Genomic DNA, 111,862 nt, shown 5'->3' on the forward strand with positions numbered 1-111,862 from the left:
GGCGCGGTGCTGGTGGCCGCCACGGGTGAGGGCAAGGAGGTCGCGGGCCGCCTCGCGGTCAAGACCGGCTCCGGCGTGCTCACCGATGTGGTGGACGTCGCCGAGGGCTTCGTCGCCGAGCACTCCATCTTCGGCGGCGGCATCATCGCGCACGCCCGGGTGAAGACCGGCACGCCGGTCATCGCCGTCCGGCCGAACTCCGTGGCCCCCGAGGCGTCCCCGGTCACCCCGGCCGAGGAGCAGGTCTCGGTGACGCTGTCGGACACCGACAAGGGCGCCAAGATCGTGGAGAGGGTCGTCCAGGAGAAGGGCGAGCGCCCGGACCTGACCGAGGCCGCGATCGTCGTCTCCGGTGGCCGCGGCGTCGGCGGCGCCGAGAACTTCAAGATCATCGAGGGGCTGGCCGACTCGCTCGGCGCGGCCGTCGGCGCCTCCCGCGCCGCGACCGACGCCGGCTGGTACCCGCACTCGTTCCAGGTCGGCCAGACCGGCAAGACCGTGTCGCCGCAGCTGTACATCGCGGTCGGCATCTCCGGCGCCATCCAGCACCGGGCCGGCATGCAGACCTCGAAGACCATCGTCGCCATCAACAAGGACCCCGAGGCGCCGATCTTCGAGCTCGTCGACTACGGCGTGGTGGGCGACCTGTTCCAGGTCGCGCCGCAGCTCACCGAGGAGATCACCAAGCGCAAGTGATCTTCGGTGCGCGGCCCCGGCGGCGCTCGTCGCCGGGGCCGCCCGCCGTCAGGAACGCCTCGGCGACGGATAGGGGACGGCCTTCAGCAGCGCGGGCTTGAGCATGTCGCCGACCTCGGCGTAGGGGACGACCGTGTCCCGGAGCCCGCACGCCTCCGCGTAGCCGAGTATCGACCCGTAGAAGGCGACGCGGACGCCCTTCGGGGTGAGGGCCATGGTCACCTCGCCGGCCTTGACGAACGCGGACGGGTTGTCCGTGCCGCCCAGGGGATCGCCCGGGCAGAAGTCGCGGCCGGGCAGGTGAGTCTTGATCTTCTCGTCCAGCGGCCTGAGTCCCTGCGCGGTCGGAACGCGGAACAGGTCGGGCGCCCGGTAGGAGGCACCGGTCCGCAGGTCCACGGTCACCGCCTGCGACAGGTCCCAGCTCGATCCGCGTTCACCCTGGAGCAGAACGCCATACCAGACCGACAGCAGCCGGTCGCTGCGCAGCAGGATCTCTGGCTTCACGACGTCGGTGTAGCCGCCGCGGCCGATGCCGGCCAGGGCCTTGCGGGTCTTGGCCCACCGCTGTTCGAGCGGTGCCCGCAGCGCCCGGTTGATCTTCCGGTTGAGGGCGGGGTCGCCGCCGGCGACCCGCACGATCCGGCCCTGCGCCTGGAACGTCTTTCCGCCGCCGATGTCCTGGCGCGGCTCGCTGAGCGCGACGAATCCGGCCGTGACCGGCTTCGGCTCGTCGTCCGCGACGGCCACGTAGACCGCCGCGCCGCCGCCCACGGCGACGGCGGCGGCCCCGCCCGCGACGGCCGCCGTCCCCTTCGCGCCGAGCGTGCCCAGGACGCCCTTGCCCGCCACCCCCGCCGTCCCGGCCCCGCCGGTGCCTGCGGCCCCCGCGGATCCCGCTCCGGCGGCCCCCGCGGCACCCGCCGCCCCCGCCGAGGCCCCGCCCGACCCGAGGCCGAGCGCGGTCAGCGGGAACAGCATCGACAGCGCGGCGGCGGCCCCCGCGAGGGTGCGGACGCCGTGTCCCTCCCAGCCGGCCCCGTACGCGGACGCCGCGACCGACTCCAACTCGGAGACGAACGCGGCGGCTCCCATCGGACGGTCCCACGGGTTCTTGGCCAGGCCGCGCTCGATCAGCGGGCGGAGCGGCTCGGGGACGTCCTCCACCGGGATCGGCGCGGTGAGGTGACGGCCCATGAGCCCCGCCTGGTCCTCGGCGGTGTAGGGGCGGCGTCCCGTCACGCACTCGAAGAACACGCACGCCGCCGCGTACACGTCGGTCGCGGGGGAGGCGGGCTCGTCCCGCCACTGCTCGGGCGCCATGTAGACGGGGGTGCCCGAGCGCCCGGACGCGCCCGCGTCCACGGCGATGCCGAAGTCGATCAGCTTGCTCAGCCCGTCGCCGCGCACGATCACGTTGGCGGGCTTGTAGTCGCGGTGGACGATGCCGAGGTCGTGGGCGGCGGCGAGGCCCAGCAGCGAGCCCTTGAGGACCGCCAGGGCCGCCTCGGGCTCCAGCGGTCCCCGCTCGGCCAGTACCGCCTTGAGAGACGCCCCGTCCACGGCCTCCATGACGATGGCGGCGCCGCCCGGATTCTCGACCAGCCCGAACAGCTGCGCGACGAACGGGTTGCGCAGCCGGCTCAGCAGCTCGGCCTCGCCGCGGAACCGCTCCCTGAACCGCGCGTCCCCGAGCAGGGACTCGCCCAGGTACTTGATCGCCGCCGGGCGGCCGGTCGCGTCGTGCCGGGCGAGCACGACGCGGCCCTGCGCGCCCTCGCCGAGCGCCCGCAGCTCGCTGTACCCCGGAACCCGCCACCCCGTCATGTACCGCCCCCATCTCCGGCAAAGATCCCGATGGGGTTATACCGGACCGCGGCGTCAGGCGGCGACGGGTTCGGAGCGGGTGTCGCCGGAGGCGCCGGCCGGGCCCGCGGTCTCCGGTGCCGCTTCGGCCGGTGCTGGGACGGTGACGCCGGTGGCCGTGCGGAGCGGGACGAAGCGGGCCCCGGCCGCGATCAGCAGCGCCAGGACCACGACCGTGCCCACGCCCACGCGCAGCGAGGTGGCGTCCGCCAGGAATCCGACCACGACCGGGCCGAGCAGCAGGCCGCCGTAGCCCATCGCGCCGACCTGGGCGACGGCCGCGGCGGGACGGTCCGGCGCGGCGGTCCCGGCCAGCGAGATCGTCGTCGGGACGACCGTGCAGACGACCAGCCCGGTGACGAAGAACCCGGCGATCGCCACCGACGGCGTCGGCGCCAGCACGACGACGGTCATGCCGGCCGCGGTGCCGAGGCCCGCGCCGACCATCAGGCGGCGGGTGCCGACCCGCATCCGGACCCGGTCGCCGACGAGCCGGCCGAGCAGCATCGCCAGTTCGAACACCGGGTAGCCGGCGGCGGCGACGGCCTCGGTGGCGCCCAGCTCCTCGTGCAGGAGCAGCCCGCTCCAGTCGGCGATCGAGCCCTCGGTCATGAACGCGATGAACGCGAGGACGCCGATCAGGTAGACGGCGGCGGGCATGCGGCGCGCCCCGCGTCCAGTTCCGGACGCGGCCGGGGCCGCCGGGTCGGGCAGATAGGTGCGGCCGAGCGCGAGACCGGCGGGCAGCGACAGCAGCGCGGTGGCCAGCACGGTCTCGGTGAACCCGAACCCGGCGGCGGCCGTGGCGACGCCGAACAGGCCGCCGCTCATCGCGCCGACGCACCAGCCGGCGTGCATGCCGCTCATGATGGGCCGGCGGTACGCCTGCTCGACGACGCTGCCCTGCGCGTTCATCGCGATGTCGGTGATCCCGAACGTCATGCCGAACAGTGCGACCGCGACCAGCAGCACCCCGTAGGCGGGGGCGAGCGCGACCGCCGCGTAGGACAGCGCGGTCAGCGGCAGCGCCACCCGCAGCACGGTCCGGCTGCCCGCGCGCGCCATCAGCCCGCGCAGTGCCTGCATGGCCACGATCGCGCCGAGCCCCCAGACGAGGACGACGATGCCGATCTCGCCCTCGGTGGTCCCGAACTTGCCGGCCAGCGCGGGCATGCGCGCCACCCACACTCCGGTCAGCAGGCCGGCCAGCGCGAAGGTCAGGAACGTTCCGGAACGCGCACGCGGCAGCATGGTTCACCTCTTTCTCGACTCGGCGGGGCACACCCCGATCGGTGTGCCGGACGTCTCGCGGGACCGCGGTGCGGCCCAGTGGTGCGGGCAGGTGGTGCGGGCAGGTGGTGCGGGGGCCGTCCCCCACGGGATCAGGCGCTCCAGGTCATCGGGACCGGAGCGCTCGGGTGGTTCGGTGAGGGCGCGCGGGGCGCCCCGGGGTCATCGCTCCAGCAGGCCCAGGAGCCGCCGTTTCAGCGCGTCGAGCTGCTGCGCGTCGTACAGCCCCGGATCGTGGCTGACCACTTCCCAGAGGCCCTCGGCCGCCAGCCGGACGATCATGGCGATGCCCGGGTCGGGATCGTCCGCGGAGTCGCGGCCGTGCCAGCGGCGCATCGCCTCGTTCAGCGGCGCGGCCTGCTCCGGATCCGCCGCGGCGGCCGTGATCGCCGACCATCGCCGGTAGGCGCGGGCCTCCCCGGTGAGGATCTCGAACGTGGCCTCGACGTAGGCGCGGGTGTAGGCGCCCGGCGCGCCGTCCCCGTAGGAGTCGATGTAGGAGGCGATCAGGTCGTCGAACTCCTCGATGACCCGCGCCACCATCGCCCGGACGAGCGCCTCCTTGGTGGGGAAGTGGTAGAGCAGCCCTCCCTTGCTGACGCCGGCGCGGTCCGCGACCGCGGTGAGCGTCAGCGCCTGCGTCCCCTGCTCGGAGAGGATGGTCTCGGCGGCGTCCAGGAGGGCTTCCTTCTTCATGATCCCTCCACTGTACCGGCTGGACGGTATACACGGTGAACCGGGGGACCCGAAAGGGTATTCCCGCCTCCTCGCGCAACCGCACGGGCACCGGCGGGGGAACACGCCGGGCGCGGATACTGTTGACCGCGTGGTGACCTACCTCGACCATGCGGCGACGACCCCGATGCTGCCCGAGGCCATCGAGGCGATGACGGCGGAACTACGCGAGCTGGGGAACCCGTCCTCCCTGCACGCGGTGGGACGGCGCGCCCGCCGCGTCGTCGAGGAGTCCCGGGAGATCATCGCCGAGGCGTTCGACGCCCGCCCGAGCGAGGTCGTGTTCACCTCCGGCGGCACCGAGGCCGACAACCTCGCGATCAAGGGCATCTACTGGGCGCGCCGCGCCGCCGACCCGGCCCGCACCCGCGTGCTGGCCGGCGCCGTCGAGCACCACGCCGTCATGGACGCGGTGCAGTGGCTCGCCGACCATGAGGGCGCCCGCGTCGACTGGCTGCCGGTGGACGAGGTGGGCCGCGTCCACCCGGAGGTCCTGCGCGAGGCGCTGGGGGCCGGCGACGATGTGGCGCTCACCACGGTGATGTGGGCCAACAACGAGGTCGGGACCGTCCAGCCCGTCGCGGAACTCGCCGCCGTCGCCCGCGAGCACGGCGTCCCGCTGCACACCGACGCCGTCCAGGCCGCCGGCCAGTTGCCCGTCGGGTTCGCCGCGAGCGGCGCGCAGGCCCTGACCATTACCGGCCACAAGCTCGGCGGCCCGATCGGCGTGGGCGCGCTGCTGCTCGCCAAGCCCAAGGAGCCGGTGTTCCTCGACCCGGTGCCGCTGCTGCACGGCGGCGGGCAGGAGCGCGACGTCCGGTCCGGGACGCTCGACGCCCCCGCCATCGCCGGATTCGCCGCCGCCGTCCAGACCGCCGTCGCCCGCCGCGAGGCCGAGACGCGCCGCCTCGCCGACCTGCGCGACCAGCTGATCGGGGCGGTGTGCGCCGCCGTGCCCGGCGCGATCCTCAACGGCGACCCGCTGGACCGGCTCCCCGGCAACGCGCACTTCTCCTTTCCCGGCTGCGAGGGCGACGCCCTGCTCATGCTGCTGGACGCGCGCGGCATCGCGTGCTCCACCGGGTCCGCGTGCTCGGCGGGCGTGTCGCAGCCCAGCCACGTCCTGCTCGCGATGAACGCGAGCCCCGAACGCGCCCGCGGCTCGCTGCGCTTCACCCTCGGCCACACCTCCACGGAGGCCGACGTGAAGGCCCTCGCCGACGCCATCGGCCCGGTCGTCGAACGCGCCCGCCGCGCCGGTCTCAGCTGACCGCCCCGGGTTTGACCGTTTCCTGAACGGGGACAGCGTTGCCGTTCAAGGAAGGCGGCACGATGACCACCGACGTCGAAGGCGGCGCAGTACGGCAGGCGGGCCGCAAGGCCGCCGGGCATCCCTGGTTCCACCGCATGTCCCGCGTGGGACTGGCCGCGCGCGGCCTCCTCTACCTGCTCATCGGATGGCTCGCCCTGCAGGTCGCCTTCGGCGACGGCGGCCGGGAGGCCGACCGGAAGGGCGCGCTGCAGTCCGTCGCGGACAAGCCCGGCGGCCCGGTCGTCCTCGGGCTGATGGCGGCCGGTTTCGCCGCGCTCGCCCTCTGGCAGTGCGCCGAGGCCCTGTACGGACGACCGGTACCGGACGGCGACAAGCCGACCAAGCGCCTGTCCTCGGCGGCGCGCGGCGTCGTGTACACGTTCGGCTGCGGGGCGACGCTGGCGTTCCTGCTCGGCTACCAGGGCAAGTCGAGCGACCAGCAGTCCAAGACCCTCACCGCGCGGCTGATGGCCGAGCCGGGCGGCCGCTGGCTCGTCCTCGCGATCGCCGCGGGCTTTGTGATCTGGGGCGTCGTCGTGATGGCCGGCGCCGTCCGCCGCGGCTTCATGAAGGAGTTGAAGACCGCCGAGATGAGCGAGGCGGCGCGCCGCCTCGTCCAGCCGTTCGGCATCATCGGCAACGGCGCCCGCGGCCTGGTCGGCCTCGCCGTCGGCGGCTTCCTCGGCTACGCGGCCATCAGCTTCGAGCCGGACAAGGCCCGCGGTCTGGACGGCACCCTGCGCGAGTTCGCCGGCACCCCCGCCGGCGCCTGGGGCCTCGCGGCCGTCGCCCTCGGCGTGCTGACGTTCGGCCTCTACTCCTTCTGCGAAGCCCGCTACCGCAAAGTCGACGCCACCCGCTAGGGCTGGTAGGGGGCCAGGGCCTTCCAGCCGGGATCGCTGGTCGAGGCGACCTTGGCCTTGCCCTCCGGCCAGCCCGCGGCGAGCTGGTCGAGTTCGGAGACGACCCCCGATTCGGGGTCGGCGTACAGGTGGAAGACACGGATGCCGTCGCCGGTCTCGCGGACGGCGAGGACGGCGCGGGCGCCGAGCCTGGTGAGCTTCTTCTCGAAGGCGCGCAGCGCGCCCGCCGACGGCTCGACCGGCAGCCGGTCGGGGTTGCTGTTGGCGTACGGGACGGTGATCGCCACGTGCAGGTCGCAGAGCGGGTAGTCCTGGCGGTGCAGCGGGAACCGGGCGCCGAGCCGGGCGGGGTGCCCGCGCGGGGTGCGGCCCTCGCCGGTCAGCCAGGCGGGCTCGGCGAACGGCTCGGCGACCTGCTCGACGACCACGGGCAGCATCGACGGCGGCAGCGCGTCGATCGGCGCCTCCGTCGCGATCGTGACCTCGCCGATCCAGCGCGCCACGTCGTCCTCGCCGAGCGCCCAGTGCAGGACGTTCAGCGCCACCTGGAGCTGCTGCTCCGCGGCGACGAACAGGAAGTCGGGGTGGTAGGCGGTGATGTGCACGCGGGCACGGGCCGAGTCGGCGCGCATGCCGAACCGGACGTACTCAAGGTCGAACTCGTGGTCGCCGAGGATGAGGTCCTGGGACAGCATCTCGGGGTCGGCCTGCCGTGCCGGGTGGAAGCTCCAGCCGCCGGCCGCGGCGCCCGCCGGCGCGGCCCGCAGCCAGCGCTCGGTCAGGCCGCGCAGCTCGGGGTCGCCGCCGCCGGTCACGGTCAGCGACGGCGTCCGGTCGTCGGCGCCGCCGATCTCCCACTGCAGCCCGGAGTGGATCCGGTGGACGCGGCGCGACAGCTCCTCGATCGTCTCCGCCGACAGTCCCTCGCCTGGCACGGCGGCCCCGGCCGCGTCGGGCTCGGGCACGGCGGCGAGAGACGCCTCGATCGTCGGGCGGGCCTGCGCCCACCACTCCCAGAACTCGCTGATGGCGGGCGGCACGACGGCGGACGCCTCGCGCGGGCGGCGGAAGATTCCCATAGCGGCCCCAATCGTACGCGGAAATGCAGGCGGGGGACCGGGCCACGCCGCGTACGCTCGAAGGACTATGACTCTGCGTGTACTCGCCGCCATGTCGGGCGGCGTCGACTCCGCCGTGGCCGCCGCCCGCGCCGCCGAGGCCGGGCACGACGTCACCGGCGTCCACATGGCCCTGTCCAGCAACCCGCAGTCCTACCGCACGGGCGCCCGCGGCTGCTGCACCCTGGAGGACTCCCGGGACGCGCGCCGCGCCGCCGACGTGATCGGCATCCCGTTCTACGTGTGGGATCTCGCCGAACGGTTCCACAAAGACGTGGTGGAGGACTTCGTCAGCGAGTACGCCGCGGGCCGCACCCCGAACCCGTGCCTGCGCTGCAACGAGAAGATCAAGTTCGCGGCGCTGCTGGACCGCGCGATGGCGCTCGGCTTCGACGCGGTCTGCACCGGCCACTACGCGCGGCTGGACGGCGGCGTCCTGCGCCGCGGCGTCGACACGGGCAAGGACCAGTCGTACGTGCTGGCCGTCTGCACGCCCGGGCAGCTCGCGCACGCGATGTTCCCGCTCGGCGACACCACCAAGGCCGACATCCGGCGGGAGGCGGAGCGGCGCGGCCTCCAGGTGGCCGACAAGCCGGACAGCCACGACATCTGCTTCATCGCGGACGGCGACACGCGCGCCTTCCTAGCCGAGCGGCTCGGCACGGCACCCGGCCCGATCGTCGACACCGACGGCACCGAGGTCGGCGAGCACGACGGCGCCTACGCCTACACGATCGGGCAGCGCAAGGGCCTGCGGCTCGGCACCCCCGCGCCGGACGGGCGCCCCCGCTACGTCCTGGACATCTCCCCGGTGACGAACACGGTGACGGTGGGGCCGCGCGACGAACTGGAGGTCCGCGAGATCCGCGGTGAGCGCCCGGTGTGGCTGAGCGACCGCCCGGACGGCCCGTTCGGCTGCCAGGTCCAGCTCCGCGCGCACGGCGAGGTCTACGACTGCACGGCCGAGCAGATCGGTGCCGAGCTGCGCATCGCCCTCGCCGCCCCGGCGCGCGGGGTCGCCCCCGGCCAGGCCGCCGTCCTGTACGCCGGCGACCGCGTCCTCGCGTCGGCCACGATCGTCGCCACGGCCCGCGTCCACGCCTGACCCGGCACGCCCGACCCGGCACGCCCGAGCGCCGTGGGGCCTTCGGACCGGGCCCGGAGGCGACACGCTCCGCGCCTCGGACCGGCTCGCGGAGCCGGTCCGATCTTCGCGCCGCTAGGGTTTCCGGTGTGACGAGTGACCTCCCGGGGCCGGGCTCCAGGCCCCCGACAGAGCCGGGTTATCCCTGGCGGGCGGGGACGGCGACCGGCGTCGGATCGTATCCGGGGAACGACCCGGCCGAGGCGCTGCGGATCGTCCTCGGTGAGCTGCCCGAGCTGCCGCACCTGCCGGAGCTGCCCGCGCGCGGTCCCGGCGCCGACCTGACCGGGCGGACGGCCGGGCTGCTGATCGACATGCCGGTGCGGGTGGAGCCGTCCGGGTGGCGGTTCGCCGACCGCCCGGGACGCGACACGCAGCGCGCCCGCGACCACCTCGCCCGCGACCTGGACGTCCTGGAGGAGGTCGCGGGCGGCCACGACGGGCCGTTCAAGATCCAGGTGTGCGGCCCGTGGACCCTGGCGGCCACGATCGAGCTGCGCGGCGGCGACCGGGCGCTGAAGGACCCGGGCGCCGTCCGCGACCTGGCCGCCTCGCTCGCCGAGGGCGTCGCCGGGCATGTCGCGGACGTCCGCCGCCGGCTGCCCGCCGCGCGGATCCTGCTGCAGCTGGACGAGCCGGGCCTGCCCGCCGCGCTCGCCGGGACGGTCCCGACCGCCAGCGGGTTCGACCGGCTGCGCGCGATCGAGGAGCCCGTCGCCGAGGACACGCTCCGCACGGTGATCGAGACGGTCTGCGCGGACGACGCCGCGTACCCGCTCGTCCACTGCTGTGCCCGGAACGTCCCGTACGGGCTGCTGCGCCGCGCCGGCGCGAAGGCGATCTCGGTCGACCTGCGGCTGGTGCCGGAGCGCGACGACGATGCGGTGGGGGAGACGATCGACGCGGGGACCGGCCTGTTCCTCGGCGCGGTGCCCGCCACCGGCACCGTCCTGCCGTCCCTGCGGGCGACGGGCGAGCCGGTGCGGGGGCTGTGGCGGCGGCTCGGCTTCCCGCCCGCTCGGCTCGCCCGGCAGGTCGTGATCACCCCCGCCTGCGGGATGGCGGGCGCGTCGCCCCGCTACGTCCGCGACGTGCTCGAACGCTGCCGTGACACGGCCCGGATGCTTTACGAAGCGGCCGAATGAGCCGCCGCGAAATGTCGGACCCGACGGCGACAATAGGGGCATGACCATGAGCGACGGGGTTCCCGCAGAGGCGCGGCAGCGGCATCTTCGGCTGAGCGAGGAGCTCGAAGAGGCCAACTACCGGTACTACGTCCTCGACCGGCCGACGCTCTCGGACGCGGAGTACGACCGGCGGATGCGGGAGATCCGCGCGCTGGAGGAGCGGTATCCGGAGCTGGTCACGCCGGACTCGCCGACGCAGAAGGTCGGCGCGCCGATCATCACCGACTTCGCGACCGTCCGGCACCTGGAGCGGATGCAGAGCCTCGACAACGCGATGAACGCCGACGAGCTGCTCGCGTGGGACGAGCGGGTCGTCAAGGAGGTCGGCGAGGTCGCCGGCTACCTGTGCGAGCCGAAGATCGACGGGCTGGCGATCGCGCTCACCTACGAGAACGGGCGGCTGACCCGCGGGGTGACCCGCGGCGACGGGCGCACCGGCGAGGACGTCACCAACAACATCCGCACCATCGCCGACATCCCCGACCGCCTGTCCGGCGCGGGCTGGCCGGACGTGCTGGAGGTCCGCGGCGAGGTCTTCCTCCCGGTCACGGGGTTCGAGCAGGTCAACGCGGCGCAGGTCGAGGCGGGCAGGGAACCGTTCGCCAACCCGCGCAACGCGGCGGCGGGGTCGCTGCGGCAGAAGGACCCGCGGGTCACCGCGCAGCGACCGCTCGGCATGCTCGTCCACGGGTTCGGCGCCTGGCGGGGCGGGACGCAGCCGCAGAGCCAGTCCGGGGCGTACGAGCTGATGCGCGGCTGGGGACTGCCGGTCAGCGACCGGTACAAGGTCGTCGGCGGGCTCGACGCCGTCCGCGAGTACATCGCCGGGTACGGCGAGAACCGGCACGGCCCCGCGTACGAGATCGACGGCGTCGTCGTCAAGGTCGACCAGTTCGCGCTGCAGCGGCGGCTCGGGTCGACGAGCCGGGCGCCGCGCTGGGCGATCGCGTGGAAGTACCCGCCGGAAGAGGTCAACACCAGGCTCCTCGACATCAAGGTCGGTGTGGGACGGACCGGGCGCATCACCCCGTACGGCGTGATGGAGCCGGTGAAGGTCGCCGGATCGACCGTCGACCGCGCCACGCTGCACAACGCGGGCGAGGTCAAGCGCAAGGGCGTGCTGATCGGCGACACCGTCGTGCTGCGCAAGGCCGGCGACGTGATCCCCGAGATCGTCGCGCCGGTGACCGGGCTGCGGGACGGCTCGGAGCGCGAGTTCGAGATGCCCTCGCACTGCCCCGAGTGCGGGACGGAGCTGGCGTACGAGAAGGAGGGCGACGCCGACATCCGCTGCCCGAACGCCCGGTACTGCCCCGGTCAGCTCCGCGAGCGGGTGTACTTCGTGGCGAGCCGCAACGCGCTCGACATCGAGGCGCTCGGCTACGTCGGGGCGACCGCGCTCACGCAGCCGCTGGAGCCGGCCGATCCGCCGGTGAAGAACGAGGGAGACCTGTTCCACCTGACCGTCGAGCAGCTTCTGCCCATCAGGAGCCTGGTGCTCGACCCGAAGACGGGGACGTCCAAGACCGATCCGAAGACCGGCGAGCCCAAGGTGGTGTCGTTCTTCGCGAACAAGGAGGGCGAGCCCAAGAAGACCGTCGAGATCCTCTTCCAGGAGCTGGAGAAGGCCAAGCGGCAGCCCCTGTGGCGGGTGCTGGTGGCGCTGTCGATCCGGCATGTGGGGCCGTCGGCCGCGCGCGACCTCGCCCGCGAGATGCGCTCGATGGACGCGATCGCGAACGCGACGGAGGAGGAGCTCGCGGCGGTCGACGGCGTCGGCCCGACGATCGCGGCGTCGATCAAGAGGTGGTTCGCGGTCGGCTGGCACCGGGAGATCGTCGAGAAGTGGCGGGCCGCCGGCGTCCGGATGGAGGACGAGGGCGCGGCGGGCCCGCGCCCGCTGGAGGGCGTCACCGTGGTGATCACCGGCTCGCTGGAGGGCTACAGCCGGGACTCGGCGACCGAGGCGGTGCAGCGGCTCGGGGGCAAGGTGTCCGGTTCGGTGTCGAAGAAGACCGGCTTCGTGGTCGCGGGCGACAATCCCGGGTCGAAATATGACAAAGCCGTCAAGCTGGGCGTACCGCTCCTGGCGGAGGACGGCTTCCGGGTGCTGCTCGCCGAGGGGCCGGATGCGGCCAAAGACGTGACTTTGCGCGTCGACGCATGACACCGCGTGTTCCTGGGCGGTTTCACCAGTATCGCGTTACTCAGGGGTACACTTCAACTACCCTAGGGTGAGTGGTGAGTGTGATACGGCATAACGGAACGTGCGCAATCGGTTTCGCGAAGTTGAGCAGAGGCCGTACCCTCCCACTCATCGCGACCTACACCTGAATCTCCGGACGTAACGCCCGGGGGGCGTCCCCCGAGGTCGGGGAACGCCCGGTGCCGGGGGACGGCCCCCCGAACCCCCCGAGGATGTGATGAGGGACCCGAACAACACCCGGAACACGGCACCGCGCCGTGGCTCCCCGTTGTGGATCTACTTCGTCGTGGTCATCCTGCTCGGCGTCGCCGCCGGCGGGGCCGCGTTCTCCGGGCTGAGCGGCGCCGACGTGGACGCCCTCGTCAGCACGCCGGTGTTCTGGATCCTCGGCTGCTTCATCATCTTCGGCGAGCTGCGCCCGATCATCACGCCCGGCTCCACAGAGAACAACGGTGCCACGACCTCCACCACGTTCTCGTTCGCCGCGCTGCTGTACGCCGGGCTGCCGATCGCCGCGGCCCTCCAGGCCATCGCCGTCATCACCTGCGGGATCTTCAGCGGCCGGGCCCCGCACCGGATCGCCTTCAACGCCGCCCAGTACACCCTCAGCCTCGCCGCCGCCCAGCTCGTCCTCGCCCTGTTCGGCAACCTCGCCACCCCGTCCGACCTGTGGGTGCCGCACGGCTCCGACCTGCCCGCGATCGCGCTCGCCGGCGCCGTCTACTTCGCCTGCAACGACACCCTCGTCGGCGCCGCCGTCGCCCTGCACTCGCGGGTCTCCCTCGCCAAGGCGCTCCGCCTGGACCTCGGCTACCAGGTCCTCGTGCACCTGGCGCTGCTCGGTCTCGCCCCGCTGATGGTGGTGGCGATGGATCGCTCCGCCCTCTTCGTGCCCCTCATCCTCCTGCCGTTCATCGCCGTCTACATGAACGCCTCGGTGTCGGTGCGGCGCGAGCACCAGGCCCTGCACGACGGGCTGACCGGGCTGCCCAACCGCAAGCTGCTGATCGTCCGCACCGAGGAGGCGCTGGCCGAGGCGCGCGGCGCCGACCGGCGCCGTCCCCGCACCGCCGGGCTCGGGTCCCGCCGCCGCAGGCCGGCCGCCCCGCCGAACCACCGCGCCGGGCTGTTCCTGCTCGACCTCGACCGCTTCAAGGAGGTCAACGACACCCTCGGGCACCCCACCGGCGACCGGCTGCTGCAGCTCGTCGCGCACCGGCTCACCCACAGCGTCCGCCCCGGCGACCTCGTGGCGCGGCTCGGCGGCGACGAGTTCGCGGTGCTGCTGCCGTCCGTCCGGGACGAGGCCGCCGCCCGCGAGGTCGCCGCCCGGCTGCGCGCCGCGCTCAGCGAACCCGTCCGGCTGGACGGCATGTCGTTCGACCTGGAGGGCAGTGTCGGCATCGCGCTGTTCCCCGACCACGCGCCCGACTTCGAACTGCTCCTGCAGCGCGCCGACGTCGCCATGTACAACGCCAAGGAGGCCCGCAGCGGCGTCGAGATCTACTCCTCCGACAAGGACCGCAACTCCCCGGCCCGGCTCGGCATGCTCGGCGACCTGCGCCGCGCCATCGACCGCTCCGAGCTGGAGCTGTTCTACCAGCCGAAGATCTCACTGCGGGACGGCCACCTCGTCGGCATGGAGGCCCTGCTGCGCTGGCGCCACCCCGACCAGGGCGTTCTCGAACCCGAGGCGTTCCTGCCGATCGCCGAGCAGACGTACCTGATGCGCTCGATCACCCACCATGTCGTCACGGCCGCGCTCGCGCAGACCGCCGCCTGGTGGCGCGAGGACCTCGCCGTCCAGGTCGCCGTCAACGCCTCCGGCCGCGACCTGCTCGACACCGGCCTCACCGAGACCATCGAGGAGGGCCTGCTCGCCCGCGGCCTGCCCGCCGCCGCGCTCCAGCTGGAGATCACCGAGCGCATCCTGATGAACGAGCCCGCCTACGCCTCCGACACCGTCGCCGCCCTCGCCGACCTCGGCATCCCGCTCAGCCTGGACGACTTCGGCACCGGCTACTCCTCCCTCGTCCGGCTCAAGCGCCTCCCGGTCGAGGAGATCAAGATCGATTCCTCCTTCGTCCAGCGCCTCGCCGACTCCCCGGACGACGCCGTCATCGTCCGCTCCATCGTCGACCTCGTCCGCACCCTGGGTCTTCGCTCGGTGGCCGAGGGCGTCGAAGATCCCGCCACCGCCGAAGCCCTCCGCGACATGGGCTGCGACGCCGCGCAGGGCTGGCACTTCGGCCGCCCCATGGACGCCGAGACCGCCACCGACTGGCTCCGCCGGCACGCCCGCTCGTTCGCCCGGCCCGCCGCCCAGGCCCCCGGCGGCGCCTGACCCGCCCGGGGGCCGGGGGATTTGACAGACGCTCTCACGGGGTGTCGGGCGGGGCGCTACGATCACGGGCCATGAACAATGCCGCGCGTGGAGTGATCCTCGCCCTGGCCCTGCTGGGCATGGGGTTCATGTTCTTCGGGATGATCGAGTCCGCGTCGCCGGACGAATACGAGAAGGGCGGGGATCTGCCCGGGGTGCTGGCGGGCGGCTTTGGCATGGTCTCGTGCGCGGTGATGGGGGCCGCCGCCCTTGCCGGAATGAAGCCGACCCCGCCGACGTCGGTGACCTTCCCCCATCAGCAGCAGGGCGCCGTCCCGCCGTATGCGCAGCCGTATCCGCAACCGGGCGCCATGCCGCAGCCGGGGGCGGTGCCGCAGCAGTACGCGCCGCAGCAGCCGCCCCCGCCGCAGTGAGGATCAGTACCCGCGCCGGCGGGCCTCGTAGCCGTCCTCGTAGTACTCCTCGCGGACCACGGGCGCCGGACGGCGCCCGACCGAACGGCGCGCGGACACGATACGGACGATGCCGATGACGAGGCCGATCAGGCCGCCGATCATCAAGATCACGCCGACCAGCCGGATGTCGATGCCGCTGAACTCGTAGTTGACCGCGTAGGCCAGGATCGCGCCGATGATGATCAGCGCAACGCTGCCGCCGATGGTCACGGCGGTCTCCTCTCGTCGTCCCGGGGTGGACGAGACAAGCGTTCCCCGTATGCGGAGATGAAACGGCGTGCGGAGATCATGCCTGCGTAAACCGGTCGGGCGGCGAGGGCCCGGCCCATAGGATGGCCGGTGAACCCACTTCATCGCAGGAACGGTTTCGATCATGTCCGCCATCACCCGTGACGAGGTGTCGCACCTCGCCCGGCTGTCCCGGCTGGCGCTCGGCGACGATGAGCTCGACCATCTCGCCGCCCAGCTCGACCAGATCATCTCCGCCGTCGCGCGGGTGCAGGAGGTCGCCGCGCAGGACATCCCGCCCACCTCGCACGCGCTGCCGCTGACCAATGTCTACCGGGCGGACGAGGTGCGGCAGTGCCTCACGCCCGAGCAGGCCCTCGCCGCCGCGCCGGCCGCCGAGGAGCAGCGCTTCCGCGTCCCCCGGATCCTGGATGAGGAGGCCTGATGGAGCTGTTCAGGAAGGGCGCCGCGGAGCTCGGCGAGCTGCTGGCCGCCGGCGAGGTGTCGGCCGTCGAGGTGGCCGAGGCGCATCTGGACCGCATCGCGGCCGTGGACGGGCAGGTGAACGCGTTCCTGCACGTCGACCGCGAGACGACGCTGGCGCAGGCGCGGAAGGTGGACGAGCGGCGCGCGGCGGGGGAGGAGCTCGGCCCGCTGGCCGGGGTCCCCATCGCGCACAAGGACGTGTTCACCACCGTGGACATGCCCACGACCGCCGGGTCCAGGATTCTTGAGGGCTGGCGGCCGCCGTACGACGCGACCGTGACGGCGCGGCTGCGGCAGGCCGGGCTGGTGATCCTCGGCAAGACGAACATGGACGAGTTCGCGATGGGCTCGTCCACGGAGAACAGCGCCTACGGCACCTCGCGCAACCCGTGGGACCTGGAGCGCATCCCGGGCGGCTCGTCCGGCGGGTCGTCGGCGGCCGTCGCCGCCTATGAGGCGCCGCTGTCGACGGGCACCGACACGGGCGGCTCCATCCGGCAGCCCGCCGCCGTCACCGGCATCGTCGGGATGAAGCCGACCTACGGCGGCTCGTCCCGCTACGGCATCATCGCGTTCGCCTCGTCGCTCGACACGCCGGGCCCGTTCGCCCGCAACGTGCTGGACGCGGCGCTGCTGCACGCGGCGTTCAGCGGCCACGACCCGATGGACTCCACGTCCGTGGACGAGGCCGTCCCGCCGGTCGTGGAGGCCGCGCGGCACGCCGACGTCGACGGGCTGCGGATCGGCGTGGTGAAGGAGTTCGCCGGCGACGGCTACGAGCCCGGCGTGTCCGCCCGGTTCGCCGAGGCGGTCGAGCTGCTGGAGGCCCTCGGCGCGAAGGTCGTCGAGGTGTCCTGCCCGCACTTCACCTACGCGCTGCCGGCCTACTACCTGATCGCGCCGTCGGAGTGCTCGTCCAACCTGGCCCGCTTCGACGCGATGCGGTACGGCCTGCGCGTCGGCGACGACGGCGCCCGCAGTGCCGAGGAGGTCATGGCGCTCACCCGCGCCGAGGGCTTCGGGCCCGAGGTCAAGCGGCGCATCATGCTCGGCACCTACGCGCTGTCGTCCGGCTACTACGACGCCTACTACGGCAAGGCGCAGCAGGTGCGGACACTGATCAAGCGCGACTTCGAGGCCGCGTTCGAGCAGGTGGACGTGCTGGTCTCGCCGACCACGCCGACCACCGCGTTCCCGGTCGGCGAGCGTGCCGACGACCCGATCGCGATGTATCTGGCCGACCTGTGCACGATCCCGGCGAACCTCACCGGCAACGCCGCGATCTCGGTGCCGTGCGGACTGTCGGACGGCCTGCCGGTCGGCCTGCAGATCATGGCTCCGGTCCTCGGCGACGACCGCGTCTACCGCGTCGGCGCCGCCGTCGAGCGGGCCCTCGAAGACCGCTGGGGCGGCCCCCTGCTGGCCAAGGCCCCGGAACTGGTGGAGGCGAAGTGACCACCCCGACGCTGATGAACTACGACGAGGCGCTGGCGAAGTTCGAGCCGGTCCTCGGGGTCGAGACGCACATCGAGCTGGACACCGCGTCCAAGATGTTCTGCGGCTGCCCGACGACGTTCGGGGCGGAGCCGAACACGCAGGTGTGCCCGGTCTGCCTGGGGCTGCCGGGGGCGCTGCCGGTGACCAACCACGCGGCGATCGAGGGCATCATCAAGATCGGCCTCGCGCTGAACTGCGAGATCGTGGAGTGGTGCAGGTTCGCCCGGAAGAATTACTTCTATCCGGACATGCCGAAGAACTTCCAGATCTCGCAGTACGACGAGCCGCTCTGCGTGGACGGTCACCTGGACGTCGAGGTCGACGGCGAGACGTACCGCATCGAGATCGAGCGCGTCCACATGGAGGAGGACACCGGCAAGTCGCTGCACGTCGGCGGCGCGACCGGACGCATCCACGGCGCCGAGTACTCGCTCGTCGACTACAACCGGGCCGGCATTCCGCTGGTGGAGATCGTCACCAAGCCGATCGCGGCGACCGGTGACAGGGCGCCGCTCGTGGCCCGGGCCTACGCCACGGAGCTGCGGGAACTCGTCCGTTCGCTCGGTGTGTCGGACGTCCGCATGGAGCAGGGCTCGATGCGCTGCGACGTGAACGTGTCGCTCATGCCGCGCGGCGCGCAGGAGTGGGGCACCCGGACGGAGACGAAGAACGTCAACTCGTTGCGGTCGGTGGAGCGGGCCGTCCGGTCGGAGATCGAGCGGCAGGCGGGCGTGCTGGACTCCGGCGGGCGCGTGATCCAGGAGACCCGCCACTTCCACGAGGACACCGGCCGCACCACCAGCGGGCGCAGCAAGGAGGAGGCGCAGGACTACCGGTACTTCCCCGAGCCCGACCTGGTGCCGATGGCGCCGTCGAGGGAGTGGGTCGAGGAACTGCGCGCGTCGCTGCCCGAGCTTCCGGCCGCGCGCCGCCGCCGCATCCAGCGGGAATGGAACCTGTCCGATCTGGAACTGCGGGACGTCGTCAACGCCGGTGCCGTCGACCTCATCGAGGCGACGGTCGCGCAGGGCGCGGACGCCGCGGCGGCCCGCAAGTGGTGGATGAACGAGCTGTCGCGGCGCGCGACCGAGCAGGGCGTCGAACTGGCGGACCTGCCGATCACGCCCGCGCAGGTCGCCCGCGTGCAGGCGATGATCACCGCCGGGGAGCTGAACGACAAGCTGGCCCGCAAGGTGTTCGAGGGCGTCCTCGCGGGGGAGGGCACGCCGGACGAGGTCGTCGCCGCGCGCGGCCTGAAGGTCGTGAGCGACGAGGGCGAGCTGGCGTCCGTGATCGACCAGGTGATCGCCGGCAACGCGGACGTGGCCGACAAGATCCGGGCCGGGAAGGTCGCCGCCGCCGGCGCCCTCGTCGGCGCCGTGATGAAGGCCACCCGCGGGCAGGCCGACGCAGGCCGCGCCCGCGAGCTGATCCTGGAGAAGCTCGGCGCGTCCTGACCGCGTGCCGCCGTCCCGCGACCGCCGGCCCGTGGCCGCGCCGCGGGACGGCGGTCAGCCGAGCGGGACGCCGAGGATGCGGTCGTCGGCGGGCACGGGCTCACCGCGGCCGTCGCGGTTGCTGGTGGTGACCCAGAGCGAGCCGTCCGGCGCCCGGACGACGGCGCGCAGCCGGCCGTAGCCGTTCTCGAAGTGCGGGACGGGACGGCCCGCCTTGCCGTGGTCGAGGGGGACCTGCCAGAGGCGCCGCCCGCGCAGCGCGGCCGCCCACAGGGACCCGCCGGCGTAGGCGAGGCCGGACGGAGACGCCTCGTCGGTCGTCCAGGTCAGCAGCGGATCGGTGAACCCCTTGCGGTGCCCGAAGCCCTCGACCTCGGGCCAGCCGTAGTTGTGGCCCTTCTCGATCAGGTTGATCTCGTCGAAGCGGTTCTGCCCGAACTCGGTGGCGTAGAGGCGGCCCTCGTCGTCCCAGGCGAGGCCCTGGACGTTGCGGTGCCCGTACGTCCAGACGCGGGTGCCGAACGGGTTGCCGGGCGCCGGCCTCCCGTCCGGGGTGACGCGGAGGATCTTGCCGCCGAGGGAGTTCTTGTCCTGGGCCACGCCGCCCTCACCGGTCTCGCCCGTGGTGATGTAGAGCATCCTGTCGGGCCCGAACGCGAGGCGCCCGCCGTTGTGGACGGCGCCCTTCGGGATGCCGGTGACGATCGGCTCCGGCGTGCCGAGCCGTCCGTCGTAGGTGGCGCGGACGACACGGTTGTCGGACGCGGTCGTGCAGTACAGGTAGATCGAACGGTCGGTCGGATACGACGGGGACACCGCCACGCCCAGGAGCCCGCCCTCGCCCTCGGGCTTCACGCCGGGCACCGTCCCGGCGACCGTCTTCCGCCCGGACGGGGTGACCCGCACGAGCCGGGCCGAGTCGCGTTCGGTCACCAGGGCGTCGCCTCCCGGCAGGAACGCCGCCCCCCACGGGACCTCCAGCCTCGTTGTGATCGTGCGCGGGGTGCCCGGCCGGGCGCCGGCCGGGGCGCTCGACGGCAGCGGCGGCGGCGTGTGCGCGGTGCCGCCCCCGCCGGACGATGAGGACGAGCAGCCCGCGAGGAGCACCGCGGACGAGATCAGGACGATTGTGCGCAGTCGCATGGACGCCTCCCGCAGTGAGTACGGATCCGGCGGACAGGTCGTTCCCCGTCACCGAACGTCATGCCGGGCACATCGCCGATTCGGTGACGGACGGCCCCTGGACATCCCGAACGGGGCGGCGACGAGGTCGTTTGTCGCCGGGAGGACGCTCAGCCTCAATCGCTCCGTGACCTACCGAACGTACAGTGAGCGACACGGTGATCCCGTAGTGCAGCAACGTCGCTGATCTCCGGCAGGCGGCTCCGGCAGGCACAGCTCCCCCAGGCACGCCGGCGCGCCCGCCACCGGCCCGCGCCGACCATGCGCGGGGCACGTTTCATGACCTTCCGGCCGTTGTACGAGCGGCGAGGGTCGTGGACCCGCTCCCCCCGGCGTGCGGCGTCACCGTTTCGCGGGGGCCGATCAGCTCCACCAGGGGGCAGGAAGGGACACGGCGTGATGAGCGGCGATTACGCCAGGCGGGTACCGCCGCGTACGCTGCCGGTCGCCATGGCCGCGGTCGTCGGCCTGCTGTACGCCACCGGCTCGCTGCTGGGCTGGGGCGGCCGGGCCTTCATCGCGTGGACGGAGGCGGGCGCCGCGGGCGCCGCCGCGATCTCCCTGCTGCTGTCGTCCCGGCTGCCGGACGGTGTCCCGGCGGAGCCGGGCGTCCCGCGCGGGCTCTGGCGCGCGTCGTGGCGCTGGTACGGCATCGCCGCGGCGTCCTGGTTCGCGGGCGCCGTCGGCAGCGCGCTGTCGGACGGCCCGGGCCGCAGCGCCCTGTCGCTCTCGGTGCCCGACCTCTTCTACCTGTTCGCACTGGTAGCGCTCGTCACGGGCCTCATCGTCCCGATAAGACCGCCCCGCGACGCGGGAACGTGGCTGCGTTACGCCGCGGACACCTATGTCTGCGCCTGCGCGCTGTTCGTGCTCGGCTGGGTCGCGCTGTTCGGCACCCTCTACCACCGGTCAGGGGAGTCGCCGCCGGAGTTCCTGCTGGAACTGCTGTACCCGGTGATCGACATCGTGTTCGTCTGCGGTGCGCTGCCGTTCGTCCTCGGCGCCGCGCACGGGCACCGCCGCCTCGCCTGGATGGGGTACGGCGCGCTGACGGCGATCGCGGTCGCCGACATCGTGACCACGTTCGTCCGGCTGGAGGGCGGCGGTCCGGTGGACGACCCGTCCGACATCCTGCGGCTCGCCGGGCTGCTGCTCCTGCTGCTGGTGCCGTGGACGGGCCCGGCCGCGGGCCCGGACCTGCCCGTCGACGACATCCCCGCGGACGTCGAGCCCGCCGCCGAGGAGCGCGGCCGCATGATCGGCCCCGGCATCGCGCCCGCCGCCGTCGCGGCCGCGGCGGCGCTGTTCATCGCGGGCCACTCCCTCACCGGGCGGAACGGCCTGGAGCCCGCGGTGTCGATCGCCGCGGGCTCGGCGGCGCTGGTGCTGATCGCGCGCCTCGCCGGGCTGCTGCGCGAGAACGAGGCGCTGCGCCGCGCCGTGGACACCGGTGAGGAGCACTTCCGGGCGCTGTCGGAGAGCATCAACGACGCGGTGCTCATCTGCGACCTCGACGCGACCGTCCAGTACGCGAGCGCGGGCGCCCTCCGGACGTACCGCTACACGTCCGACGAACTGCTCGGACGCCCGCTGAACGAGATCATCCACCCGGAGGACCTGCCGCGCGTCCAGGCCGTGTTCACCGAGTTCCTGGACGAGGAGGCCGGCCCCGGCGGGCCGGACGACGCGCTGCGGGTGTCGTGCCGGGTACGCGCCGCGGACGGCACGTGGCTGCCGACCGAGTCGACGATCTCCCGGTACAGCGGCTCGGACGGGACCCCGGCCCGGCTGCTGGTCACCACCCGCGACCTCAGCGAGCGGGCCGCGCTGCAGCGGCAGGTCGCGCACCTGACGTTCCACGACGGGCTGACGGGCCTGCCGAACCGCGCCTATTTCGAGGAGCGGACGCGGGAGGTGCTGTCGCGGCAGCCGTCCGGCGGCACGGTCGCGGTCGTGTTCGTCGACCTGGACGGTTTCACCGCGGTGAACGACTCCGAGGGGCACGCCGCCGGTGACCAGGTGCTCGCGCAGGCGGCGCGGCGGCTGCGCGCGAACGTCCAGTCCGACGACACGGTGGCGCGGTGGGGCGGCGACGAGTTCGCCGTCCTGGTCCAGTTGCCGCCGGACGCCCGGGAGACCCGCGCCACGGTCGAACTCGCGGGACGGCTGCTGCGCGTGCTCTCGGTCGACCCGTATCAGGTCGGTGACAAGCACATCGTGCTGACCGCCAGTGTCGGCATCGCGTTCGCCGGGGACGAGGAGGAGCCCGCCGGCACCGACACGGACGCGGGCCGCAGGCTCCGCCGCAGCGCCGCCGACCTGCTGCGCAACGGCGACCTCGCGATGGCCCGCGCGAAGGAGCTGGGCGGCGGGCGCGTCGAGGTGTACGCGCCGCACATGCACGCCGACGTCGTCCGGCGGCTGGAGCTGGGCAGCGACCTGCAGGCGGCGCTCGCCGAGGAGCAGTTCGCGGTCGAGTTCCAGCCGGTGGTGGACCTCGCGACGTCCCGGGTGACCGGGGTGGAGGCGCTGCTGCGCTGGTGGCGCGGGAACGAGGCGGTGTCGCCCGAGGAGTTCATCGGCCCGGCCGAGGAGACCGGCCTGATGATCCCGCTCGGCGGCTGGGTGCTGCGGGAGGCGTGCCGGGAGGTCGCCCGGTGGCGCGGCGACTCGTGGGACGTGGGCCTGTCGGTGAACTTCACCGCCCGGCAGATCGCCGCGCCCCGGTTCGTGGAGTCGGTCGCGGCGGCGCTGGAGGAGACCGGGCTGCCGCCGAGCGCGCTCACGCTGGAGGTCCGCGAGGAGGTCCTCGTCGAGGACGCCGGCCAGAACGTGGAACGGCTGTCGGAGCTGCGCGACCTCGGCGTCCGGCTCGCGATCGACGACTTCGGCACCGGGTACGCCTCGCTCGCCTATCTCGGGCAGCTCCCGGTCGACGTCATCAAGATCGACCCGTCGTTCGTGGCGGGTCTCGGCTCGGACGAGACCCGGACGCTGCTCACCCGGACGATCGTGCGGCTCGGCAGCGACCTCGGGCTGACCGTGGTCGCGGAGGGCATCGAGCGGCCCGAGCAGCTGGAACTGCTGCGGGAGATGGGCTGCCCGCGCGGCCAGGGTTTCCTCGTCGCGCGTCCGATGGCGGCCGGGCGGGTCGAGTCGCTGGTGCGGACGAACCTGGCCGGGCGGAACCGTCCCGGCGATGTCGCCCTGCCCCTGCCGGGGTGACCTCCGACACATCTGTCTCAGATGGTGGGACAAAGTGTCCACGAATTTGACCGGCGGCCGGACATCGGCGAAAGTGGGCTCGTGCAGAGCACTTCCACCATCCTCGTAGTACTTGGTCGGCGCGCAGGCTGATCAAGCTTCTCGTCCTGCGCGCCTCCCCTCGACCGCTTCACGGCGGCGGGGGTTTTTTGTTGCCCGGAGAGCCAAGACTCACATTCCCCAAGGAACCGCAGAATCATGACGACCGAACAGATGACGGGAGCCCAGGCGCTGGTCCGCGCCCTGGAGAACGTCGGCGTCGACACCGTGTTCGGCATTCCGGGTGGCGCGATCCTCCCGGCGTACGATCCGCTGTTCGACTCCAAGAAGCTGCGCCACATCCTCGTCCGGCACGAGCAGGGCGCGGGGCACGCCGCCCAGGGCTACGCGATGGTGACCGGCAAGGTGGGCGTGTGCATGGCCACCAGCGGGCCGGGCGCGACCAACCTCGTCACGGCGATCTCCGACGCCTACATGGACTCGGTGCCCATCGTCGCGATCACCGGCCAGGTCGCGTCCTCCCTCATCGGGACGGACGGCTTCCAGGAGGCCGACATCGCCGGCATCACGATGCCGATCACCAAGCACAACTTCCTGGTCACCGACGCCGCCGACATCGCCCGGACGATCGCCGAGGCGTTCCACATCGCGAGCACCGGCCGGCCCGGCCCGGTCCTCGTCGACATCGCCAAGGACGCCCTGCAGGCCACCGTTGGCTTCGACTGGCCTGTCACGCTCCAGCTCCCCGGGTACCGGCCCGTCACCCGGCCGCACTCCAAGCAGGTCCGCGAGGCGGCACGGCTGATCGTCCAGTCCGAGCGCCCGGTGCTGTACGTCGGCGGCGGTGTGCTGAAGGCCGGCGCGTCCGCCGAGCTGAAGGTGCTCGCCGAGCTGACCGGCGTGCCCGTCGTCACCACGCTGATGGCCAAGGGCGCGCTGCCCGACAGCCACCCGCTGCACATGGGCATGCCCGGCATGCACGGCGCGGTCGGCGCGGTCGGCGCGCTGCAGCGTGCCGACCTGCTGGTCGCGCTCGGCGCCCGGTTCGACGACCGGGTCACCGGCAAGCTGGACGGGTTCGCGCCGCACGCCAAGGTCGTGCACGCCGACATCGACCCGGCGGAGATCTCCAAGAACCGGCACGCCGACGTCCCGATCGTCGGGGACGCCCGTGAGGTCATCGCCGACCTGATCGTCGCCGTGCAGAACGAGCACGAGGCGGGCCGCAAGGGCGACTACACCGACTGGTGGCGGCAGCTCAACGCCTGGCGCGAGACATATCCGCTGGGCTACGACACACCGGACGACGGCTCGCTGTCCCCGCAGTACGTCATGGAGCGGATCGGGCGGATCGCCGGACCGGACGCCTACTACGTCGCGGGTGTCGGCCAGCACCAGATGTGGGCCGCGCAGTTCATCAAGTACGAGCGCCCCGGCGCGTTCCTGAACTCCGGCGGGGCGGGGACGATGGGCTACGCCGTCCCGGCGGCGATGGGCGCCAAGGTGGGCGCGCCCGATACGACGGTCTGGGCGATCGACGGCGACGGCTGCTTCCAGATGACCAACCAGGAGCTCGCGACCTGCGCGATCGAGGGTATCCCGGTCAAGGTCGCCGTGATCAACAACGGCAACCTCGGCATGGTCCGGCAGTGGCAGACGCTCTTCTACAACGAGCGCTACTCCCACACCGGCCTCAAGCCCCAGGCCGAGCACGCCGTGAAGCGCATCCCGGACTTCGTCAAGCTGGCCGAGGCGTACGGTTGTGTCGGCCTGCGCTGCGAGAGGGCCGAGGACGTCGATGAGGTCATCGCCAAGGCCATGGAGATCAACGACGCGCCGGTCGTGATCGACTTCGTGGTGCACGAGGACGCCATGGTCTGGCCGATGGTCGCGGCAGGAACCACCAACGACGACATCAAGATCGCGCGGGACATGGCGCCCGAGTGGGAGAACGGAGACTGACCCCGATGAGCCTGCACACCCTCTCGGTGCTGGTGGAGAACAAGCCCGGCATCCTGGCCCGGGTCGCGGCGCTGTTCTCCCGGCGCGGTTTCAACATCGAGTCGCTCGCGGTCGGCGTCACCGAGCACCCGGACATCTCCCGGATGACGATCGTCGTGAACGTCGCCGACCTGCCCCTCGAACAGGTCACCAAGCAGCTCAACAAGCTGATCAACGTCCTGAAGATCGTCGAGCTGGACTCCTCGGCGTCGGTGCAGCGCGAACTGGTGCTCGTCAAGGTGCGCGCCGACGCCGAGACACGCTCCCAGGTGCTGGAGACCGTCAACCTGTTCCGTGCCAAGGTGGTGGACGTCGCACCCGAGGCCGTCACCATCGAGGCGACCGGCAACCGCGACAAGCTGGACGCGTTCATCCGGGTCCTGGAGCCGTTCGGCATCAAGGAACTGGTCCAGTCGGGCATGGTGGCCATCGGCCGCGGCGCCCGGTCCATCACCGACCGCTCGCTGCGGGCCATCGAGCGCAGCGCGTAACCCCGTGGGGGACGCCCCCCACACCTCCGGCAGCCGTGTGGGGGGCGACCCCCACACCCCCGGCAAACCAACGAAAACAACGAAAGGCAACAGCACTGTGGCTGAGATGTTTTACGACGACGCCGCCGACCTGAGCGTGATCCAGGGCCGGCACGTGGCGATCATCGGCTACGGCAGCCAGGGGCACGCGCACGCGCTCTCGCTGCGCGACTCCGGCGTGGACGTCCGGGTCGGGCTCCGCGAGGGGTCGGCGAGCCGGGAGAAGGCGGAGGCCGAGGGCCTGCGCGTGGTCACCCCGGCGGAGGCGGCCGAGGAGGCCGACCTCATCATGCTGCTGGCCCCGGACCACCACCACCGGGAGATCTTCGAGAAGGACATCAAGCCGGCGCTCGTGGAGGGCGACGCGCTGTTCTTCGGCCACGGCTTCAGCATCCGCTACGACCTCGTCCAGCCGCCGGAGGGCGTGGACGTGGCGATGGTGGCGCCGAAGGGGCCGGGGCACCTCGTCCGCCGCCAGTTCGTCGCCGGACGCGGCGTGCCGGTGATCGTGGCCGTGGAGAAGGACGCGTCCGGCAACGCCTGGCCGCTGGCCCTCTCCTACGCCAAGGCGATCGGCGGGCTCCGCGCGGGCGGCATCAAGACCACGTTCACCGAGGAGACCGAGACCGACCTGTTCGGCGAGCAGGCCGTGCTGTGCGGCGGCGTCTCCGAGCTGATCAAGACCGGGTTCGAGGTGCTGACCGAGGCCGGCTACCAGCCGGAGGTCGCCTACTTCGAGGTCCTGCACGAGATGAAGCTGATCGTCGACCTCATGTACGAGGGCGGCATCGCCAAGATGTACTGGTCGGTGTCCGACAACGCCGAGTACGGCGGCTACAGCCGCGGCCCGCGCGTGATCACGCCGGAGACCAAGGCCGCGATGAAGAAGATCCTCGGCGAGATCCAGTCCGGGCAGTACGCCAAGGAGCTGGTGGACGAGTTCGAGGGCGGCCAGAAGCAGTTCCAGCAGTACCGCGAGGAGCTGGCCGGGCACCCGATCGAGAAGACCGGGGCGGAGCTGCGTCCGATGATGAGCTGGCTGAACGACTAGTCCGCGCTTCGCACCGAAGGCGCGGGGGCCACCTGGCCCCCGCGCCTTCGCGCATTGGATGCATACTCGGTATTGCGAGAGCCATACTCCGTATGCATACTTGGTAGGCATGTCGATCCGTCATGGCCTGCTGGCACTGCTGTCCCAGGGGCCCCGCTACGGCTACCAGCTGCGCGCCGAGTTCGAGTCCTCGACCGGCGCCACCTGGCCGCTCAACATCGGCCAGGTCTACTCCACGCTCTCCCGCCTCGAACGCGACGACTTCGTCACCCGCGTCGGCGCCGACGGTGAGGGCCGCTTCGTCTACCGGATCACCCCGGCGGGTGAGGAGGACGTCCGGCGGTGGTTCGCCACCCCGCTCGTCCGGTCCGACCGGCCGCGCGACGAACTGGCGATCAAGCTGGCGATGGCCGTCACCACCCCCGGCGTGGACGCCGCCCGCGTCGTCCAGGTCCAGCGCACCGCCACGCTGCGCTCTCTCCAGGACCTCACCCGGCTGAAGGCCGACGCGCCCGCCGTCCCCGCCGACCAGGGCGACCGCGCGTGGCGGCTCGTCCTGGAATCCATGATCTTCCAGGCGGAGGCCGAGGTGCGCTGGCTGGACCACTGCGAGTCCTACATCGTCCGCGCCGAGCCGCCCGCACCCGCGGCTCCCGCCGAGGCGCCCGCACGGGCCGACGAGGAGGCGCGGCGATGAGCGTCCTGTCCATGCGGGGCGTCTCCCGCGACCACGGGACGGGGCCAGGTCTCGTACACGCCCTCGCCGAGGTGACGCTGGACGTCGCACCGGGCGAGTTCGTCGCGGTGATGGGCCCCTCCGGCTCCGGCAAGTCGACCCTGCTGACGCTCGCCGGCGGCCTCGACGCGCCCACGTCCGGGCAGGTCGTCGTGGACGGCGCCGACCTCGGCGCGCTCAGCCGGGCCGAACGCTCGGCGCTGCGCCGCCGCGCCGTCGGCTACGTCTTCCAGGACCTCAACCTCATCCCCAGCCTGACCGCCGCCGAGAACGTCATGCTGCCGCGCGAACTGGACGGCGTCCGCACCCGCCAGGCCCGCGTGGAGGCGCGGCACGCGCTGAGCGAGGTCGGCGTCGCCGAACTCGCCGACCGGTTCCCGGACGAGATGTCCGGCGGCCAGCAGCAGCGCGTCGCGATCGCCCGCGCGCTCGTCGGCGACCGCCGGCTCGTCCTCGCCGACGAGCCGACCGGCGCGCTCGACAGCCACACCGGCGAGGACGTCATGCGGGTGCTGCGGGGCCGCTGCGACGCGGGCGCGTCCTGCCTGATGGTCACGCACGAGTCCCGGCACGCCGCCTGGGCCGACCGGGTCGTGTTCCTGCGCGACGGCCGGATCGTCGATGCCACCCCAGACCGCTCCGGGCCCGAGACCCTGCTCCAGGAGGCGAAGTGAATCGCTACCGATTCGCGCTGCGCCTCGCCCGGCAGGACGCGCAGCGCGCCAAGGGGCGCACGGCGCTGATCCTGGGCATGATCGGGCTGCCGGTCGCCGCCGTCGTCGCCCTGGCCGTGCTCTGGCGCACGGCCGGGGCGGCAGAGCCGGAACCGGCCCAGTCGAGTTCCGGCGAGGGCGCCGTGCTCGCGATGATCTTCGCGATGGTCGTGCTGGAGATCGTCCTGCTGGCGGGCCCGGCGTTCGCGGTGGACGTCCGCAGGCGCCGCCGCGACCTCGCGCTCGTCGCGGCGGCCGGCGGCAGCGGCCGGCACCTGCGTGCCACGGTCCTTGCGAGCGGGCTGCTGCTCGGCGGGGCCGCCGCGGTCGGCGGGGCCGCGCTCGGCATCGCCTCGGCGTCCATCGTCAACCGCGCCACCGGCGGCGACGCGCCGTCCCTGGCGGTGCCGTGGCTCGCCGTCGCCCTGACGATGCTGTTCGGCGCGGGCAGCGGGCTGCTGGCCGCGCTCGTGCCCGCCGCGCAGGCCGCCCGGATGGACGTCGTCGCCGCCCTCGCCGGCCGCCGCGAACCGCCCGGCCCGGCCCGCCGCGGCTGGCCGATCGCCGGCGGCATGCTCGTCCTCGCGGGCCTCACGCTGTCGGTGTGGGGCACCCGGCAGTGGCGGGAACTCGGCGCGGCGGCCGGCGCGGCGCTGGTCATCATCGGGCTCGTGCTCGCCTGCCCGTGGCTCGTCGGCACCACCGGGCGGCTCGCCCCCCTGCTGCCGATGCCGCTGCGCTTCGCCGTCCGGGACGCCGCGCGCAACCGGTCCCGCACCGCACCCGCGGTCGCCGCGATCATGGCCGCCGTCGCCGGGATCACCGCGCTGGCCATCGGGGGCGCCAGTGACTTCCGGCAGCGGCAGATCGAGTACCAGCCGAAACTGCCCATGGGGTCGGCGCTGGTCCGGCCGCCGCTGGACCGGGCGGACGCGGTCGGCCAAGCCGTCTGGCGCGCCCTGCCCGGTGTGCCCGTCCGCACGCTGAAGGCCCTGCCCGGACCGGGGACCGCCTGCCCGCCCGGCGACACGGCGCAGTGCCCCGGCGTCGAGTTCGCCGGGGGCTCCGAGCTGTACGACGGCTCCGTCGTCATGGACAACGTGGTCGGCGGCCCCCGCGAGGCCGCGATGCTGCTCGGCGCCGAGGACCCAGCCGTCACCTCCGCGCTGAACGCGGGCAAGGTCGTGCTGTTCGGGGTGCGGCCGCCGGCCGAGGGCAAGGTGACCGCCACGGTGTTCTACTGGGCGAACGAGGAACAGCGCACCATCCGGACGATCAAGGACCTGCCGGCCGTCGCCGCCTCCGGCGACTCGCCCGTGCGGACCATCGTTCCCCCGGCGGTCGCCGAGCGGATCGGGCTGCCCGTCCGGACGGAGGCGTTCGGCATCGACCGCGCGGACCACCGCGTCACCGAGGCCGAGCAGGCACGGCTGGACAGGGTCCTGGACTCCTTCTCCAAGGACGAGGGCGCCGTCTACGTCGAGCGGGGCTTCACCAAGTCGTTCGACGAGATCACCCTGGCGCTCGGGGCGGTCGCGGCGATCCTGGTGTTCGGCGGCGCGCTGATCGCGACGGGCCTGGCGTCCGCCGACGCCCGCCCCGACCTCGCGACGCTCGGCGCGGTCGGCGCGGGACCGCGCGCCCGCCGGCTGCTGACCATGGGCCGGGCCGGGTTCATCGCCGTGCTGGGCTGCTGGCTCGGCATCGCGGGCGGCCTCGTCCCCGGCATCGCGGTGACGCGTCCGCTCACGGCGCAGGTCGAGGAGTTCGGCGCGCCGCAGCACGGCACGATCATCGACATCCCGTGGGCGCTGCTGGCGGCCATCGCCGTCGGCCTCCCGCTCCTCGCCGCGCTCGTCGCCGGGGCGTTCACCCGGTCGAACCTGCCCATGACGCGTCGCAATCCGACTTAGGAAACGCGTGGCCCGAAACTCAGCCGCGCGCCGGACCGATGGTAGCGTCCGGCGCGTGGCGGAGATCGTCGTGGCGCGGGGACCCGCCGGCGAGATCCCCGCCGGCGCCGGGGGAGGCACCCGGCGCCGCCTGCCGCCCGCCGCGCTGATCGCGGCGAGCGCGCTGCTGTACGCGGCGTACTCGCTGATGCGGCTGCGCGCCTTCCGGACCGGCAGTTACGACCTGGTGATCTTCGATCAGGCGGTTCGCTCCTACAGCCGGTTCGATCTTCCCGTCGCGATGGTCAAGGGCGTCCACAACGACTTCGGCCCCCACTTCTCCGTCCTCGGCGACCACTTCTCGCCGATCCTGGCGCTGCTCGCGCCGCTCTACTGGATCCACGGCGGCCCGGAGACGCTGCTGGTCGCGCAGGCCGTGCTGTTCGCGCTCGCGATCTGGCCGATCTGGCGGTACACCGAACGCAGGCTCGGCCGCGGCGCCGCGTACTGCGCGGCCGGCGCGTACGCGCTGTCCTGGCCGATCGCCGAGGCGCTCGCGTTCGACTTCCACGAGGTCGCGTTCGTGCCGCTGCTGTCGGCGCTGCTCGTCGAGCGGTACGACGCGGGACGGCGGGTCCAGGCGGCAGGGGCCGCGTTCCTCCTGCTGCTCACCAAGGAGGACATGGGGCTCCTCCTCACGGGCTTCGGCATCTACCTGCTCACCCGTCCGGACGAGCAGGAAGGCGAGCGCCGCGGGTTCGGCGACCTGCTGCCGCGAGGCGACCGGCGCGCCGGCCTCACCTACGTCGTGGTCGGGCTGGCCGCCACCTGGGTCTGCTCCCGCGTCCTCATCGCGGCGTTCGGCGGTGACAACGGCTACTACTGGGCGTACGGAGCGCTCGGCCCGGACGTGCCGCACGCCGCCGCGCACGCGCTCACCCATCCGTGGGACGTCCTGACCGTGCTCGCCGACCCGCCGCAGAAGGTCGTGACGATGGCGCTGGTCGTCCTGCCGCTGCTCCTGCTGCCGCTCGCCTCCCCGCTGACGCTGACCGCGCTGCCGCTGCTGGCCGAGCGGATGCTCGCCAGCCGCTTCGGCAACTGGTGGGAGCCGCACTACCACTACAACGCGTTCATCGTCGCCGTGCTCGTCCTCGCGGCGGTGGACGGGGCGGCGCGGCTGCGCGGACGGCTCGGGGCCGCGCGGCGGGTCCCGCCCGTCCCGCCGATGGCCGGGGCGCTGGCCGCCACGCTCGTCTGCGTGCCGTTCTTCGCCTACCGGTACCTGGCCGATCCGGCGCTGTGGCAGCCGAACGAACGCGCCCGCGCGGCATCGGCGGCGGTCGCGACGATCCCCGACGGCGCGCTCGTCGAGGCCGCGAACGGTGTCGGACCGGCGCTGACCTCCCGCGCCCGCGTGCTCCTGTGGGACGAGCACCCGCGCGGCGCGCCCTGGGTGGTCGCGTACGTCGGACAGCTGGAGTTCCCCTTCCCGTCGGTCGCCGAGCAGCGGCGGCGGGTCGCCCGGCAGGAGGCCGCCGGCTACCGGGTGATCTTCCAGCGGGAGGGCTACATCGTGCTGCACCGGGACGCCCCCGATCCCTGGTGAAGCATTTCACGATCGTTTGGACGGATTGTCCAGTGACCCACGGGGAAGATCACGGTCAGAAAGCCGGTGAAGGTGTCGCCGGGATAAATATCCCTACCCTTTCTGGGTACTTTGCCTGATACTTGAAGAAAGCGGTGACGGGTGCGGCCGGTACTGGGAGTACCTGCGCGAACACTTACGTGACCGCCGCCGCGGCGGGCGTTGAGGCGGAGTGCATGAGCGGTGTGAGGCTGATCGAGGGCAACGGAAGGTCATCGGCCGGAGGCGACGCGCAATTCCCTGCCGGCGCGGCAATCCCGCGGGCAGGTAAATCTCCGAATAACGGTGCGGAGTCATGACATGCCGGCGCGAGGGGACAGGGACGTCCGGCGCTGGGAGACGTGCGGGCAGGCGTGGATCGGCGTGCTCCGGCACGTCTGGGCGGCCGGGGAGGCCGGGCTGGAGGACGGCGGTCCCATCATCGAGGGGCCCCCGCTGGTGTTCGAGATCAACTCGCTGAGCTGGGAGGACCCGATCCTGCACGAGCACGGCGACCGGGTGCGGCTGGTCCGGCGGGCGCAGGAGCGCACCCGCCGTGTCGTCCGCGGGCGGTACTGGCCGAGGCTGCACGACCTGGACGGGCACGACCAGATCCGGTGGGTGGTGGACCTGCTGCGGGCCAGGCCGTGGACGACGAGCGCGTGGATCTCGCTGACGATCCCGGGTGAGCCGGCGGACGGGCTGCCCGCCCTGACCGCGCTGTCGTTCCGCATCCGCGGCTACCGGCTGATCATGACGGCGATGTTCCGGTCGCAGAACGTCCACCGCGGCTACCTGATGTACATCCCGCTGCGCGAGGTGCAGTTGCAGGTGGCCGAGGAACTGGGGCTGCCGGCCGGTCCGCTGCGGGTGTTCGTGGACGTCCCGCACATCCACGTCGCCGACGCCGAGGGAGTGGCGTGCGTGCTCGCCGCGGTGCCGGAACCGAACGCGGCCTGACGAACCGGGGCGAACCCGGCCGGACTGCCCGTACCGGCAGTTAAGGGTGGGTGTTTCCCCGCCGCCGACTGCGGCGGCCCACGGGTTATAGACTCGCTGGCAGGGGCGAGGGCACGACGAGGTGACTCGCGACTTCACCTGCACAGCACACGAACATCCACTTTCCGAAGGACTGTTTCCTCTTGAGCAAGCCCGTCGTCCTCGTCGCAGAAGAACTCTCCCCGGCCGGCATCGCCGTGCTGGAAGCCGACTTCGACGTCCGGCACGTCGACGGCAGTGACAAGGAGCAGCTGCTGGCCGCCGTCGCCGACGTCGACGCGCTGATCGTCCGCAGCGCCACCAAGGTCACCGCCGAGGTGTTCCAGCACGCCAGGAAGCTGCGGGTCGTCGCCCGCGCCGGCGTCGGCCTCGACAACGTCGACGTGGAGGCCGCCACCAAGGCCGGCGTCATGGTCGTCAACGCGCCCACGTCCAACATCGTCACCGCCGCCGAGCACGCGATCGCGCTGCTCCTCGCCACCGCGCGCAACGTCCCGCAGGGGCACGCCGCGCTCAAGCAGGGCGAGTGGAAGCGCTCCAGGTACACCGGCGTCGAACTGCAGGGCAAGACCGTCGGCGTCCTCGGCCTCGGCCGCATCGGCGTCCTCGTCGCGCAGCGCCTCGCCGCCTTCGACATGAACGTGGTCGCGTTCGACCCCTACGTGCAGGCCGCCCGCGCCGCGCAGCTCGGCGTGAAGCTCGTCACGCTGGAGGAGCTGCTCCGCGAGAGCGACTTCATCACCGTCCACCTGCCGAAGACGCCCGAGACCCTCGGCCTCCTCGGAGACCGAGAGCTGCGGCAGGTCAAGCCGTCCGTCCGGATCGTCAACGCGGCCCGCGGCGGGATCGTGGACGAGGAGGCCCTCGACCTCGCGATCAAGGACGGCCGGGTCGCCGCCGCCGGCATCGACGTGTTCAGCACCGAGCCGTGCACCGAGAGCCCGCTGTTCCACCACGACAACGTGATCGTCACCCCGCACCTCGGCGCCAGCACCCACGAGGCGCAGGAGAAGGCGGGCACGCAGGTCGCCCGCTCGGTGAAGCTCGCGCTGTCCGGCGAGTTCGTGCCGGACGCCGTGAACGTGCAGGGCGGCGCGGTCGCCGAGGACGTCAAGCCCGGGCTGCCGCTCGCCGAGAAGCTCGGCCGCATCTTCACCGCGCTCGCCGGCGGCGTCCCCGTCCGGCTGGACGTGGTGGTCCGCGGCGAGATCGCCGAACACGACGTCAAGGTGCTGGAGCTGGCCGCGCTCAAGGGCGTGTTCGTGGACGTCGTCGAGGAGGCCGTGACGTTCGTCAACGCGCCGCTCCTCGCCCGTGACCGCGGCGTCGAGGTCACCCTCACCACGTCCGAGGACAGCCCCGACTGGCGCAACGTCGTGCAGGTGCGCGGCACCATGTCCGACGGCGCCGTCGTGTCGGTGTCCGGCACGCTCACCGGCCCGAAGCACGCCGAGCGGATCATCGAGATCAACGGCTACAACATGGAGCTCGTGCCCACCGAGCACATGGCGTTCTTCTCCTATGTCGACCGTCCCGGCATCGTCGGCGCGGTCGGCAAGCTGCTCGGCGACGAGCAGGTCAACATCGCCGGGATGCAGGTCGGCCGCGACGTCAAGGGCGGCAAGGCGCTGATCGCGCTGACCGTCGACTCGGCCATCTCCCCGCAGCTCGTCGACGCCATCACCCGCGAGGTGGGCGCCGACATGGGCCGCCGCGTGGAGCTCACCGGCTGAGCCGGGGTTTTCGTCCCCGCGGGCGGGCGGTCCGGCCTTGCGCCGGGCGCCCGCCCGTGGCGCTTCTCACCCTTCCCTTGTCTCAGATATTGAGATTCTCTGCCACGGGTCGGGACAACTCCGCTGGAGCGGAGGTAATCTCGCAAGAAGTCATGCGGCGCTTCGTGGTAATCCTTCGCTGCCGCAGCGGGGCCTGATCATCGGCAGGCCGGCACCCGCTGCGGAGGTTCTGCCTGGCCGTGAGCCCGATTTTCGCGCCGGACCGTGCGAACCACGGCCTCCCGGCGGCCCTCTCGCCACAGCTCAGCGAATCTGGAGCATTCCATCATGAACGACACCTGGACCAACGCGCCCGCCGACGACGCCGAAGAAGAGGCCGCCCGCGCCCTGCAGACCGCCCTGGACCGCCGGGCTGACTGAGCGGTCGCGATGCGAGACTGGGCTCATGCCGGTCGAGGTCGTGCCCGCCGAGGTCGCGGGAGTGCTGCGCGACGTCGCCCGGCTCGGGCCCTACTTCGAGATCGTCACGGCGCCCGCCGGGGCGGCGGACCGCGCGTGGCGGCCTTTTCCCGGTGATGCCGCGCGGCTGCGGGCGCTGACCGGGGATTACGCCGAGCGGCTCGGGACGGACGAGCGGCGGGTGGCCGCCTCGCTGGTCTTCCAGGGGCTTGCGTCCCGGCTGTGGTCGCCGGTGGTCGCGGCGGCGGCACTCGGGATCGTGCCGGATCTGGCCGGGCTGCGCTGGCGGTGGGCGCCGGGCGAGCCGATCGCCCTGGGGCTCGCGGAGCCGCGTGGCTGGCGGGTCGAGAGCACCGCGCAGGCCGCCGCTCTCATTCACCCCATGATCGTGGACGGTTGCCTGCGGCCGTTCCGCGACATGGTGCTGACCTTTGTCAAGCTCGCGGACGGGCTGGTGTGGGGGAATGCCGCGTCCGCGCTTGCCGGGGGGCTCAATGTCGGGCCCGCCGGTCCCGCGCGGGTCGCGCTCGTGCGGGAACTGCTCGGGCGGGAACCGCTGGCCGGAGCGGGGGAGTTCGGGTCGGGCGGGTTCGTCCGGAACAACTGCTGCCTGTACTACCGCGTGCCGGGCGGCGGGATGTGCGGGGATTGCGGGCTCGCCCGATGAATGTCCGTTATGCGAGATGGAAGCCCACGCACTGAGACGTTTGCAGTAGAGTGCGCGCATGGCTTCGCGCAGCATTCGTCTGGCCGTCATCCCGGGGGACGGGATCGGCCCCGAGGTGGTCGCCGAGGGACTGAAGGTCCTCGATGCGGTGCCCGGCGACCTCACGTTCGAGCAGACCACCTACGACCTGGGCGCCGCCCGCTGGCACCGGACGGGGGAGACGCTGCCCGACTCGGTCCTGGCCGAACTGCGTGAGCAGGACGTCATCCTGCTCGGCGCCGTCGGCGACCCGAGCGTGCCCAGCGGGACGCTGGAGCGCGGCCTGCTGCTGCGGACCCGGTTCGAACTCGACCACTACGTCAACCTGCGCCCGGTCAAGCTGTTCCCCGGCGTCACGACCCCGCTGGCCGGCGTGACGCCCGGCGACATCGACATGGTCGTCGTCCGGGAGGGCACCGAGGGCCCGTACACCGGCGTCGGCGGCGTCCTTCGGAAGGGCACGCCGCACGAGGTCGCCACGCAGGAGAGCGTCAACACCGCCTTCGGCGTCGAGCGCGTGATCCGGTACGCGTTCGAGGTCGCCGCGTCCCGCGCCCCCCGCGCAGGCGGGATTGGTCCCAAGCTGACGCTCGTCCACAAGGACAACGTCCTTACCTTCGCGGGCGATCTCTACCAGCGGACGCTCCGGCGAGTTGCCGAGGAGTACCCGCAGGTCTCCACGGACTACGTCCATGTTGACGCGGCCACGATGTTCTTCGTGTCCCAGCCGCAGCGGTTCGACGTCGTCGTCACCGACAACCTGTTCGGCGACATCATCACCGACATCGGCGCCGCGATCGCCGGCGGGATCGGGCTCGCCGCGTCCGGCAACGTCAACCCCGACCGCACCGCCCCGTCGATGTTCGAGCCGGTGCACGGCAGCGCGCCCGACATCGCCGGGCAGGGCAAGGCCGACCCGACCGCCACGATCCTGTCCGTCGCCATGCTGCTCGACCACATGGGCGAGTCCGACGCCGCCCGCCGCGTCGAGCAGGCCGTCTCGGACGACCTGGCCGAGCGCGCCGCCCTCGGCGCGCGGTCCACGTCCCAGATCGGCGACGCGATCGCCAAGCGAGTATCCGGATAGGGGCACGCCGCCTATCCGGCCGGACCGGGCGTGCCCTCGCGGCGCGCCCGGATTTCCGTATGCGCCGCGCGGAGGAGCAGGTCTAGACGAAGTACGACAATAGGGACTAGAGACGCCACAGGCGGCGACGGGGCCGCCCGGCGATCCGCGAGAGGACGAACCGCGATGAGCGACACCCTGGACTTCGAGATCACGCGCACCGAGCGGCCCGCGACCGCCGAGGAGCGCGCGGCGGTCCTGGCCGACCCCGGCTTCGGCCGGCACTTCACCGACCACATGATCACGATCAGGTACTCGGCGGAGCGGGGCTGGCACGACGCGAAGCTCGAACCGTACGGGCCGATCCCGATGGACCCGGCCTGCCAGGTGTTCCACTACGCCCAGGAGCTCTTCGAGGGACTCAAGGCCTACAAGCAGCCGGACGGGTCGGTCGTCGCGTTCCGCCCCTACATGAACGCGGCCCGGATGAACCGCTCCGCCAGGCGGATGGCGATGCCGGAGATCCCCGAGCAGCTGTTCGTGGACGCCGTCGAACTGCTCGTCCGCACCGACCGGGACTGGGTCCCGGACGCCGAGGGCCACAGCCTCTACCTCCGGCCGTTCATGTTCGCCACGACCCGCGCGCTCGGCGTCAACAGCCCGGCGAGCGAGTTCCTGTTCATGGTCATCGCGTCCCCGTCCGGGCTGTACTACCCGCGCGGTATCAGGCCCGTCTCGGTGTGGCTGTCGCAGGACTACACCCGCGCCGCGCCCGGCGGCACCGGCGAGGCCAAGTTCGGCGGCAACTACGCGGCGTCCTTCGCCGGGCAGGCCGAGGCCGTCGCGCAGGGCTGCGACCAGGTCGTCTGGCTCGACGCGGTGGAGCACCGCTGGGTCGAGGAGGTCGGCTCGATGAACCTCATGTTCGTCTACGGCTCCGGTACGCGGGCCCGGCTCCTCACCCCCGCGCTCACCGGCACGCTCCTCGCCGGCGTCACCCGCGACTCGATGCTCAAGCTGGCCCCCGACCTCGGCGTCCCCGCCGAGGAGGGCAAGATCAGCATCGACGAGTGGGAGGCGGGCTGCCGGTCCGGCGAGATCACCGAGGTGTTCGGCTGCGGCACCGCCGCGATCATCAGCCCGGTCGGCCGGGTCAAGGGCCGGGACCGGGAGTGGCTGATCGGCGACGGCGAGCCCGGCGAGATCTCGATGCGGCTGCGCCAGGAACTGGTCGGCATCCAGTACGGCACCCGTCCCGACCCCTACGGCTGGATTCACAAGATCGCCTGATCGTGTACCGGCCCGGCTCCCCGCAGCGGACGGAGCCGGGCCGGATCGGGTCGCGATCGGCCGGGCATCTCACATGATGGACCGGTGGTCTCAGCATCGTCCGGCGTATGGCACACTGGGGACCATCATGCGCCACAGCCTCGTCATTATCGGCTGGCGCGCCGGCAGCTAACGGGACACCGCCGGCGCGCAGACCTCTCACGTCCGTGGGGGGTCTTTTTTGTGCCCTGGCGCTTGATCCCTCTGGGGGTTCTCATCTATGCAAGGCGACGCGTTCCACGTCTACGACACCACCCTGCGCGACGGGGCGCAGCAGGAGGGGCTCAACCTCTCCGTGCCCGACAAGCTCGCCATCGCGCGGCACCTCGACGACCTGGGCGTCGGCTTCATCGAGGGCGGCTGGCCGGGCGCCAACCCCAAGGACACTGAGTTCTTCAGGCGGGCTAGAACAGAGCTCGACCTGAAGCACGCGCGGCTCACCGCGTTCGGCGCGACCCGCCGGGCCGGGGTGAAGGCGGCCGACGACCCCCAGGTCGCCGCCCTGCGCGAATCCGGCGCGCCCGTCGTGACCCTGGTCGCCAAGAGTCACGACAGGCACGTCGAGCTGGCCCTCCGCACCACCCTGGAGGAGAACCTCGCGATGATCCGCGACACGGTCTCCCACCTGCGTGCGGAGGGCCAACGGGTCTTCCTGGACGCCGAGCACTTCTTCGACGGCTACAAGGCCAACCGTGCCTACGCGCTGGAGGCGGTCCGCACCGCCGCCGAGGCCGGCGCGGACGTCGTCGCGCTCTGCGACACCAACGGCGGCATGCTGCCGGACGAACTGGCCGAGATCGTCCACGAGGTCGTGGGGTACGGGGTCCGGGCCGGTATCCACTGCCACGACGACTCCGGCTGCGCGGTCGCGAACACGCTTGCCGCGGTCAAGGCCGGTGCCACCCACGTGCAGGGCTGCGCGAACGGGTACGGGGAGCGCAGCGGCAACGCCAACCTGTTCACCGTCCTCGGAAATCTGCAGCTCAAGCGGGGTATGAGCCTCGTGTCGGACACGCAGCTCGCCGAGATGACCCGGATCGCGCACGCGGTGTCCGAGGTCACCAACGTCGCGGCCGCCTCCCAGCAGCCGTACGTGGGCGTGTCGGCGTTCGCGCACAAGGCGGGGCTGCACGCGTCCGCCGTGAAGATCGACCCGGACCTGTACCAGCACATCGACCCGGCCGCCGTCGGCAACGACATGCGGATGCTGGTGTCGAGCATGGCGGGCCGCGCGTCCGTCGAGCTGAAGGGCCGCGAGCTGGGCTACGACCTGTCCGGTGAGAAGTCCAAGGCCGTCGTCGGCAGGGTGAAGGAGCTGGAGGCGACCGGCTACACCTTCGAGGCGGCGGACGCCTCGTTCGAGCTGCTGCTGCGCGAGGAACTGACCGGCGTCCGGCAGCGGCACTTCGAGGTCGAGTCCTGGCGGTCGATCGTGGAGCGCCGCCCGGACGGGTCCATGGTCAGCGAGGCCACCGTGAAGCTGCACGCCAAGGGCGAGCGGATCATCGCGACCGGGGAGGGCAACGGCCCCGTCAACGCTCTCGACAACGCGCTGCGCCTCGCGCTCGGCCGCCTCTACCCCGAGCTGGCGCGGCTGGAGCTGGTCGACTACAAGGTCCGCATCCTCGAAGGGGCGCACGGAACCGACGCGCGGACGCGGGTTCTCATCGAGTCCGGTGACGGCGAACGCGAGTGGGGAACGGTCGGCGTCGAAGACAACGTCATCGCCGCGTCCTGGCAGGCCCTCGAAGAGGCCGTCACGTACTGCCTGCTGCGCGCGGGCTACGAGGCGGGCTGACCGGCGGGGCGCCCCGGCCGCGTGGACCTCGCCCACTAGCAGGCCCGCAGCTCGGGCGTGCCGCCCTCCAGCATGAGCCACGCCGACAGCGACGTCTCCTTCACCCGGACCCGGACGCGCGAGAAGCGGCTCGGGTCGACCAGGCCGGGGGCGGGCGTGATCACGGTGTCGAACACGAAGTCGGACGTGACGAACGCCAGGTCGGCGCCCGTCTGCGCGACGCGCCGTTTCACCGCGGGCGCGTCCACCATGCGCCGCGTCGTGATGATGGAGACGCCGGCCACGCCCTTCGGGCCGCGCCGCACGGGACCGACGTGCAGCGCGGCCCGCAGCTGCAGCCGGGTCGCCTCGGAGGCGCGCCGGTTGTGCCGCCGCAGCTCCGCGGCGAGGTGCGCGAGCATCGGGTCGACGACCCGGTCGGTCGGTGTGGCCGGCGGGACGATGACGAGCGCGCCGTCCCCGCGGTCCTCGTGGTAGAGGCGGGAGAGGGCGAGCCCGGACGCGGTGAACGCCTCGCCCATCAGGTCGTACATGGCGTTCAGGACGTACTCGCGGTCGGCGTCGGTGCGCCCCGGCGAACTGAACCCCGTGATGTCGGTGATGAGGATCGAGCAGTTGCCCCGCGGTTCGTCGGACCGGTCGTGCGGGTCGCGCCGTTCGACCTGCCGCCGGTAGACCTGCTGCTCCAGGACGGCCCGCACCCGCGGATTCCCGTCCAGGAAGGCACCGAACTCCCGGGCGCCGATCCGTAGCGCCTGGACGTCGCTCTCCGCCGTCACGGTGGCGGACCGGTCCCGGACCATCAGCGCGGCCCGCTCGCCGACCAGTTCCCCGGTGCCGCGGAACGCGATGATCCGCTGCTCGGCGCCCTCCCGGACCCATACCCGTGTCCAGCCGGACTGGATCATCACGACCTCGGCGGCGGGCCCGCCCTCCCGGCACAGGACGTCCTCCTTGCGGTAGAGGTGCCTGCGCGCCCGCGCGAGGAGTTCATGCTTCTCCGCCGGCGTCAGCGCGTCCCAGAATGTCCTGTCCGGACCCGGCGTGGCCACGTCCGCGGCCGGTGCGATCGTCACCGTCGGCAACGCCGGCGGCCCGGACGTCTCCTGCAGCGTCTCCGCCCGCATGAGCCGGACGACCGCGTTCGTCATGCTCACCGCGGGGAACGACAGGAACGCCAGCACGCCGCTGATCGCGGCGATGTGCGAACCGTCCATCAGGTAGCCCAGCACCACGGCCCCGAGCGTCACGGAGGTCATGATCTGCGTGTTCAGCAGGCCGCCGGCGTGCGAGGCGGTCCGCCTGCGCAGCCGCGCCGTCCAGCGGTTCAGTCTCACGGAGTCTTCCTTCCCCCGGAGGGACCGGCGTGGTGTCCGCCGGCTCCTCGGTGTTGGTCCGTCCCCACGTCCCCCTTAAAGAATAGGACAACACGCATATGAAGACCATACAATGACTGTATGAAAGACAGTAATGAATGTGTGACCTGATGGAAAGCCGCAAGTCTCGGATGTTTCCGCGTCGATCATCGGGGGAACCTCTCACATGCATGCTGTACGTGGGGCATGGTTCTGCTGGCGAAGGGATGTATGATCGCCTGACCGGCGAGGGTGCCCGACACCCGCATCGGACGCAGGGCGGACCGGGCTCCGCGCCCCGGGATTGGAGTGAGCTCTCATGACGAACTCTCGGGCAGCCGCCGGAACATCGGGTGGGGCCATGGACGCGGACGATCCCGGCCGTCGCGCCGACGCCGCCCCGCAGAGCGAGCGCGTGACGGTCAACCTCACCGGCAAGGCCGTCCAGGCCCTCCAGCGCCTCCAGGAACAGACCGGCTACAACAAGACCGACTGCATCAACCGCGCACTGATCATCGCCGGTGAGATCGAGGGCATGTCCCGCGACCCCGGCGCCTTCTACTGGCGCGAAACCCCCGACAGCGACCTCATGCTCGTCCGCTTCGTCTGACGCGGCATCCACGTCCCCCGGCGCGGGACGTGCGGGCCATGGCGGTGAGAGAAGCGCGCCGTTCGCACCGGATGGAGGACGCCCGTGCCGATTGCGGCGATGTCACACGGGGGCGTAATGCGCCTCCAGGGGCGCTTCCTCGATGATCCGGCTCGGACGGGCGGGCGGGGACGGAGGCAGGGGTTTCTGGAACAGGGCGCCTGAAGGGGTCTTGTCGCTGGTGGTGCGGATGGCGACGTCCTCGAAGCCCTGGCGGCGGTAGTAGGCGTGAAGGTCGGTGTTGTCGGTCCACACGTCGATTCGGATCAGCTCCGCGTTGCGCTGCAGGGACGCGCCCTTGCGTCCGGCCCAGTCGATCAGTTCGGCGCCCAGACCGCCGCCGGCGTAGGCGCGGTCGACGACCAGGCGGTGCAGGTAGACGGCCTCGGTCCGGCGTTCCTCCGGCGTCCAGAGTTCCTCGTGGCCGATCAGCTTGATGGACACGGTGCCGATCGGATGTTCGCCGTCGAACAGGAGCCATGTCTGCCCGTCCAGCAGGGCTTCGTAGACGCGCTTGCGGCGCCCGTCCGGGCTGGGCCAGGGCCGGGCCCACTGCGAGGTGTTCTTCTGGGACCGCAGCCAGTCGGCCGCGTGGTCGATCAGTCCGAGGACGACGTCGAGCTCGTCCGGCCGGGCGCGGCGGATGCGGTAGCTGGCATGGGCGGCCCGGCTGCGCCGGCGGCCCCTTGTGTCGGTGTCCACGTGCTCCTGACTCCGAAAAAAGAAAGACCGAGCCCCCGCCTCCTGGCCGGATGTGGGAGCGCGGTGGCTCCCTTTCGGTCGGGAAGGGGGGGCCTATGGATGGATGTGTGTGACCGCCGCCGTGGTCGGGCGGCGGCGGCCTATCCGCTTCCGGCGTCCTCGGCCGGCGGGGATTCGGGCGGAATGTCCCGGCTGGCCGCCAGACCCGGCGTCCGGAGTACGTCGTCGGGGACCTGCCCGTCGTTGTAGTGCAGCCGCACACGGTCGGCGGGCCAGACCGTCACGGTGAGCCGGAAGGCCTTGCCGTCCGGGGAGTAGGCCGTCCGGACGGTTTCGAAGACGACGCCGGCCGCGGACTCGCCGAGGCTGAAGAATCGCTTCTCGTTCTCGTCCGGGACGCGGGCCTTGATCTCGTCGTGGAAGCCGACCTCGTGGTAGCCGAGAGCCTCGCCCAGGTACGCCACGGCGCCCTCGGGGATGTCGCGCGGGTAGAGCAGGCGGGACGCGCCGCCGGTGGCGAAGTCGAGCGGGTAGAAGGACGTCTGGAGGGCCCACGGCTTGTCGTCGAGGAAGATCTCCTGGTGGCGGGAGATGAACTCCGAGCCGGGGTTCGTCTGCAGGTAGCGGGCGATGACCTTGGTGCCCTCCTGGACCTCCACCTTCACCGGCGACACCGACACGTTCCGGTTCGCGGGGATGGCGGCGTCGCGGTTGTACCACTCCTCCGACTTGGGGCCGGGCGCGAGACCCAGTTCGACCGCGCGGAGCGTGATGTGCACGATGTTGGGTCGGGGCACGACGAACGTCCCCTTGCCCTGCTCCGAGACGACGTACCCCTGCTGCCGGAGCCAGGAGAGCGCGTCCCGGACGGTGTTGCGGGACGCGCGGTAATGGGCTTCCAGCTCCTTCTCGGGAGGCAGCGGCCGCCGTCCGGACGCGCCGTCCTCGGGGGTGAGGTCGCCCGACTCGATGCGCCGGCGCAGGTCGTGGGCGATGTCACGCCAGCGGAGAGGCGTTGTGCGAGCCATCTGATCCGCTCCCTTCCGGCCATGTCCGCTCCAGGTCGTACCGACCGCCCGGAGCGGGACGGATGTTGGACAGAACCGGTCTTCTGAACAACTACTTCCCGCCCTACGTGTTTGCAATCCTAAAAAAGGGTACATGGTGAGTGATGAACTTGTCGGTACAAGTCAACCATCAGAGAAACCTTCACAAGGCTAGCAGCAGGATCTCTGGGATGTAAGGGATATCGCAAACCACCCGAAGGAGGGTTCAACATGACCGCGATGGTGGCTCTGTGGGTCCTCGGTCCCGCGGTGCTCTTCCTGGCACTGTCGCTCTATGTCGCGCTCATCGGCGTCCACACGAGGAAGCTGGACCTCCGCGGCCGGCTTCCGGTCACGGCGCCCCCGGGCCGCCGTCCGGCGCCGCTGGTCAACGTCATGCGGACGGGCGAGCCGCGTCCATGATCTTCGGTCGCCGCGGAGCGGGCCGCTGACCGTAAGGAGTTCGAGGTGGAAGACAGGCGGATGGGCGCGGAGGCGGGGATGCCGGGCGCCCCGGAGCGGCCGGTCATGGTCGAGCGACCGGCGGTGGCGGGCCCCTCGGCCGTCTTCGCGCGGCCGGCGGTGGAGTCGGTCATGTCGGACGAGCCGGGCGCGGGGGCCGTGCCGGTCGTGCAGCTCACGCCGGTTCCCGAACCGGGCGTGGCGCGGTACCCCTGGGCCGGAGCCGCACGCGTGGCCGTCTCCGGGGCCGCGGTCATGCTGATCACGGCCGAGCTGGGCCGGCGGGCCGCGGTGCCCGGACGGCTGACGGTGCTCTGCTCGGCGGGAGCGGGGGCCGCGGTCGTCGCGCCCTGGCTCGTCCCGCAACTCGTCACGCAGTTCACGCCCAGGCTCGCTTCGCCGTAAGCCCCGGCGACAAGCGAGAAAAGGGGGATTGAAGGGAGGAATGTGGCGAAAGGGGCTGTTTGGCCTGCCTTCAGCAAATTTTTTCGCCAGAAACAGGACATACAAGGTCAACTTCCCTCATACTTCGTATGAGACCGAAGAGAGGGATGAACAGTGATCGACCGTCTCCGGCCCCTGCCTCACTCGGACCCCTTCGTCGATGTCACCCGCGGCTACATCACCCGTGTCGGCGACGCGCTGCAGGCGCGCGGGATACCGCTCTCGAACGTCTGGCTCGACCCGTCCGACCCGCGGGACGCGACCTTCGTCCTCGGGCTCCAGGCCCTCGTCTGGAACGAGTCCGAGGGCTTCCTGCTCGGCGAGTTCGTCTCCGGGGAGCCCGGGGTCCGGACGATCCTGCGCGACTCCGCCCAGCTCGGCGACGACGTCCTGCCCGATCCCCGCTCCGTCCCGGACCTGCTGGAGCACGGTGCGAAGGGTGCGCCGGTCACGCTGCGGTCCTACACCGCGGGACACGACGGTTTCGAGGACGCGCTGGCTCGCCATCGGATGCCCTGACACCGGATCGTTCGCGAGAACGCGGGTGTTTCCGTTGGTATCGGTATGGTCACGAAGAAAATTCGCTGAAACCGACGGAATCAGTGGCGGATTTCGGTTGAAGCGTCCACTATAGGGGACCTGCACGGCACGCGTGGTGTTCCGCGTGCCGTCTCCCCCCGACCCCGAATCACCGGAGTGATCGTATGTCCGTCCGACCGTGGACCCCCGAGGACCTTGGGCGTCCTACGGACGGGACCTGGGTGGACGTCGCCTTCGGCCTGGGGGAGATGTACGAGCGCGCGGGCGACCTGCAGCAGGCCGCCGACTGGTACCGGCGGGCCGCGGAGTCCGGATGCGCCGACGCCGCGCTGCGCCTCGGCGCCGTGCTCGGGCGGATGGCCGACGCCGGACCGGCGGGCGACGCGGCCGAGGATCTGCTGGCCGAGGCCACCCGCTGGCTCAGCGGCGCCCAGGACGCCACCACCCCCGACGCCATCGAGCTCATCACCGACATGCTCAACCGGCAGCTGCGGCAGGCCGCGCGCCGCGGCCTGGAGCCCGCCTCGGCCGGCTGACCCCTTCCGGTCCGGTACGAACTCCGAACCGAACCGTCTCGCCCGTCGTCGGAGTCCATGAGACCGACGACAGCGGAGGGTGGACGAGTTGAGCGGCGAGGAGCCCGGGTACGTGCCCCCGGACCACAAGACGACCGCCGAGTTCCGCGTCCCGGGCAAGGCCGCCACGGCGGACGCGGGCACGGCGGCGGATTCGACCATCGTCGACGAACCCGTGGACGACCTCGCGGACGTGACGTTCCAGGACTTCCCCGCCGACGATCCCGAGGACGACCCGGAAGCGACCTCTCGCGACCTTCCGGCCGACGACCCCGAGGGCGAGCCGGAGGACGAGCCGGGGGCGACCTTCCAGGACCTTCCCGGTGGTGATCCGGCAGCGACCTCCCTCGACGGGGCCGGGGACGATCCCGGCGTGACCTTCCGGGACGGGCCCGGGGACGACGCGGACAAGGCGTCCGTGACCGTCAGCGACATCCGGATCAAGAAGCCCGCCGCGTCCGCCGCACCTCAGGCGGCGGCATTCGAGCAGGGCGCCGTTCCCCCGCAGCCGGACGGGCGGCCGCCCGTGCCGGAGCAGCCCGTGCCGGAGCAGCCCGTGCCGGAGCAGCCCGTGCCGGAGCAGCCCGCGCCGGAGCAGCCCGCGCCGGAGCAGCCCGCGGAGGCGCCGTGGACGGCGCAGTTCGGTGCCGAAGGCGAGACCGCCTCTCCGGCCGGTGCCCCGTTCGCCTCCCCGATGCCGGCTCCCGCCCCCATGCCCGCCCCCGTCCCGCCGCCCGATGCGACCGCCCCGGCGATGCCGTCCGGGGGAGCGCCGGTGTCGCGGTCCCGGCGTCCGATGATCCTCATCGCGGTGATCGTCGCGGTGGTGCTCCTCGCCGCAGCCGTGCTCGCGGCACTGCTGTACGCCGGCCGCGGCTCCGACGGCGAGGAAAAGGCCGGGAAGCCCGCGTCTCCGGCCGCGTCCGCCCCGGCGGCCGGAGGTGCGACGGACGGGCCGGCCCCGACGGCGTCCGGCACGCCCTCGCCCGGCGGAGCGCCCGCGACGCCTCCGGCCACGGCTCCTGCGGCGGGGCAACCGCCCGTCCAGCCCGGCACGCCGCCCCCGGCGACCACCGCGCCGATCGGCCCGCTGGTGCAGGGCAAGGGGATCACGTACCAGCTCGTCCAGCAGGACGATGGGTACTTCGAGGGCAAGATGGTCATCACCAACCGCACCGACCGCCCGATGAAGACGTGGAAGCTGACGTTCCGTGCCCCCGGGGCGGACGTGAAGAACATCTGGGGCGCGCGGCTCGTCCACGGCGGCGAGAAGGTGGAGATCAAGAACCTGGACGGCGCCCCCGCGATCCCGCCCGGCGGCACCTGGGAGGTCCAGTTCGGCGCGGCCGGGCACGCGTCCACCCCCAAGGGCTGCGAGCTGAACGGCAAGGCGTGCGGCCTCTGAACGGCGTACTAGGCTCTCGAACATGCGTATCGCCAGGTTCTCCACCGACGACGGCATGTCCTTCGGCGTGGTGGAGGAGAACACCGTCGCCGTCATCGCGGCCCACCCGTTCGGTGAACTGACGTTCACCGGGCAGCGCCTCCCGCTCACCGACGTCCGGCTGCTCGCGCCGATCCTGCCCAGCAAGATCATCGCGATCGGGAAGAACTATGCCGACCACGTCCGCGAGATGGGCGGGGACGAGCCGCCCGCCGAGCCGGTGATCTTCTCCAAGCCGTCCACCGCCGTGATCGGCCCCGGCGAGGCGATCGCCTACCCGCAGAAGCTCTCCGAGCGCGTCGACCACGAGGGTGAACTGGCCGTCGTCATCGGCCGGATGTGCCGCGAGGTGCCCGCGTCCCGCGCCGCCGAGGTCATCCTCGGTTACACCTGCGCCAACGACGTCACCGCCCGCGACCTGCAGCAGAAAGACGGGCAGTGGACGCGGGCCAAGGGCTTCGACACGTTCTGCCCCATCGGCCCGTGGATCGAGACCGAGATCGACCCCGCCGACCTGGCGATCTCCACGGCCGTCAACGGGGAGGTCCGCCAGGACTCCCGCACGTCCCTGCTGCTGCGCGACGTCCCGGCCCTCGTCGAGTACGTCAGCCAGGTCATGACGCTGCTGCCCGGCGACGTCATCCTCACCGGCACCCCCGCCGGCGTCGGCCCCCTGCAGATCGGGGACGAGGTGACCGTCACCATCGAGGGCATCGGCAGCCTCACCAACCGCGTCGTCGCCCGGGACTGAACCATGGCGTTCGGCGGCTTCACCGGCGAGGCGTTCTCGTTCTACGAGGGCTTGCAGGCCGACAACAGCAAGCCCTACTGGACGTCCCACAAGGAGACGTACGAACGCCACGTGCGCGAGCCTTTGACCGAGCTGTGCGCCGAACTCGAAGAGGAGTTCGGCGCGGTCAAACTCTTCCGCCCGTACCGGGACGTCCGATTCAGCAAGGACAAGTCGCCCTACAAAACACACCAGGGCGGACACACCCCCGAGGGCTTCTACCTCCAGATAGACGCGGATGGGCTGATGGTCGCCGGCGGCATGTACGCGCCGACTCCCGGGCAGCTCCGCCGCTACCGCGACGCGGTCGGCTCCGACACGTATGGCCGCGAACTCCAGACCATCGTGGACGACCTCCGCTCCGCCGGTCTGGAGATCGCCGGAGACCGGCTCAAGACCCGGCCCCGCGGCACACCCCCCGACCACCCGCGCCTGGACCTCCTGCGGCACCGCTCCCTCTACGCCCACGAAGGCTGGCCCGCCGACCCGTGGATGAGGGACCCGGACGAGGTGCTCGCGCGCATCCGCGCGTCCTGGCGTCGCCTGCGTCCCCTGGTCGAGTGGGGCCACCGCCACATCGGCCCCGTCGACTTCGGCCGCTGACCGGAATCGTTTTGGCCGTTGTCCCAAGGTCCTGTATTCTCATCGAGGCGCGAGCGACCAGCCGGAAACGGCTCGGGAGCCCGTACCTCACTGGGGTATGGTGTAATCGGCAGCACGAGTGATTCTGGTTCACTTAGTCTAGGTTCGAGTCCTGGTACCCCAGCTGCGTCCGCCCAAGGCGGACCACGCCCCCGTCGTCTAGTGGCCTAGGACGCCGCCCTCTCAAGGCGGTAACGGCGGTTCGAATCCGCTCGGGGGTACGTGGCGGGGCCTTGTGCTCATCGAGCTTCGCTCGATTTCGCCGAGGCCCGCGATTTCTCCCAGGGGGGCGACCCCCTGGAACCCCCGAGGCGGGGCTTCGTGCTCATCGAGCTTCGCTCGATTTCGCCGGAGCCCGCGATTTCTCCCAGGGGGGCGACCCCCTGGAACCCCCGGTGTTCGGGCTTCGCCCGAACGTGGGCTGGGGTCCGCACGGGGGCCTTTAATCTGCGACGTCCCAGTTTCGCGATCTTCGTTCTTTGAACTCAGGACGCGCGGGAGCGTTCATCTCCGCCCGTTTTCGGTATTCACCTCAGGCTCGGCTTTGGCTTGCCAGTAGGGGAACCGCCGCAGCGTCTCCGTGTGCGTTGTGCGGATCGTGCGTCCTTAGAGACGCGCCACAGGGCATCGAGATGGTCAGTGCGGCGCGTTGCACAGGTGCGCGTGGGGCAAGGTGTCCGGTCGTGGGGGACTTGCGGGGCGTACGGGGCGAAACTGGTTCGAGGTGGGGGGCGGCGTCCGGTAAGCTGGGCGAGGCCCGGGCGGAGAACGCGCGGGCGCAACGTCCGGCCCCCGTCGTCTAGTGGCCTAGGACGCCGCCCTCTCAAGGCGGTAACGGCGGTTCGAATCCGCTCGGGGGTACACCTGGAACCGCAGATCATCGATCTGCGGTTTTTCTGTTTCAGGGTTCGCGGGCCGCGGCGCCGAATGATGCTCGGGTCGGTCCGTGGATGGCCGGGTATGGGCTCGTGGACGATCCCACGTCCACGAGGAGGGTCTTCCATGAGCGGCATGCGGGCTGTGCAGGTCGTCGGGTACGGCGAGGACCTGCGGATGAGCGAGGTTCCCGTCCCGGAGGTGGACGGGCCGTTCGATGTCGTGGTGAAGATCGGCGGCGCGGGGGTGTGCCGGACGGATCTGCACATCCTGGAAGGGCAGTGGGCCGAGAAGTCCGGGGTCGAACTGCCGTACACGATCGGGCACGAGAACGCCGGGTGGGTGCACGCCGTCGGGGCGGCGGTCACGAACGTCGCCGAGGGGGACAAGGTGATCGTCCACCCGCTGATCACATGCGGGCTGTGCCGGGCGTGCCGGTCGGGAGACGACGTGCACTGCGAGCACGGCAAGTTCCCCGGAATCGACACCGACGGGGGATACGCGGAGTATCTGAAGACGTCCGCGCGCAGCGTGGTGAAACTGGACGGGCGGCTGGAGCCGGCGGACGTGGCCGCATTCGCCGATGCGGGGCTCACCGCGTACCACGCGGCGGCGAAGGCGGCGCGGCGGCTGACGCCGCGGGACCGGTGCGTGGTCATCGGGGCCGGCGGCCTCGGGCACATCGGCGTCCAGGTGCTCAAGGCGATCAGCCCGGCCGAGCTGATCGTGGTCGACCGGAATCCGGACGCGGTGAAACTGGCGTCCGGGATCGGCGCCGACCGGGGTGTGGTCGCGGATGGGGACCATGTCGCGAAAGTCCTCGGCCTTACGGGCGGTGGCGCCGAGGTGGTCGTCGACTTCGTCGGCGAGGGCGGCACGACCGCGGAAGGCGTGCGGATGCTGCGCGAGGCGGGCGACTACCACGTGGTCGGATACGGCGAGAACATCGACGTTCCCACGATCGACATCATCTCCGCGGAGATCAACATCATCGGGAACCTCGTCGGGTCCTACAACGACCTGTGCGATCTGATGGCGCTCGCGGCCCGCGGCGCGGTCACCCTGCACACGCGGAAATACGCACTGGACGACTTCCAGTCCGCGATCGACGACCTGGACGCCGGACGGATCCGGGGGCGCGCCATCCTCACGCCCTGAGACAGGTGGGAAACGGCGGCGGCGGGGAATGCCACGCCCGTGCGGTGGGGATCGAAGAGCTGGTACGCGCTGCTGATGGCGATCATGGTGCTGGTCACGGTGGACGTGCTGCTGAACGGTCCGCTCAGGCATCTCGACGGCGTCGTGCACCGCTTCAACGACGCGTATGTGCAAGGCGGATGGTTCGACCTCGTGTACGTGTGCGCCAAGTTCGGCCAACGCGGGGACCTGCTGTACATCATCGGCCCGCTGGCCGGCCTCGCCGCGCTCCGGGCCCGCTCGCTGCGCTACCCGCTCATGGCGGCGGCGATCGTCATCGTCCTGTCGGGGCTGCAACTCGGGCTCAAGGCGGTCATCCCCCGGACGTTCCCGATCAGCAACACCGATGTGCTGTTCCACGGGGGGACCGCCTATCCGTCCGGGCACACGCTCAACGGGTTCGTGCTGGAGTGGATGATCTTCGAGCTGCTGGTCGTGGCGCTCCCGGCCCTTCGCGGTCCCTTCACGCCGCTCCGCCGGCGCAACCTCGCGGTGGTGACGGGATTCATCGCCGGGGCGGGCCTCACGCTGACCGATTACCACTGGCTGACCGACGTCCTGTTCAGCCTCGCGCTGGGCCTCATCCTCCTCGACATCGTGATCCGGCTGCGCCCCTTCACCCGGGACGTCCCGCAGTAGCCGGGATCGCGCTACGCCAGAGCGTGCCCTTGGCTGACGAGCGCGGATATGGTCAACTAAAATCACTGGCCATGGGGAGGGGCATCATGCGGGAGCAGGCCGACGGAGTGTCGCCGGGGGCGTCCCTGGCCGAGAAGGTCGAGTGGCTGATCCAGAACCTGTGGCCGGCGGACGCCGGGCCGCCGCGCAACAACGTGGAGACGGCCGCCACCATCGCGCGTGCCACCGGTGAGGACATCTCATCCACCACCGTCTGGAAACTGCGCACTGGACGGCAGGAGAACCCGCAGTTGAAGACGCTGACCGCGCTCGCCACGTTCTTCGGCGTGCCGATCGGCTACTTCGGCTTCGCCGGCGAGTCCGACCCCATCGGCGACGACCTCACGATCAAGGCGCTGCGCCGCGACGTCGAGCAGGGCGTCATCCGCCCGGAGGTGCTGCGCGCCCTCGTCGACCTGTCCCCGCAGACCCGCCGGGTCGTCGACGAGATGATCCTCGCCGCCGCGGCGGCCGACCGCACCCGCCGCGCCTAGCGGGAGACATAGGCGAGGACGGCCAGGACGCGGCGGTGCTCGCCGACGGCTGCCTCCAGGGCGTCGCTGTCCCCGACCCGCGGCGACGACGTCACCCGGGCCTTCAGCAAGGACCCTGACGCCGTCGCGTGGAGCTACGCGGCCGTCAACCTCGCCATCTACGCGGCCGGCCTTGGCCTCGTCACACTCGGCGCGCGGCTGCGGCGCCGCCGTGGCGCCCCGCGCCCGGAGGGCGTGGACATCTCGGGGTGAACGACGTTCCGGGACCCGGGGGCCGGCCGGCCACCACCTGGTTCTGCTGCTCCGAGCCGGAGGTCCCCCACTCCAGCGGTGTGGCGGACCTCTAGGCCGCGTACCGGCGCGCGAGGGTGCGGAACGCGAGCTTCGGTTCCCAGTGCCCCGTGCGCGCATAGCCGAGCTGCGACTCCGGCGGCGCCACCTTGACCAGCGAGAACCCGGCCATGTCGAGGTCGTGGCGGGGATCGGGTGAGTACGGGGCGTCGGCGTCGATGAAGTTGTAGACGAACGCGCCGTGCATGCCCTCCGCCTCGTAGACGTCCAGCAACTCGGAGATGTAGCGGGCCTGGACCCGCTCGTCCCGGACGTATCCCGGCTGGACGAGGGGCGGGTCCTGCGTCCAGTCGACGATGTCGAACCCCGTCCCGCCGAGCCTGTCCGCGCCCCGGTACGTGCAGCAGCCGAACTCGGTGATGACGACCGGCTTGCCGAACCTGTGCAGGGCCCGCACATCCTGGACGTAGGTCGCTTCGTTCGATGCGTCCCGGTACAGGTCGACGCCGACCGCGTCGAACCCGCGCCAGTCGACCTCCTCCCACACGCCGGACGTGTAGGTGAGCCGCCCGCCGAACAGCGGCCTGACCGTCGTCAACGCCCGTCCGAGGAACGCGTTCAGCCGCTCGTTGTACCCCTCGCCCGCCGGGCCCCCGAGGTTCTCCGCCCGCTCCCTCCAGTCGGCACCGGGGACGAGGCCGGACATGAAGATCGTCAGCTCGCAGCCGAGCGAGACGCCGATCCCGGCCCCCGCGCGGCGGAGCCGTTCGGCGGCGCGGGCGACCGACGCGACGAACCGCAGCGTCGTCCGGGCGTCCTGGTCGAACCGGCGCGGCTCCAGCCACACGAACATGCCCTCGTTCGCCGCGTGGCGGGCGGACCGCATCAGCCGCCCCAGGTCGGAGCCGAGGACGATGAGCGCGTTGCAGTGCAGATCCCGCCGGATCGCACGGATCTCCCGCCGCACGAACTCCGGCTTCCACACCGCGCGCTCGGTGTCGTAGTTGACGCCGCGCTGCGGCAGCCGCCGTCCCGGCGCGGCCCGCGCGATCCGGACCGGGCCGGACGCGACGGCCGCGGCCGCCCCGGCGAGCACGATACGGCGCTTGATCGGCACCTGTGGCATGGTCTGCTCCTCGCTGGTCGAGCCGCCCTGCCGCAAGTGTTTCCGGGACGCCACCGACGCGGCGTCGGCCACCGGGCGGTGCGCGCGGCGACCTAAGTCGCCGGCCGGGAAGCCGAAGGTCGATCAGGCGAGCAGGCCGTGGCCGGCGGCCAGGTCGAAGGCGGCCCGCGAGGCGGGGGCCAGCAGGTGCCGGTCGCCGCGTCCCACGTAGACGTACTCGTCCACCTCGCCGGCCGCGGTCATGGTGCCCCGGTAGGCGGCGGTGAAGCAGGCCATGCGGACGCGGTCGAAGTCCGGCTGGTCGTGAGCGGGCGCGCGGACGACGCCGAGTTCCCGGAATGAGGCCCGGTCGAGTTCCAGGTCCAGTTCCTCGCGCACCTCGCGGGACAGCGCCGACCAGTCGTCCTCGCCGGGCTCCCGCTTGCCGCCCGGAAGGTACAGCACGTCACGGCCCCGGGACCGGACGGCGAGCATCTGGCCGCCTGACACCTGCACCCACGCGACCACGTCCAGAACCGGCACGCCGACCAGTCTCCTACAGGCGGCGGGACTCGATGACGCGGCGCAGGAACTCGCGGGTCCGGGGCTCGGCCGGGTCCTCGAAGATCTGCTCGGCCGGGCCGCGTTCGAGCAGGACGCCGTCGTGCAGGAAGCAGACCGTGTCGGCGATGTCGCGGGCGAACCCCATCTCGTGCGTCGCGAGGATCATCGTCATGCCGGTGTCCTTCAGCTCCCGGATGATCTCCATCACCTCGGTGACCGGCTCCGGGTCGAGCGCGGACGTCACCTCGTCCAGCAGGAGCGGGCTCGGCCGGCCCGCCATCGCCCGGATGATCGCGACGCGCTGCTGCTGCCCGCCCGACAGCCGGTCGGGGTACTCGCCGGCCCGGTCGGCGAGCCCGAACCGTTCCAGCAGCTCGCGGGCGTGCCGTTCGGCCTCCGCGCGCGAACGCCGGTGCACGCGGACCGGCGCGAGCGTGATGTTGTCCAGCACCGACATGTGCGGGAACAGGTTGTAGGACTGGAACACCATCCCGATGCGCTTGCGGACGTCGTCGGGGTCGGCGTCCGGGTCGGTGATGTCCGCGCCGTCCAGATCGACGCCGCGCAGCACCGGCCGGGAGCGGTAGGCCTTCCACACGCCTTCGACGCGCAGCCGCGGTTCGCTCATGTGCCGCCTCCGGGGGCGCGGCGCCGCTCGGCGCGGGCCGCGAGATGGTCGGTGAACCGGGCCATCGGCACCGTCAACGCCACGAACAGCACCGCCGACGCCAGGTAGGGCGTGTAGGTCAACTGTCCGTTCCTTGGAACAGACTTGCGGCTCATGACTGCCTCAAACCGGGAGACGGTGACATGGCTGCATGGGGCGTGTTGACAAACGCCCACACCGTGCGCGCCCGAGCGCGGACGTTCACGGCAGCGATGTGGTCGGCAGGGCCAGCGAGCCCGCAGAGCACACAACGGAACTCTTCCCGAGTTGGGCGGTTCTTGCGGCAGACGTGCCTGCACCGCGGGCAGATTTGCGAGGTGTAGGCGGCATCCACCTCTAGTACCGGTACACCGGCGCGACGAGCTTTGTAGGCGATGAACTCGCCGAGCTGGTGGAATGACCAGGATGACAAGGTGGCCCGCTGGTGCCGCTTGAGCCGTACCCGGTCGCGAATGCCCTGGAGGTCTTCTAGGGCGATGCCGCGTCCGGTGCGTTGGGCATCGGCCACTACCGTCTTGGCAATCTTATGATTCACGTGCGCGGTGTGCCGCTGCTCGCGCCGTGCGCGTCGCTTGAGTTTGCGTTTGGCGGACTTGGTGCCCGTGACCTGCAGCTTGGCACGGACCCGGGCCATGCGACGCCGATAGTGTTGCAGGCTGCGGCCCTGGTGGTTGACACCGTCGGATGTGGTGGCCAGATTGACGATGCCTCGGTCCACCCCGATCCAGTCACGTGGGCGAGTGTTCAGCGGAGGCTCGGGGATTTCGCAGGTGGCGACCAGGAACCACTTGCCGGTCCGGTACACCAGGTCACTTTCGCCCTTGCGATGCTCAGCCAAGGTCTTGAGCTGGGACGGCTCGCCAGTGAAACGGAGGTTCTTTATCCGGCCCCGGGTGGTCCAGATCGACACCGTTAGGACGTCTGTCTGCCACGATAGGCAGCGATCGTCGAACGGATGCGCGGCGTCCGGACGGAAGGTGATCGGTTTGCCCTCGGCCTTGGCTCGACGTGCGGATCCGGGCTTGCCCAGCAGCCCACTCGCGATCTGCGCTCGTCGAGTGGTGTAGGCGTCAGCGGTCTTACGGATCACATGCAACGCTGGCTGCGCGGACAACCCCCGCGCCTTTACCTCCAGGTACAGGAGCTTTTGAAGCCCAGCCCGCGAGAACACTCTTCGATCGAACGCCACCTGGGACACCCAATCGGCGACGACATTGCAGGCATGCAGAGTTTCGGTTAGCGCCGCAGCCTGATCAGGCGTTGGCAGCAACTTCACCTGCACCACCATTTTCACAATGAGTTACCATATCATTGTCGGATGTTGTGAGGTGTATGTTGACGCTGGTTGCGGTGAGGCTGCGCAAGTTTCCACTGCTTACCGATCTGATCCCCGGTCTTCGGCGCCGGAGTGCCGCCTTCGCCAGAGAATCTCTTGGGCTACTGCCGCGGTCAAGACGTGAACTGGCGCTGCTTGCCGAACCGTCAGTCTTCAAGCCTGCGGCAGATTGGAGTGCATCCGTCGTTGAAATGCTCTCCTAAGACCGCGCTGCCGGCTTCGGTCAACCCTCCGGGATCTTGGCCCGAAGATTACGGCTCAAAGTGGACTCGCAATTGCCGATATCTGCGGTAATGACCTCATTGCTGTGGTTTTCAACTCCCCGGATGCCGCAGCCGACCTGCCGTTAGGGGGCGGCGGGACAAGAGGTGCCTCCAGCTTTCGTGATCAGGAGTGGGGGGTGGCGGGGCGCAGCGTGAGGGTTCGCGCACCCGCGAGCCCGAACGTCTCGGCGGCGGAGCCCTGGTTGACGGCGAGCCCCAGCCAGCCGGACGAGTCGATCCACAGCAGCGGCTCGCCGGTCGCGACGCCGCCGAAGGTCTCCTCGAACGTGACACGCGCGGTGCCCGGGGTGGGAACGGTCCAAGCGACGTCCAGCGTGGTTCCGGGCGGCAGGTCGCCGAACGCGGCGGTCAGGTCCGCCCGCTCGGCGCCGAGGACGAGGCTGCCGAAGCGGTCGGTGTAGAGCACCGGGACCGTCAACTCCCCGCCGCCCGCCGACGGCGGCGGGACGTCCAGCGGCAGCGGCTCCACCGGCGAACCGAGGTCGGTGACGGCGACGCCGGCGGCGAGGTGCGCGGCGGCGGGGGAGAAGATGTCGCGGCCGTGGAACGAGGCCGACACCTCCGGCAGCCGGTAGGCCGGGTTCTCCAGCGCGTGCGCCCGCACGACGCCGCCCAGCTTCTGCGCGGCCGGGACGAGCAGCCCGTTGTCCGGGCCGACCAGCACGTCCCCGCGCCCGGTCTCGATCGCGACCGGCAGCCGCGGCGTGCCGACACCGGGATCGACGATGCCCACGTGGACGCCGACCGGCAGATACGGCAGCGCCTGCCGCAGCAGCATCGCGCCCTCGCGGATGTCGAACGGGGTGATCTCGTCGCTCAGCACCAGAACGTTCGCCTGCGGCGCGATGGAGTACACGACGCCCGCGCAGATGGCGGTGTACGCGGCGCCGAAATCGGTCGCCAGACTGACGAACGGGCGGCTCTCGGGCATGGACGACCTCGGCGTGGAACGCTGGCGGGGACCTGCGGGAATGACGGAGTGTGAGGCGAGAAGGGTACCAAGCGGGGTGATCGTCCCGAATTCCAACCGGCCCGTATCCTGCGTCCTGTGCGCGCCGAAGCCCTCGATCCCGTCCTGCTGCGGACGTTCGTCGCCGTCGCCGACCTCGGCTCCTTCACCGCCGCCGCCACCGCGGAGGGCTACACGCAGTCGGCCGTATCGCGGCAGATCGCGTCGCTGGAGGACGTCTGCGGCGTGGAGCTGTTCGTGCGCGGTGCCCGCGGCGTCCGGCCGACCCCCGCCGGGGAGTTCCTGCTGCCGCACGCGCGCGCCCTCCTCGACCGGCTCGCCGACACCGCCCGCGCGCTGGACGGGCTGCGCCGGCTCGACACCGGGACGCTGCGGCTCGGCGCCTTCCCCACCGCGAACGCGGCGCTCGTGCCGCGTGCCCTCGCCCGGTTCCGGGCCCGCCATCCGGGGGTGCGGCCGCTGCTGCGCGAGGGGACGACCGAGCGGCTACTGCCGATGCTGGACGCGGGCGACCTCGACATCGCCCTGGTCAGCACGTACAAGCATCCGTCGGTCGACGCCGAGCACCTGGTGACGCTGCTGGAGGAGGCGCTGCTCGTCGCGCTGCCGGCCGGTCACCGTCTCGCCGGGCTCGACCGCGTTCCGCTGGACGAGCTGGCCGATGAGGCGTGGATCGTCGCCGACGACCCGGCCGCGATCGCCGCGCTGCGGACCCGGTGCGAGGCCGCCGGGTTCGCGCCGGAGACGCCGCTGCGGGTCGCCGAATGGATCTCCAAGCTGGGCCTGGTCGCGGAGGGGTTCGGCGTCACGCTCGTCCCGGCCCTGGCGGCCTCCGCCCTGGCGCGGGACGGTGTCGTGCTGCGCGCCGTGGCATCCGGCCGGCCGCGCCGCCGCGTCTACGCGGCGGTGGGGCGGCACGCGCGCAGGTCTCCCGCCGTGACCGCGTTCCTGGCGGAGCTGCGGGACGTGGCGGGGAACCTGCGGCCCTGATCACGGGATCGCGGCGACGACCTCGACTTCGATCAGCGCGTCCGGATGGAACAGGCGGGACACCTCGACGGTGGTGCTCGTCGGCGGGGCGCCGGTGAAGTAGCGGCGGCGGACGGCCCCGTACTCCTGGCGGAGGTCCATGTCGGTGAGGAACGTCCGGATGTTGACGACGTCGGCGAACCCCGCGCCGTGCGCGGCGAGGATGCGTTCCAGCAGCGAGAGGATGACCTCCGACTGGCGGGTCATGTCGCCGGGCGCGTCCACCTTGCCGTTCTCGTCCAGGGCGATCTGCCCCGACACGTACAGCATCGGGCCCTGGGTGACGTAGGCGGTGTGGGAGTAGGCGGGGTTCGGCGGCGCGGGGACGGTCGCGGGATTGCCGAGCGTGACGCGCATCTGTGCGGTTCTCCTAGTGAGGTCGGCGAGTGCGGTGAGGTCATGACCGGTGAGCCCGAACTGCGCTTCGTGTCATGGCGGGACCGACGTTAGGCGGCGGCGTGGCATGACACCAGCGAAGGTCTTGCACGGCGGCCATGCGTCCGCCGCATGGCTCAGCTGAGGGCGAATCAGTGGAGGGCGAATCAGTGGAGGGCGAAGAGGATCGCGACCACGGCCAGCAGCATCACCAGGCCCGACATGATCAGCGCGGAGAGCGGGTCGGCGGTGCCGCCGCCGGACGCCAGCCTTCTGCGCTGCCGCGCAAGGCCGGTGCGGGCCCGGCGGAGCAGCAGCATGGCTCCGCCGTAGACCACCACGGCGGCGATGACCACGGCGGCGGGCGACGGCGCGAGCCGCACGCACAGCAGCCCGACGATGATCAGCGCGAGGGCGGTCCGGGACCAGGCCAGGGCCGTCCGCTCCGGCTGCGCCCCGGGATCGCCGAGTTTCACCGGGTGACCAGCAACGTCACAAGCAGGATGAGCGCGGCGATCGCGGTGCCGTACGCCATGATCGGCGCGATCGCCGGCGGTGGCAGGGACTCCGCGCGGCGCAGCGCGCGTTCGGTCCGCAGCCAGCGGTGGAACGCGAGGGCGGCGACCAGTGCCCCGGTCGCGGCGAACGCGACCGCGAGGCCGTGCCGCAGCACGGGTTCGACCAGGCCGCCGGCGAGCGCGAGGCCGATGCCGCCCGCGATCATCGCCAGCGCCGTCCGGATCCAGGCCAGGAACGTGCGCTCGTTGGCGAGGGAGAAACGCGGGTCGGGATCGTCGCCCTCGGCGAGCAGGCGGTCGGTCCACCTGGCACTGGAGGGGCCGGGGGGCTGCGTGGGGGTCATCGCCGTTCATGTTAGGCGATCGAAGTGAATGCCTTATCGCCCGGCCATGAATACCAATTCCGATTGAGTTTATGGGAAATGGCGTGGGTCACTGCGTGCCGAAGCGGCCGGCCGAGGCGTCCTCCTGGGCCAGCCGGTGCAGGGCCGTCAGGACCTGCTCGTAGAGGACGGTGGAGACGAGCAGCGAATGGGCCGTCCGGCTGCGGGGCGCCCCCTCGCAGACCCGCCGGATCTCGTGGCCGGCGACCTCGGTCGCGGCCCGCACATAGGGGCGCAGGTCCTTCAGCGTGATGGGGAAACCGAGGCGGCGCAGCGCCACGAACGTGTGCGCGAGCAGATCACGGGCGGGGGCGTCCTCGCCGACGGTCCAGCCGAGTTCGCGGACGAGGGCGTCGACGTCCTCGCGGGCGGCGCGCCAGTTCGGGTCGTGCGGCGCGGCGACGTGCGGGCCGATGGCGTGCCGGGTGGTGGTGAACAGCTCGTGCAGGCCGACCCGGTCGTCCTCGACGGCGGCGATGACCCGCTGGATCGCCGCCACCGGCAGGTCGCCGACCTCGCGCAGCGCGATGATCAGCCGCAGCCGCTCCAGGTGCCGGCCGTCGTACTCCGAGCGGGTCGCGCTGACCGCCGCGCCCTTCGGCAGCAGGCCCTCCCTGATGTAGAACTTGATCGTCTGAACCGTGAGCCCGCTGCGATCGCTGAGCTCGGAGATCTGCACCGTCGAACCCCCCTTTACCGGGGGCCAACGGTATCGAGGCCGGACGTTTGGATACTGGCACTATCCAATGTGTGTCCGGGTTGTGGTGGTTCGAGATCGGGCATCGCGAGCCGGGCGCGGGGCCGGGGAGCCGTCCAGCCGCCGGCCCCGGGTTCCGGCGGTCAGGACGCCGTGCGGCGCATCCCCTCGGAGATCTTCTCCCCGGCGGCGACGACGGGTGCGGCGTGCAGCCTGCCGGGGGAGCGGGTGAGGCGCTCCAGGGGGCCGGAGACGGAGACGGCGGCGATCACCCGCCCGCCCGCACCGCGGATCGGGGCGGACACCGACCCGACGCCCTGCTCGCGCTCGCCGACGCTCTGCGCCCAGCCGCGCCGCCGGACGGACGCCAGCGTCGTCGCCTCGAACTTCGCGTTGCGCAGCCCCCGGTGCAGCCGGTCGGGCTCCTCCCACGCGAGCAGGATCTGCGCGGCCGAACCCGCCGTCATCGGGAGCGCGGCGCCGACCGGGATGGTGTCGCGCAGGCCGCTCGTCCGCTCGGCGGCGGCGACGCAGACCCGGACGTCCCCCTGGCGGCGGAACAGCGAGGCGCTCTCCCCGGTCAGGTCGCGCAACTGGGCCAGGATGGGCTGGGCGATCGCGAGCAGACGGTCTTCGCCGGCCGCGACCGCCAGCTCGGCGAGCCTCGGCCCGAGGATGAAACGCCCCTGCGTGTCGCGGTGCACGAGGCGGTGGTGCTCCAGCGCGACGGCGAGCCGGTGGGCCGTGGGGCGGGCCAGCCCGGTCGTCTGGACGAGCTGGGCGAGCGAGGCCGGACCGGCCTCCAGCGCGTTCAGCACGAGAACGGCTTTGTCAAGTACGCCGACTCCGCTAGAGTTGTCCATGTCTTGATATTGACGTCTCGTAATATGAGATGCAAGTCGGGGTGACGGAGAACACGGCGCGACGGAGCGCCGACGATCATTACAGATGAGGTGGGAGTGATGGGCCGAACACTGGCCGAGAAGGTCTACGACGCGCACGTCGTGCGGCACGCCGAGGGTGAGCCGGACCTCCTCTACATCGACCTGCACCTCGTCCACGAGGTCACCAGCCCGCAGGCGTTCGACGGGCTGCGGATGGCCGGCCGCGCGGTCCGCCGCCCCGACCTGACCATCGCCACCGAGGACCACAACGTCCCGACCACGGACCTGCTCAAGCCCATCGCCGACCCGGTGTCGCGGACCCAGGTCGAGACGCTGCGCAAGAACTGCTCCGACTTCGGCGTCCGGCTGCACCCGATGGGCGACGACGGGCAGGGCATCGTCCACGTCATCGGCCCGCAGCTCGGCCTGACCCAGCCCGGCATGACCGTCGTGTGCGGCGACTCGCACACCTCCACGCACGGCGCGTTCGGCGCGCTCGCCTTCGGCATCGGCACCAGCGAGGTCGAACACGTCCTCGCCACCCAGACGCTGCCGCAGACCAAGCCGAAGACGATGGCGGTCACCGTCGACGGCGCGCTGCCCGAGGGCGTCACCGCCAAGGACCTCATCCTCGCGATCATCGCGAGGATCGGCACCGGCGGCGGCCAGGGCCACATCATCGAATACCGGGGCGAGGCCATCCGGTCGCTGTCGATGGAAGGCCGCATGACGGTCTGCAACATGTCCATCGAGGCCGGCGCCCGCGCCGGGATGATCGCGCCGGACGAGACCACGTTCGCCTACCTCAAGGGCCGCCCCCACGCGCCCCAGGGGGCGGACTGGGACAAGGCCGTCGAGTACTGGACGTCCCTCCGCACCGACGACGACGCGGTCTTCGACAAGGAGGTCGTGATCGACGCGGCCGAGCTGACCCCGTTCGTCACCTGGGGCACCAACCCGGGCCAGGGCCTGCCGCTCGCCGAGTCCGTGCCCGACCCCGCGTCCTTCTCCGACCCCGCCCAGCGGCAGGCCGCCGAGCGCGCCCTGGAGTACATGGGCCTCACCGCCGGGACGCCGCTGCGCGACATCGAGGTCGACACCGTCTTCGTCGGCTCCTGCACCAACGGCCGTATCGAGGACCTCCGCGCCGTCGCCGATGTGCTGAAGGGCCGCAAGGTCGCGAGCGGCGTCCGGATGCTGGTCGTCCCCGGCTCCATGGAGGTCAAGAAGCAGGCCGAGGAGGAGGGCCTCCACGAGGTCGTCGCCGCGTCCGGTGCCGAGTGGCGCGAGGCAGGCTGCTCCATGTGCCTGGCGATGAACCCCGACAAGCTCACGCCCGGTGAACGCAGCGCCTCCACGTCCAACCGCAACTTCGAGGGACGGCAGGGACCCGGCGGCCGCACCCACCTGGTGTCGCCCGCCGTCGCCGCCGCCACCGCCGTCACCGGCCGTCTGGCCGCTCCCGCCGATCTGTAAGGAAGCACGATGGAAGCGTTCACCACCTACACCGGGCGCGCGGTCCCGCTGCGCCGCAGCAACGTCGACACCGACCAGATCATCCCGGCCGTCTGGCTCAAGCAGGTCAGCCGCACCGGATTCGACAAGGGGCTGTTCTCCGCCTGGCGCGAGGACCCGGACTTCGTCCTGAACCGGCCCCGCCACGAGGGCGCGGGCATCCTGGTCGCCGGCCCCGACTTCGGCACCGGCTCGTCCCGCGAGCACGCCGTCTGGGCCCTCCAGCAGTACGGCTTCCGCGTCGTCATCGCCCCGCGCTTCGGCGACATCTTCCGCAACAACTCCACCAAGATGGGCCTGCTGCCCGTCGTCCTGCCCGCCGACCGGGTCGAAGACCTCCAGACCCGCGTCGAGAAGGACGCCGCCCTGGAGATCACCGTCGACCTGGACAAGCGCGAAGTCCGCTACGCCGATGTCGTCACGTCCTTCGACATCGATGACTACACGCGCTGGCGCCTCATGGAAGGTCTCGACGACATCGGCCTCACCCTCCGCCACGCCGACGCCATCACCACCTACGAGGAGTCTCGCCCGGCCTGGCTCCCGACGGCCGTCTGACCCGGGGGCGCCCCTGGAACCCGTGCCGGTCGGTGCCGGGTACCAGGGGCAACGCTCAACACACCCCCGGACGCATCGAGCGGTACGCGCACCAGAGACAATTTCTCTTGTGCGCTGAGCCGTCGACCGTCTGGGGATGTGAATTGAGCGCGGTGCCGTGGGGTGGGCCGGAGTGGGACGATCCTGCCTTGACGCTGCTCGCGCGGCAGTTGCGCGACGCCCATCGGGCCGTCGCGCCGCTGCCGCCGCAGACCCGGCAGCGGCTCATCCGGCACCTGCTGGCGATCACCGATCTGGCGAAACGGGACGCCGGACTGGCCGCCCGCAGGCTGGACGCGTTCCTCGCCGATTTCCAAGACGGCCCCGACGTCGGTTAGCGTGGCGCAGTAGCCGGATTCGGTCCGGTAACCCGGCGAGACAGGGGCAAGGCCGACAAAAACGTCAGCGACACGCCAACTCTTGGGTGCAGGTGATTGTGTCCATGCTGAGGCTCCCTTAGTTTCGTTCGGGCAAGGGGGGAACTAGAGGAGTAACCCATGAACAAGCGTGAGCTGGTCGACGCCATCTCTGAACGGCTGGGCAGCAAGAAGGCCGCAGCCGAGGCGGTCGACGCGATCCTGGATGCGATCCAGACCGCCGTCGCCAAGGGCGACAAGGTCGCGATCACCGGGTTCGGTTCGTTCGAGAAGGCCGACCGGCCTGCCCGCACGGCCCGCAACCCCGCAACGGGCAAGACCATTGAGGTTCCCGCGACGTCCGTGCCGAAGTTCAAGGCCGGTGCGGACTTCAAGAACCTCGTGGCCGGGAAGAAGTAGTCTCACCGCGACAGCGCCCGGGACCGAAACGGTCCCGGGCGCTGACACGTCTCAGGACGGCAGCGGGAACGTCGACAGCGTCACCACCGAGACCCGGCCGCCCTCCAGCGCCAGGTTCACCCGCTGCCCGAACCGCAGCAGCCGCAGCCCGCCCGCCGCGAACGCCTCCGCGTCGAACGCCAGCTCCGTCCCGTCGTCGAGCAGCACGCTCCCCGACCGCGTCTCCGCGTCGAACGCCTTCACCGTCCCCTGCATGACCGGAACTCTAGGCCAACGAGGCCAGGCGGGACGCGATGGCCGCGGTACGGGGGCCGGTGCCCAGGGCGAGGGCGGCGCGGAGGTCGCCGGGTGTGTCGACGTCGCGGCGTACGCTGTCGGTGCCGGGGAGGAGGATCTCCCTGGCGCCGCGGGCGCGGTGGGCGGCACGGGAGGCACCACCGAACGCGGGGGAGAACGGGACGCCGGGACGGGCCGTGTACAGGGTGGTGCCGACGCCGGCCGCGTCCGGGACGAACGCCTCGGGCACCCGCGCCGCCGCGTCGAGGACGCGGGCGAGTTCGTCCGGCCGCAGCGCGGGCAGGTCCGCCGACAGCGCGCCCACGCCCGCGTCCGGGGACAGCTCGCGGCCCCGGCCGGCGCCGTGGACCAGCGCCGGGTTCAGGCCGGCGTCCGGCACGTCGGGCACGACGCGGGCGCCGAGGGCGGCGAGGTCGGCCGCCGGAAGGGGATCGTCGGTGACTACGATCACGTCGCGGACCCGGTCACAGCGCAGCGCCGCCGCGACCGTGTCGGCCGCCACCGCGAGCGCGAGGGCCTCCCGGTGCGGGCCCGCCGCGGCGGACATCCGGGTCTTCGCCTTGGCGAGCACCTTGACGGGGACGACGAGCGACCAGTGGAGACGAGGCGCGCCGTGCGCCGCCGTGGACCGAGCTGTTGTAGACATGGCAACTCGACACTATGCGCACGTAACCGCGACACTTGAGGACACCCCACGTTCATCCGGGGGATGGACCGAGGAGGGGGACGGAATGAGGAGGGGACGGGGCATGAGCCACGGATATTCGCCGGGCTGGCGGAAGCTCACGATCGTCATCCTGCGCCCGTTGCTGTTCGGGCTCCTGAAACGGGACTGGCGCGGCCGGGGCCACATACCCGGGAAGGGCGGCGTCATCATCGCCGCCAACCACATCTCCGCGTCCGACCCTCTCGCGCTCGCCCACTTCGTCTACGAGGCGGGCCGCTACCCGGTCTACCTGGCGAAGTCCACGCTGTTCGACGTGAGGTTCATCGGCGCCGTGCTGCGCGGCACCGGGCAGATCCCCGTCCACCGCGACCGCGCCGACGCCGCGCTCGTCCTTGAGGACGCGGAGAAGGCCCTGCTGAACGGCGAGTGCCTGATGTTCTACCCGGAGGGAAGCTGCACCCGTGACCCCGAACTGTGGCCCATGACCGGCCAGACGGGCGTCGCGCGGATGGCGCTGAAGACGGGGGCCAAGGTCGTCCCGGTGGCGAGCTGGGGCGCGCACGAGTTGATGCCGTACAAGAAGGGTGAGCAGAGGGGCCTGGCGGGAAGCCTGAAGAAGGGGTTCCATCCGCTGCCCCGCAAGACGATGAAGGTGATCGCCGGTCCGCCCGTGGACCTGTCCCGGTACGAGGGGCTGCCGCTCAGCCGGGAGACGCTGCACGCCGCCACCGACGACATCATGGCCGCGATCACCGGCCTCCTCGGCGAGCTGCGCGGCCAGGAGCCGCCCATGGAACGCTACGACCACCACAAGGTGCTGGAGGAGCGGCGCCGCGCCACCCGCACGGCCCGGGCCGCCGTCCCCGAGCAGGCGGAGCCGTCCGGCCCGCGGAGCACCGAGCAGCGCACGGCGGAGCAGAGGACGGGCGACTCGTGACCTTCCGTACCGCGGTGATGGGCGCCGGATCCTGGGGGACGACGTTCACCAAGCTGCTGCACGACGCGGGCGGCGAGGTCGTCCTGTGGGGGCGCCGCCCCGAGGTCGTCGAGGCGGTCAACGAACGCCACGAGAACCCCGACTACCTGCCCGGCGTCACTCTGCCCGAGGCCGTCCGCGCGACGCTCGACCCGGCGGAGGCGCTGAAGGGCGCCGACTTCGTCGCGCTGGCCGTCCCGGCGCAGACCCTGCGGCAGAACCTGTCGGCGTGGGTGCCGCTGCTGCCGCCGGAGGCGGTGCTCGTCAGCCTGATGAAGGGCGTCGAGATGGGCACGACCCGGCGGATGTCGGAGGTGATCTGCGAGGTCGCCGACATCCCGCAGGAGCGCGTCGGCGTGTTCTGCGGCCCCAACCTGGCCCGCGAGATCGCCGGCGGGGAGCCCGGCGCGGCGGTCGCCGCCTGCGTGGACGAGGCCGTCGCGCAGCGCCTCCAGGCCGCGACGATGACCCCGTACTTCCGCGTCTACACCTCCACGGACGTGGTCGGCTGCGAACTGGGCGGCGCGGTGAAGAACATCGTCGCGCTGTGCGTCGGCATGGCGGTCGGGCTCGGCTTCGGCGCCAGCACGCAGGCGCTGCTGATCACCCGCGGGCTGGCCGAGATCACCCGGCTGGGCGCCGCGCTCGGCGCGGACGAGCACACCTTCGCCGGCCTCGCCGGGATGGGCGACCTCGTCGGGACGTGCATCTCGCCGCTGTCGCGGAACCGCACGTTCGGCGAGAACCTCGGCCGCGGTATGACGCTGGAGCAGGTCATCGCCGTCACCAAGCAGACCGCCGAGGGCGTCAAGTCGTCCGAGGCGGTGCTGGAACTGGCCCGCAAGCACAACGTCGAGATGCCGATCACCGAGGCGGTCACCGCCGTCCTGCACCACGGCATGCCGATCAAGGAGGCCGCGGTGTCGCTGATCTCGCGGTCCCCGAAGCCCGAGCGGTACGGGGTGTGATGGGGGGACGCGCCCGGCTCGCCCGTGGCCGAGCCGGACTGATCACCGATAGAGTCGGACATCATGTCCCAGGTTTCTAAGATCCGCGTGGCCGTGGTCTTCGGCGGGCGCAGCTCCGAGCACGCGATCTCGTGCGTCACCGCGGGCGCCGTCATGGCCGCCATCGACCGGGACCGGTACGAGGTGGTGCCGATCGGCATCGGCCGCGACGGGCGCTGGGTGCTGCCGCCCGGCGACCTGCGGCTCGCCATCGAGGACGGCCGGCTGCCCGAGGTGTCCGGCGCCGGCCACGTGCTCGCGCTGCCGTTCGATCCCGACAGCCGCGGGCTGATGGTCGTCGGCCCGGGCCGGGTTCCGGAGACGCTGGCCGAGGTCGACGTCGTCCTGCCGCTGCTGCACGGCCCGTACGGCGAGGACGGCACGATCCAGGGGCTGCTCGACCTCGCGGGCGTCCGCTATGTCGGTGCCGGGGTGCTGGCCAGCGCCGTCGGCATGGACAAGGGGTTCATGAAGCTCGTCTGGCAGGCGCGCGGACTGCCCGTCGGCCCGTACGCCCTCATCGGCGACCGGGAGTGGCGGCGCGAACGCAAACGCAAGATCGACGAGGTCAAGGAGCTGGGCCTCGCGGACGGCACCCCGGTGTTCGTCAAGCCGGCCCGCGCCGGGTCGAGCATGGGCATCAGCCGCGTCACCGACGAGGCCGACCTGGAGGCGGCGGTCGAGGAGGCCCGCGAGCACGACCCCAAGGTGATCGTGGAGGCCGCCGTCGAGGGCCGCGAGATCGAGTGCGGCGTCCTGCAGGGCGAGGACGACGGCCCCGCCGAGGCCAGCCTGCCCGCCGAGGTGCTGATGGCGGGCGGCCACGACTTCTACGACTTCGAGACCAAGTACCTCGACGGCTCCACCGCGATGGCGATCCCGCCGGACCTGCCGCCCGCCGCGATCGAGGAGGTCCGCCGCATCGCCGTGCAGGCGTTCGACGCGCTCGACTGCGAGGGCCTCGCCCGGGTCGACTTCTTCCACACGCCCGACGGCCGCTGGATCCTCAACGAGATCAACACGATGCCGGGCTTCACGCCGGCGTCGGCGTTCCCGCAGATGTGGGCGGCGACCGGGCTGGACTACCCGACGCTGGTCGACCGGCTCATCCAGACGGCGCTGAAGCGCTCGACCGGCCTGCGCTAGCCGTACCCGGTCATGATCTCGGTGACAGCCGGGAGTGGTCGTGAGCCGGACGTTGCCGGCGGAGCGGGCCTGAACGGGCGGGCGGATATGACAGGCTTGTGACGCTGGTCCCCGTCTGGAGGAGAACGCCCCGTGTCACACCCTGGCCTGCCGGAGCGCATCGGTCCCTACCGGGTCGTGAACCGTCTCGGCGAGGGCGGGATGGGCACGGTGTATTCGGGGCTGGACACGTCCGGGCGCACGGTCGCCATCAAGGTGATCAGGCGGGAGTTCGCCGCCGACCGGCAGTACCGTGCGCGGTTCGAGGCGGAGGTCGCGGCGGCGCAGCGCGTCCGGCCGTTCTGCACGGCGCCCGTCCTGGACGCCGACCCCGACGCCGACCCGCCCTACCTGGTGACCGAGTTCGTCAACGGCCCCAGCCTCGACGCCGCCGTGGCCAAGGACGGGCCGCTGCGCGGCGCCGACCTGGAGGCCGTCGCGGTCGGCATCGCGACCGCGCTGACCGCCATCCACGACGCGGGCGTCGTTCACCGGGACCTGAAGCCCGCCAACGTGCTGCTGTCCACCTTCGGGCCCCGGGTGATCGACTTCGGTATCGCCAGGTCCCTGGGCGGGACGCGCCTCACCGCGACCGGCGGCATCATCGGCACGCCCGCGTTCATGGCCCCCGAGCAGCTGGACGGACGAGGCGCCTCCCCGGCGTCCGACGTGTTCGCGTGGGGCGCGACCGTGGCGTTCGCGGCGCGCGGCGGCCCCTGCTTCGGCGGCAACTCGCTCCCCTCGGTCATCCACCAGATCATCAGCGGCGAACCGGACCTCGGCGGACTGGACGGCGCGCTCCTCGGCGCGGTCCGGGCGGCCCTGGCGAAGGACCCGGCGCAGCGGCCGTCCGCGCAGTCGCTGCTGGACCGGCTCATCTCCAGCGGGGTCCGTGAGCAGGCGCCCGCCCCGCACCGCACGCCGGAGCCGAGCACGTCCTCGACCGTGCCGCCGCCGGCTCCGCGGCTCGCCGCGGGGGAGGCGGAGGCGCTGGTCGAGAGCCAGTACCGGCAGGCCGCGCAGGCCGGTGACCCGTCCGCCATGCGCAACCTCGCGATGCTGCTGAACGGGCAGGGGCGCACGGCCGAGGCGGAGTCGTGGAACCGGTACGCCGACGCGATCGCCGCCCGCCCGGCCGCGTACCGGCAGCCCGCGGGGTACCCGGCGCCTCCGCCGCATACCGTTTCTCAGTATCCGGCCGCACCCGCCAAGGCGCCGGTCAACAGCCTCGCGATCTATGCGGTGTCCATGGGGGCGGTCGGGCTGATCACATGCGGGCTGCCGTCCATCCCCGCGATCATCGCCGGGCACATGGCCTGGGTGCGGCTGCGGCGCTCGGGGGAGCGGGGGCTCGGCCTCGCGGTGACCGGCATCGCGCTCGGCTGGATCATGGTCGCGTTCTGGGCGCTGGTCGCCTTCGGCTCGCTGCTGCCGAACGAGAACGCCTGACCCGGAAAACATGTTGCGGCCGTCTCGCCGCCGATGGCACCGTGGACGGTGTCCGAGACATCGAGAGGAGGACCGGCCATGGCTCTGGAGCAGTATCGGCTTCGACTGCCCTCGGCGTCGCACGCCCGCCCCGGCCGGTATCCCGTGTCCTGACACCCCCGGCCGGAGGCCGCGAGCGGCGCCCACCCTGGCGAGATCCCAGCGGCTCTACTCCAACCGGCAAGAGAGGCCACTTTCAGGAAGTGGACGTTCCGGGTTCGAATCCCGGGAGCCGCACGCACGCCTCCGTAGTCCAACGGCAGAGACGGCAGCATGAGGTGCTGTGCGATGGGGGTTCGAATCCCTCCGGAGGTACGACGCGGGTCCACCCGCGCACGGGGCGGCGCCGACGCCCGGAGAGTCGGGCCTGGCTGTAACCCAGGTGTCTCTGTACTGAGTGGGTTCGAATCCCACCCGCCCCACCCTGATTCCCCTCGTCCGTCACCGGCCCGTGCGGGAGATTGCCCCCCGGCGGTTCCGGAACTAGCGTCTGGACATGTGTCCGGGAATGAGCGGCTGACGACCGAGCCCACCCGCCGCCGCCTCAGCGAGCGGCAGGCCGGCACCGTGCGGCGGCTGACCGACGCCGCCGTGGCGGAGGTCGGCGAGACCGGCTACGAGGGCCTGACCGTCCGCAACGTGGCCAAGCGCGCCGGCGTCGCGCCCGCCACCGCCTACACCTACTTCGCGTCCAAGAACCACCTGATCAGCGAGGTGTTCTGGCGCCGGCTCAGCGCCCTGCCGCCCGTCGCGGCGGACGGTACGCCGCGCGAGCGCGTGGCGGGGACGCTGCGCGAGATCGCGCTGCTGGGATCGGACGAGCCGGAGCTGGCCGCGGCCTGCACCACCGCGCTGCTCGGCACCGATCCCGACGTCCGCGAGCTGCGGGTGCGGATCGGCGTGGCGATCCGCGAGCGGCTGCGGGCCGCGCTCGGCGACCACGACGCCCCCGAGATCCTCGGCGCGCTGGAGCTGGCCTGCACCGGCGCGCTGGTGCACGCGGGCATGGGCTACACGTCCTATGCCGGCATGGCCGACAGGCTCGCCGAGACGGCGGACCTCATCCTGCCCGGGTGAGGTGAAACGGCGCCTGGAGCGGGCAGCGGCCGGGGCTCGCCGCCGCCCGCGCGGCGAGGGCCTCGTCCCGAAGCCGTGATCAGATCTGGCCCTCGGGCTTGGCCGGGATCGTCGCCTTGATCGACGGTCCCAGCTCGATCAGCACGTCCCCGGCCGGGTTGTACTTCGGGGGCACCGTCACCTCGACGTACGCCTGCCGTCCCACGGCGGTGAAGGTGACCGGCCGGTCGGCGGGCACGCCGAACCAGTCGATCCCGTTGATCGTCACCAGTTGGGACCGGGGATGGAGCGCGGCAGGCCGCGGCACACCGCAGCGCAGCGCGATCGCGGGCGAGCCCCACGCGGCGGTCAGCGGCGAGCTCGGGGAGGTGTCGCGGCGTTCCTGCTCATGCACCTTCTCGGGCAGCCGCAGACCCTGGCACAGCCGCGCGGTCGCCGCGTCGGGATGCGGTACGGGCACCTGCACGGCCCCCTCGCCGCACCCGGCGGCCAGGACCATCAGCGCGGTGAGCAGGAGCGCCGCCGGGAGCCTAGATGTGAACAATCGGGCAGGTGAGGGTGCGGGTGATGCCTTCGACGGCCTGGATCTGCGCCACGACGAGCTTGCCCAGCTCGTCCACATTGCGCGCCTCCGCTCGGACGATCACGTCGTAGGGACCCGTGACGTCCTCCGCCAGGGTGACGCCCGTCACGCCGGAGATGTGGCCCGCCACCTCGGCGGCCTTACCGACTTCGGTCTGGATGAGGATGTAGGCCTGCACCATCACGTCCTCCCAGGGCGGAGAATCAACCGTCGGACGGTTCACCGTATCGTGTTACGCGCCGTCGCGGGGGGCCGGGGTGCCGTGTGCTTCCGTGAGGCGTCCCGAACAGGCGGAACACGGAAGAACGGGCGCGGATGGGCACGATCGGCGAGTTGGGGGAGTTCGGGCTGATCGGCCGGTTGACGCGGCGACTGCCGCAGGGCGAGGCGGTCCTGCTCGGGCCCGGCGACGACGCCGCGGTGATCGCGGCCCCGGACGGGCGTGTCGTCGCCACCACCGACCTCCTCGTGGAGGGACGCCACTTCCGCCGTGACTGGTCCGGCCCCTACGACATCGGGCGCAAGGCCGCCGCGCAGAACCTCGCCGACGTCGTGGCGATGGGCGCCCGGCCCACGGCCCTGCTGATCGGGTTCGCCGCACCGGCCGAGACCGGCGCGGGCTGGGCCGAGCAACTCTATGACGGATTCGCCGACGAGTGCCGGGTGGCGGGGGCGTCCGTCGCGGGCGGCGACGTCGTGTCCGCCCCGCGGATCACCCTGGCGGTCACCGCGCTCGGCGACCTGGGCGGCGGGGCGCCGCTCACCCGGTCCGGGGCCCGGCCGGGCGATGCGGTGGCGGTCCGCGGCAGGCTCGGGTTCGCCGCCGCGGGGCTGGCGCTGCTCGGCGCGGGGCGCGGCGGGCCCGCGGAACTGATCGCGGCGCACCGGCGTCCAGAACCGCCCTATGCCGCCGGGGGCGAGGCGCGGGCCCAGGGCGCCACCGCGCTGATGGACGTGAGCGACGGCCTCGTCCAGGACCTCGGGCACATCGCGGCGGCGAGCGGGGTGCGGATCGAGATCGACTCCGCGGCCGTCCCCGTCCCGCGGATCCTCGGGCCGGACGGGCTGCGGCACGCGCTCACCGGCGGCGAGGACCACGCGTTCGCCGGAACCTTTCCCGGCCCCGTGCCGCCGTCCTGGTCGCGGATCGGTGTCGTCACCGAAGGCGCGGGAGTGCGCGTGGACGGACGCGAACCGCCGCCCGGCTCCTGGGACCACTTCGACGGCTGAACGGGGCCGTCCGGACGGTGAGGTGCACGGAACGTGCACACCTGTGCGCGTTGCCGCATCCGGTAGGCAGGTTTGGTACGGGTTTGGTATACATCCTGTGATCGAAGAGGGATGGGATGGGACGACACACGAGGCACGAGCAACCGGACGACGAACCCCTACCGGGCGCTCCCGCGTCCCAGGGGTCGTACTACGGGGCTCCCGCCGACCCGTCCTTCGAGGCCTTCTCCGGGCCCACCGATGACCGGGTGTTCGTGTCGTCGTACGAGCGGCCTCGGCCGGGGCCGCCGCCGGCCGCGGAACGCCAGCACGGACCGCCCGGCTCATCCCACTTCGACCCGCTCCCAGGGGACTATCCGGGCGATTATCCCGGCGCCCCCGCCCCCGCCCCCGCCCCCGAGAACCCGCCGGAACGGCCGCGCGACAGGCCGGAGACCGAGTCCCACGCCGAATCGTCCGGCGGGAGCGGCTGGACGAGGCTCGTCTCGGTGCTGCCGCTCCCGCTGCTGCCGATCGTCGCGCTCGTCATCGCGGTCGGGATCGTCTCCTACGCGCTGAGCACGCAGCAGATATCGCTCAACTTCGCGGGCGGCGCCCCGCGCGAAACACTGAGCAACCCGCGCGACAGCCAGGTCTCCCAGCGCGGCCCGGGCGAGCGCGCCGGCCGCGGCACCGGCCGCGCCGACGGCCTCATCATCGCCTTCCGGGTCGCCGCCAAGACGCCCGGCGGTTTCAAGGCCACCGCCACCATCGCCAACAAGGGGCACCAGCCCGTCTCGAAGTGGGCGCTCGCCTTCAAGATCCCGAACGCCTCGGTCACCGCCGTCAGCGGCGCCACCGTCGTCCGGACCGGCCGGGTCGCGTTCGTGCGCGGCCAGGGCGGGATCGTACCCGGCGACACCGTCCGGGTCGTGTTCACCGCGCGCGGCACCGCCTCCCGGCCGTCCGCCTGCATCCTGAACAAGCTGCCCTGCAGCCTCGTGTGAGGACGCCGCCGGCCACGATCGCCGCGCCGGTCAGCGCACCATAAAGTGGACGGCATGTCGCGTATCTCGCCCTCGTCCCCGGCCCCGCCGCTCGTGCTCACCATCGCGGGCTCGGACTCCGGCGGCGGCGCCGGCATCCAGGCGGACCTGAAGACCATGCTCGCTCACGGCGTCCACGGGATGAGCGTCATCGCCGCCGTCACCGCGCAGAACTCGCTCGGCGTCCAGGGCTACTGGGAACTGCCGCCCGAGGCGGTGCGCGCGCAACTCGACTCCGTCCTGTCCGACATCGGCGCCCATGCGATCAAGACCGGGATGCTGGCGTCCACGGTGCTCGTCGAGACCGTCGCCGAGGCGCTCGCCGCCGCCGGCGCGCCCGTTGTCGTCGACCCCGTCGGTGTGTCGAAGCACGGCGACCCGCTGCTCGCTCCTGACGCCGTCCACGCCGTCCGCTCGGCGCTGCTGCCGGTCGCGACCGTCGCCACACCGAACCTGTACGAGGTGGAGCAGCTCACCGGCGTCAAGGTCGTGGACGAGGCGGGGCTGCGCGAGGCGGCCGAGGCCGTCAAGGCGCTCGGCCCGCGGTGGGTGCTGATCAAGGGCGGGCACCTGCCGGGAGAGCCCGCCGACCTGCTGTTCGACGGCGAGCACGAGCACCGTTTCACCGCGCCCCGGCACGACAACCGGCACACCCACGGAACCGGCTGCACGCTCGCGTCCGCCATCGCGTCCAACCTGGCGCTGGGTGAGGACGTCCCCGCGGCGGTGGCGAAGGCCAAGGAGTACGTGACGGGCGCGATCGCGGCCGGCTTCCCCCTCGGCGCCGGCATAGGACCCGTGGACCATGCCTGGCGCCACCGCCCCTGACCCAGGCACGCAAAGATTCGAGGCACGCAAAAGGCCGGCTCGCCGGGCGATGTCCGGTGAGCCGGCCCGAAGCCGTCGGGGACGGCGGTCAGACCGTGGGCTTGACGACCTTGCCGGCCTTGATGCAGGACGTGCAGGCGTTGATCCGCTTGGTGCTGCCGTTCACGACGGCGCGCACACGCTGGATGTTGGGGTTCCAGCGGCGCGGGGTGCGGCGGTGCGAGTGGGAGACGCGCATGCCGAAACCGGGTCCCTTGCCGCAGACGTCGCAGACGGAAGCCACGGGAAACTCCAAGTGGTATCGATGCTCTGACCGGAGCGCCGCCCCGGTGCCGCCGACGGACGGGCCGGGCATCATGGGTGCTCACTGACGAGCGCCTCGGACGAGGCGCACGGATCAGACTAGCCGACACCCCGCCGGTAGGCGAATCGCCGGCAGCGGGAGCGAGAAGGGGAGCGGGCTCTTGGGCGAGGTGCTCGACGGTGCGGCGGTGCGGCGGTGGTGCAGGCTGGCGGCGGACGCGCTCGGCCGTACCAGGGGCGAGATCGACGCGCTCAACGTCTTCCCCGTTCCGGACGGTGACACCGGCACCAACCTGCACCTGACCGTGATCGCGGCGGCGGACGCGCTGGACGAGCTGCCCGGCGCGGCGGGCTTCACCGAGACGTGGCGGGCGCTCGCGCAGGGGGCGCTGCTGGGCGCCCGGGGCAACTCGGGGGTGATCCTCAGCCAGGCGTTCCGCGGGCTCGCGGACGTCCTCGGCCCGCTGGAGGCGCCGCCGGACGGGACGGCGCTCGCGAGGGCGCTGAGCCACGCGTCCGGGCTGGCCCGCGGCGCCGTCGAGCATCCCGTGGAGGGGACGATCCTGAGCGTCCTCGCCGCGGCCGCCACGGCGTGCGCGTCGCCCGGCCTCGCCGAGGCGTGCCGCGACGCCGCCGCCGGGGCCCGCCGGGCGCTCCGCCGTACCACGGGCCAGCTGGAGGTCCTGGCGCGCAGCGGCGTGGTCGACGCGGGGGCGGCGGGGCTGTGCGTGGTGCTCGACGCGCTCGCCGCCGTGGTCACCGAGGAGTATCCCGAGCGGTACGAGGTGCCCGCCCGCATCGCCGGGACGCCGGCGCCCGCCGGGGCGCGCCCGGAACCGAAGGGCCCCGGCTACGAGGTCATGTACCTGCTGGACGCGCCGGACGACGCCGTCCACGCCCTGCGCGAGAGGCTCGACGCCCTCGGGGACTCCCTCGTCGTGGTGGGCGGCGACGGCCTGTGGAACGTCCACGTCCACGTGGACGACGCCGGCGCCGCGATCGAGGCGGGCATGGCGGCGGGGCGCCCGCACCGGATCCGGGTCGGCTACCTGCGCGTGGGCGCGGAGGAGGAGCCGCACGCCCCGCACACCGGACGCGCGGTCATCGCCGTGACCGCCGCCGACGGGCTGGCCGCGCTGTTCGAGGAGTGCGGCGCGCGGGTCGTCCGCCGTGGGCCGGGCACGGTGCCGCCGCTCGCGGTGCTGGCGGAGGCGATCCTCGCGGCGGGCGACGAGGTGACCGTCCTGCCCAACGAACCCGAGGTCCTGGGGCTCGCCGAGGCCGCCGCGGAGCGCGCGCGGGACGGCGGCGCGCGGATCGCGGTGGTGCCGACCAAGGCGTCCGTCCAGGGGATGGCGGCGCTGGCGGTCCACGACCCGCTGCGCCGCTTCAACGAGGACGTGATCGAGATGACCCGCGCCGCAGGGGCCACGCGGTTCGGCCACCTGGAAGTCGCGGGGCAGGAGGCGATGACGAGCGTCGGCCTATGTCAGCCCGGGGACGTCCTCGGCCTGATCGAAGGCGATGTCGTGACGATCGGAGCAGATGTCGTGGAGGTCGCCCGGAACGTCCTCGACCGCATGCTGTCCGGCGGGGGAGAGCTCGTCACGCTGATCATCGGGACCTACGCCCCGCCCGGCCTGGCGGACGAACTTGGGGAACATCTCCGCCTCGACCACCCCGACGTGGAGACCGGCGTTTACGACGGCGGGCAGGAACGGTACCCGCTCCTCATCGGCGTAGAGTGAATCCCGTCGTGCCCATGGGCTAGAAAAGACTGCGTGGCGAATCTCGACGAGCCGTTGCGCAAGGTCCTCGGCGACAAGACGGCCAAGGCGCTGGAGAAGGGACTCGACCTGCACACGGTCGGCGACCTGCTCCACCACTACCCGCGCCGTTACGCCCACCGCGGCGAGCTGACCTCGCTGAGCGGCCTGGAGGACGGCGAGCACGTCACGGTCATGGCGGAGGTCGTCAAGGTCCAGGGGCGCAGCCTCACCCGCAACCCCGGCTACGTCCTGGAGATCACCGTCACCGACGGCACCGGTCAGCTCAGGCTGAGCTTCTTCGGCCGTAAAGGCTCCTACACGGCCGAAAAGGAACTGTCGCCCGGCACCCGCGGCCTGTTCGCCGGGAAGATCAGCACCTACCGGCCGCGCGGCGGGAACGCCGTCCGGCAGCTCACCCATCCGCAGTACAAGGTCGTCCACGAGCGGAGCGCGGAGCAGGCGGCGCAGGAGTGGGCGGACGAGATCATCCCGATCTACCCGTCCACGAAGACGCTGCCCATCGAGACGATCGGCAGGTCCGTCGAGACCGTCCTGGCGCACCTGGACCTGCACGCCGACCCGATGCCCGAGGCCCTGCTCGGGCGCCGCGGACTGACCGGCCTGCGGGAGGCGTACGAGGGCATCCACCGCCCCAAGAGCTGGGACGAACTGAGCCGCGCCCGCAAGCGCCTCAAATGGGACGAGGCGTTCGTCGTCCAGATCGCCCTGGCCCAGCGCCGGCTCGCCGCCGCCGCCCTCCCCGCCAAGCCGCGCCCGCCCGTCTTCGGCGGCATCCAGGCGGAGTTCGACACGCGCCTGCCTTTCGAACTCACCAAGGGCCAGCGTGAGGTCGGCGACGAGATAGCCGCCGACCTGGCCGGGGAACACCCCATGCACCGCCTCCTCCAAGGCGACGTGGGCGCGGGCAAGACGGTGGTCGCGTTGCGGGCGATGTTGCAGGTCGTGGACGGCGGCGGGCAGGCGGCGCTGCTGGCGCCCACCGAGGTCCTCGCGCAGCAGCACTACCGGTCCATCACCGGGATGCTCGGTGACCTGGCGCAGGCGGGGCGGCTCGGCGGCGCGGAGCACGCGACCCGCGTCGCGCTGCTGACCGGGTCGCTGGCCGCCAAGGCGCGCAAGGAGGCGCTGCTGGACGCCGCGTCCGGCGCGGCCGGGATCGTCGTCGGCACCCACGCGCTGCTGCAGGAGAGCGTCCAGTTCGCCGACCTCGGGCTCGTCGTCGTGGACGAGCAGCACCGCTTCGGCGTCGAGCAGCGGGACGCGCTCCGCGAGAAGGTCGGCGGCGGGCGTCCGCACGTCCTGGTCATGACGGCGACGCCGATCCCGCGCACGGTCGCGATGACGGTGTTCGGCGACCTGGAGACCTCGGTGCTCGGGCAGCTCCCGGCGGGACGCTCGCAGATCCAGACCCACGTGGTGCCGCCGGAGAAACCCGCGTTCCTCGCCCGCACCTGGGAGCGCATCAAGGAGGAGGCCGCGAAGGGACGGCAGATCTACATCGTCTGCCCGCGCATCGGGGAACAGGAGGGTGACGAAGGCGACGCCGTGGCCGCCGAGGAAGGAGAGCGCCGGTCGCCGCTCGGCATCATGGAGATGCTGCCGAAACTGGAAGAACTCCTTGCCGGCCTGCGCATCGGCGTCCTGCACGGCAAGCTCCATCCCGACGAGAAGGACGCGGTGATGCGCCGCTTCACCGGACGGGAACTGGACGTCCTGCTCGCCACCACGGTCATCGAGGTCGGTGTGGACGTCCCCAATGCCACCGTCATGGTCATCATGGACGCCGACCGGTTCGGCGTCTCCCAGCTCCACCAGTTGCGCGGCCGGGTCGGCCGCGGCTCGCTGCCCGGCCTCTGCCTCCTGGTGACCGACGCCGAACCCGGCGGCAAGGCGCGGGAGCGGCTCGCCGCCGTCGCGTCCACCACCGACGGGTTCAAGCTGTCGAGGCTCGACCTGGAGCAGCGCCGCGAGGGCGACGTGCTGGGCGCCGCGCAGGCCGGCCGCGCCTCCAGCCTGCGGCTGCTCACCCTCCAGCGGGACGAGGACGTGATCCGCGACGCCCGCGAGGAGGCGACGGCGCTCGTGGAGAGCGACCCCGACCTGTCCGGTCACCCCGGCCTGGCGACCGTGCTGGCCTCCCTCCTGGACGAGGAACGCGCCGACTTCCTGGAGAAGGCATGACGCGGGTCATCGCGGGCCGCGCCGGCGGGCGGCGGCTCGCCGTCCCGCCGGGACGGGACACGAGGCCGACGAGCGACCGCGCCAGGGAGGGCCTGTTCTCCACCGTCCTCGCCCTGCTCGGCCCCCTGGACGGGCTGCGCGTCGCGGACCTGTACGCCGGGTCGGGCGCGGTCGGGCTCGAAGCGCTCTCCCGGGGCGCCGCGCACGCGCTGCTCGTCGAGTCGCATCCGCGGGCGATGAGGGTCATCCGGCAGAACATCGACGCGCTCGGGCTGCCCGGTGCCGTCCCCTGCCCGGACAAGGTGGAGCGGCTCGTCCGGAGGGAGCCCGGCGAGCCCTACGACCTGATCTTCGCCGACCCGCCGTACGCGCTGGCGGACGGTTCCGTCACCGTCCTGCTGGAGAACCTGCGCGACCACGGCTGGGCCGCCCCGGGCGCGCTGATCGTCGTGGAGCGCGCCGCGCGCGGGCCCGCGCTGCGGTGGCCGGACGGCTACGAGGCGGAGCGCGACCGGCGTTACGGCGAGGCGATTTTCTGGTACGGCCGCGCGGAAGGCCGTTGAGGCGAGGGAAGCGCGGGTAAAGGCATGCCATGAAGCCGGGGATCGACCGCGCGGTGGGCCGCACCTGGGTCGTCACCCTGGTGATGGTGATCGCGCTGATGGCGAACATCACCTATGTGCAGGGCTTCGATGCGCAGAACCTGCGCGACGACTCGCTCAACGCCCGCCAGTTCGAGGACCGCTTCAAGGTCGACCGCGGCCCCATCGTGGCGGACGGGGAACGGCTCGCCTGGTCGGAGGAGCGCGCCGACCACCGCTACCAGCGCCGCTACAAGGACGGTCCGGTCTTCGCGCCGATCACCGGCTACTTCTCCGTGTTCGCCCAGGCCGGGCTGGAGCAGGCCGAGAACCACTTCCTGGACGGCTCCGACGCCCGTCTCGCCACGTCGAACTTCGTCGACAAGCTCATCGGCGAGCACGTCCCCGGCGGGACCGTCGAGGCCACCGTGGACGTGAAGGCGCAGCGCGCCGCCTACGACGCGCTGGCGTCGAGCGGCGCGCGGCGCGCGGCGGCGGTGGTCCTGGACGCGGGCACCGGCGCGGTCCGGGTGATGGCGTCCACGCCGTCCTACGACCCGAACGACGTGTCGACGCTCGACCGGGAGAAGGCCGTGAACGCCTTCAACCGGCTGAGCGGCCAGAAGCTCAAGCCGCTGCTCAACAAGGCGACGGGGGAACTGTTCCCGCCCGGCTCCACGTTCAAGACCGTGGTCGCCGCGTCGGCGCTGGAGGCGGGCGCGAGCGCGGACACCCGGGTCAGGGCCGGACGCGGCTACCGGCCGCCGGGCGCCGGCCAGGCGATCAACAACGACGCGGGCGACATCGGCGGCTCCTGCGACCTGAACCGGATCCCGCTGATCGAGGCGTACGCCCAGTCGTGCAACACCACGTTCGCGTACATGGGGGCGGAGGAGCCCGGTAACGACGCCGTCCACCGGGAGGCGGCGGGGTTCGGGTTCGGCGACCGGATCGAGTACGCGAACGGCCTGAAGAGCGCCCCCAGTTCGTTCCCGGAGACCGACCAGCCCGCGCTCAGCGCGCTCGGCGCGATCGGGCAGGGCAGCACGGTCGCCTCGCCGCTGCAGATGGCCATGGTCGCCGCCGGCGTCCTCAACGACGGAGTGGTGATGCGGCCGCACCTCGTCGCCAAGGTACGCGCCTCGGACGGCTCCACCGTGGACACGATCTCGCCCAGGCGGATGTCGCGGGCGCTGACGTCCGGCCAGGCGAAGCAGATGCGGGACCTGATGAAGGCCGTCGTCGAGCGGGGGACGGGCAAGTCGCTGAAGGGGACCTCCGTCCTCGGCGGCAAGACCGGGACCGCCGACGTCGAGGGCGCCGCCTACAACGACCGCTGGTTCATCGGCTTCGGCCCGCCCGAGAACCCCGGGTACGCGGTCGCGGTGATGACCGAGGCGCCCGGCTACGGCATCGAGTCAGGCCCGATCGCCGCGAAGATCATCGACGCGCTGGGCGGCTGAGCGGGCGGCGCGGCCCCGCGATGAGCCCGGGTGAAAGCGAGCCGAATGCGATTTGGTACTTTCACGCCGCAGGTCAGAAACCGGGACCGAAGGGGTTCACATCGTGCGCCGTGTCGTCTGTCCGGGATCGTTCGACCCCGTCACCAACGGTCATCTCGACATCATCAGCCGCGCCTCCCGCCTCTACGACGAGGTGGTCGTCGCCGTGCTGATCAACAAGAACAAGAAGAGCCTGTTCACCGTGGACGAGCGGGCCGACATGATCACCGAGGTCACCCGGGAGTACGGCAACGTCACGGTGGACACCTTCTACGGGCTCACCGTCGACTACTGCAGGGAGCAGGACATCCCGGTGATCGTCCGGGGGCTGCGGGCCGTCAGCGACTACGAGTACGAGTTGCAGATGGCGCAGATGAACCACCGGATCGCCGGGGTCGAGACCCTGTTCATGGCGACGAACCCCGAGTACGCGTTCCTGTCGTCGAGCCTGATGAAGGAGGTCGTGAAGTTCGGGGGGGACATCTCCGGGCTCGTCCCCGACAGCGTCCACGAGCGGCTGGTGGAGCGGCTCCAGCGGGGGAACTGACCCCGGGGCCCGGCGCACGGGCCGCGAGTTGGGTCATCGCCCCTGGTTCGGTACCCTGGGACATCGGCCATCACAGGCGGCCGCCGTTCACCATGCCTCACGAAAGCAGGAATCCGCTGACTCGCCTCGACCCCAGCGCCCCTCTCGTGCTCGACACCCGAGCCCTGGGCAGGCAGGCCGGGTCGTCGCGGGAGGCGCACCTGACCGTGCCGGCACCGGAGGATTTCGGCGCCCGGATGGTGGGCGTCCCCACGGGCGCCGCGATCGAGCTGGACCTCCGGCTTGAAGCGGTGCTGGAGGGGGTGCTCGTCACCGGCACGGCGACGGTTCCCCTGGAGGGGGAGTGCTCCCGCTGCCTCGACCCGATCGCCTCGACCTTCGAGGCGGACTTCCAGGAGCTGTTCGTCTACGACGACACCCGCTCGGGCGGGAACGCCGACGACGACGAGCTCCGCCTCGAGGGCGACTTCATCGACCTCGAACCGGTCCTGCGGGACGCGGTGGTGCTCGCGCTGCCGCTGTCCCCGCTGTGCCGGGACGACTGCCCGGGCCTGTGCCCGGACTGCGGTGCACGGCTGGCGGACGTCGAGCCGGGGCACCACCACGACGCCGCCGACCCACGGTGGGCGGCGCTGCGAGACCTCGCCGGCGACATGGCGCCGGCCTCCCCCGACCGGGGGAACGGGAGTTCCGGCTCCCAGGGATCCGACCGACGAGAAGGAAGGCAGGAGGGCTGACGTGGCCGTCCCGAAGCGGAAGAAGTCGCGCAGCAACACGCGGCACCGGCGTGCGCAGTGGAAGACCGCGGCGCCGACCCTGGTCGAGTGCCCGGCGTGCCGCGACAAGAAGCTGCCGCACACCGCGTGCGCGACGTGCGGAACCTACGACCGGCGGCAGGTCATCACCCCGTCGGCCTGAGCCTTCTCGCATCCTGGGGGGCGGATCCGCGCGGACGGCGCGGCCCGCCCCCCACGGTGCGGGACGGACATCGCACCCCGACCACCCGGCGCGTGACGTCGGCGTGGTGAACGGCGCGGAGAACGCGCCCGGAGCCGTGGTGCACGCCGGGTCGGCAGACCGGCGCGCACCTCGTCTTCGCGGACCCCTCCCGCCGTGCGTCCCCGCCGTCCCGGCCGTTCCGGCCGGCGCGCCGCACCAGCGACCGCGCGATGCGCGGTGCACGGCCTGCGAGGAGGGCCCGTGAGCGCCAAGAGAAGCGAACCCGTGCCGGAGCGCGCGGAACTGACCGCGGCGCTCGGCGTCCAAGTGGACGACGAGCTGCTTGAACGGGCACTGACGCACCGTTCGTACGCCTACGAGAACGGCGGCCTGCCCACCAACGAGCGCCTGGAGTTCCTCGGCGACTCGGTGCTGGGCCTCGTCGTCACCGACACCCTGTTCCGGGGCCATCCCGACCTGCCCGAGGGGCAGCTGGCGAAGCTGCGCGCCGCCGTGGTCAACATGCGCGCCCTCGCGGGCGTGGCCCGCGGCCTCGGCGTCGGCGCCCACATCCGGCTCGGCCGCGGCGAGGAGGGCACCGGGGGCCGCGACAAGGCGTCCATCCTGGCCGACACCCTGGAGGCGCTGATCGGCGCGGTGTACCTGGACCGCGGGCTGGCGGAGGCGTCCGCCCTCGTGCACCGGCTCTTCGACGCGCTGATCGCCCGGTCGGCCGGCCTCGGCGCGGGGCTCGACTGGAAGACCTCGCTGCAGGAGCTCACCGCCGTGGAGGAACTCGGCGTCCCCGAGTACCACGTCGCCGAGAGCGGGCCCGACCACCAGAAGACGTTCCGCGCCTCGGTGCGGGTCGGCGGGAAGACCTACGGGTCGGGCGAGGGCCGCAGCAAGAAGGAGGCCGAGCAGCACGCCGCCGAGGCCGCCTGGAACGAGATCCGCGCGATCGTCGTCCAGCGGGAGGCCGAGGCGCAGGGCGGGCAGGCCACACGGGAAGCGGGCCAGGCGGCCCAGGCCGGTGCCTGAGCTTCCCGAGGTCGAGGTCGTCCGGCGCGGCCTGGAACGCTGGACGACCGGCCGGACGATCGCCTGCGCCGAGGTGCTGCACCCCCGCTCGGTGCGCCGCCACGAGGCGGGCCCGGCCGACTTCGCCGCCCGCCTCAAGGGCCGCACCATGCTCACCCCCCGCCGCCGCGGCAAGTACATGTGGATCCCGCTGGACGGGGAGTCCGGGGGGCCGCCCCCGCGGAACGGCTCCGGCGGCCCCGGTGAGGCGATGCTGGCCCATCTGGGCATGAGCGGGCAGCTGCTCGTCGGTGAGCCGGACCGGGAGCGCGAGAAGCACCTGCGGGTCCGGATCGTCTTCGACGACGGCGGCCACGACCTCCGCTTCGTCGACCAGCGGACGTTCGGCCATCTCATGGTGACCGACCTCGTCCCGGACGCCTTCTCGGCGGAGGCGCTCGTCCCGGAACCGATCGTGCACATCGCCGCCGACCCGCTGGAGGACGCGTTCGACGCGGAGACGTTCTTCCGCGCGCTCCGCCGCCGCAGGACCGGGATCAAACGGGCGCTCCTCGACCAGTCACTGATCAGCGGGGTCGGCAACATCTACGCCGACGAGGCGCTGTGGCGGGCGAGGCTGCACTGGGCGCGGCCGACCGACACGATGACGCGGGCGGAGGCCACGCGCGTCCTGGAAGCCGCACGGGACGTCATGGGGGCCGCCCTGGCGGTCGGCGGCACGTCCTTCGACAGCCTGTACGTCAACGTGAACGGCGAGAGCGGCTACTTCGAACGCTCCCTCGACGCCTACGGGCGGCGGGACGAGCCGTGCCGCCGCTGCGGCACCCCGATCCGCCGCGACGAGTTCATGAACCGTTCGTCCTACAGTTGCCCGGTGTGCCAGCCGCGCCCCAGGCGCGCCCGCCACCAGGGTTCCGGAACGTGATGGACGACGAGGAGATCGTGCGGCTCACCGCCTGGGTGCGCGGACGCGTCCAGGGCGTCGGGTTCCGCTGGTGGGTGCGGTCACGGGCACTGGAGCTCGGCCTGGCCGGCAGCGCGTCGAACCTGAGCGACGGACGCGTGGAGGTCGTCGCGGAGGGCCCCCGAGGCAGGTGCCGGCAGCTTCTCGACCTGCTGGGCGGTGACACGCCGAGCCGTCCGGGCAAGGTCACGGGCGTGGCGGAGCGCTGGAGCGCCCCGCGCGGCGAGGCCCCCGGCTTCGTGGAGCGCTGACGGGTTGGGGGGTTTCGGGTTTCACCTGCTAAACTAGTAGAGGAAGGTTGTTACCGGCCTGTGATGTGCGTCTTGACCAGGACACCGGCCGGTGCGACTCTAGACGATACGCGCACCGACTTCAGCTGTTTCTCGTGCGCGATCCCTGCTGGTTACTCAGCGTGGAGGACCCTTAGTCATGGCGAAGGCTCTACTCGGCCACGTCGGCGGTCCCGACCCCCGGATGGTCGCGGAGATGCGGCGCCTGCAGCAGCGCGTACGTGATCTGGAGGCCGAGCTCGTACGGCTTCAGGCAGAGAACGACGCGCTTGCGACGGCGACGGACGACGATGTGATGTCGCTGGCGGTGAAGGACCGTGAACCGGCGCTGACCTGATCGGCGCCTCATTTCCGGAAAGCTAGGGACGCCGCCACCTGGCGTCCCTTCTGTATTCATTGCTTCGCTCTCGGCGTCAGGCGCTGGCGCGCCTTCCTTCCACGAGCAAAGCGGCGATCGCTGTGTTGTTTGCGTCGCCCTTGGCGTCGGGCGCTGGAGCGCCCTCCTTCAACGGGCAACGCGGCGATCGCTGGCATCGCTCCGGCTCGCCCGGGGGCTCGCTGCGCGATCAGGTTCTCGCTTCGCTTGAACCTGCCTTCGGACGCGATCGCAACGCGGCGGGTTGTTGCGGGGCTGGGCTAAAGACAGCGTGCCTTCAGGTTGTCGCGTGGCTCTGGGGCGGGTGCTGGCGCGCCTTCCTGCAACGGGTGAAGCGGTGATCGCCGCATCGCTCCGGCTCGCCCAGGGGCTCGCTGCGCGATCAGGTTCTTGCTTTGCTTGAACCTGCCTTTGGGCGCGATCGCAACGCGGCGGGTTGCTGCGGGGCTGGGGTGGTCGCGTCTGTTGTGTTTTTGCCTTGCCTTCGGTGTCGGGTCCTCCTGTAACGGGTCGCGCGGCGATCGCTCCGGTTCGCTGCGCGATCAGGTTCTCCCGGCTAAGGCTTCGGACGTGATCGCAATGCTGGAGTCGCTGGGGCTTCACGCCCAGAGAGGCTGCCTTCTCTTGGGGTGTCGGTGATGAGTGGTCGGCCCCCGCGGTGGTTGTAGCTGCGCAGGGTTGTTTTGTGACGCTGTGCGAGGCCGACGTTCTCTTTGTGCGCCTGCCTGCGGTGGTGGCGGCGCTTTTCGGTATGGGCCAGGGTGACCACCCTGGGGGGTTTGGGGTGCCCGGAATTGGGGCTTTGAGTTGGTTGGGGTGGGGTGGGGCATTCGTTCGGAGGCGGAGCCGGGAGGAAGGGGCGGGGGTCGGTATTCGCGGTGGCCAGGGTCGTCGGTGCAGGTACGCGATAGCCTCTAGCGTTGCGGTCGTGGACGGGTCCCGGCGGCCGGGGCCGTGCGGAGCAGGGAGGATGGCGGGGGTTTGTACCTGAAGACCTTGACGTTGCGCGGCTTCAAGTCCTTCGCGTCCTCCACAACGCTCAAGTTCGAGCCGGGGATCACGGCCGTCGTGGGGCCGAACGGGTCCGGCAAGTCCAATGTCGTGGACGCGCTGGCCTGGGTGATGGGGGAACAGGGCGCCAAATCGCTGCGCGGCGGCAAGATGGAGGACGTCATCTTCGCCGGGACGGCCAACCGGGCGCCGCTGGGGCGCGCCGAGGTCGTGCTGACGATCGACAACTCCGACGGGGCGCTGCCGATCGACTACACCGAGGTGACGATCAGCCGGCTGATGTTCCGGTCGGGGTCGAGCGAGTACGCGATCAACGGTGACGCGTGCCGGCTGCTGGACATCCAGGAACTGCTGTCGGACTCGGGCATCGGCCGCGAGATGCACGTGATCATCGGGCAGGGGCAGCTCGACCGCGTCCTGCACTCGGGGCCGGAGGGACGCCGGGCGGTCATCGAGGAGGCGGCCGGCGTCCTCAAGCACCGCAAGCGCAAGGAGAAGGCGCTGCGGAAACTGGACGCGATGCAAGGCAACCTCACCCGCGTCCAGGACCTCACGGGGGAGCTGAGACGGCAGCTGAAGCCGCTGGGCAAGCAGGCCGAGATCGCGCGGCGGGCGGCGGTGATCCAGGCCGATCTGCGCGACGCGAGACTGCGGCTGCTGGCCGACGACCTGGTCACGCTGCGCAGGAGGCTGGATCAGGAGGCCGCCGACGAGGCGGCGATCCGGGAGCGGCGCACCGAGACGGAGCGGGCGCTGAGCGGGGCGCAGGAGCGCGAGGCCGTCCTGGAGGCGGAGGAGGCGGAGCAGGCGCCGCGGCTCGCGCAGGTCCAGGACACCTGGTTCCGGCTGTCGGCGCTGAAGGAGCGGCTGCGGGGCGTCGCCGATCTCGCCGCGGAGCGGCATCGCAATGCCGCGGAGGCGCGCGAGGAGGAGCGGCGGGGCCGCGACCCCGAGGACATGGAGCGTGAGGCCGCCGAGATCCGGGAGCAGGAGGAGATGCTCCGCGCCGTGCTGGACGAGGCGCAGGACGGGCTGGCCACCGCCGTGGACGAGCGGTCCGGTGCCGAGGAGGCGCTCGCGGGCGAGGAGCGCAGGCTGCAGGCGGCCGCGCGGGCCGCCGCCGACCGGCGTGAGGAACTGGCCCGGCTGCGCGGCCGGGTGGAGGCGCTGCGCAGCAAGGCGCAGGCCGGACGGTCGGAGATCGGGCGGCTCACCGAGGCGCGCGAGGAGGCCGAGCAGCGCGCCGAGGACGCCCGGATGGAGTTCGAGGCGTTCGAGGCCGAGGTCGTCGAGGACCCGGCGCTCGCCGCCGAGCACGAGGCGGCGCAGGAGGCGCTCGCGACCGCGAAGGACGCCGCCGAGTCCGCGCGTGCGGCCGTGGACGGTCCGCGCCGGGCACTGAAGGAGGCCCGCGCGGCCGTCGGGGCGGCGCGGTCCGCCGATCAGGCCGCGCAGAAGAAGGTCACGGCGCTGCAGGCCCGGATCGAGGCCCTGAACTTGACGCTGGCCGGCGCCGCCGACGGTGGAGAGGCCCTGCTGGCGGCGGGCGCCGACGGGTCGCTGGACGGTGTGCTGGGGACGGTCGCGTCGCTGCTGAACGTCCGCCCCGGATATGAGACGGCGATCGCCGCCGTGCTCGGCAACGCCGCGGAGGCGATCGCCGTCGGGTCGCTGGAGACGGCCGAGGCCGCGCTCACGCTGCTGCGCTCCCGGGACGCCGGACGGGCCGGGCTGCTCATCGGAGGGGGAGCGGTGGCGCCGTCCGCGCGGACGCCGGGCGCCGACTACGCGCTCGACGCGGTGAGCGTCCCCGATCCGGTGCGGCCCGCTCTTGAGCATCTTCTGCGGGACGTGGTCGTGGTGGACGGCGTTTCGGACGCCGCCGCCCTCGTCCGCAGGGAGCCGTCGCTGCGCGCCGTCACCCGTGAAGGTGAGCTGGTCGGTGCGCACTGGGCGCAGGGAGGCGCGGCCGGGAGCGGCCGGGGCCTTCTGCAGATGCGGGCGACGCTCGATGAGGCCACCGAGGACCTTGCCGCGGCCGAGACCGCGGCAGGAATCGCCGCCGATGAGCTTCATGCGGCGACCGAGCGTGAGGCATCCGCCCAGGCGGCGCTGGAAGCCGCTGAGGCCGCCGCCGGTGAGGCCCAGTCCAGCGTGAACCGGGCCCAGGGCGAACTTGACCGCGTCCGCGCGCGCTTGCGTGAGTTCGACGCCCAGGCCGCGCAGGAGGCCAAGCGCGCCGCCCGGCTGGAGGCCGATGCCCGCGCCGCCCGGGGCGAGGTGGAGCGGCTGAGCAAGGCGCTCGACGCGGCGAGCGAGTCCCTGGAGCGTGACACGCAGGCGGCCGAGGAACTCGCGATGCGGCTCGCCGAGGCGGAGGAGGCCGCCGAGGTCGCCGACGAGGCCGGGCACGACACCGAGGCGCGCGACGAGCTGAACGCCCGCTGCCAGGAACTGCGCACCGCCGAGATGGAGGCGCGGCTGTCGGTCCGCACCGCCGAGGAACGCGTCCAGGCGATCGCCGGCCGCGCCGACAACCTCGAACGCGGTGCCCGCCGCGAACGCGAGGAGCGCGCCCGCGCCGCCCAGCGCCGCGCTCGCCGTGAGGAACAGGCCCGGGTCGCCAAGGCCGTCCTCCAGGGTGCCCGGACGGCCCTCGACCGCATCGAGCACTCCCTCGCCGCCGCCGTCCGCCGCCGCGAGGCCGCCGAGCAGGCCAAGGCCGCCCGCGAGGCCGAGCTGAAGGTCGTCCGGACGCAGGTGCGCGAGCTGTCCGCGACCCTGGAACGCCTGGTCAACGTCGTGCACGGCAACGAGGTCGCGCGCGCCGAACAGCGGCTCCGGCTGGAGCAGTACGAACAGCGGGCCCTGGAGGAGTTCGGCCTGGAGGTCGAGTCGCTCGTCGCCGAGTACGGGCCCGACCAGCTCGTCCCGCCCGACCCCGAGAAGGGGGAGGACGCGCAGCCCGTCCCCTATGACCGGACCGTCCAGGAGAAGCGGGCCAAGACCGCCGAGCGCCAGCTCAACCAGCTCGGCAAGGTCAACCCGCTCGCCCTGGAGGAGTTCGCGGCGCTGGAGGAACGGCACGCGTTCCTCACCTCCCAGCTGGAAGACCTCAAGAAGACCCAGCGGGAACTGCTCGGCCTCGTCAAGGAGGTCGACGACCGCGTCCAGCAGGTGTTCGCCGCCGCCTACGACGACACCGCCCGCGAGTTCGAGCGGATCTTCGCCCGGCTGTTCCCCGGCGGCGAGGGCAGCCTGTCGCTGACCGAACCCGACGACATGCTCACCACCGGCGTCGAGGTCGCGGCCCGCCCGCCGGGCAAGAAGGTCAAGCGGCTGTCGCTGCTGTCGGGCGGCGAGCGGTCGCTGGTCGCGATCGCGTTCCTCGTCGCCGTGTTCAAAGCCCGCCCGTCCCCGTTCTACGTGCTGGACGAGGTCGAGGCCGCGCTGGACGACACCAACACGCAGCGGCTGCTCACCGTCTTCGAGGAACTGCGCGAGTCGTCCCAGCTCATCATCATCACGCACCAGAAGCGCACCATGGAGGGCGCCGACGCCCTCTACGGCGTCAGCATGCGCGGCGACGGCGTCACCCAGGTCGTCAGCCAGCGGTTGTGCTGATTGCTTCGCTCTCGGCGTCGGGCCTTGGCGGCCCTCCTTCAACGAGCAAAGCGGCGATCGCTGCATCGCTCCGGCTCGTTTAGGGGCTCGCTGCGCGATCAGGTTCTCGCAGGCTCGAACCTGGCTTCGCACGCGATCGCAACGCTGAGGTTGTTGCGTGGCTGGGGTTAAAGACAGCGTGCCTTTAGGTCGTTGTGGGGCTGAGGTGGGGGCCGGTGTGATCACGTCCGGTTGGTTCCTGCGGGCTCGGACATGATCGGAACGCCTGGGGTCGCTGCGGATTTTACATGTCCGTAATATCTGTCTCCATCGTTGGAGCGTTACATCGTACGGGGACCGGGAAATTCGGACATGCGGTAATTCCTGTCCTTGAGATTTTCGGTGTTCGGCAGCCGGGGGATCGTGGGATGTTCTCCCTGGTCGTGTCCGTCGAAAGGGCCACGGTGCACTGAACGTGACGGGATGGCGACGCTGGCGGACTTGTGTGTTTTGAAGCGCATCGGCTACCCATATGCACCGTGGTTCTCCGGCCACCCCGACCGGGCATCTGGCGCCCGCTAAGGAGAATCAGAGAGGTGCTACCCGTGGACGCCTGGAAACTCAAGGAAAATTTCGCCCTGGTGGGCGCTAATGGCGTGGACGTCGCCGAATATTTCTACGCCGACCTTTTCGCGCGTGCGCCGCAGCTCAGGTCCATGTTTCCGGCGGCGATGGTGAAACAGCACGAGGTGCTGCTCGCCGCGCTGTCCCAGATCGTCGGCTCGGTCGACGATCCCGCCGCGCTCGTCCCGTTCCTGCAGGACCTCGGCCGCCGCCACCGCGGCTTCGGTGTCGTCGCCGAGCACTACCCGCTCGTCGGCGCCAGCCTGCTGGCGACCCTCGCCCACTTCAGCGGCCCCGCCTGGACCGAGGACCTCGAACGCGGCTGGACGGCCGCCTACGGCCTCGTCGCCGAGGTCATGACGGAGGCCACCGCCGAGCCCGCCTCCTGATCCGGCGTGGACGCCCAGCGACTGAAGCACAGCTTCGACCGGGTCGCCCGGCAGGGCGACTCCGTCGCGATGTTCTTCTACTCCGACCTGTTCGTGCGCAATCCCCACCTGCGCGACATGTTCCCGATCGGGATGAGCGGTCAGCGCGACAAGCTGCTGCGCGCCCTCGGGCACATCGTGGCCCAGGTCGACGACCTGCCCGCCCTCGTCCCGTTCCTGCGCCAGCTCGGCCGCGACCACCGCAGGTTCGGGATCGTCGCCGAGCACTACCCGCACGTCGGCGCCAGCCTCCTCGCCACCCTCCGGCACTTCACCGGGGACGACTGGACCGATGACGTCGAGAGCGACTGGAACGCCGCCTACAGCCTGGTCGCCAAGGTCATGCTGGAGGCCGCCGACGAAGACGCCCTGAGCCGGCCCGCCTGGTGGAACGGCCAGGTCGTCGCGGTCGAGCGGCGCCGGTTCGACATCGCCGTCCTGCGCGTCCAGCCGGACCGGCCGCTGCCGTACCTGCCCGGCCAGTCCGTCGCGCTGGAGGTGCCGTCCCGGCTGCGGCACTGGCGGTACTACTCGATGGCGAACGCGCCCCGTCCCGACCACACCGTGGACTTCCACGTCCGGCTGGTGGACGGCGGGCCGGTGAGCCCGGTGCTGGTGCGCGGCACCGAGGCCGGCGACCGGGTCCGGATGGGCGCCCCCATCGGCACGCTCACGCTGGACGAGGAATCCCCGCGCGACGTGCTGCTCGTCGCGGGCAGCACCGGCCTGGCCCCGCTCAAGGCGATCCTGGAGCAGATCTCGCACCGCCCCGTCCCGCCGCGCGTGCACCTGTTCTTCGGCGCCCAGACCCGCGACGGCCTCTACGACCTGGAGCACCTCACCAAGCTGGCCTGCGAGTTCCGCTGGCTGACGGTCGTGTCCGCCGTGTCGGACGAGCCCGGTGGGCACGGCCTCTCGGCGGTGCTCCGTCCGGGCGACGTCGAGTACGGCAACCTGTCGGACGTCGTGGCGGGGCACGGCCCCTGGGACGGTCATGACGCCTACGTGTGCGGGCCGTCCGCGATGGTCGGCCACACCGTCGAGCAGCTGACGCGGCTCGGTATCGCGCGTGACCGCATCCGCTTGGAAACCTTCACCGAGGCACAGAGGTGAGCGCGTTGAACCCCCCGAACCTTCCCGTCGTCTCCGAGGGCTCGCGGCTGACCCCGGGCGAGCTCCACTCGGTGGTGTTCGCCCGGGCCGCCCTCGGGCGCCGCGGATACGACGAGGAGCAGGTCCGTGACTTCCTGGCGCACGTCGAGCGGGAACTCGTCCTGATCTACAACGACAAGGCGGCCCTCGCCGACGAGGTGAACCGGCTGCGCGCCCAGGTGGCCCAGGGCGGCGCGCCCGGCGTGATGGCGCCCGAGGACGCCCACTTCCAGGCCGTCCGCATCCTGTCGCAGGCCCAGCAGACCGCCGACCTGTACGTCGCGGACGCCGAACGCTACACCCGGGAGCTGGCCCACGAGGCGCGGCTGCACCGGGAGGCGATCCTGGCCGACGCCAAGGGCCGCGCGGAGCACATGCTGGAGGACGCCCATCGCAAGGCCGCCGAGGTCGCGGACGCCGCCGTCCGCGCCGCGCCGCCCCCGCCCGCCCGTCCCGTGCCGCTCCCGGACGACGAGCGCCGCGCGATGGAACGAGAGATCGCCTACCTGCGCACCTACAGCGACGTGTACCGCACCCACCTGCGCTCCTATCTGGAGGCGCTCCTCCGCAACGTCGACGAATGGGAATCCTCCGAACGGGCATCCCTCCCGGGCCGCTCACCGGACTGATCCCGCCTCGCCGAGCCGACCGGCCGCGGCGTCCCGAGCGGATCGCGCGGTCCCGGCTCACCAGTACCGTGGCGTGCGGACCGACCGGCTCATAACAGGAGGTCCGGGGGGTCGCTTCCCTGGGTAACACCTTCTGGGAAACTGGGGGCGCTATGGAATATCTGATCGTCATCGCCGCGCTGGCCGCCGTCGCGCTGATCATCGGCGGCATCATGCTGCTGCGGCCTCGCCTTACCCGTACGCGGCCGCCGGTGGAGCGGCCGGCGGAACGGACCGGTGGCGCGACCGCCGTCGACGAGGCGGAGGCCGGGGCGCCCACCCTTGAGCGGGCGCCGCCGACGGAGGTGCCCGCGCCGCGGCCCACGGTCGAGATCGAGAAGCCGCCGCCCGGCGCGGGCCGGCTCGTCCGGCTGCGCGCCCGGCTCGCCCGCTCCCAGAACACGTTCGGCAAGACCCTCCTCGGCCTGCTGTCGCGCGACACGCTCGACGAGGACGCCTGGGAGGAGATCGAGGACACGCTGATCACCGCGGACATGGGCACCGCCGTGGCCCGCCAGGTCACCGAAGACCTGCGGACCCGCGTCCAGGTCCTCGGCACGCGCAGCCCCGAGGAGGTCCGCGGGCTGCTCAAGGAGGAGCTGATCAAGCAGATCGGCCCCGACCTGGACCGCTCGCTGCACACCGACGCGCACGGCGACCGCCCGGCGGTGCTGATGGTCGTCGGCGTCAACGGCACCGGCAAGACCACCACCTGCGGCAAGCTCGGCCGCGTCCTCGTCGGCGACGGCGACACGGTGCTGCTCGGCGCCGCCGACACCTTCCGCGCGGCCGCCGCCGACCAGCTGGAGACCTGGGGGGCGCGCGTCGGGGCGCAGGTCGTCCGCAAGGACGAGGGCGCCGACCCCGCGAGCGTCGCGTTCGACGCGGTCAAGCAGGGCATCGACACCAAGGTCAACGTGGTGATCATCGACACCGCGGGGCGGCTGCACACCAAGACCGGGCTGATGGACGAGCTGGGCAAGGTCAAGCGCGTCGTGGAGAAGCAGGCCACGGTGGACGAGGTCCTGCTCGTCCTGGACGCGACGACCGGGCAGAACGGCATGCAGCAGGCCCGTGTGTTCGCCGAGGTCGTGAACGTCACCGGCGTGGTGCTGACCAAGCTGGACGGCACCGCGAAGGGCGGCATCGTCGTCCAGGTGCAGCGGGAGCTGGGCGTCCCGGTCAAGCTGGTCGGGCTGGGAGAGGGGCCGGACGACCTCGCGCCGTTCGAGCCCGAGGCGTTCGTGGACGCGATCCTGGGCGACTGAACCACCTCCTGATCGGCTGAACACGACATGTGAGGAGTTGGAAACACCGGCGAAACCCGCCGGTGTCGGTTTTCACATCTCGGAAACGTGACGGCCCCGCGCGCGAAACCGCCGGGGCCGAATCTCTGAGCAGTGAGTCCTTTTCGCCCGGTGGCTCCCTGGGGGCCCGCACCTGCGGGCCTTCCAGGGTGGAAAGGACTCGGGGCCGAAGTTCCCTGGCGAGGAGGGACTCTCTCAGAGATGAAGATCGATAGCGGTAGTACCGCCTGGATGCTGACGAGCACCGCGCTCGTCCTGCTGATGACACCCGGGCTGGCCTTCTTTTACGGGGGCATGAGCCGGGCCAAGAGCGTGCTCAACATGATGATGATGAGCTTCGTCAGCATCGCCGTGGTGGGCATGGCGTGGGTCGTCTACGGCTACTCCCTCGCCTTCGGCGACGGCGGCGCGCTCAGCCCGGTCATCGGCGGATTCGGCGACTGGGGACTCGTCGGCCTGGAGAAGGCGGCCACGGCCGGTGACGGCACGGGCATCCCGCAACTGGTGTTCGTGGCCTTCCAGGCGACGTTCGCCATCATCACCGTCGCGCTGATCAGCGGCGCCGTCGCGGACCGCACCAAGTTCGGCGCCTGGGTCCTGTTCACCCTGGTCTGGTCGACGCTCGTGTACTTCCCGATCGCGCACTGGGTGTGGTGGACGGACGGCGGCAAGTCCGGCTGGCTGTCCGGCCTGGGCGCGCTCGACTTCGCGGGCGGGACGGTCGTCCACATCAACGCCGGTGTCGCCGCGCTCGCGCTGGTGCTCGTCCTCGGCAAGCGGAAAGGCTGGCCGAAGGAGCCGATGCGCCCGCACAACCTGCCGTTCGTCCTGCTCGGCGCCGGGCTGCTGTGGTTCGGATGGTTCGGGTTCAACGCCGGTTCCGCCCTGTCGGCCGGCGCCACCGCGGCCGTCGCGTTCATCAACACGCTCGCCGCGACCTGCGCCGCCGCGTTCGCCTGGATCGTCGTCGAGAAGGTGCGGGACGGCGCGTCCACCACGCTCGGCATCGCGTCCGGCATCGTCGCCGGGCTGGTCGCCATCACCCCGGCCTGCGCGTTCGTCACCCCGCTCGGTGCGATCGTCCTCGGCCTCGTCGCCGGCGCGGTGTGCGCGTTCGCGGTCGGCCTCAAGTACAGGCTCGGCTACGACGACTCACTCGACGTGGTCGGCGTCCACATGGTCGGCGGCATCGTCGGCGCCCTCCTGATCGGCCTCCTGGCCACCACCGCGGTGAACGGCGCGGGCGCGGACGGGCTGCTCGCGGGCGGCGGATTCGCGCTGCTCGGCAAGCAGGCCGTCGCCGTCCTCGCCACGCTCGGCTACTCGTTCGCCATGACCTACGTGATCGCGAAGGTCATCGACCTGACCATGGGCCTGCGGATCAGCGCGGACGACGAGGCCGCCGGCATCGATGGCACGGCGCACGCGGAGACCGCCTACGACTTCGGCACCATCCGCGCGGGTGTCCGATCCGGGGCGACCGCCGCCCCCATCACCGAGGGCGCGGCCAAGAAGGTGGAGGCGCGGGGATGAAGCTCATCACGGCGGTCATCAAGCCCTTCAAGCTGGACGAGGTCAAGAAGGCCCTGGAGAGCTTCGGCGTCAGGGGCATGACGGTCAGCGAGGCCAGCGGCTACGGGCGGCAGAAGGGGCACACCGAGGTCTACCGGGGCGCCGAGTACCAGGTCGACCTGGTGCCCAAGCTGCGGATCGAGGTCCTGGTCGAGGCGGCGGACGCCGACGACATCATCGACGTGATCGTCCGTGCCGCGCGCACCGACAAGATCGGTGACGGCAAGGTGTGGGCGGTGCCGGTGGACACGGTCGTCCGCGTCCGCACCGGCGAGACCGGCCCGGAAGCGCTGTAGGACTCCCCGTGCCCCTCGCCCGCCCGCCGGCCGGAGACCGGGCGCCCATGCCCGGCGCGGCCGGCGGCACCGCGGCGGCCGGCACCGCCCGCGCGGCCCTCGCGGCGGCGCGGGCCGCCCGCGCCGGCGACCTGGACCGGCACCTGACCGCCCTGCTGACCACGCCCGCCGCGCCGGACGGGGTCGCGCTCGTCGCGGTGGGAAGCCACGCGCGGCGCGAGCTGACGCCCGGCGGCGACCTCGACCTCGTTCTCCTGCATCGCGGCCGGGACGACATCGCCGAGATCGCCGACCGGGTCTGGTATCCGCTCTGGGACTCCGGGACGCGGCTCGACCACTCCGTCCGCACCGTCCACGAGGCCCGGACCGTCGCCCGCGACGACTTGAAGGCCGCCCTCGGGCTGCTCTCCGCGCGGCGGGTCGCGGGCGACCGCACGCTCGCGGACGAACTGCGCGCCGCCGTCCTCGCCGACTGGCGCGCCGCCGCCCCCGCCCGGCTGCCCGACCTGTCGGCGATGTGCCGCGAACGCTGGGAGACCCACGGCGAACTGGCGTTCCTCCTCGAACCCGACCTCAAGGAGGCGCACGGCGGACTGCGGGACGTCCACGTGATGCACGCCGTCGCCGCGTCCTGGGTGGCGTCGGCCCCGGACGGCCGGGTCCGGGCCGCCCACGACCTGCTCCTCGACGTGCGGCACGCGCTGCACGAGGTCACCGGACGGTCAGGTGACCGGCTCGTCCTGCAGGAACAGCGGGCCGTCGCCCGCGCACTCGGCCTGCCGGAGGCCGCCGTCCTGCAACGCTCGATCGTGGAGGCGGCCCGCACGATCACCTACGCCGGCTCCCACCTGTGGCGCCGTGTCGAACGTTTCGCGAGATCCAGGAACGCCCGGCCCGCGCCCCGGCGACGCGGTGTCGAGCGCCGTCCCCTCGGAAACGGCGCCGTGGAACACGAAGGCGAGGTCGTCCTCGCCCGCAACGCCGACCTCGCCGACCCCGCGCTCGTCCTGCGCGTCACCGCTGCCGCCGCCCAGGCCGGGCTGCCGCTCGCCCCCGCCACCGTCTCCCGGCTCGCCGGGCACGCCGCCCTGCCGCCGGTGCCGTGGCCCGCCGGCGCCCGGGACGCGCTCGTCTCCCTGCTCGGCGCAGGCCCCGCCGCCATCGCCGGCTGGGAGGCCCTCGACCAGGCGGGACTGATCGTCCGGCTGCTGCCCGGCTGGGAACGCGTCCGCAACCGGCCGCAGCGCAACCCCGTCCACCGCTTCACCGTGGACCGCCACCTCGTCGAGACCGCCGCCGGCGCCGCCGCCCTCACCCGCGAGGTCGCCCGTCCCGACCTGCTCCTCATCGGCGCCCTCCTGCACGACATCGGGAAGGGCGGGCCGGGCGACCACTCGACGACCGGTGCCCTCGTCGTCCGCGACCTCGGTGCCCGGCTCGGCTTCCCCGAGGACGACGTGCGCGTCCTCGAAGCCCTCGTCCGCCACCACCTCCTGCTCCCCGAGACCGCCACGCGCCGTGACATCGACGACCCGGTGACCGTCCAGAGCGTGGTCACGGCCGTGTCGGACGTGCCGGGCCGCGAACGTGAACTCCTCGACCTCCTCGCCGCCCTCGCGATCGCCGACGGCACCGCCACCGGACCCGCGGCCTGGGGCACCTGGAAGGCCCGCCTCGTCGCCGAACTCGCCCGCCGCGCCGCCGCCGCCCTCTCCGGCGGGACGCCGCCGCCCGCGCCCGTCCTCGGACCCGCCCACCTGGCCCTGGCCCGCCACGACGGCGCCGCCGTCCGCGTCACCGGCTCCCACATCACGATCACCGCCCCCGACCGCCCCGGCCTCCTCTGGCGCGCCGCCGGTGTCCTGGCCCTGCACCGCCTGGCCGTGAGAACCGCCCGCACGATCTCCTCCCCGCATCCACCCGCCCGGGACGGGTCCGCGTCTTCGGGGGAGACGGCGGTGCTGGACTTCACGGCGGTGCCCGAGTACGGGACGCCGCCCGACCCCGCCGACCTGGAGGCGGACCTGCGGCGCATGCTCGCGGGACGCCTCGACGTGGCCGCCCGCCTTGAGCGGCGGACACGGGCGGTGCGGACACGTCCCGGCGTCCCGGTGCCGCCGCCGCGCGTCATGATCCTGGACGACGCCTCACGGACGGCGACCGTCATCGAGGTGCGCGCCCACGACCGTCCCGGCCTGCTGTGGCGGGTCGGGCGGGCACTCGGCGCGTGCGGCCTCCAGATCCGCGCCGCCCAGGTCGACACCCTGGGAGCCGAGGCCGTGGACGTCTTCTACGTGGTGGACGACGAGCATCGCCCCCTCGACGACCTCAACACGCTCAACACCGTCCGAGCCCGAATCCTCGCCGCTCTCCACTAGCGCCCAGGGAAGCGGACAAGACCACAGAAACCCGCCATTACACTCGCATGAGCCATCCCTCAGCCACGCGACAACCGAAAGGCACGCTGTCTTAAGCTCGGCCCGCAACAACCCGCCGCGTTGCGATCGCGTGCGAAGCCAGGTTCAAGCGAAGCGAGAACCTGATCGCGCAGCGAGCCCCCGGGCGAGCCGGAGCGATGCCAGCGATCGCCGCGTGGCCCGTTGAAGGAGGGCCGTCAAGGCCCGACGCCGAGGGCAACGCAATGAACACAGCGATCGCCGCTTTGCTCGTTGAAGGAAGGCGCGCCAGCGCCTGACGCCGAGAGCAAAGCAATGAGTACGACTGACCCGATACGCTGATAGACGATCCCAGAAGCTTTCCAAGGACGGTCCAGACACGTGTTCGAGACGCTCTCCGACCGGTTGACGACGGTCTTCTCGTCGCTGCGCAGCAAGGGTCGGCTCTCCGAGGCCGACATCAACGCGACGGCCCGCGAGATCCGGATCGCGCTGCTTGAGGCCGACGTCGCGCTGCCCGTCGTCAAGGACTTCATCGCGCGGGTCAAGGAGCGGGCGCGGGGTGCGGAGGTCTCGCAGGCGCTGAACCCGGCGCAGCAGGTCGTCAAGATCGTCAACGAGGAGCTCATCACCATCCTCGGCGGTGAGACCCGGCGGATCCAGCTGGCCAAGACGCCGCCGACCGTGATCATGCTCGCGGGTCTGCAGGGCGCCGGTAAGACGACGCTCGCCGGCAAGCTCGCCCGGTGGCTGAGGCAGGAGGGGCACACGCCGATGCTCGTGGCCGCCGACCTGCAGCGGCCCAACGCCGTCCAGCAGCTCCAGGTCGTCGGTGAGCGGGCCGGGGTGCCGGTGTTCGCGCCCGAGCCGGGCAGCGGTGTCGGCGACCCGGTGGACGTGGCGCGCCGCTCGATCGACCAGGCCCGGCACGCCCAGCACGACGTCGTCGTCATCGACACCGCGGGCCGGCTCGGCATCGACACCGAGATGATGCAGCAGGCCATCGACATCCGTGACGCCGTCCAGCCGGACGAGGTGCTGTTCGTCGTCGACGCCATGGTCGGCCAGGACGCGGTCAACACCGCCCAGGCGTTCATGGACGGGGTCGGTTTCGACGGCGTCGTCCTCACCAAGCTCGACGGTGACGCACGCGGTGGTGCGGCGCTGTCCGTTCGGCATATCACCGGACGTCCCATCATGTTCGCCTCGACCGGGGAGAAGCTGGAGGACTTCAGCGTCTTCCACCCGGACCGCATGGCGGGCCGCATCCTCGACATGGGTGACATCCTCACCCTGATCGAGCAGGCCGAGCAGGCGTTCGACGCCGAGCAGGCCGAGAAGATGTCCACCAAGTTCGCGTCGGGCGAGGACTTCACGCTTGAGGACTTCCTTGAGCAGATGATGATGATCCGCAAGCTCGGCCCGATCGGCAACCTGCTCGGGATGATGCCGGGCATGGGGCAGGTCCGCGACCAGATCAGCCAGATCGACGACCGGGACCTGGACCGCATCGCCGCGATCATCCGCTCGATGACCCCGCAGGAACGCTCCCAACCCAAGATCATCAACGGTTCCCGGCGGGCCCGCATCGCGAAGGGCTCCGGTGTCGGCGTCGGCGAGGTCAACAGCCTCGTCACCCGGTTCTTCGAAGCGCAGAAGATGATGCGGCAGATGGCCGGCGGCATGGGCCTGCCCGGGATGCCGGGCGGGCGCAGGAAGGCGGCGAAGGCGGCCGCCAAGAAGAACAAGAAGGGCAAGCAGCGCAGCGGTGACCCGCGCAAGCGCGCCGCCGCGGCCAAGGGACACCCGGAGCAGCCCGCGGTGGACGGCACGCCGCAGGGGCTCCCGCCCGGTCTCGGCGGCCCCGGCGCGGCCGGCGGCCGGCCCGGGTTGCCGCCCGGTCTCGGCGGGCAGCTCCCGCCCGGCTTCCAGATGCCCGACCTGAACAAGCTCCAGGGCCGCAAGAAGAAGTGAGCGCGGGGCGTCCGGCCCCGGTGGGAGGCGCTCGGGCGCCCGGCACCGGGGCCGGGCGACACCCCGTGGCGCGATTGCGCTTTCGCGCCGAACGTCTGGCAGAATGACAGGCTGGAAACCCGGAATCGCGAGGCGCCCTCTCTCGTCCTGCGCGACCGGAGTCCATCGGGCGGCCGTGAGCCGGTGTTCCCCACCTGGTGCGGGCTCGTCCAACCAGTGATGAAATCGGAGTACACCACACCCGTGGCAGTCAAGATCAAGCTCAAGCGTCTGGGGAAGATCCGGAACCCGCAGTACCGGATCGTCGTTGCCGATGCCCGCACCAAGCGGGACGGGCGCGCCATCGAGGAGATCGGGCTCTACCAGCCCAAGCAGGAGCCGTCGCTCATCCAGATCGACTCCGAGCGGGCGCAGTACTGGCTCGGCGTCGGCGCGCAGCCGACCGAGCCCGTCCTGAACCTGCTGAAGATCACCGGTGACTGGCAGAAGTTCAAGGGCGAGCCGGGCGCCGAGGGCACCCTCAAGGTCGCCGAGCCCAAGGCCGACAAGAAGGCCGCCTTCGAGGCCGCCGTCAAGGAGGCCCTGGGCGACGTCGAGGCCGCCGGCCCCGCGACCCGCGGCAAGAAGAAGGCCGAGCCGAAGAAGTCCGAGGCGAAGGCCACCGAGACCGACGAAGCCAAGAGCGAGGGCTGACCGTGCTCGAAGAAGCGCTCGAGCACCTGGTCCGCGGGATCGTGGAGAACCCGGACGACGTCCGGGTCCGCGCCCGTCGGATCCGGGGCGGCCGGGTCCTCGAGGTGCGCGTGCACCCCGAGGACCTCGGGAAGGTCATCGGCCGCGGCGGTCGCACCGCCAAGGCACTCCGCACGGTGATCAGCGCCCTGTCCGGGGGCCGCTACGTGCGCGTTGACCTTCTCGACGTCAACGAGGTCCGCTGAGTGGCGTCCCGATGAGCGAACCGCTCGTGGTGGGACGGATCGGACGGCCGCACGGGGTCCGGGGCGAGGTCACCATCGACGTCCGCACGGACGATCCGGACCGCCGGTTCGCCGCCGGCACGCGGATCGCCACCGATCCCGCCGCCGCCGGCCCGCTCACCATCGAGCGGATACGCCACCATTCGGGACGCCTGCTCCTGCGCTTCGCCGGGATCGGCGACCGCGACGCCGCCGACGCTCTGCGCGGCACGTGGCTCGTCGTCGACCCGGGCGACATCCCTCCGTCCACCGATCCGGACGACTTCCACGACCAGGAACTGATCGGCCTCGCCGTCGTCACCGCGGACGGTGCCGATGTCGGCGAGGTCGCCGACATCCTGCACCACGGTCAGGACCTTCTGGTCGTGCGCGGTCCCGGCGGGGAGAAGCTCGTCCCGTTCGTGGCCGCGCTCGTCCCCGAGGTGGACGTTCCCGGGGGGCGGCTCGTCATCGACCCGCCCCCCGGCCTGCTCGACGAATCATGAAAATCGACATCGTCACGATCTTCCCCGAGTACTTCGCCCCCCTGGACCTCTCCCTTCTGGGCAAGGCCCGGCGTGCCGGACTGCTGGACGTCCGCGTCCACGATCTGCGCGACTGGACCCACGACCGGCACCGCACCGTCGACGACACCCCGTACGGCGGCGGTCCGGGCATGGTCATGAAGCCCGACCCATGGGGGGAGGCCCTCGACACCCTGGTGCCGCCGGGGGGTTCCGGCTCCTCACCGGCCGGTTCGCCGATCGCGGAAGCGCCCCTCGCCGCGGCGTCTCCCACCCTGGGAACACCGCGGAACGGGCACCCGCCGGGTTCGGCGTCGCGCGGCGTCGCGCCGGCGAGCGGGGACGCGGGGGCGGAGGCAGCGCACCCCGGGGGCTCCGGGGCGGTGCCGCGGTTGCTCGTTCCCACGCCGAGCGGCCGGCCTTTCACGCAGGCCGACGCGGTGCGGTACGCCGCCGAGCCCTGGCTGGTGTTCGCCTGCGGACGCTACGAGGGCATCGACTCCCGCGTCGCCGAGGAGGCCCGCACCCGCATGCCCGTGGACGAGGTCAGCCTCGGCGATTTCGTCCTGGCCGGCGGGGAGGTCGCCGTCCTGGTGATGGTGGAGGCGATCGGGCGCCTCCTGCCCGGCGTCCTCGGCAACGCCGACTCGGTCGCGGACGACTCCTTCGCCCCCGGCGCCATGGAGTCACTCGTGGAGGGCCCCGTCTACACCAAGCCTCCCGTCTGGCGTGGTCGGCCGGTTCCGGACGTCCTCCTGTCGGGACACCACGGCGCGATCGCCCGCTGGCGGCGCGACGAGGCACTGCGCCGGACGGCCCGGCACCGTCCCGAACTTCTCGCCCGCCTCGCACCGGAGAGCCTCGACAAGCGGGACCGTGCGGTCCTGCGCGAGGCCGGTTTTCCGGTTGACGGCGAAGATATGGCAGACTAGAGCGTCCGTGCGTCCAGAACGCACGGCACCCACAGACCACTTCCCGCGGCGCGACGCCCCCACGCATGTCCCATCGGGGCCTCTCGGCGCCCGCGTTCGACCACAAGGAACCGCTGCGATGCACACCCTGATCCAGGAGATCGAGAAGGCCGCGATGCGCCCCGACGTCCCGGACTTCCGTCCGGGCGACACGCTCAAGGTGCACGTGCGCGTCACTGAAGGCAACCGTAGCCGTATCCAGATCTTCCAGGGCGTGGTGATCCGGCGGCAGGGCGGCGGCTCCCGCGAGACGTTCACCGTCCGCAAGGTCAGCTACAGCGTCGGCGTCGAGCGGACGTTCCCGGTCAACAGCCCGTCGATCGACAAGATCGAGGTCGTCACCCGCGGTGACGTCCGCCGCGCCAAGCTCTACTACCTGCGCAACCTCCGCGGCAAGGCCGCGCGCATCAAGGAGAAGCGCGAGCACTGAGCCGATGGACCACGACGCCCCGGGAACCCAAGGCGGTGACCGGGGCGTTGCCCGTTTCGGAGGGGCACGGCCGGCTCGAACCCCGGCGACACGCCCGCGTGCGGCGTTCCGTCGACCTTGCGCCGCTAGGCTTTCGCTCTGATGACTGACGAGGACGATCGGAGAGACGTGCGATCCGAGGCCGAGGGCGCGGTGCCCGAAGAGAAGGAGCCCGTGAACCCCGCCGAGGAGACGGCTCACGACTCCGAAGACGACGGCAAGGACAAGAAGAAGCAGGGCTCGTTCTGGAAGGAACTCCCTGTCCTCATCGTCGTCGCCGTCGTCCTGGCCCTCGTCATCAAGGCATTCGCGGTCCAGGCGTTCTACATCCCGTCCGGCTCCATGGAGAACACCCTCCAGGTCGGCGACCGCGTCCTCGTCAACAAGATCGTCTACCACACGCGGGACATCGCCCGCGGTGACGTCATCGTCTTCAACGGCCTGGACTCCTGGGACCCCGAGGTCCAGGTCGACGAGCCCAGCAACCCGGTCTCCAAGGCGCTGCGCGCCGTCGGTACCGCCTTCGGCGTCGCGCCCAACGAGAAGGACTACATCAAGCGCGTCATCGGAATCCCCGGCGACCACGTCAAATGCTGCGACGCCCAGGGCAGCGTCACCGTGAACGGCGTCCCGCTGGACGAGAAGTCCTACCTCTTCACCGACCCGATCACGCACGAGCAGAACAAGCCGTCGAACGACCCCTTCGACGTCACGGTCAAGCCGGGCCAGCTCTGGGTCATGGGCGACCATCGCGAACTCTCCTACGACTCCCGCTCCCACCGCGGAGACCCCGGTGGCGGCACCATCCCGACCGACCGCGTCATCGGCCGCGCCTTCGTCATCGTCTGGCCCCTCGACCGCCTGGGCACCCTCCCGATCCCCGGCACCTTCAAACAACGCGGCCTGGAGAAACCGGCCGCCGCCGCCATCCCCGCCACCCCCTACGTTCTGGGCATCCTCTGCACCCTTCCGTTCGCCTACCTCCGCCGTCGGCACTACCGGAGAACCACCTGAACCCCGCCCCGCCGCACCGCCCGGCCGGCGAAGGATCGCACGGGACTTAAGCCGGCCCCACCATGGGGCGGTGGGCCGCGAATGTTTCTCCAGGGCCCTGGAGTGCGCCACTGCATGTGGTCGTGGTGGAGCGAGCCGGGGGCGATCGCGGGCATTCGGGGAGCGGTGCGGAGGTAGGGGACGTACGCTGCGGTGCATGAGGGGACGTCCACTCCGCTTCACGCCGCGCCGGGACGCCGGGCTGTTCGCATATGAGCGCGCCCTGGCCCACGGCGGGTTCAGCCCGGTGGCCGGCGTCGACGAGGCGGGGCGGGGGGCCTGCGCGGGGCCACTGGTCGTCGCCGCGGTGATCCTGCGGGGGGGACGGGGCGGGATCGACGGTCTCACGGACTCCAAGCTGCTCACCCCAAGGCGCCGCGAAGAGCTGTACGCCGAGATCACCGAGCGTGCGTGCGCGTGGAGCACGATCGTCATCCCGTGCCACGACATCGACCGGATCGGCCTTCACCGATGCAACATCACCGGGATGCGGCGGGCCCTGGCCGTCCTGCACGAGCGGCCCGCCTACGTCCTCAGCGACGGCTTCCCGGTGCCCGGCCTCGACGTTCCCGGGCTCGCGATGATCAAGGGGGACCAGGTCGCGGCCTGTGTGGCCGCCGCGTCCATCGTCGCGAAGGTCACCCGAGACCGGATCATGACCGGGCTCCATGAGCGGTACCCCGAGTACGGCTTCGACGTCCATAAGGGCTATGTGACCCGCGCGCACGGCGAGGCGCTCGCCGCGCACGGTCCATGTCCGGAACATCGGTTCTCCTACGTCAACGTCATGCGGGCCTTGCGTAACAATGGAGAGGTGGCCGTGGGGGAGGAGACCGAAAGAGAGGTCTCCGGCGAGGGCCGCACGGAAGGGGCACGAGCGTGAGCGCCGAGGATCTCGAGAAGTACGAAACCGAGATGGAGCTGCAGCTCTATCGGGAGTACCGCGACGTCCTCGGGCTGTTCAGCTACGTCGTCGAAACCGAGCGCAGGTTCTATCTCACGAACTCGGTCGACCTGCAGGTGCGCAGCACCGACAACGGCGAGGTCTTCTTCGAGGTCACGATGCAGGACGCCTGGGTCTGGGACATGTACCGTCCCGCCCGCTTCGTCAAGAACGTGCGTGTTGTCACGTTCAAGGACGTGAACGTCGAAGAACTCGCCAAGAGCGACTTCGAACTCCCGGCCGACGAGTAGCCGAGACGCGGCGAGCGGCAGCGTCGGCTTATGACCCCTCCCAGGTGATGCGCGGGGCCTGGGCCATGCGGTGGGCGGGGCACGTACGGGTCCCTCTGTACATCGAGTGAGTTCTCTCGCATCGGCCGTCGTAGAGGCCGATGTCACCGCCAAACCGCGCATCTCGGTGATCCCGTGTGGCTTTGGTCTGCCGGTGGTGGATAGTCGGCGGGTCATTCCGGCTCCTCGGGACGGTGCTGGACGATCCCGGGGTCGTCGGCGGGCCCCTTGGGGGATTTCCCGGACTTGGTCAGCCGCCAGCCGGACGGGGCGCGTTCGATGAAGCCGCCGGCCGCCAAGAGACCGATCTTGGCGTTGACCGTGGTCAGGTCCACGCCCGCCTTGACGGCGAGTTGCGCCGGCCCGGCCGCGCCACGGGCGGGGAACGCCTCCAGAACGGAGCGGGTCACCGGTTCGAGACGGTCGCGGGGGAGGACGGGCGTGTGCGGTGGCGGGGCCAGGTCGGCTCCGATGCGTCCCACCGCCTCGATGATCTCCTCGGGGCGGGTGACCAGCGTGGCGCCCTCTTCCCGCAGGAGCCGGTGACAGCCGGCCGAGGAGCGGGAAGTGATCGGTCCGGGCATGGCCATGACCACCCGGCCGAGCTTCGATGCCCACCCGGCGGTGTTCAGGGCGCCGCTGCGCGCCTCCGCCTCGATGATGACCGTGCCCCGGGACAGGGCGGCGATCACCCGGTTGCGGACGAGGAACCGGAGGCGGTGCGGATGAGTGCCCGGCGGCGACTCGCTCACCAGCAGGGAACGCCGCGCCATCTCGGCGAACAGGCCCTCGTTCGACGCCGGGTAGGGGACGTCGACCCCGTTGGCGAGGACCGCGACGGTGCGGCCGTCGGCGGCCAGCGCGCCGCGGTGGGCGGCCGCGTCGATTCCGAGGGCGCCGCCGGAGAGCACCGTCCAGCCCGCGTCGGCCAGGTCGGACGCGAAGTCGGCGGCGGCGCGCAGCCCGTAGGGGGACGCGGCGCGGGACCCGACGATGGCGACCGAACGCAGGCAGCAGTAGCGCAGGTCGCCGGGGCCGCGCAGCCACAGGGCGTAGGGGCGTCCGGCGCCGAGATCGTCCAGGGTCGTCGGCCATTCGGGATCTCCCGGGCAGATGAGGCGGCCGCGGAACCGTGCGCAGACGGCCATGTCCTGGTCGGGTTCCGCCGCGATCAGCCGGATCCGCCAGTGGCCGAGGCGCTGAACCTCCTTGGGGGAGGCGTCCACGCCGCCGGGGAGACGGCCGGTGCGGATCGCTTCGAGCGCCTCCTCCGGCCCGCAATGGTCGATGATCCGGTTGAGGAAGGCGTCGCCGGGCTCCGCGACGGCGGTGAGGGTGGCGCGGGCGGTGCGCTCGTCGCTCATTGGCGCCCCGCGGACCACAGTGCGAGCGCGCCGCCGACGTCGTCCGGGCAGGGGTCGTCGTGGCCGGCCAGGTCGGCGATGGTCCAGGCGACCCGCAGGACACGGTCGAGGCCGCGTGCGCTCAGCGTGCCTCTCTGCAGGGCTTCGTCGGCGCTCTGCATCGCTTCGGCGGACGGTGTGAAGCGGCGGCGCAGCTCCGGTCCGGGAACCTCGGAGTTGGAGCGCCAAGGGGTGCCCGCAAGGCGGCGGAGCGTCCGCTCCCTGGCGAGCTGGACGCGTTCCGCCACGACCTTGCTCGACTCGGCGAACTCCAGGTCGTAGCGGAGTTCGGCCCGGCTCGCGGGAGTGAGCTCCAGTTTGAGGTCGATGCGGTCCAGCAGCGGGCCGGACACGCGGCTGGCGTATTTGCGGCGGACGCCCGGGGCGCAGGAGCAGTCGATCTGTTTCGCGGCCGCGCACGGGCACGGGTTCGCCGCGAGGACGAGCGTGAACCGCGCGGGGAAATGCGCGATGCCCTCGATCCGGGTGATCCGCACCTCGCCTTCCTCCAGGGGCTGGCGGAGGGCGTCCAGCGTTCCCGCCATGAACTCCGGTGCCTCGTCCAGGAAGAGGATGCCCCGGTGCGCGAGGGACACGGCGCCCGGCTGGAGCACACGGCCCGACCCGCCGCCGACCATCGACGCCCGGGAGGCGGTGTGGTGCGGGGCGTAGAACGGCGGCTGGGTGATCAGCGGCTGGCCCGGGCGGAGGGTTCCGGCGACCGAGTGGATCGCGGTGACCTCCAGCGCGATCTCCGGCTCCAGGGGCGGCATCAGTGTCGGCAGCCGCTCCGCGAGCATCGTCTTCCCGCACCCGGGCGGCCCGGCGAAGAAGAGATGGTGCCCGCCCGCGGCGCTGATCTCCAGGGCACGCCGGGCCTCGGCCTGCCCCCGGACGTCGGCCAGATCCAGATCTGGCGGGACCTCCTGCTGCCGTATGGGGTACCCGTCCGCGGGGATGGCCAGGGAGCCGTCCTCGTCCTCCTCGATGGGCGGGGGCTCGTCGCGCAGGAGGCACAGCAGCCCGCGCAGCGTGCTCGCCGACACCACCTGCATGCCGGGGACGAGTTCGGCTTCGGCGGCGTTCGCGCGGGGCACGACGACCGTGCGGCAGCCCCGGTTGGCGGCGGCCAGCACGGCGGGCAGTACGCCTTGGATCGGGCGCATCCGCCCGTCCAGGCCCAGTTCGCCGATCAGCACCAACCCCGCGCAACTGCGCGCCGGAACGGCCTCCGCGGCCGCGAGCAAGGCGATCGCGATGGCGACGTCGAAGGTCGACCCCTTCTTCGGCATGCTCGCCGGGAACAGCGACACCGTGACATGCCGGTTGGGCCAGTCCTCGCCCGAATTGAAGATCGCCGCGCGGACCCTGTCGCGGGCCTCGCTGAGCGCCGTATCGGGAAGCCCGACCAGATGCAGGCCGGGGACGCCGCTGGTGATGGCGGCCTCTACGTCGACGACGAAACCGTCCACGCCGACCAGGGACACCGAGCGTGTCTTGGCGAGCGTCATCTAGCACACCTCCCGCAGGTGGTCGATGGAGAAGCCGTCGCCGTCGCCGGTCAGGCCGAGGACGTCCACCCGCATGGGCGCGCTGACCCCGTGTGCGGCGGCCCACCGCCAGGCCAGCCGGCGTAACCGGGCCGCCTTGTCGGCGGTGATCGCTTCGAGGGGGTCGCCGAACCGGGTGGAGCGGCGGGTCTTCACCTCGCAGACGATGTGCCTGCGCCCGTCATGGGCGACGATGTCGAGCTCTCCTTCGCGGCACCGCCAGTTGCGGTCGAGGATCGTCCAGCCGAGGCCGACGAGGTAGCCGGCGGCGGCGTCCTCGCCGCGCTGTCCGAGACCGATGTGGGCGTTCATGGGGCCTCACCTCCTGACTTCGACGGTGCCGGAGAGTGACGCCGCGTATCCGCTGAACGACTTCCTGTGGATAACGTGGCCGAAGATCCGCGGCAATTCACTCGAAACCGCCTGCGGGTGCTTGCGTCGGCGGGGGCGTTGGCGGACCGTGACGCCTGTGACCAATGCGCTGGAGGACGCAGTCTCCGACTTCGGACGCCATCTGCGCGCCGAACGCGACGTGTCGCCGCACACGCTGCGGGCGTATCTCGGTGACCTGGCCGACCTGTGCGCCTATGCCGCCGTCGCCAGCGTGACCGATCCCGCGGAACTGGACGTCTCGTTACTGCGGGCCTGGCTCGCGCGCCAGCACGCTCTTGGCCGGTCCCGTGCCACCCTGGCTCGCCGTACGGCTGCCGTCCGCATGTTCACCCGGCACCTGCATCGGTGTGGCCTTCTCCGGGACGACCCAGGGCTGCTCCTGGGCACACCCAAACGACAGCGCGACCTCCCTAGCGTCCTCACCCAGGACGATGCGGCACGCCTACTCGACACCATGGACGTTCAAGGGCCTCTCGGGCTTCGCGATCTGGCCGTCCTGGAGGTGCTCTATGGGGCGGGCGTCCGCGTCAGCGAACTTTGCGGACTCGACGTCGATGACCTGGACACAGGGCGCCGGACAATCCGAGTCCTCGGCAAGGGCGGACGTGAACGGAGCGTCCCCGTAGGCGAACCCGCCGTCCGCGCCGTCCATGACTGGCTGCGCGCCGGACGTCCCGAACTTGCGACAGAAGACAGCGGCCCGGCCCTCTTCCTGGGTGCCCGCGGGGGACGCCTCCATCCGACCAGTGCACGCCGCATCGTCCATGCGCGGATCGCCGAGGTCGGCCAAGTCCCGGACCTGAGCCCTCACGGACTCCGGCACAGCGCCGCCACCCACCTGCTGGAGGGCGGCGCCGACCTGCGGAGCGTCCAGGAGATCCTCGGCCACGCCTCCCTCCAGACCACGCAGATCTACACGCACGTCTCGGCCGAACGCCTGAAACAGGTCCATCGCCAAGCCCACCCTCGCGGTACGCGGCCCGAATGACCGGGGTACACGACCCTGCCACGAGGCCAGGAGCCGCGAGCGGGGGCACCCCGGCCGCGCAGCGCGAAGGCCGCCCGCCTCACCGGCATTCCTCCCGGGGAGCCTGGGAGCAGCCGCGCGGGCTACGGGGTGCGGCGTAGCCGGCGTTCTTGGGAGAGGTTGATGACGCCTGGGGGCGGACGGCGATGGCGGTGGAGGCGGAAACGCAGCCGGGTGCGGCGCCAGGCGAAGGCCAGGGACAAGGTCAGGACCACGCCCGCCAGTGCGCCGCCCGTCGCCGTGGTGGCGTCGCGCAGGACCATCCGAGGCTGCGCCGGCCCTGCGGCGGGCCGGCTCTGGGACGGTGCAGGGCGTGGCCAGCGCGGGAGAAGTCGTACCTGGCGTTGGACGAGAGTGAGCGGGTCCAGGTAAAGGGCGCCGCGGCGCAGACCCCAGTGCAGGCAGGGCACGGGGCAGTGGAGCAGGACGCCCTCCACAATGCCGATTCGGGTGCCGGACGCGACCCGACGGCCAACGTGAACGCTCGGCCGCACGGGCAGGTACGTCGTGCGCAGCACGCCGTGGTCGATCGCGACGACGCCTCGTCCGGCCAGATGGTCGGCGTAGGAGACGCGGCCCGGTCCGGCGGCGTAGACGGCTTGGCCGGGGTGTGCCGCCAGGTCCACGCCGCGGTGGCCGGGACCCCAGGGGGAGGACGGCGGTGAGAAGGCCCGGACGATCCGCGGTGCGGGCGGACCCAACGGCCATCGCCAGGCGTCCAGACCCGGTGGGCCGGCCGTGATCAGGCAGGTGAGCAGCAGTGTGAGCAGCGTCATGAACCGCAGCCTGCCGAGGCCGCGGCGGCGCGTCGACAGGGTCGGCCAACTGTGGATAACCGCGGAGGCCGAGGAGACCCGGCCGCGTCGGCGCCCTGATAATCTGTAGGGGTGCCTGGAAGGGCACCGGCCAGGGCCAGGCCGTCATCGACCCACCGAGTGCGGGGAGAAGAGAAGCCGCTCCCAGAACGGACAGGCTCAGACCCGGCAACGGGCCAGCCGCCTGGGTTTTCCCACGGCGGCTGATTTCACGCGTCCGCATGCCACCGCAGACCTGGTGGGGCGCAGTCCCTTGGTCCGTCGCCTCGGCGGCGGTGGGACGGCACCCGGGCGCAGGCAGACAACCAAATGCGGCCCGGCAGGGCCAGAGAAGGAGAACACGGGCAATGGCACCCGTCGTCACCATGCGGCAGCTCCTTGAGAGCGGCGTCCACTTCGGCCACCAGACCCGCCGGTGGAACCCGAAGATGAAGCGCTTCATCCTCACCGAGCGCAACGGCATCTACATCATCGACCTGCAGCAGTCGCTGTCCTACATCGACCGCGCGTTCGAGTTCGTCAGGGCCACGGTGGCCCACGGCGGCACGATCCTGTTCGTCGGCACCAAGAAGCAGGCCCAGGAGTCCATCGCCGAGCAGGCCACCCGGGTCGGCATGCCCTACGTCAACCAGCGCTGGCTGGGCGGCATGCTCACCAACTTCTCCACCGTCCACAAGCGGCTGACCCGGCTCAAGGAGCTGGAGGAGATCAACTACGACGACGTGGCCGGCTCCGGCATGACCAAGAAGGAGCTGCTCGGCCTGCGCCGTGAGAAGGACAAGCTGGAGCGCACCCTCGGCGGTATCCGCGACATGGCGAAGGTGCCGAGCGCCATCTGGATCGTGGACACCAAGAAGGAGCACATCGCGGTCAACGAGGCCAAGAAGCTCGGCATCCCGGTCGTGGCGATCCTCGACACCAACTGCGACCCCGACGAGGTCGACTACCCGGTCCCGGGCAACGACGACGCCATCCGCAGCGTCAGCCTGCTGACCCGCGTGGTGGCCGACTCCGTCGCCGACGGCCTCCTCGCCCGCGCGGGCGCCGCGACCGGCGGGGACGAGAAGCCGGCCGAGGGCGCCGCGGCGGCGGGCTCCGCCGAGCCGCTGGCCGAGTGGGAGCGCGACCTGCTGGAGAACAAGCCGGCCGAGGCTCCGGCCGTGGCGCCCGCCGAGGCTCCGGCGGACGCCGCCGCGAGCACCGAGGCTCCGGCGGACGCCGCCGCGAGCACCGAGGCCGCCCAGTCCGAGCAGGCGCAGGCCGCTCAGCCCGAGCAGGCGCAGGCCGCCGAGGCCGAGCAGGCTTGATCCCGCGGTCCCGGCGGCCCCGCGGGCGCCGCCGGGACCGTCGCGGGTCCCACGACCAACGACGAGAGAAGCGAAGAGAGCGATGGCCAACTTCACCGCCGCTGACGTCAAGCGGCTCCGCGACCTGACCGGCTCCGGCATGATGGCCGTGAAGAACGCCCTCACCGAGGCGGACGGCGACTTCGAGAAGGCGACGGAACTGCTGCGCCTCAAGGGCGCCAAGGACGTCGGCAAGCGCGCCGAGCGCACCGCCGCCAACGGGCTGGTCGCCGAGTACTTTGCCAACTCCGGGGACGGGGCGCTCCTGGAGCTCAACTGCGAGACCGACTTCGTCGCCAAGAACGCGCAGTTCATCGAGCTGGCCCAGCGTCTTGTCGAGTTCGCCGCCGGCAGCGGCG

General features: G+C 71.9%; 109 protein-coding genes and 6 tRNA genes (2 of these 115 only partly in view). 86 read left to right on the forward strand and 29 right to left on the reverse strand.

What is annotated here, in order from left to right; all coding sequences use genetic code 11:
* Nucleotides 1–696, forward strand: partial view of an electron transfer flavoprotein subunit alpha/FixB family protein gene (locus tag ACQP1N_RS10135; protein ID WP_433230682.1) — the 3' portion only. 255 nt of this gene lie to the left of the window's left edge; 696 of the gene's 951 nt are visible here — the last part of the coding sequence; the start codon falls outside the window, past its left edge; the stop codon is at nucleotides 694–696.
* A 48-nt stretch (nucleotides 697–744) separates the two neighbouring features.
* Here ACQP1N_RS10135 and ACQP1N_RS10140 read toward each other — a convergent pair whose 3' ends face one another.
* From ACQP1N_RS10140 to ACQP1N_RS10150, 3 genes are all read right to left on the reverse strand, one after another.
* Nucleotides 745–2,523 carry a serine/threonine-protein kinase gene (locus tag ACQP1N_RS10140; protein WP_433230684.1) on the reverse strand — a complete coding sequence of 593 codons (1,779 nt, stop codon included), beginning with the start codon at nucleotides 2,521–2,523 and terminating at the stop codon, nucleotides 745–747.
* 54 nt (nucleotides 2,524–2,577) lie between these two features.
* Nucleotides 2,578–3,813, reverse strand: a complete 1,236-nt coding sequence (locus ACQP1N_RS10145) for an MFS transporter (RefSeq protein ID WP_067808042.1) — start codon at nucleotides 3,811–3,813, stop codon at nucleotides 2,578–2,580.
* A 201-nt stretch (nucleotides 3,814–4,014) separates the two neighbouring features.
* Nucleotides 4,015–4,548 (reverse strand): TetR/AcrR family transcriptional regulator, encoded by a 534-nt coding sequence (locus tag ACQP1N_RS10150; RefSeq protein ID WP_067808036.1) that lies wholly within the window; start codon nucleotides 4,546–4,548, stop codon nucleotides 4,015–4,017.
* Nucleotides 4,549–4,681: 133 nt separating this feature from the next.
* Here ACQP1N_RS10150 and ACQP1N_RS10155 point away from each other — a divergent pair, with 133 nt between their 5' ends.
* Together ACQP1N_RS10155 and ACQP1N_RS10160 are read left to right on the forward strand one after the other, a co-directional pair.
* Nucleotides 4,682–5,857, forward strand: a complete 1,176-nt coding sequence (locus tag ACQP1N_RS10155) for a cysteine desulfurase family protein (RefSeq protein WP_131732899.1) — start codon at nucleotides 4,682–4,684, stop codon at nucleotides 5,855–5,857.
* A gap of 62 nt (nucleotides 5,858–5,919) precedes the next feature.
* Nucleotides 5,920–6,762, forward strand: coding sequence for a DUF1206 domain-containing protein (locus tag ACQP1N_RS10160; protein WP_433230687.1), 843 nt, complete (start codon nucleotides 5,920–5,922; stop codon nucleotides 6,760–6,762).
* On the opposite strand, the gene ACQP1N_RS10165 is transcribed toward ACQP1N_RS10160, so the two are convergent.
* On the reverse strand, nucleotides 6,759–7,841 hold the full coding sequence (locus ACQP1N_RS10165; RefSeq protein ID WP_433230690.1) for a DUF695 domain-containing protein: 1,083 nt from the start codon (nucleotides 7,839–7,841) through the stop codon (nucleotides 6,759–6,761). The two genes, ACQP1N_RS10160 and ACQP1N_RS10165, sit on opposite strands and share 4 nt — an antisense overlap.
* 67 nt (nucleotides 7,842–7,908) lie before the next feature.
* On the opposite strand from ACQP1N_RS10165, the gene mnmA reads away from it, so the two are divergent.
* The 5 genes from mnmA (at nucleotide 7,909) to ACQP1N_RS10190 (ending at nucleotide 15,174) form a co-directional block, all read left to right on the forward strand.
* Nucleotides 7,909–8,985, forward strand: coding sequence for a tRNA 2-thiouridine(34) synthase MnmA (mnmA, locus tag ACQP1N_RS10170; protein WP_084262451.1), 1,077 nt, complete (start codon nucleotides 7,909–7,911; stop codon nucleotides 8,983–8,985).
* Between the two features lie 128 nt (nucleotides 8,986–9,113).
* Nucleotides 9,114–10,169: a methionine synthase gene (locus ACQP1N_RS10175; protein ID WP_433230692.1), complete on the forward strand. Its 1,056-nt coding sequence runs from the start codon at nucleotides 9,114–9,116 to the stop codon at nucleotides 10,167–10,169.
* A 40-nt stretch (nucleotides 10,170–10,209) separates the two neighbouring features.
* A complete protein-coding gene (ligA, locus tag ACQP1N_RS10180) occupies nucleotides 10,210–12,378 on the forward strand; it encodes an NAD-dependent DNA ligase LigA (protein WP_433230694.1) in 2,169 nt (722 codons plus the stop codon).
* A gap of 256 nt (nucleotides 12,379–12,634) precedes the next feature.
* Nucleotides 12,635–14,761 (forward strand): putative bifunctional diguanylate cyclase/phosphodiesterase, encoded by a 2,127-nt coding sequence (locus ACQP1N_RS10185; RefSeq protein WP_067793767.1) that lies wholly within the window; start codon nucleotides 12,635–12,637, stop codon nucleotides 14,759–14,761.
* Nucleotides 14,762–14,832: 71 nt separating this feature from the next.
* The gene (locus ACQP1N_RS10190; RefSeq protein ID WP_433230697.1) at nucleotides 14,833–15,174 is read left to right on the forward strand and encodes a hypothetical protein; all 342 of its coding nucleotides are present in this window, start codon (nucleotides 14,833–14,835) and stop codon (nucleotides 15,172–15,174) included.
* A gap of 3 nt (nucleotides 15,175–15,177) precedes the next feature.
* On the opposite strand, the gene ACQP1N_RS10195 is transcribed toward ACQP1N_RS10190, so the two are convergent.
* Nucleotides 15,178–15,426, reverse strand: coding sequence for a DUF6458 family protein (locus ACQP1N_RS10195; RefSeq protein ID WP_433230700.1), 249 nt, complete (start codon nucleotides 15,424–15,426; stop codon nucleotides 15,178–15,180).
* Nucleotides 15,427–15,589: 163 nt separating this feature from the next.
* Here ACQP1N_RS10195 and gatC point away from each other — a divergent pair, with 163 nt between their 5' ends.
* Genes gatC through gatB form a run of 3 tightly spaced genes read left to right on the forward strand, consistent with a single transcriptional unit; the run spans nucleotide 15,590 to nucleotide 18,884 of the window.
* Nucleotides 15,590–15,889, forward strand: coding sequence for an Asp-tRNA(Asn)/Glu-tRNA(Gln) amidotransferase subunit GatC (gatC, locus tag ACQP1N_RS10200; protein ID WP_067793764.1), 300 nt, complete (start codon nucleotides 15,590–15,592; stop codon nucleotides 15,887–15,889).
* A complete protein-coding gene (gatA, locus tag ACQP1N_RS10205; RefSeq protein WP_174548816.1) occupies nucleotides 15,889–17,385 on the forward strand; it encodes an Asp-tRNA(Asn)/Glu-tRNA(Gln) amidotransferase subunit GatA in 1,497 nt (498 codons plus the stop codon). The genes gatC and gatA overlap by 1 nt, the downstream gene beginning before the upstream one ends.
* Nucleotides 17,386–17,399: 14 nt before the next feature.
* Nucleotides 17,400–18,884, forward strand: coding sequence for an Asp-tRNA(Asn)/Glu-tRNA(Gln) amidotransferase subunit GatB (gatB, locus tag ACQP1N_RS10210; protein WP_067793779.1), 1,485 nt, complete (start codon nucleotides 17,400–17,402; stop codon nucleotides 18,882–18,884).
* 54 nt (nucleotides 18,885–18,938) lie between these two features.
* Here the strand turns inward: gatB and ACQP1N_RS10215 are convergent, their stop codons facing one another.
* A complete protein-coding gene (locus ACQP1N_RS10215; protein WP_067793762.1) occupies nucleotides 18,939–20,027 on the reverse strand; it encodes a PQQ-dependent sugar dehydrogenase in 1,089 nt (362 codons plus the stop codon).
* Between the two features lie 438 nt (nucleotides 20,028–20,465).
* On the opposite strand from ACQP1N_RS10215, the gene ACQP1N_RS10220 reads away from it, so the two are divergent.
* The 14 genes from ACQP1N_RS10220 to cimA all read left to right on the forward strand — a co-directional run bounded on the left by ACQP1N_RS10220 (nucleotide 20,466) and on the right by cimA (nucleotide 39,970).
* Nucleotides 20,466–23,291 carry a putative bifunctional diguanylate cyclase/phosphodiesterase gene (locus tag ACQP1N_RS10220; RefSeq protein WP_067793761.1) on the forward strand — a complete coding sequence of 942 codons (2,826 nt, stop codon included), beginning with the start codon at nucleotides 20,466–20,468 and terminating at the stop codon, nucleotides 23,289–23,291.
* Between the two features lie 237 nt (nucleotides 23,292–23,528).
* Nucleotides 23,529–25,292, forward strand: a complete 1,764-nt coding sequence (locus ACQP1N_RS10225; RefSeq protein ID WP_067793760.1) for an acetolactate synthase large subunit — start codon at nucleotides 23,529–23,531, stop codon at nucleotides 25,290–25,292.
* Between the two features lie 5 nt (nucleotides 25,293–25,297).
* Nucleotides 25,298–25,822 carry an acetolactate synthase small subunit gene (gene ilvN, locus ACQP1N_RS10230; protein WP_067793759.1) on the forward strand — a complete coding sequence of 175 codons (525 nt, stop codon included), beginning with the start codon at nucleotides 25,298–25,300 and terminating at the stop codon, nucleotides 25,820–25,822.
* Between the two features lie 106 nt (nucleotides 25,823–25,928).
* Nucleotides 25,929–26,912 carry a ketol-acid reductoisomerase gene (gene ilvC / locus ACQP1N_RS10235; RefSeq protein WP_067793758.1) on the forward strand — a complete coding sequence of 328 codons (984 nt, stop codon included), beginning with the start codon at nucleotides 25,929–25,931 and terminating at the stop codon, nucleotides 26,910–26,912.
* 109 nt (nucleotides 26,913–27,021) lie between these two features.
* Complete coding sequence (locus ACQP1N_RS10240) at nucleotides 27,022–27,609, forward strand: PadR family transcriptional regulator (RefSeq protein ID WP_067793757.1); 588 nt, start codon at nucleotides 27,022–27,024, stop codon at nucleotides 27,607–27,609.
* Nucleotides 27,606–28,322: an ABC transporter ATP-binding protein gene (locus ACQP1N_RS10245; protein ID WP_067793756.1), complete on the forward strand. Its 717-nt coding sequence runs from the start codon at nucleotides 27,606–27,608 to the stop codon at nucleotides 28,320–28,322. The genes ACQP1N_RS10240 and ACQP1N_RS10245 overlap by 4 nt, the downstream gene beginning before the upstream one ends.
* Complete coding sequence (locus tag ACQP1N_RS10250) at nucleotides 28,319–30,274, forward strand: FtsX-like permease family protein (protein ID WP_433230708.1); 1,956 nt, start codon at nucleotides 28,319–28,321, stop codon at nucleotides 30,272–30,274. Before ACQP1N_RS10245 ends, ACQP1N_RS10250 begins: the two co-directional genes overlap by 4 nt.
* Nucleotides 30,275–30,329: 55 nt before the next feature.
* Nucleotides 30,330–31,862 (forward strand): DUF2079 domain-containing protein, encoded by a 1,533-nt coding sequence (locus ACQP1N_RS10255; RefSeq protein ID WP_433230711.1) that lies wholly within the window; start codon nucleotides 30,330–30,332, stop codon nucleotides 31,860–31,862.
* Nucleotides 31,863–32,201: 339 nt separating this feature from the next.
* Nucleotides 32,202–32,840: a hypothetical protein gene (locus ACQP1N_RS10260; RefSeq protein ID WP_242608852.1), complete on the forward strand. Its 639-nt coding sequence runs from the start codon at nucleotides 32,202–32,204 to the stop codon at nucleotides 32,838–32,840.
* Between the two features lie 182 nt (nucleotides 32,841–33,022).
* On the forward strand, nucleotides 33,023–34,612 hold the full coding sequence (serA, locus tag ACQP1N_RS10265) for a phosphoglycerate dehydrogenase (RefSeq protein WP_067793753.1): 1,590 nt from the start codon (nucleotides 33,023–33,025) through the stop codon (nucleotides 34,610–34,612).
* Between the two features lie 445 nt (nucleotides 34,613–35,057).
* Nucleotides 35,058–35,738: a (2Fe-2S)-binding protein gene (locus tag ACQP1N_RS10270; RefSeq protein WP_067793752.1), complete on the forward strand. Its 681-nt coding sequence runs from the start codon at nucleotides 35,058–35,060 to the stop codon at nucleotides 35,736–35,738.
* 58 nt (nucleotides 35,739–35,796) lie between these two features.
* Nucleotides 35,797–36,864: a 3-isopropylmalate dehydrogenase gene (locus ACQP1N_RS10275; protein ID WP_433230714.1), complete on the forward strand. Its 1,068-nt coding sequence runs from the start codon at nucleotides 35,797–35,799 to the stop codon at nucleotides 36,862–36,864.
* A gap of 165 nt (nucleotides 36,865–37,029) precedes the next feature.
* A complete protein-coding gene (locus ACQP1N_RS10280; protein WP_067793750.1) occupies nucleotides 37,030–38,133 on the forward strand; it encodes a branched-chain amino acid aminotransferase in 1,104 nt (367 codons plus the stop codon).
* A gap of 259 nt (nucleotides 38,134–38,392) precedes the next feature.
* On the forward strand, nucleotides 38,393–39,970 hold the full coding sequence (gene cimA / locus ACQP1N_RS10285; RefSeq protein WP_067793749.1) for a citramalate synthase: 1,578 nt from the start codon (nucleotides 38,393–38,395) through the stop codon (nucleotides 39,968–39,970).
* Between the two features lie 35 nt (nucleotides 39,971–40,005).
* Here the strand turns inward: cimA and ACQP1N_RS10290 are convergent, their stop codons facing one another.
* Nucleotides 40,006–41,307, reverse strand: a complete 1,302-nt coding sequence (locus ACQP1N_RS10290) for a cyclic nucleotide-binding domain-containing protein (protein ID WP_433230717.1) — start codon at nucleotides 41,305–41,307, stop codon at nucleotides 40,006–40,008.
* Between the two features lie 379 nt (nucleotides 41,308–41,686).
* Here ACQP1N_RS10290 and ACQP1N_RS10295 point away from each other — a divergent pair, with 379 nt between their 5' ends.
* Nucleotides 41,687–41,935, forward strand: a complete 249-nt coding sequence (locus ACQP1N_RS10295; RefSeq protein ID WP_067793747.1) for a hypothetical protein — start codon at nucleotides 41,687–41,689, stop codon at nucleotides 41,933–41,935.
* A 102-nt stretch (nucleotides 41,936–42,037) separates the two neighbouring features.
* Here the strand turns inward: ACQP1N_RS10295 and ACQP1N_RS10300 are convergent, their stop codons facing one another.
* Together ACQP1N_RS10300 and ACQP1N_RS10305 are read right to left on the reverse strand one after the other, a co-directional pair.
* A complete protein-coding gene (locus ACQP1N_RS10300) occupies nucleotides 42,038–42,676 on the reverse strand; it encodes a GNAT family N-acetyltransferase (protein ID WP_067793746.1) in 639 nt (212 codons plus the stop codon).
* Between the two features lie 140 nt (nucleotides 42,677–42,816).
* Nucleotides 42,817–43,704 (reverse strand): GntR family transcriptional regulator, encoded by an 888-nt coding sequence (locus tag ACQP1N_RS10305; protein ID WP_433230721.1) that lies wholly within the window; start codon nucleotides 43,702–43,704, stop codon nucleotides 42,817–42,819.
* Nucleotides 43,705–43,953: 249 nt separating this feature from the next.
* Between ACQP1N_RS10305 and ACQP1N_RS10310 the strand changes: the two genes are divergently transcribed.
* The 13 genes from ACQP1N_RS10310 to ACQP1N_RS10370 all read left to right on the forward strand — a co-directional run bounded on the left by ACQP1N_RS10310 (nucleotide 43,954) and on the right by ACQP1N_RS10370 (nucleotide 51,864).
* Nucleotides 43,954–44,145, forward strand: a complete 192-nt coding sequence (locus tag ACQP1N_RS10310; RefSeq protein ID WP_067793744.1) for a hypothetical protein — start codon at nucleotides 43,954–43,956, stop codon at nucleotides 44,143–44,145.
* Between the two features lie 45 nt (nucleotides 44,146–44,190).
* Complete coding sequence (locus tag ACQP1N_RS10315; RefSeq protein ID WP_131732685.1) at nucleotides 44,191–44,589, forward strand: hypothetical protein; 399 nt, start codon at nucleotides 44,191–44,193, stop codon at nucleotides 44,587–44,589.
* Between the two features lie 153 nt (nucleotides 44,590–44,742).
* Nucleotides 44,743–45,147 carry a DUF6292 family protein gene (locus ACQP1N_RS10320; protein ID WP_433230724.1) on the forward strand — a complete coding sequence of 135 codons (405 nt, stop codon included), beginning with the start codon at nucleotides 44,743–44,745 and terminating at the stop codon, nucleotides 45,145–45,147.
* 185 nt (nucleotides 45,148–45,332) lie between these two features.
* Entirely contained in the window at nucleotides 45,333–45,704 is a 372-nt protein-coding gene (locus ACQP1N_RS10325) for an SEL1-like repeat protein (RefSeq protein WP_067793741.1), read from the forward strand.
* An 88-nt stretch (nucleotides 45,705–45,792) separates the two neighbouring features.
* A complete protein-coding gene (locus ACQP1N_RS10330; RefSeq protein ID WP_433230727.1) occupies nucleotides 45,793–47,148 on the forward strand; it encodes a cellulose binding domain-containing protein in 1,356 nt (451 codons plus the stop codon).
* Between the two features lie 22 nt (nucleotides 47,149–47,170).
* A complete protein-coding gene (locus ACQP1N_RS10335) occupies nucleotides 47,171–47,938 on the forward strand; it encodes a fumarylacetoacetate hydrolase family protein (RefSeq protein WP_067793739.1) in 768 nt (255 codons plus the stop codon).
* 3 nt (nucleotides 47,939–47,941) lie between these two features.
* The gene (locus ACQP1N_RS10340) at nucleotides 47,942–48,580 is read left to right on the forward strand and encodes a DUF2461 domain-containing protein (RefSeq protein ID WP_433230731.1); all 639 of its coding nucleotides are present in this window, start codon (nucleotides 47,942–47,944) and stop codon (nucleotides 48,578–48,580) included.
* Nucleotides 48,581–48,671: 91 nt separating this feature from the next.
* A tRNA-Gln gene (locus ACQP1N_RS10345) sits at nucleotides 48,672–48,743 on the forward strand.
* A 24-nt stretch (nucleotides 48,744–48,767) separates the two neighbouring features.
* Nucleotides 48,768–48,840, forward strand: a tRNA-Glu gene (locus ACQP1N_RS10350).
* Between the two features lie 567 nt (nucleotides 48,841–49,407).
* Nucleotides 49,408–49,480 (forward strand) — tRNA-Glu (locus ACQP1N_RS10355).
* 150 nt (nucleotides 49,481–49,630) lie between these two features.
* The gene (locus ACQP1N_RS10360; protein WP_433232651.1) at nucleotides 49,631–50,653 is read left to right on the forward strand and encodes an NAD(P)-dependent alcohol dehydrogenase; all 1,023 of its coding nucleotides are present in this window, start codon (nucleotides 49,631–49,633) and stop codon (nucleotides 50,651–50,653) included.
* 39 nt (nucleotides 50,654–50,692) lie between these two features.
* Complete coding sequence (locus ACQP1N_RS10365; protein WP_067793737.1) at nucleotides 50,693–51,331, forward strand: phosphatase PAP2 family protein; 639 nt, start codon at nucleotides 50,693–50,695, stop codon at nucleotides 51,329–51,331.
* 71 nt (nucleotides 51,332–51,402) lie between these two features.
* The gene (locus ACQP1N_RS10370; protein WP_131732687.1) at nucleotides 51,403–51,864 is read left to right on the forward strand and encodes a helix-turn-helix transcriptional regulator; all 462 of its coding nucleotides are present in this window, start codon (nucleotides 51,403–51,405) and stop codon (nucleotides 51,862–51,864) included.
* Nucleotides 51,865–52,207: 343 nt separating this feature from the next.
* On the opposite strand, the gene ACQP1N_RS10375 is transcribed toward ACQP1N_RS10370, so the two are convergent.
* The 6 genes from ACQP1N_RS10375 to ACQP1N_RS10400 all read right to left on the reverse strand — a co-directional run bounded on the left by ACQP1N_RS10375 (nucleotide 52,208) and on the right by ACQP1N_RS10400 (nucleotide 57,042).
* Nucleotides 52,208–53,281 carry a hypothetical protein gene (locus tag ACQP1N_RS10375; RefSeq protein ID WP_433230735.1) on the reverse strand — a complete coding sequence of 358 codons (1,074 nt, stop codon included), beginning with the start codon at nucleotides 53,279–53,281 and terminating at the stop codon, nucleotides 52,208–52,210.
* 123 nt (nucleotides 53,282–53,404) lie between these two features.
* On the reverse strand, nucleotides 53,405–53,803 hold the full coding sequence (locus tag ACQP1N_RS10380; RefSeq protein WP_433230737.1) for an NUDIX hydrolase: 399 nt from the start codon (nucleotides 53,801–53,803) through the stop codon (nucleotides 53,405–53,407).
* Between the two features lie 13 nt (nucleotides 53,804–53,816).
* Nucleotides 53,817–54,452 carry an amino acid ABC transporter ATP-binding protein gene (locus tag ACQP1N_RS10385; protein WP_433230740.1) on the reverse strand — a complete coding sequence of 212 codons (636 nt, stop codon included), beginning with the start codon at nucleotides 54,450–54,452 and terminating at the stop codon, nucleotides 53,817–53,819.
* Nucleotides 54,449–54,574 (reverse strand): hypothetical protein, encoded by a 126-nt coding sequence (locus ACQP1N_RS10390; RefSeq protein WP_255218776.1) that lies wholly within the window; start codon nucleotides 54,572–54,574, stop codon nucleotides 54,449–54,451. The genes ACQP1N_RS10385 and ACQP1N_RS10390 overlap by 4 nt, the downstream gene beginning before the upstream one ends.
* A 29-nt stretch (nucleotides 54,575–54,603) precedes the next feature.
* Complete coding sequence (locus ACQP1N_RS10395) at nucleotides 54,604–55,779, reverse strand: RNA-guided endonuclease InsQ/TnpB family protein (protein ID WP_433232654.1); 1,176 nt, start codon at nucleotides 55,777–55,779, stop codon at nucleotides 54,604–54,606.
* Between the two features lie 435 nt (nucleotides 55,780–56,214).
* Complete coding sequence (locus ACQP1N_RS10400) at nucleotides 56,215–57,042, reverse strand: SAM hydrolase/SAM-dependent halogenase family protein (protein WP_433230743.1); 828 nt, start codon at nucleotides 57,040–57,042, stop codon at nucleotides 56,215–56,217.
* A 117-nt stretch (nucleotides 57,043–57,159) separates the two neighbouring features.
* Between ACQP1N_RS10400 and ACQP1N_RS10405 the strand changes: the two genes are divergently transcribed.
* A complete protein-coding gene (locus tag ACQP1N_RS10405) occupies nucleotides 57,160–58,071 on the forward strand; it encodes a LysR family transcriptional regulator (RefSeq protein WP_433230745.1) in 912 nt (303 codons plus the stop codon).
* Here the strand turns inward: ACQP1N_RS10405 and ACQP1N_RS10410 are convergent, their stop codons facing one another.
* The 5 genes from ACQP1N_RS10410 to ACQP1N_RS10430 form a co-directional block, all read right to left on the reverse strand.
* Nucleotides 58,072–58,467 carry a RidA family protein gene (locus ACQP1N_RS10410; protein WP_067793728.1) on the reverse strand — a complete coding sequence of 132 codons (396 nt, stop codon included), beginning with the start codon at nucleotides 58,465–58,467 and terminating at the stop codon, nucleotides 58,072–58,074.
* Between the two features lie 185 nt (nucleotides 58,468–58,652).
* Entirely contained in the window at nucleotides 58,653–58,961 is a 309-nt protein-coding gene (locus ACQP1N_RS10415) for a DUF202 domain-containing protein (protein WP_067793727.1), read from the reverse strand.
* Nucleotides 58,958–59,347, reverse strand: coding sequence for a YidH family protein (locus ACQP1N_RS10420; RefSeq protein WP_067793726.1), 390 nt, complete (start codon nucleotides 59,345–59,347; stop codon nucleotides 58,958–58,960). The genes ACQP1N_RS10415 and ACQP1N_RS10420 overlap by 4 nt, the downstream gene beginning before the upstream one ends.
* Before the next feature lie 88 nt (nucleotides 59,348–59,435).
* Nucleotides 59,436–60,065 carry a MerR family transcriptional regulator gene (locus ACQP1N_RS10425; RefSeq protein WP_067793725.1) on the reverse strand — a complete coding sequence of 210 codons (630 nt, stop codon included), beginning with the start codon at nucleotides 60,063–60,065 and terminating at the stop codon, nucleotides 59,436–59,438.
* A gap of 161 nt (nucleotides 60,066–60,226) precedes the next feature.
* On the reverse strand, nucleotides 60,227–60,946 hold the full coding sequence (locus tag ACQP1N_RS10430) for an IclR family transcriptional regulator (RefSeq protein WP_067793724.1): 720 nt from the start codon (nucleotides 60,944–60,946) through the stop codon (nucleotides 60,227–60,229).
* 99 nt (nucleotides 60,947–61,045) lie between these two features.
* On the opposite strand from ACQP1N_RS10430, the gene leuC reads away from it, so the two are divergent.
* The 4 genes from leuC (at nucleotide 61,046) to ACQP1N_RS10450 (ending at nucleotide 63,855) form a co-directional block, all read left to right on the forward strand.
* Complete coding sequence (gene leuC, locus ACQP1N_RS10435) at nucleotides 61,046–62,443, forward strand: 3-isopropylmalate dehydratase large subunit (protein ID WP_433230751.1); 1,398 nt, start codon at nucleotides 61,046–61,048, stop codon at nucleotides 62,441–62,443.
* Nucleotides 62,444–62,452: 9 nt separating this feature from the next.
* Nucleotides 62,453–63,040: a 3-isopropylmalate dehydratase small subunit gene (gene leuD, locus ACQP1N_RS10440; protein WP_067793722.1), complete on the forward strand. Its 588-nt coding sequence runs from the start codon at nucleotides 62,453–62,455 to the stop codon at nucleotides 63,038–63,040.
* A gap of 188 nt (nucleotides 63,041–63,228) precedes the next feature.
* A complete protein-coding gene (locus tag ACQP1N_RS10445) occupies nucleotides 63,229–63,417 on the forward strand; it encodes a hypothetical protein (RefSeq protein WP_242608854.1) in 189 nt (62 codons plus the stop codon).
* 159 nt (nucleotides 63,418–63,576) lie between these two features.
* Nucleotides 63,577–63,855, forward strand: a complete 279-nt coding sequence (locus ACQP1N_RS10450; protein ID WP_067793720.1) for an HU family DNA-binding protein — start codon at nucleotides 63,577–63,579, stop codon at nucleotides 63,853–63,855.
* A gap of 51 nt (nucleotides 63,856–63,906) precedes the next feature.
* Here ACQP1N_RS10450 and ACQP1N_RS10455 read toward each other — a convergent pair whose 3' ends face one another.
* Both ACQP1N_RS10455 and cofC read right to left on the reverse strand, forming a co-directional pair.
* On the reverse strand, nucleotides 63,907–64,110 hold the full coding sequence (locus ACQP1N_RS10455; RefSeq protein WP_067793719.1) for a cold-shock protein: 204 nt from the start codon (nucleotides 64,108–64,110) through the stop codon (nucleotides 63,907–63,909).
* A 10-nt stretch (nucleotides 64,111–64,120) separates the two neighbouring features.
* Nucleotides 64,121–64,798, reverse strand: a complete 678-nt coding sequence (cofC, locus tag ACQP1N_RS10460) for a 2-phospho-L-lactate guanylyltransferase (protein ID WP_067793718.1) — start codon at nucleotides 64,796–64,798, stop codon at nucleotides 64,121–64,123.
* A 103-nt stretch (nucleotides 64,799–64,901) separates the two neighbouring features.
* Here cofC and ACQP1N_RS10465 point away from each other — a divergent pair, with 103 nt between their 5' ends.
* The 8 genes from ACQP1N_RS10465 (at nucleotide 64,902) to ACQP1N_RS10500 (ending at nucleotide 70,552) form a co-directional block, all read left to right on the forward strand.
* Entirely contained in the window at nucleotides 64,902–65,756 is an 855-nt protein-coding gene (locus tag ACQP1N_RS10465; RefSeq protein ID WP_067793717.1) for a lysophospholipid acyltransferase family protein, read from the forward strand.
* A gap of 17 nt (nucleotides 65,757–65,773) precedes the next feature.
* Entirely contained in the window at nucleotides 65,774–66,763 is a 990-nt protein-coding gene (locus ACQP1N_RS10470) for an NAD(P)H-dependent glycerol-3-phosphate dehydrogenase (RefSeq protein ID WP_067793776.1), read from the forward strand.
* Between the two features lie 63 nt (nucleotides 66,764–66,826).
* Nucleotides 66,827–67,948, forward strand: coding sequence for a D-alanine--D-alanine ligase family protein (locus ACQP1N_RS10475; protein WP_067793716.1), 1,122 nt, complete (start codon nucleotides 66,827–66,829; stop codon nucleotides 67,946–67,948).
* Between the two features lie 132 nt (nucleotides 67,949–68,080).
* Nucleotides 68,081–69,436 (forward strand): protein kinase domain-containing protein, encoded by a 1,356-nt coding sequence (locus ACQP1N_RS10480; protein WP_433230758.1) that lies wholly within the window; start codon nucleotides 68,081–68,083, stop codon nucleotides 69,434–69,436.
* 201 nt (nucleotides 69,437–69,637) lie between these two features.
* Nucleotides 69,638–69,712, forward strand: a tRNA-Leu gene (locus tag ACQP1N_RS10485).
* Nucleotides 69,713–69,717: 5 nt separating this feature from the next.
* Nucleotides 69,718–69,790: transfer RNA gene (locus ACQP1N_RS10490), tRNA-Leu, on the forward strand.
* Nucleotides 69,791–69,812: 22 nt separating this feature from the next.
* A tRNA-Tyr gene (locus ACQP1N_RS10495) sits at nucleotides 69,813–69,897 on the forward strand.
* 76 nt (nucleotides 69,898–69,973) lie between these two features.
* Nucleotides 69,974–70,552 (forward strand): TetR/AcrR family transcriptional regulator, encoded by a 579-nt coding sequence (locus ACQP1N_RS10500; RefSeq protein WP_067793714.1) that lies wholly within the window; start codon nucleotides 69,974–69,976, stop codon nucleotides 70,550–70,552.
* Nucleotides 70,553–70,631: 79 nt separating this feature from the next.
* On the opposite strand, the gene ACQP1N_RS10505 is transcribed toward ACQP1N_RS10500, so the two are convergent.
* Entirely contained in the window at nucleotides 70,632–71,096 is a 465-nt protein-coding gene (locus ACQP1N_RS10505) for a DUF3515 domain-containing protein (protein ID WP_242608855.1), read from the reverse strand.
* Nucleotides 71,083–71,316, reverse strand: a complete 234-nt coding sequence (locus tag ACQP1N_RS10510; protein ID WP_067632172.1) for an Lrp/AsnC ligand binding domain-containing protein — start codon at nucleotides 71,314–71,316, stop codon at nucleotides 71,083–71,085. The genes ACQP1N_RS10505 and ACQP1N_RS10510 overlap by 14 nt, the downstream gene beginning before the upstream one ends.
* A 134-nt stretch (nucleotides 71,317–71,450) precedes the next feature.
* On the opposite strand from ACQP1N_RS10510, the gene ACQP1N_RS10515 reads away from it, so the two are divergent.
* The 3 genes from ACQP1N_RS10515 to thiD all read left to right on the forward strand — a co-directional run bounded on the left by ACQP1N_RS10515 (nucleotide 71,451) and on the right by thiD (nucleotide 74,218).
* Entirely contained in the window at nucleotides 71,451–72,365 is a 915-nt protein-coding gene (locus ACQP1N_RS10515) for a thiamine-phosphate kinase (protein WP_067793713.1), read from the forward strand.
* Between the two features lie 116 nt (nucleotides 72,366–72,481).
* Nucleotides 72,482–73,351: a cellulose binding domain-containing protein gene (locus ACQP1N_RS10520; protein WP_433230763.1), complete on the forward strand. Its 870-nt coding sequence runs from the start codon at nucleotides 72,482–72,484 to the stop codon at nucleotides 73,349–73,351.
* A gap of 54 nt (nucleotides 73,352–73,405) precedes the next feature.
* Nucleotides 73,406–74,218, forward strand: coding sequence for a bifunctional hydroxymethylpyrimidine kinase/phosphomethylpyrimidine kinase (gene thiD, locus ACQP1N_RS10525; RefSeq protein ID WP_067793774.1), 813 nt, complete (start codon nucleotides 73,406–73,408; stop codon nucleotides 74,216–74,218).
* 88 nt (nucleotides 74,219–74,306) lie between these two features.
* Here thiD and rpmB read toward each other — a convergent pair whose 3' ends face one another.
* Entirely contained in the window at nucleotides 74,307–74,501 is a 195-nt protein-coding gene (gene rpmB / locus ACQP1N_RS10530; protein ID WP_030164391.1) for a 50S ribosomal protein L28, read from the reverse strand.
* Nucleotides 74,502–74,691: 190 nt separating this feature from the next.
* Between rpmB and ACQP1N_RS10535 the strand changes: the two genes are divergently transcribed.
* From ACQP1N_RS10535 to ACQP1N_RS10670, 28 genes are all read left to right on the forward strand, one after another.
* On the forward strand, nucleotides 74,692–76,269 hold the full coding sequence (locus ACQP1N_RS10535) for a DAK2 domain-containing protein (RefSeq protein ID WP_433232657.1): 1,578 nt from the start codon (nucleotides 74,692–74,694) through the stop codon (nucleotides 76,267–76,269).
* 33 nt (nucleotides 76,270–76,302) lie between these two features.
* Complete coding sequence (gene recG, locus ACQP1N_RS10540) at nucleotides 76,303–78,492, forward strand: ATP-dependent DNA helicase RecG (RefSeq protein WP_067793710.1); 2,190 nt, start codon at nucleotides 76,303–76,305, stop codon at nucleotides 78,490–78,492.
* Entirely contained in the window at nucleotides 78,489–79,055 is a 567-nt protein-coding gene (gene rsmD / locus ACQP1N_RS10545; protein WP_067793709.1) for a 16S rRNA (guanine(966)-N(2))-methyltransferase RsmD, read from the forward strand. Before recG ends, rsmD begins: the two co-directional genes overlap by 4 nt.
* Nucleotides 79,056–79,084: 29 nt before the next feature.
* Entirely contained in the window at nucleotides 79,085–80,536 is a 1,452-nt protein-coding gene (locus ACQP1N_RS10550; protein ID WP_433230770.1) for a penicillin-binding transpeptidase domain-containing protein, read from the forward strand.
* A gap of 103 nt (nucleotides 80,537–80,639) precedes the next feature.
* Nucleotides 80,640–81,122, forward strand: coding sequence for a pantetheine-phosphate adenylyltransferase (gene coaD, locus ACQP1N_RS10555; RefSeq protein WP_067793707.1), 483 nt, complete (start codon nucleotides 80,640–80,642; stop codon nucleotides 81,120–81,122).
* A 92-nt stretch (nucleotides 81,123–81,214) separates the two neighbouring features.
* Entirely contained in the window at nucleotides 81,215–81,859 is a 645-nt protein-coding gene (locus ACQP1N_RS10560) for a YceD family protein (RefSeq protein WP_067793706.1), read from the forward strand.
* A gap of 1 nt (nucleotide 81,860) precedes the next feature.
* Nucleotides 81,861–82,040, forward strand: a complete 180-nt coding sequence (gene rpmF / locus ACQP1N_RS10565; RefSeq protein WP_067793705.1) for a 50S ribosomal protein L32 — start codon at nucleotides 81,861–81,863, stop codon at nucleotides 82,038–82,040.
* A 282-nt stretch (nucleotides 82,041–82,322) separates the two neighbouring features.
* A complete protein-coding gene (rnc, locus tag ACQP1N_RS10570; RefSeq protein ID WP_433230774.1) occupies nucleotides 82,323–83,102 on the forward strand; it encodes a ribonuclease III in 780 nt (259 codons plus the stop codon).
* On the forward strand, nucleotides 83,095–84,027 hold the full coding sequence (mutM, locus tag ACQP1N_RS10575; RefSeq protein ID WP_067793703.1) for a bifunctional DNA-formamidopyrimidine glycosylase/DNA-(apurinic or apyrimidinic site) lyase: 933 nt from the start codon (nucleotides 83,095–83,097) through the stop codon (nucleotides 84,025–84,027). The genes rnc and mutM overlap by 8 nt, the downstream gene beginning before the upstream one ends.
* A complete protein-coding gene (locus ACQP1N_RS10580) occupies nucleotides 84,027–84,317 on the forward strand; it encodes an acylphosphatase (RefSeq protein WP_067793702.1) in 291 nt (96 codons plus the stop codon). The genes mutM and ACQP1N_RS10580 overlap by 1 nt, the downstream gene beginning before the upstream one ends.
* Nucleotides 84,318–84,495: 178 nt before the next feature.
* Nucleotides 84,496–84,693, forward strand: a complete 198-nt coding sequence (locus tag ACQP1N_RS10585; RefSeq protein ID WP_021598747.1) for a hypothetical protein — start codon at nucleotides 84,496–84,498, stop codon at nucleotides 84,691–84,693.
* Nucleotides 84,694–85,713: 1,020 nt separating this feature from the next.
* The gene (gene smc, locus ACQP1N_RS10590; RefSeq protein WP_433230777.1) at nucleotides 85,714–89,367 is read left to right on the forward strand and encodes a chromosome segregation protein SMC; all 3,654 of its coding nucleotides are present in this window, start codon (nucleotides 85,714–85,716) and stop codon (nucleotides 89,365–89,367) included.
* Between the two features lie 584 nt (nucleotides 89,368–89,951).
* Nucleotides 89,952–90,359 (forward strand): globin domain-containing protein, encoded by a 408-nt coding sequence (locus tag ACQP1N_RS10595; RefSeq protein WP_433230780.1) that lies wholly within the window; start codon nucleotides 89,952–89,954, stop codon nucleotides 90,357–90,359.
* A 6-nt stretch (nucleotides 90,360–90,365) separates the two neighbouring features.
* Nucleotides 90,366–91,511 (forward strand): globin domain-containing protein, encoded by a 1,146-nt coding sequence (locus ACQP1N_RS10600; RefSeq protein WP_433230783.1) that lies wholly within the window; start codon nucleotides 90,366–90,368, stop codon nucleotides 91,509–91,511.
* Nucleotides 91,512–91,516: 5 nt separating this feature from the next.
* Entirely contained in the window at nucleotides 91,517–92,179 is a 663-nt protein-coding gene (locus ACQP1N_RS10605) for a DivIVA domain-containing protein (RefSeq protein ID WP_433230785.1), read from the forward strand.
* A 152-nt stretch (nucleotides 92,180–92,331) separates the two neighbouring features.
* Complete coding sequence (gene ftsY / locus ACQP1N_RS10610; protein WP_067806977.1) at nucleotides 92,332–93,486, forward strand: signal recognition particle-docking protein FtsY; 1,155 nt, start codon at nucleotides 92,332–92,334, stop codon at nucleotides 93,484–93,486.
* 240 nt (nucleotides 93,487–93,726) lie between these two features.
* A complete protein-coding gene (locus ACQP1N_RS10615) occupies nucleotides 93,727–95,058 on the forward strand; it encodes an ammonium transporter (protein ID WP_084263472.1) in 1,332 nt (443 codons plus the stop codon).
* Nucleotides 95,055–95,393, forward strand: coding sequence for a P-II family nitrogen regulator (locus ACQP1N_RS10620; protein WP_067806972.1), 339 nt, complete (start codon nucleotides 95,055–95,057; stop codon nucleotides 95,391–95,393). The genes ACQP1N_RS10615 and ACQP1N_RS10620 overlap by 4 nt, the downstream gene beginning before the upstream one ends.
* An 8-nt stretch (nucleotides 95,394–95,401) precedes the next feature.
* Nucleotides 95,402–97,771, forward strand: a complete 2,370-nt coding sequence (locus ACQP1N_RS10625; protein ID WP_433230788.1) for a [protein-PII] uridylyltransferase — start codon at nucleotides 95,402–95,404, stop codon at nucleotides 97,769–97,771.
* Between the two features lie 399 nt (nucleotides 97,772–98,170).
* The gene (ffh, locus tag ACQP1N_RS10630; RefSeq protein WP_067799345.1) at nucleotides 98,171–99,763 is read left to right on the forward strand and encodes a signal recognition particle protein; all 1,593 of its coding nucleotides are present in this window, start codon (nucleotides 98,171–98,173) and stop codon (nucleotides 99,761–99,763) included.
* Nucleotides 99,764–100,006: 243 nt separating this feature from the next.
* Nucleotides 100,007–100,456: a 30S ribosomal protein S16 gene (rpsP, locus tag ACQP1N_RS10635; RefSeq protein ID WP_067799347.1), complete on the forward strand. Its 450-nt coding sequence runs from the start codon at nucleotides 100,007–100,009 to the stop codon at nucleotides 100,454–100,456.
* A 2-nt stretch (nucleotides 100,457–100,458) separates the two neighbouring features.
* On the forward strand, nucleotides 100,459–100,701 hold the full coding sequence (locus tag ACQP1N_RS10640; protein ID WP_067632131.1) for an RNA-binding protein: 243 nt from the start codon (nucleotides 100,459–100,461) through the stop codon (nucleotides 100,699–100,701).
* 11 nt (nucleotides 100,702–100,712) lie between these two features.
* Nucleotides 100,713–101,225 carry a ribosome maturation factor RimM gene (rimM, locus tag ACQP1N_RS10645; protein ID WP_433230793.1) on the forward strand — a complete coding sequence of 171 codons (513 nt, stop codon included), beginning with the start codon at nucleotides 100,713–100,715 and terminating at the stop codon, nucleotides 101,223–101,225.
* Nucleotides 101,222–102,175 (forward strand): tRNA (guanosine(37)-N1)-methyltransferase TrmD, encoded by a 954-nt coding sequence (gene trmD, locus ACQP1N_RS10650; RefSeq protein WP_067799352.1) that lies wholly within the window; start codon nucleotides 101,222–101,224, stop codon nucleotides 102,173–102,175. The genes rimM and trmD overlap by 4 nt, the downstream gene beginning before the upstream one ends.
* 118 nt (nucleotides 102,176–102,293) lie before the next feature.
* The gene (rplS, locus tag ACQP1N_RS10655) at nucleotides 102,294–102,644 is read left to right on the forward strand and encodes a 50S ribosomal protein L19 (RefSeq protein WP_067799358.1); all 351 of its coding nucleotides are present in this window, start codon (nucleotides 102,294–102,296) and stop codon (nucleotides 102,642–102,644) included.
* Nucleotides 102,645–102,785: 141 nt separating this feature from the next.
* Complete coding sequence (gene lepB, locus ACQP1N_RS10660) at nucleotides 102,786–103,697, forward strand: signal peptidase I (RefSeq protein WP_084263009.1); 912 nt, start codon at nucleotides 102,786–102,788, stop codon at nucleotides 103,695–103,697.
* A 196-nt stretch (nucleotides 103,698–103,893) separates the two neighbouring features.
* A complete protein-coding gene (locus tag ACQP1N_RS10665) occupies nucleotides 103,894–104,619 on the forward strand; it encodes a ribonuclease HII (protein WP_067799363.1) in 726 nt (241 codons plus the stop codon).
* Nucleotides 104,616–104,930: a DUF2469 domain-containing protein gene (locus tag ACQP1N_RS10670; protein WP_067799366.1), complete on the forward strand. Its 315-nt coding sequence runs from the start codon at nucleotides 104,616–104,618 to the stop codon at nucleotides 104,928–104,930. The genes ACQP1N_RS10665 and ACQP1N_RS10670 overlap by 4 nt, the downstream gene beginning before the upstream one ends.
* A 212-nt stretch (nucleotides 104,931–105,142) precedes the next feature.
* On the opposite strand, the gene dprA is transcribed toward ACQP1N_RS10670, so the two are convergent.
* From dprA to ACQP1N_RS10685, 3 genes are read right to left on the reverse strand one after another with little or no spacing between them, the layout of a single operon-like run.
* A complete protein-coding gene (gene dprA, locus ACQP1N_RS10675; RefSeq protein ID WP_433230800.1) occupies nucleotides 105,143–106,333 on the reverse strand; it encodes a DNA-processing protein DprA in 1,191 nt (396 codons plus the stop codon).
* Nucleotides 106,330–107,883 (reverse strand): YifB family Mg chelatase-like AAA ATPase, encoded by a 1,554-nt coding sequence (locus ACQP1N_RS10680; RefSeq protein WP_067799372.1) that lies wholly within the window; start codon nucleotides 107,881–107,883, stop codon nucleotides 106,330–106,332. The genes dprA and ACQP1N_RS10680 overlap by 4 nt, the downstream gene beginning before the upstream one ends.
* Entirely contained in the window at nucleotides 107,884–108,234 is a 351-nt protein-coding gene (locus ACQP1N_RS10685) for a YraN family protein (RefSeq protein ID WP_067799375.1), read from the reverse strand.
* A 157-nt stretch (nucleotides 108,235–108,391) separates the two neighbouring features.
* On the opposite strand from ACQP1N_RS10685, the gene ACQP1N_RS10690 reads away from it, so the two are divergent.
* Entirely contained in the window at nucleotides 108,392–109,303 is a 912-nt protein-coding gene (locus ACQP1N_RS10690; RefSeq protein ID WP_433230804.1) for a tyrosine recombinase XerC, read from the forward strand.
* A gap of 122 nt (nucleotides 109,304–109,425) precedes the next feature.
* Here ACQP1N_RS10690 and ACQP1N_RS10695 read toward each other — a convergent pair whose 3' ends face one another.
* Nucleotides 109,426–110,118, reverse strand: a complete 693-nt coding sequence (locus tag ACQP1N_RS10695; RefSeq protein ID WP_084263011.1) for a murein hydrolase activator EnvC family protein — start codon at nucleotides 110,116–110,118, stop codon at nucleotides 109,426–109,428.
* 386 nt (nucleotides 110,119–110,504) lie between these two features.
* On the opposite strand from ACQP1N_RS10695, the gene rpsB reads away from it, so the two are divergent.
* Complete coding sequence (gene rpsB / locus ACQP1N_RS10700; protein WP_433230806.1) at nucleotides 110,505–111,464, forward strand: 30S ribosomal protein S2; 960 nt, start codon at nucleotides 110,505–110,507, stop codon at nucleotides 111,462–111,464.
* 82 nt (nucleotides 111,465–111,546) lie between these two features.
* On the forward strand, nucleotides 111,547–111,862 hold the beginning of the coding sequence (tsf, locus tag ACQP1N_RS10705; protein ID WP_067799381.1) for a translation elongation factor Ts. 521 nt of this gene lie beyond the right edge of the window; the window shows 316 of its 837 coding nt (coding positions 1–316); its start codon is at nucleotides 111,547–111,549; its stop codon lies beyond the right edge, outside the window.

It is taken from the genome of Actinomadura formosensis, from assembly GCF_050948385.1.
GTDB lineage: Bacteria > Actinomycetota > Actinomycetes > Streptosporangiales > Streptosporangiaceae > Spirillospora > Spirillospora formosensis.

What these genes read in the sequence shown, in the direction of transcription:
- ACQP1N_RS10295 (WP_067793747.1), top strand. Translation starts at nt 41,687, where the DNA reads ATGGACGCGGACGATCCCGGCCGTCGCGCCGACGCCGCCCCGCAGAGC.
- ACQP1N_RS10520 (WP_433230763.1), top strand. Translation starts at nt 72,482, where the DNA reads ATGGGACGACACACGAGGCACGAGCAACCGGACGACGAACCCCTACCG.
- rsmD (WP_067793709.1), top strand. Translation starts at nt 78,489, where the DNA reads ATGACGCGGGTCATCGCGGGCCGCGCCGGCGGGCGGCGGCTCGCCGTC.
- ACQP1N_RS10620 (WP_067806972.1), top strand. Translation starts at nt 95,055, where the DNA reads ATGAAGCTCATCACGGCGGTCATCAAGCCCTTCAAGCTGGACGAGGTC.
- thiD (WP_067793774.1), top strand. Translation starts at nt 73,406, where the DNA reads ATGTCGCGTATCTCGCCCTCGTCCCCGGCCCCGCCGCTCGTGCTCACC.
- ACQP1N_RS10325 (WP_067793741.1), top strand. Translation starts at nt 45,333, where the DNA reads ATGTCCGTCCGACCGTGGACCCCCGAGGACCTTGGGCGTCCTACGGAC.
- ACQP1N_RS10665 (WP_067799363.1), top strand. Translation starts at nt 103,894, where the DNA reads ATGAGGGGACGTCCACTCCGCTTCACGCCGCGCCGGGACGCCGGGCTG.
- ACQP1N_RS10585 (WP_021598747.1), top strand. Translation starts at nt 84,496, where the DNA reads ATGGCGAAGGCTCTACTCGGCCACGTCGGCGGTCCCGACCCCCGGATG.
- ACQP1N_RS10360 (WP_433232651.1), top strand. Translation starts at nt 49,631, where the DNA reads ATGCGGGCTGTGCAGGTCGTCGGGTACGGCGAGGACCTGCGGATGAGC.
- rpsB (WP_433230806.1), top strand. Translation starts at nt 110,505, where the DNA reads ATGGCACCCGTCGTCACCATGCGGCAGCTCCTTGAGAGCGGCGTCCAC.
- ACQP1N_RS10465 (WP_067793717.1), top strand. Translation starts at nt 64,902, where the DNA reads ATGAGCCACGGATATTCGCCGGGCTGGCGGAAGCTCACGATCGTCATC.
- trmD (WP_067799352.1), top strand. Translation starts at nt 101,222, where the DNA reads ATGAAAATCGACATCGTCACGATCTTCCCCGAGTACTTCGCCCCCCTG.
- ACQP1N_RS10270 (WP_067793752.1), top strand. Translation starts at nt 35,058, where the DNA reads ATGCCGGTCGAGGTCGTGCCCGCCGAGGTCGCGGGAGTGCTGCGCGAC.
- ACQP1N_RS10515 (WP_067793713.1), top strand. Translation starts at nt 71,451, where the DNA reads ATGGGCACGATCGGCGAGTTGGGGGAGTTCGGGCTGATCGGCCGGTTG.
- lepB (WP_084263009.1), top strand. Translation starts at nt 102,786, where the DNA reads ATGACTGACGAGGACGATCGGAGAGACGTGCGATCCGAGGCCGAGGGC.
- ACQP1N_RS10385 (WP_433230740.1), bottom strand. Translation starts at nt 54,452, where the DNA reads ATGAGCGAACCGCGGCTGCGCGTCGAAGGCGTGTGGAAGGCCTACCGC.
- ligA (WP_433230694.1), top strand. Translation starts at nt 10,210, where the DNA reads ATGACCATGAGCGACGGGGTTCCCGCAGAGGCGCGGCAGCGGCATCTT.
- ACQP1N_RS10680 (WP_067799372.1), bottom strand. Translation starts at nt 107,883, where the DNA reads ATGACGCTCGCCAAGACACGCTCGGTGTCCCTGGTCGGCGTGGACGGT.
- ACQP1N_RS10215 (WP_067793762.1), bottom strand. Translation starts at nt 20,027, where the DNA reads ATGCGACTGCGCACAATCGTCCTGATCTCGTCCGCGGTGCTCCTCGCG.
- ACQP1N_RS10245 (WP_067793756.1), top strand. Translation starts at nt 27,606, where the DNA reads ATGAGCGTCCTGTCCATGCGGGGCGTCTCCCGCGACCACGGGACGGGG.
- ACQP1N_RS10160 (WP_433230687.1), top strand. Translation starts at nt 5,920, where the DNA reads ATGACCACCGACGTCGAAGGCGGCGCAGTACGGCAGGCGGGCCGCAAG.
- dprA (WP_433230800.1), bottom strand. Translation starts at nt 106,333, where the DNA reads ATGAGCGACGAGCGCACCGCCCGCGCCACCCTCACCGCCGTCGCGGAG.
- ACQP1N_RS10310 (WP_067793744.1), top strand. Translation starts at nt 43,954, where the DNA reads ATGACCGCGATGGTGGCTCTGTGGGTCCTCGGTCCCGCGGTGCTCTTC.
- ACQP1N_RS10580 (WP_067793702.1), top strand. Translation starts at nt 84,027, where the DNA reads ATGGACGACGAGGAGATCGTGCGGCTCACCGCCTGGGTGCGCGGACGC.
- ACQP1N_RS10335 (WP_067793739.1), top strand. Translation starts at nt 47,171, where the DNA reads ATGCGTATCGCCAGGTTCTCCACCGACGACGGCATGTCCTTCGGCGTG.
- ftsY (WP_067806977.1), top strand. Translation starts at nt 92,332, where the DNA reads ATGGAATATCTGATCGTCATCGCCGCGCTGGCCGCCGTCGCGCTGATC.
- ACQP1N_RS10220 (WP_067793761.1), top strand. Translation starts at nt 20,466, where the DNA reads ATGAGCGGCGATTACGCCAGGCGGGTACCGCCGCGTACGCTGCCGGTC.
- ACQP1N_RS10510 (WP_067632172.1), bottom strand. Translation starts at nt 71,316, where the DNA reads ATGGTGCAGGCCTACATCCTCATCCAGACCGAAGTCGGTAAGGCCGCC.
- cofC (WP_067793718.1), bottom strand. Translation starts at nt 64,798, where the DNA reads ATGTCTACAACAGCTCGGTCCACGGCGGCGCACGGCGCGCCTCGTCTC.
- ACQP1N_RS10370 (WP_131732687.1), top strand. Translation starts at nt 51,403, where the DNA reads ATGGGGAGGGGCATCATGCGGGAGCAGGCCGACGGAGTGTCGCCGGGG.
- mnmA (WP_084262451.1), top strand. Translation starts at nt 7,909, where the DNA reads ATGACTCTGCGTGTACTCGCCGCCATGTCGGGCGGCGTCGACTCCGCC.
- gatB (WP_067793779.1), top strand. Translation starts at nt 17,400, where the DNA reads ATGAACTACGACGAGGCGCTGGCGAAGTTCGAGCCGGTCCTCGGGGTC.
- ACQP1N_RS10400 (WP_433230743.1), bottom strand. Translation starts at nt 57,042, where the DNA reads ATGCCCGAGAGCCGCCCGTTCGTCAGTCTGGCGACCGATTTCGGCGCC.
- rplS (WP_067799358.1), top strand. Translation starts at nt 102,294, where the DNA reads ATGCACACCCTGATCCAGGAGATCGAGAAGGCCGCGATGCGCCCCGAC.
- ACQP1N_RS10165 (WP_433230690.1), bottom strand. Translation starts at nt 7,841, where the DNA reads ATGGGAATCTTCCGCCGCCCGCGCGAGGCGTCCGCCGTCGTGCCGCCC.
- cimA (WP_067793749.1), top strand. Translation starts at nt 38,393, where the DNA reads ATGCAAGGCGACGCGTTCCACGTCTACGACACCACCCTGCGCGACGGG.
- ACQP1N_RS10190 (WP_433230697.1), top strand. Translation starts at nt 14,833, where the DNA reads ATGAACAATGCCGCGCGTGGAGTGATCCTCGCCCTGGCCCTGCTGGGC.
- ACQP1N_RS10475 (WP_067793716.1), top strand. Translation starts at nt 66,827, where the DNA reads ATGTCCCAGGTTTCTAAGATCCGCGTGGCCGTGGTCTTCGGCGGGCGC.
- ACQP1N_RS10375 (WP_433230735.1), bottom strand. Translation starts at nt 53,281, where the DNA reads ATGCCACAGGTGCCGATCAAGCGCCGTATCGTGCTCGCCGGGGCGGCC.
- leuC (WP_433230751.1), top strand. Translation starts at nt 61,046, where the DNA reads ATGGGCCGAACACTGGCCGAGAAGGTCTACGACGCGCACGTCGTGCGG.
- rimM (WP_433230793.1), top strand. Translation starts at nt 100,713, where the DNA reads ATGAGCGAACCGCTCGTGGTGGGACGGATCGGACGGCCGCACGGGGTC.
- ACQP1N_RS10145 (WP_067808042.1), bottom strand. Translation starts at nt 3,813, where the DNA reads ATGCTGCCGCGTGCGCGTTCCGGAACGTTCCTGACCTTCGCGCTGGCC.
- ACQP1N_RS10150 (WP_067808036.1), bottom strand. Translation starts at nt 4,548, where the DNA reads ATGAAGAAGGAAGCCCTCCTGGACGCCGCCGAGACCATCCTCTCCGAG.
- ACQP1N_RS10560 (WP_067793706.1), top strand. Translation starts at nt 81,215, where the DNA reads ATGCCTCACGAAAGCAGGAATCCGCTGACTCGCCTCGACCCCAGCGCC.
- leuD (WP_067793722.1), top strand. Translation starts at nt 62,453, where the DNA reads ATGGAAGCGTTCACCACCTACACCGGGCGCGCGGTCCCGCTGCGCCGC.
- ACQP1N_RS10185 (WP_067793767.1), top strand. Translation starts at nt 12,635, where the DNA reads ATGAGGGACCCGAACAACACCCGGAACACGGCACCGCGCCGTGGCTCC.
- ACQP1N_RS10140 (WP_433230684.1), bottom strand. Translation starts at nt 2,523, where the DNA reads ATGACGGGGTGGCGGGTTCCGGGGTACAGCGAGCTGCGGGCGCTCGGC.
- ACQP1N_RS10260 (WP_242608852.1), top strand. Translation starts at nt 32,202, where the DNA reads ATGCCGGCGCGAGGGGACAGGGACGTCCGGCGCTGGGAGACGTGCGGG.
- ilvN (WP_067793759.1), top strand. Translation starts at nt 25,298, where the DNA reads ATGAGCCTGCACACCCTCTCGGTGCTGGTGGAGAACAAGCCCGGCATC.
- ACQP1N_RS10550 (WP_433230770.1), top strand. Translation starts at nt 79,085, where the DNA reads ATGAAGCCGGGGATCGACCGCGCGGTGGGCCGCACCTGGGTCGTCACC.
- ACQP1N_RS10455 (WP_067793719.1), bottom strand. Translation starts at nt 64,110, where the DNA reads ATGCAGGGGACGGTGAAGGCGTTCGACGCGGAGACGCGGTCGGGGAGC.
- ACQP1N_RS10225 (WP_067793760.1), top strand. Translation starts at nt 23,529, where the DNA reads ATGACGACCGAACAGATGACGGGAGCCCAGGCGCTGGTCCGCGCCCTG.
- ACQP1N_RS10305 (WP_433230721.1), bottom strand. Translation starts at nt 43,704, where the DNA reads ATGGCTCGCACAACGCCTCTCCGCTGGCGTGACATCGCCCACGACCTG.
- ACQP1N_RS10280 (WP_067793750.1), top strand. Translation starts at nt 37,030, where the DNA reads ATGAGCGACACCCTGGACTTCGAGATCACGCGCACCGAGCGGCCCGCG.
- ACQP1N_RS10695 (WP_084263011.1), bottom strand. Translation starts at nt 110,118, where the DNA reads ATGACGCTGCTCACACTGCTGCTCACCTGCCTGATCACGGCCGGCCCA.
- ACQP1N_RS10470 (WP_067793776.1), top strand. Translation starts at nt 65,774, where the DNA reads ATGGGCGCCGGATCCTGGGGGACGACGTTCACCAAGCTGCTGCACGAC.
- gatA (WP_174548816.1), top strand. Translation starts at nt 15,889, where the DNA reads ATGGAGCTGTTCAGGAAGGGCGCCGCGGAGCTCGGCGAGCTGCTGGCC.
- ilvC (WP_067793758.1), top strand. Translation starts at nt 25,929, where the DNA reads ATGTTTTACGACGACGCCGCCGACCTGAGCGTGATCCAGGGCCGGCAC.
- ACQP1N_RS10685 (WP_067799375.1), bottom strand. Translation starts at nt 108,234, where the DNA reads ATGAACGCCCACATCGGTCTCGGACAGCGCGGCGAGGACGCCGCCGCC.
- ACQP1N_RS10450 (WP_067793720.1), top strand. Translation starts at nt 63,577, where the DNA reads ATGAACAAGCGTGAGCTGGTCGACGCCATCTCTGAACGGCTGGGCAGC.
- ACQP1N_RS10395 (WP_433232654.1), bottom strand. Translation starts at nt 55,779, where the DNA reads ATGGTGGTGCAGGTGAAGTTGCTGCCAACGCCTGATCAGGCTGCGGCG.
- gatC (WP_067793764.1), top strand. Translation starts at nt 15,590, where the DNA reads ATGTCCGCCATCACCCGTGACGAGGTGTCGCACCTCGCCCGGCTGTCC.
- ACQP1N_RS10430 (WP_067793724.1), bottom strand. Translation starts at nt 60,946, where the DNA reads ATGGACAACTCTAGCGGAGTCGGCGTACTTGACAAAGCCGTTCTCGTG.
- ACQP1N_RS10240 (WP_067793757.1), top strand. Translation starts at nt 27,022, where the DNA reads ATGTCGATCCGTCATGGCCTGCTGGCACTGCTGTCCCAGGGGCCCCGC.
- ACQP1N_RS10615 (WP_084263472.1), top strand. Translation starts at nt 93,727, where the DNA reads ATGAAGATCGATAGCGGTAGTACCGCCTGGATGCTGACGAGCACCGCG.
- ACQP1N_RS10410 (WP_067793728.1), bottom strand. Translation starts at nt 58,467, where the DNA reads ATGCGCGTCACGCTCGGCAATCCCGCGACCGTCCCCGCGCCGCCGAAC.
- ACQP1N_RS10340 (WP_433230731.1), top strand. Translation starts at nt 47,942, where the DNA reads ATGGCGTTCGGCGGCTTCACCGGCGAGGCGTTCTCGTTCTACGAGGGC.
- ACQP1N_RS10275 (WP_433230714.1), top strand. Translation starts at nt 35,797, where the DNA reads ATGGCTTCGCGCAGCATTCGTCTGGCCGTCATCCCGGGGGACGGGATC.
- ACQP1N_RS10420 (WP_067793726.1), bottom strand. Translation starts at nt 59,347, where the DNA reads ATGACCCCCACGCAGCCCCCCGGCCCCTCCAGTGCCAGGTGGACCGAC.